The 115,343-nt window shown below is 65.5% G+C and carries 102 protein-coding genes and 4 pseudogenes (1 of these 106 running past the window's edge); 59 read left to right on the top strand and 47 right to left on the bottom strand.

From position 1 onward, the window contains the following. The 3 genes from CQY20_RS04700 to CQY20_RS34745 all read left to right on the top strand — a co-directional run. Positions 1-387, top strand: the 3' end of a protein-coding gene (locus tag CQY20_RS04700) for a carbon starvation CstA family protein (RefSeq protein WP_097938518.1). 1,905 nt of this gene lie to the left of the window's left edge; the window shows 387 of its 2,292 coding nt (coding positions 1,906-2,292); its start codon lies beyond the left edge, outside the window; it ends in the stop codon at positions 385-387. Next, the gene (locus tag CQY20_RS04695; RefSeq protein ID WP_234816095.1) at positions 387-524 is read left to right on the top strand and encodes a YbdD/YjiX family protein; all 138 of its coding nucleotides are present in this window, start codon (positions 387-389) and stop codon (positions 522-524) included. Before CQY20_RS04700 ends, CQY20_RS04695 begins: the two co-directional genes overlap by 1 nt. A gap of 129 nt (positions 525-653) precedes the next feature. Next, positions 654-1,250, top strand: coding sequence for a chitin-binding protein (locus CQY20_RS34745; RefSeq protein WP_163700422.1), 597 nt, complete (start codon positions 654-656; stop codon positions 1,248-1,250). A gap of 13 nt (positions 1,251-1,263) precedes the next feature. Here CQY20_RS34745 and CQY20_RS04685 read toward each other — a convergent pair. Together CQY20_RS04685 and CQY20_RS04680 are read right to left on the bottom strand one after the other, a co-directional pair. Next, positions 1,264-2,483, bottom strand: a pseudogene (locus tag CQY20_RS04685) (cytochrome P450). 11 nt (positions 2,484-2,494) lie between these two features. Next, the gene (locus CQY20_RS04680) at positions 2,495-3,526 is read right to left on the bottom strand and encodes an LLM class F420-dependent oxidoreductase (protein ID WP_097938514.1); all 1,032 of its coding nucleotides are present in this window, start codon (positions 3,524-3,526) and stop codon (positions 2,495-2,497) included. Between the two features lie 86 nt (positions 3,527-3,612). Here CQY20_RS04680 and CQY20_RS04675 point away from each other — a divergent pair, with 86 nt between their 5' ends. Continuing rightward, on the top strand, positions 3,613-5,109 hold the full coding sequence (locus CQY20_RS04675; RefSeq protein WP_097938513.1) for an acyl-CoA carboxylase subunit beta: 1,497 nt from the start codon (positions 3,613-3,615) through the stop codon (positions 5,107-5,109). Here CQY20_RS04675 and CQY20_RS04670 read toward each other — a convergent pair. Then, positions 5,106-6,152, bottom strand: a complete 1,047-nt coding sequence (locus CQY20_RS04670; RefSeq protein WP_097938511.1) for a TIGR03857 family LLM class F420-dependent oxidoreductase — start codon at positions 6,150-6,152, stop codon at positions 5,106-5,108. The genes CQY20_RS04675 and CQY20_RS04670 overlap by 4 nt on opposite strands. 456 nt (positions 6,153-6,608) lie before the next feature. On the opposite strand from CQY20_RS04670, the gene CQY20_RS04665 reads away from it, so the two are divergent. The 11 genes from CQY20_RS04665 to CQY20_RS04615 all read left to right on the top strand — a co-directional run bounded on the left by CQY20_RS04665 (position 6,609) and on the right by CQY20_RS04615 (position 22,436). Next, positions 6,609-8,024, top strand: coding sequence for a GntP family permease (locus CQY20_RS04665; protein ID WP_097938510.1), 1,416 nt, complete (start codon positions 6,609-6,611; stop codon positions 8,022-8,024). 14 nt (positions 8,025-8,038) lie between these two features. Beyond that, complete coding sequence (locus CQY20_RS04660) at positions 8,039-9,250, top strand: CaiB/BaiF CoA transferase family protein (protein ID WP_097938508.1); 1,212 nt, start codon at positions 8,039-8,041, stop codon at positions 9,248-9,250. Further along, complete coding sequence (locus tag CQY20_RS04655) at positions 9,247-10,206, top strand: hydroxymethylglutaryl-CoA lyase-like TIM-barrel protein (RefSeq protein ID WP_097938506.1); 960 nt, start codon at positions 9,247-9,249, stop codon at positions 10,204-10,206. Before CQY20_RS04660 ends, CQY20_RS04655 begins: the two co-directional genes overlap by 4 nt. After that, positions 10,196-11,197, top strand: coding sequence for a 2-hydroxyacid dehydrogenase (locus CQY20_RS04650; protein WP_174814650.1), 1,002 nt, complete (start codon positions 10,196-10,198; stop codon positions 11,195-11,197). The genes CQY20_RS04655 and CQY20_RS04650 overlap by 11 nt, the downstream gene beginning before the upstream one ends. Beyond that, positions 11,190-12,005, top strand: a complete 816-nt coding sequence (locus CQY20_RS04645; protein WP_097938504.1) for an IclR family transcriptional regulator — start codon at positions 11,190-11,192, stop codon at positions 12,003-12,005. Before CQY20_RS04650 ends, CQY20_RS04645 begins: the two co-directional genes overlap by 8 nt. A gap of 413 nt (positions 12,006-12,418) precedes the next feature. Continuing rightward, a complete protein-coding gene (locus tag CQY20_RS04640; RefSeq protein WP_097938502.1) occupies positions 12,419-14,077 on the top strand; it encodes a medium-chain acyl-CoA ligase Mig in 1,659 nt (552 codons plus the stop codon). Positions 14,078-14,183: 106 nt separating this feature from the next. Then, complete coding sequence (locus tag CQY20_RS04635) at positions 14,184-15,404, top strand: cytochrome P450 (protein ID WP_097938500.1); 1,221 nt, start codon at positions 14,184-14,186, stop codon at positions 15,402-15,404. Next, positions 15,401-16,627 carry a CaiB/BaiF CoA transferase family protein gene (locus CQY20_RS04630; protein ID WP_097938498.1) on the top strand — a complete coding sequence of 409 codons (1,227 nt, stop codon included), beginning with the start codon at positions 15,401-15,403 and terminating at the stop codon, positions 16,625-16,627. The genes CQY20_RS04635 and CQY20_RS04630 overlap by 4 nt, the downstream gene beginning before the upstream one ends. A gap of 117 nt (positions 16,628-16,744) precedes the next feature. Beyond that, complete coding sequence (locus CQY20_RS04625) at positions 16,745-19,921, top strand: ATP-binding protein (protein WP_097938496.1); 3,177 nt, start codon at positions 16,745-16,747, stop codon at positions 19,919-19,921. Between the two features lie 18 nt (positions 19,922-19,939). Continuing rightward, entirely contained in the window at positions 19,940-21,169 is a 1,230-nt protein-coding gene (locus tag CQY20_RS04620; RefSeq protein ID WP_097938494.1) for a glycosyltransferase, read from the top strand. A 121-nt stretch (positions 21,170-21,290) separates the two neighbouring features. Then, positions 21,291-22,436 (top strand): thiolase family protein, encoded by a 1,146-nt coding sequence (locus tag CQY20_RS04615; protein ID WP_097938492.1) that lies wholly within the window; start codon positions 21,291-21,293, stop codon positions 22,434-22,436. A gap of 101 nt (positions 22,437-22,537) precedes the next feature. On the opposite strand, the gene CQY20_RS04610 is transcribed toward CQY20_RS04615, so the two are convergent. From CQY20_RS04610 to CQY20_RS04570, 9 genes and pseudogenes are all read right to left on the bottom strand, one after another. Beyond that, positions 22,538-23,566: an NAD-dependent epimerase/dehydratase family protein gene (locus CQY20_RS04610; RefSeq protein ID WP_443093916.1), complete on the bottom strand. Its 1,029-nt coding sequence runs from the start codon at positions 23,564-23,566 to the stop codon at positions 22,538-22,540. Then, positions 23,563-24,759: an acyl-CoA dehydrogenase family protein gene (locus tag CQY20_RS04605; RefSeq protein ID WP_097938488.1), complete on the bottom strand. Its 1,197-nt coding sequence runs from the start codon at positions 24,757-24,759 to the stop codon at positions 23,563-23,565. Before CQY20_RS04605 ends, CQY20_RS04610 begins: the two co-directional genes overlap by 4 nt. Then, positions 24,759-25,805 (bottom strand): acyl-CoA dehydrogenase family protein, encoded by a 1,047-nt coding sequence (locus CQY20_RS04600; RefSeq protein ID WP_097938486.1) that lies wholly within the window; start codon positions 25,803-25,805, stop codon positions 24,759-24,761. Before CQY20_RS04600 ends, CQY20_RS04605 begins: the two co-directional genes overlap by 1 nt. 2 nt (positions 25,806-25,807) lie before the next feature. Beyond that, positions 25,808-26,635 carry an amidohydrolase family protein gene (locus tag CQY20_RS04595; RefSeq protein WP_097938484.1) on the bottom strand — a complete coding sequence of 276 codons (828 nt, stop codon included), beginning with the start codon at positions 26,633-26,635 and terminating at the stop codon, positions 25,808-25,810. After that, complete coding sequence (locus CQY20_RS04590; protein WP_097938483.1) at positions 26,632-28,251, bottom strand: acyl-CoA synthetase; 1,620 nt, start codon at positions 28,249-28,251, stop codon at positions 26,632-26,634. The genes CQY20_RS04595 and CQY20_RS04590 overlap by 4 nt, the downstream gene beginning before the upstream one ends. Before the next feature lie 2 nt (positions 28,252-28,253). After that, on the bottom strand, positions 28,254-29,495 hold the full coding sequence (locus tag CQY20_RS04585; RefSeq protein ID WP_097938481.1) for an amidohydrolase family protein: 1,242 nt from the start codon (positions 29,493-29,495) through the stop codon (positions 28,254-28,256). Further along, positions 29,492-29,641: pseudogene (locus tag CQY20_RS04580) on the bottom strand (enoyl-CoA hydratase); the annotation flags it as partial. The pseudogene CQY20_RS04580 and the gene CQY20_RS04585, both read right to left, overlap by 4 nt. Positions 29,642-29,777: 136 nt before the next feature. After that, the gene (locus tag CQY20_RS04575) at positions 29,778-30,785 is read right to left on the bottom strand and encodes a dihydrodipicolinate synthase family protein (protein ID WP_097938479.1); all 1,008 of its coding nucleotides are present in this window, start codon (positions 30,783-30,785) and stop codon (positions 29,778-29,780) included. Between the two features lie 63 nt (positions 30,786-30,848). After that, entirely contained in the window at positions 30,849-31,646 is a 798-nt protein-coding gene (locus CQY20_RS04570) for an SDR family NAD(P)-dependent oxidoreductase (RefSeq protein WP_097938477.1), read from the bottom strand. 116 nt (positions 31,647-31,762) lie between these two features. Here CQY20_RS04570 and CQY20_RS04565 point away from each other — a divergent pair, with 116 nt between their 5' ends. Next, complete coding sequence (locus tag CQY20_RS04565) at positions 31,763-32,479, top strand: TetR/AcrR family transcriptional regulator (RefSeq protein WP_174814651.1); 717 nt, start codon at positions 31,763-31,765, stop codon at positions 32,477-32,479. 34 nt (positions 32,480-32,513) lie between these two features. Here the strand turns inward: CQY20_RS04565 and CQY20_RS04560 are convergent, their stop codons facing one another. The 4 genes from CQY20_RS04560 to CQY20_RS04545 form a co-directional block, all read right to left on the bottom strand. Beyond that, entirely contained in the window at positions 32,514-33,689 is a 1,176-nt protein-coding gene (locus CQY20_RS04560; protein ID WP_097938473.1) for a thiolase family protein, read from the bottom strand. Between the two features lie 105 nt (positions 33,690-33,794). Continuing rightward, positions 33,795-34,682, bottom strand: a complete 888-nt coding sequence (locus tag CQY20_RS04555) for an enoyl-CoA hydratase/isomerase family protein (protein ID WP_097938472.1) — start codon at positions 34,680-34,682, stop codon at positions 33,795-33,797. Then, the gene (locus tag CQY20_RS04550) at positions 34,679-35,443 is read right to left on the bottom strand and encodes a FadR/GntR family transcriptional regulator (protein WP_097938470.1); all 765 of its coding nucleotides are present in this window, start codon (positions 35,441-35,443) and stop codon (positions 34,679-34,681) included. The genes CQY20_RS04555 and CQY20_RS04550 overlap by 4 nt, the downstream gene beginning before the upstream one ends. Next, entirely contained in the window at positions 35,440-36,093 is a 654-nt protein-coding gene (locus CQY20_RS04545; RefSeq protein WP_097938469.1) for a PaaI family thioesterase, read from the bottom strand. Before CQY20_RS04545 ends, CQY20_RS04550 begins: the two co-directional genes overlap by 4 nt. Before the next feature lie 126 nt (positions 36,094-36,219). Here CQY20_RS04545 and CQY20_RS04540 point away from each other — a divergent pair. The 6 genes and pseudogenes from CQY20_RS04540 to CQY20_RS04515 form a co-directional block, all read left to right on the top strand. Beyond that, positions 36,220-36,396: pseudogene (locus CQY20_RS04540) on the top strand (enoyl-CoA hydratase/isomerase family protein); the annotation flags it as partial. A 29-nt stretch (positions 36,397-36,425) separates the two neighbouring features. Further along, complete coding sequence (locus CQY20_RS04535) at positions 36,426-37,238, top strand: enoyl-CoA hydratase/isomerase family protein (protein WP_097938573.1); 813 nt, start codon at positions 36,426-36,428, stop codon at positions 37,236-37,238. Further along, the gene (locus CQY20_RS04530) at positions 37,229-38,029 is read left to right on the top strand and encodes an enoyl-CoA hydratase/isomerase family protein (RefSeq protein ID WP_097938468.1); all 801 of its coding nucleotides are present in this window, start codon (positions 37,229-37,231) and stop codon (positions 38,027-38,029) included. The genes CQY20_RS04535 and CQY20_RS04530 overlap by 10 nt, the downstream gene beginning before the upstream one ends. Then, on the top strand, positions 38,029-39,471 hold the full coding sequence (locus tag CQY20_RS04525; protein ID WP_174814732.1) for a class I adenylate-forming enzyme family protein: 1,443 nt from the start codon (positions 38,029-38,031) through the stop codon (positions 39,469-39,471). The genes CQY20_RS04530 and CQY20_RS04525 overlap by 1 nt, the downstream gene beginning before the upstream one ends. Further along, positions 39,464-40,939, top strand: a complete 1,476-nt coding sequence (locus CQY20_RS04520; protein WP_097938466.1) for a class I adenylate-forming enzyme family protein — start codon at positions 39,464-39,466, stop codon at positions 40,937-40,939. Before CQY20_RS04525 ends, CQY20_RS04520 begins: the two co-directional genes overlap by 8 nt. Then, positions 40,932-42,452 (top strand): class I adenylate-forming enzyme family protein, encoded by a 1,521-nt coding sequence (locus tag CQY20_RS04515; RefSeq protein ID WP_097938465.1) that lies wholly within the window; start codon positions 40,932-40,934, stop codon positions 42,450-42,452. The genes CQY20_RS04520 and CQY20_RS04515 overlap by 8 nt, the downstream gene beginning before the upstream one ends. A 50-nt stretch (positions 42,453-42,502) precedes the next feature. Here the strand turns inward: CQY20_RS04515 and CQY20_RS04510 are convergent, their stop codons facing one another. Then, complete coding sequence (locus tag CQY20_RS04510; RefSeq protein ID WP_097938464.1) at positions 42,503-42,985, bottom strand: YkgB family protein; 483 nt, start codon at positions 42,983-42,985, stop codon at positions 42,503-42,505. A 148-nt stretch (positions 42,986-43,133) separates the two neighbouring features. On the opposite strand from CQY20_RS04510, the gene CQY20_RS04505 reads away from it, so the two are divergent. After that, a complete protein-coding gene (locus CQY20_RS04505; RefSeq protein ID WP_097938463.1) occupies positions 43,134-44,033 on the top strand; it encodes a LysR family transcriptional regulator in 900 nt (299 codons plus the stop codon). A gap of 8 nt (positions 44,034-44,041) precedes the next feature. Here the strand turns inward: CQY20_RS04505 and CQY20_RS04500 are convergent, their stop codons facing one another. Next, positions 44,042-44,782, bottom strand: coding sequence for an SDR family NAD(P)-dependent oxidoreductase (locus CQY20_RS04500; RefSeq protein WP_097938462.1), 741 nt, complete (start codon positions 44,780-44,782; stop codon positions 44,042-44,044). A 197-nt stretch (positions 44,783-44,979) separates the two neighbouring features. On the opposite strand from CQY20_RS04500, the gene CQY20_RS04495 reads away from it, so the two are divergent. After that, the gene (locus CQY20_RS04495) at positions 44,980-45,789 is read left to right on the top strand and encodes an LLM class F420-dependent oxidoreductase (protein ID WP_097938461.1); all 810 of its coding nucleotides are present in this window, start codon (positions 44,980-44,982) and stop codon (positions 45,787-45,789) included. A 115-nt stretch (positions 45,790-45,904) separates the two neighbouring features. Here the strand turns inward: CQY20_RS04495 and CQY20_RS04490 are convergent, their stop codons facing one another. The 4 genes and pseudogenes from CQY20_RS04490 to fabG form a co-directional block, all read right to left on the bottom strand. Further along, a complete protein-coding gene (locus CQY20_RS04490) occupies positions 45,905-46,573 on the bottom strand; it encodes a GntR family transcriptional regulator (RefSeq protein ID WP_097938460.1) in 669 nt (222 codons plus the stop codon). A 2-nt stretch (positions 46,574-46,575) separates the two neighbouring features. After that, positions 46,576-47,769 (bottom strand): acyl-CoA dehydrogenase family protein, encoded by a 1,194-nt coding sequence (locus CQY20_RS04485; RefSeq protein ID WP_097938459.1) that lies wholly within the window; start codon positions 47,767-47,769, stop codon positions 46,576-46,578. A gap of 2 nt (positions 47,770-47,771) precedes the next feature. Continuing rightward, a pseudogene (locus CQY20_RS04480) lies at positions 47,772-48,979 on the bottom strand (acetyl-CoA C-acetyltransferase). Positions 48,980-49,075: 96 nt separating this feature from the next. Then, entirely contained in the window at positions 49,076-49,810 is a 735-nt protein-coding gene (fabG, locus tag CQY20_RS04475) for a 3-oxoacyl-ACP reductase FabG (RefSeq protein ID WP_163700429.1), read from the bottom strand. 126 nt (positions 49,811-49,936) lie between these two features. Between fabG and CQY20_RS04470 the strand changes: the two genes are divergently transcribed. Together CQY20_RS04470 and CQY20_RS04465 are read left to right on the top strand one after the other, a co-directional pair. Beyond that, the gene (locus tag CQY20_RS04470) at positions 49,937-51,130 is read left to right on the top strand and encodes an acyl-CoA dehydrogenase family protein (RefSeq protein WP_097938458.1); all 1,194 of its coding nucleotides are present in this window, start codon (positions 49,937-49,939) and stop codon (positions 51,128-51,130) included. Then, on the top strand, positions 51,127-51,954 hold the full coding sequence (locus CQY20_RS04465; protein ID WP_097938457.1) for a mycofactocin-coupled SDR family oxidoreductase: 828 nt from the start codon (positions 51,127-51,129) through the stop codon (positions 51,952-51,954). The genes CQY20_RS04470 and CQY20_RS04465 overlap by 4 nt, the downstream gene beginning before the upstream one ends. A gap of 18 nt (positions 51,955-51,972) precedes the next feature. Here CQY20_RS04465 and purU read toward each other — a convergent pair whose 3' ends face one another. Then, positions 51,973-52,896, bottom strand: coding sequence for a formyltetrahydrofolate deformylase (gene purU, locus CQY20_RS04460; protein ID WP_097938456.1), 924 nt, complete (start codon positions 52,894-52,896; stop codon positions 51,973-51,975). Positions 52,897-53,371: 475 nt separating this feature from the next. On the opposite strand from purU, the gene CQY20_RS04455 reads away from it, so the two are divergent. From CQY20_RS04455 to CQY20_RS04445, 3 genes are all read left to right on the top strand, one after another. Beyond that, on the top strand, positions 53,372-54,121 hold the full coding sequence (locus tag CQY20_RS04455) for a hypothetical protein (protein WP_097938455.1): 750 nt from the start codon (positions 53,372-53,374) through the stop codon (positions 54,119-54,121). Further along, positions 54,118-56,262, top strand: a complete 2,145-nt coding sequence (locus tag CQY20_RS04450; RefSeq protein WP_097938454.1) for an Rv1355c family protein — start codon at positions 54,118-54,120, stop codon at positions 56,260-56,262. The genes CQY20_RS04455 and CQY20_RS04450 overlap by 4 nt, the downstream gene beginning before the upstream one ends. A gap of 68 nt (positions 56,263-56,330) precedes the next feature. Continuing rightward, complete coding sequence (locus tag CQY20_RS04445; RefSeq protein WP_272938794.1) at positions 56,331-58,130, top strand: putative bifunctional diguanylate cyclase/phosphodiesterase; 1,800 nt, start codon at positions 56,331-56,333, stop codon at positions 58,128-58,130. 227 nt (positions 58,131-58,357) lie between these two features. Here the strand turns inward: CQY20_RS04445 and CQY20_RS04440 are convergent, their stop codons facing one another. After that, positions 58,358-59,299 (bottom strand): hypothetical protein, encoded by a 942-nt coding sequence (locus CQY20_RS04440; RefSeq protein WP_097938452.1) that lies wholly within the window; start codon positions 59,297-59,299, stop codon positions 58,358-58,360. A 246-nt stretch (positions 59,300-59,545) separates the two neighbouring features. Here CQY20_RS04440 and CQY20_RS04435 point away from each other — a divergent pair, with 246 nt between their 5' ends. Both CQY20_RS04435 and CQY20_RS04430 read left to right on the top strand, forming a co-directional pair. Then, positions 59,546-60,778 (top strand): acyl-CoA dehydrogenase family protein, encoded by a 1,233-nt coding sequence (locus CQY20_RS04435; protein WP_097938451.1) that lies wholly within the window; start codon positions 59,546-59,548, stop codon positions 60,776-60,778. Then, the gene (locus CQY20_RS04430; RefSeq protein WP_097938450.1) at positions 60,779-61,900 is read left to right on the top strand and encodes an acyl-CoA dehydrogenase family protein; all 1,122 of its coding nucleotides are present in this window, start codon (positions 60,779-60,781) and stop codon (positions 61,898-61,900) included. A 2-nt stretch (positions 61,901-61,902) separates the two neighbouring features. Here CQY20_RS04430 and CQY20_RS04425 read toward each other — a convergent pair whose 3' ends face one another. Beyond that, complete coding sequence (locus tag CQY20_RS04425; protein ID WP_097938449.1) at positions 61,903-62,367, bottom strand: YbaK/EbsC family protein; 465 nt, start codon at positions 62,365-62,367, stop codon at positions 61,903-61,905. 69 nt (positions 62,368-62,436) lie between these two features. Between CQY20_RS04425 and CQY20_RS04420 the strand changes: the two genes are divergently transcribed. The 7 genes from CQY20_RS04420 to CQY20_RS04390 all read left to right on the top strand — a co-directional run bounded on the left by CQY20_RS04420 (position 62,437) and on the right by CQY20_RS04390 (position 67,515). Further along, a complete protein-coding gene (locus CQY20_RS04420) occupies positions 62,437-63,333 on the top strand; it encodes a DMT family transporter (protein ID WP_163700432.1) in 897 nt (298 codons plus the stop codon). 78 nt (positions 63,334-63,411) lie between these two features. Then, on the top strand, positions 63,412-64,347 hold the full coding sequence (locus CQY20_RS04415) for a thiamine pyrophosphate-dependent dehydrogenase E1 component subunit alpha (RefSeq protein WP_207767245.1): 936 nt from the start codon (positions 63,412-63,414) through the stop codon (positions 64,345-64,347). Positions 64,348-64,349: 2 nt separating this feature from the next. After that, a complete protein-coding gene (locus CQY20_RS04410; protein WP_097938565.1) occupies positions 64,350-65,324 on the top strand; it encodes an alpha-ketoacid dehydrogenase subunit beta in 975 nt (324 codons plus the stop codon). Continuing rightward, positions 65,321-65,569: a lipoyl domain-containing protein gene (locus CQY20_RS04405; RefSeq protein ID WP_163700435.1), complete on the top strand. Its 249-nt coding sequence runs from the start codon at positions 65,321-65,323 to the stop codon at positions 65,567-65,569. Before CQY20_RS04410 ends, CQY20_RS04405 begins: the two co-directional genes overlap by 4 nt. A 52-nt stretch (positions 65,570-65,621) precedes the next feature. Beyond that, complete coding sequence (locus CQY20_RS04400; protein ID WP_207767244.1) at positions 65,622-65,849, top strand: acyl carrier protein; 228 nt, start codon at positions 65,622-65,624, stop codon at positions 65,847-65,849. Continuing rightward, entirely contained in the window at positions 65,846-66,787 is a 942-nt protein-coding gene (locus CQY20_RS04395) for a 3-oxoacyl-[acyl-carrier-protein] synthase III C-terminal domain-containing protein (protein WP_097938446.1), read from the top strand. The genes CQY20_RS04400 and CQY20_RS04395 overlap by 4 nt, the downstream gene beginning before the upstream one ends. Then, positions 66,784-67,515, top strand: coding sequence for an SDR family oxidoreductase (locus CQY20_RS04390; RefSeq protein WP_234816094.1), 732 nt, complete (start codon positions 66,784-66,786; stop codon positions 67,513-67,515). Before CQY20_RS04395 ends, CQY20_RS04390 begins: the two co-directional genes overlap by 4 nt. Here CQY20_RS04390 and CQY20_RS04385 read toward each other — a convergent pair. Further along, the gene (locus CQY20_RS04385; protein ID WP_097938444.1) at positions 67,510-68,583 is read right to left on the bottom strand and encodes a CapA family protein; all 1,074 of its coding nucleotides are present in this window, start codon (positions 68,581-68,583) and stop codon (positions 67,510-67,512) included. The genes CQY20_RS04390 and CQY20_RS04385 overlap by 6 nt on opposite strands. Before the next feature lie 195 nt (positions 68,584-68,778). Then, entirely contained in the window at positions 68,779-69,135 is a 357-nt protein-coding gene (locus CQY20_RS04380; RefSeq protein ID WP_097938443.1) for a response regulator transcription factor, read from the bottom strand. Positions 69,136-69,239: 104 nt separating this feature from the next. On the opposite strand from CQY20_RS04380, the gene CQY20_RS04375 reads away from it, so the two are divergent. The 6 genes from CQY20_RS04375 to CQY20_RS04350 all read left to right on the top strand — a co-directional run bounded on the left by CQY20_RS04375 (position 69,240) and on the right by CQY20_RS04350 (position 75,371). Further along, positions 69,240-70,751 (top strand): GAF domain-containing sensor histidine kinase, encoded by a 1,512-nt coding sequence (locus CQY20_RS04375; protein WP_097938442.1) that lies wholly within the window; start codon positions 69,240-69,242, stop codon positions 70,749-70,751. Positions 70,752-70,912: 161 nt separating this feature from the next. Then, positions 70,913-72,529, top strand: coding sequence for a benzoylformate decarboxylase (gene mdlC, locus CQY20_RS04370; RefSeq protein ID WP_097938563.1), 1,617 nt, complete (start codon positions 70,913-70,915; stop codon positions 72,527-72,529). A 101-nt stretch (positions 72,530-72,630) separates the two neighbouring features. Then, complete coding sequence (locus tag CQY20_RS04365; protein WP_097938441.1) at positions 72,631-73,032, top strand: tautomerase family protein; 402 nt, start codon at positions 72,631-72,633, stop codon at positions 73,030-73,032. 127 nt (positions 73,033-73,159) lie between these two features. Then, on the top strand, positions 73,160-73,675 hold the full coding sequence (locus CQY20_RS04360) for a nitroreductase family protein (protein ID WP_097938561.1): 516 nt from the start codon (positions 73,160-73,162) through the stop codon (positions 73,673-73,675). A 5-nt stretch (positions 73,676-73,680) separates the two neighbouring features. Beyond that, on the top strand, positions 73,681-74,892 hold the full coding sequence (locus tag CQY20_RS04355; protein WP_097938559.1) for an NAD(P)/FAD-dependent oxidoreductase: 1,212 nt from the start codon (positions 73,681-73,683) through the stop codon (positions 74,890-74,892). Positions 74,893-75,119: 227 nt separating this feature from the next. After that, positions 75,120-75,371, top strand: coding sequence for a hypothetical protein (locus CQY20_RS04350; protein WP_097938440.1), 252 nt, complete (start codon positions 75,120-75,122; stop codon positions 75,369-75,371). Positions 75,372-75,438: 67 nt separating this feature from the next. Here the strand turns inward: CQY20_RS04350 and CQY20_RS04345 are convergent, their stop codons facing one another. From CQY20_RS04345 to CQY20_RS04315, 7 genes are all read right to left on the bottom strand, one after another. After that, positions 75,439-76,764, bottom strand: coding sequence for an MmgE/PrpD family protein (locus CQY20_RS04345; RefSeq protein WP_163700437.1), 1,326 nt, complete (start codon positions 76,762-76,764; stop codon positions 75,439-75,441). 71 nt (positions 76,765-76,835) lie between these two features. Then, positions 76,836-77,786, bottom strand: coding sequence for a hypothetical protein (locus CQY20_RS04340; RefSeq protein ID WP_097938438.1), 951 nt, complete (start codon positions 77,784-77,786; stop codon positions 76,836-76,838). Positions 77,787-77,792: 6 nt separating this feature from the next. Beyond that, positions 77,793-78,923, bottom strand: coding sequence for a M24 family metallopeptidase (locus tag CQY20_RS04335; RefSeq protein WP_133119019.1), 1,131 nt, complete (start codon positions 78,921-78,923; stop codon positions 77,793-77,795). Between the two features lie 50 nt (positions 78,924-78,973). Further along, positions 78,974-80,767 (bottom strand): ABC transporter permease, encoded by a 1,794-nt coding sequence (locus CQY20_RS04330; RefSeq protein ID WP_097938436.1) that lies wholly within the window; start codon positions 80,765-80,767, stop codon positions 78,974-78,976. Next, positions 80,764-81,861: an ABC transporter ATP-binding protein gene (locus CQY20_RS04325; RefSeq protein ID WP_234816093.1), complete on the bottom strand. Its 1,098-nt coding sequence runs from the start codon at positions 81,859-81,861 to the stop codon at positions 80,764-80,766. Before CQY20_RS04325 ends, CQY20_RS04330 begins: the two co-directional genes overlap by 4 nt. 92 nt (positions 81,862-81,953) lie before the next feature. Next, positions 81,954-82,922, bottom strand: a complete 969-nt coding sequence (locus CQY20_RS04320) for an ABC transporter substrate-binding protein (RefSeq protein ID WP_163700443.1) — start codon at positions 82,920-82,922, stop codon at positions 81,954-81,956. A gap of 229 nt (positions 82,923-83,151) precedes the next feature. Continuing rightward, positions 83,152-83,931, bottom strand: coding sequence for an IclR family transcriptional regulator (locus tag CQY20_RS04315; protein WP_163700447.1), 780 nt, complete (start codon positions 83,929-83,931; stop codon positions 83,152-83,154). A gap of 171 nt (positions 83,932-84,102) precedes the next feature. Here CQY20_RS04315 and CQY20_RS04310 point away from each other — a divergent pair, with 171 nt between their 5' ends. From CQY20_RS04310 to CQY20_RS04285, 6 genes are all read left to right on the top strand, one after another. Further along, a complete protein-coding gene (locus tag CQY20_RS04310) occupies positions 84,103-84,720 on the top strand; it encodes an RraA family protein (protein WP_163700450.1) in 618 nt (205 codons plus the stop codon). A 37-nt stretch (positions 84,721-84,757) separates the two neighbouring features. After that, on the top strand, positions 84,758-86,335 hold the full coding sequence (locus tag CQY20_RS04305) for a gamma-glutamyltransferase family protein (protein ID WP_163700452.1): 1,578 nt from the start codon (positions 84,758-84,760) through the stop codon (positions 86,333-86,335). Between the two features lie 34 nt (positions 86,336-86,369). Then, positions 86,370-87,155, top strand: a complete 786-nt coding sequence (locus tag CQY20_RS04300; protein WP_097938430.1) for an SDR family oxidoreductase — start codon at positions 86,370-86,372, stop codon at positions 87,153-87,155. 75 nt (positions 87,156-87,230) lie between these two features. Next, the gene (locus CQY20_RS04295; RefSeq protein ID WP_097938429.1) at positions 87,231-87,686 is read left to right on the top strand and encodes a RidA family protein; all 456 of its coding nucleotides are present in this window, start codon (positions 87,231-87,233) and stop codon (positions 87,684-87,686) included. 108 nt (positions 87,687-87,794) lie between these two features. Then, positions 87,795-88,277, top strand: a complete 483-nt coding sequence (gene rnhA / locus CQY20_RS04290) for a ribonuclease HI (RefSeq protein WP_097938428.1) — start codon at positions 87,795-87,797, stop codon at positions 88,275-88,277. 41 nt (positions 88,278-88,318) lie between these two features. After that, positions 88,319-89,311 carry a glycoside hydrolase family 6 protein gene (locus CQY20_RS04285; RefSeq protein ID WP_097938427.1) on the top strand — a complete coding sequence of 331 codons (993 nt, stop codon included), beginning with the start codon at positions 88,319-88,321 and terminating at the stop codon, positions 89,309-89,311. 16 nt (positions 89,312-89,327) lie between these two features. Here CQY20_RS04285 and CQY20_RS04280 read toward each other — a convergent pair whose 3' ends face one another. Both CQY20_RS04280 and CQY20_RS04275 read right to left on the bottom strand, forming a co-directional pair. Then, positions 89,328-90,401, bottom strand: a complete 1,074-nt coding sequence (locus CQY20_RS04280; RefSeq protein WP_097938426.1) for a tartrate dehydrogenase — start codon at positions 90,399-90,401, stop codon at positions 89,328-89,330. 142 nt (positions 90,402-90,543) lie between these two features. Continuing rightward, on the bottom strand, positions 90,544-91,422 hold the full coding sequence (locus CQY20_RS04275; RefSeq protein ID WP_097938425.1) for a LysR family transcriptional regulator: 879 nt from the start codon (positions 91,420-91,422) through the stop codon (positions 90,544-90,546). A gap of 139 nt (positions 91,423-91,561) precedes the next feature. Here CQY20_RS04275 and CQY20_RS04270 point away from each other — a divergent pair, with 139 nt between their 5' ends. Then, positions 91,562-92,986 (top strand): GntP family permease, encoded by a 1,425-nt coding sequence (locus CQY20_RS04270; protein WP_097938424.1) that lies wholly within the window; start codon positions 91,562-91,564, stop codon positions 92,984-92,986. A gap of 92 nt (positions 92,987-93,078) precedes the next feature. On the opposite strand, the gene CQY20_RS04265 is transcribed toward CQY20_RS04270, so the two are convergent. From CQY20_RS04265 to CQY20_RS04245, 5 genes are all read right to left on the bottom strand, one after another. Then, positions 93,079-95,409, bottom strand: a complete 2,331-nt coding sequence (locus CQY20_RS04265; protein WP_097938423.1) for an arylsulfatase — start codon at positions 95,407-95,409, stop codon at positions 93,079-93,081. A 100-nt stretch (positions 95,410-95,509) separates the two neighbouring features. Beyond that, complete coding sequence (locus CQY20_RS04260) at positions 95,510-95,944, bottom strand: organic hydroperoxide resistance protein (RefSeq protein WP_174814652.1); 435 nt, start codon at positions 95,942-95,944, stop codon at positions 95,510-95,512. Beyond that, the gene (locus CQY20_RS04255) at positions 95,941-96,654 is read right to left on the bottom strand and encodes a class I SAM-dependent methyltransferase (protein WP_097938421.1); all 714 of its coding nucleotides are present in this window, start codon (positions 96,652-96,654) and stop codon (positions 95,941-95,943) included. The genes CQY20_RS04260 and CQY20_RS04255 overlap by 4 nt, the downstream gene beginning before the upstream one ends. Positions 96,655-96,736: 82 nt before the next feature. Continuing rightward, positions 96,737-98,143, bottom strand: coding sequence for a hypothetical protein (locus tag CQY20_RS04250; protein ID WP_097938420.1), 1,407 nt, complete (start codon positions 98,141-98,143; stop codon positions 96,737-96,739). A gap of 110 nt (positions 98,144-98,253) precedes the next feature. Next, on the bottom strand, positions 98,254-99,195 hold the full coding sequence (locus CQY20_RS04245; protein ID WP_097938419.1) for an amidohydrolase family protein: 942 nt from the start codon (positions 99,193-99,195) through the stop codon (positions 98,254-98,256). Between the two features lie 78 nt (positions 99,196-99,273). Here CQY20_RS04245 and CQY20_RS04240 point away from each other — a divergent pair, with 78 nt between their 5' ends. Next, complete coding sequence (locus CQY20_RS04240; RefSeq protein WP_097938418.1) at positions 99,274-99,762, top strand: MarR family winged helix-turn-helix transcriptional regulator; 489 nt, start codon at positions 99,274-99,276, stop codon at positions 99,760-99,762. Positions 99,763-99,774: 12 nt separating this feature from the next. Here CQY20_RS04240 and CQY20_RS04235 read toward each other — a convergent pair whose 3' ends face one another. Both CQY20_RS04235 and CQY20_RS04230 read right to left on the bottom strand, forming a co-directional pair. Continuing rightward, positions 99,775-100,587, bottom strand: a complete 813-nt coding sequence (locus CQY20_RS04235; RefSeq protein ID WP_097938417.1) for a crotonase/enoyl-CoA hydratase family protein — start codon at positions 100,585-100,587, stop codon at positions 99,775-99,777. Continuing rightward, positions 100,584-102,755, bottom strand: coding sequence for a SpoIIE family protein phosphatase (locus CQY20_RS04230; RefSeq protein ID WP_234816092.1), 2,172 nt, complete (start codon positions 102,753-102,755; stop codon positions 100,584-100,586). Before CQY20_RS04230 ends, CQY20_RS04235 begins: the two co-directional genes overlap by 4 nt. 24 nt (positions 102,756-102,779) lie before the next feature. Here CQY20_RS04230 and CQY20_RS04225 point away from each other — a divergent pair, with 24 nt between their 5' ends. Both CQY20_RS04225 and CQY20_RS36160 read left to right on the top strand, forming a co-directional pair. Further along, on the top strand, positions 102,780-103,091 hold the full coding sequence (locus tag CQY20_RS04225; protein ID WP_234816091.1) for a hypothetical protein: 312 nt from the start codon (positions 102,780-102,782) through the stop codon (positions 103,089-103,091). A 23-nt stretch (positions 103,092-103,114) separates the two neighbouring features. Next, positions 103,115-104,041: a redoxin domain-containing protein gene (locus CQY20_RS36160; RefSeq protein ID WP_097938416.1), complete on the top strand. Its 927-nt coding sequence runs from the start codon at positions 103,115-103,117 to the stop codon at positions 104,039-104,041. 17 nt (positions 104,042-104,058) lie between these two features. On the opposite strand, the gene CQY20_RS04215 is transcribed toward CQY20_RS36160, so the two are convergent. Then, positions 104,059-104,751, bottom strand: coding sequence for a FadR/GntR family transcriptional regulator (locus CQY20_RS04215; protein WP_097938415.1), 693 nt, complete (start codon positions 104,749-104,751; stop codon positions 104,059-104,061). A gap of 156 nt (positions 104,752-104,907) precedes the next feature. Here CQY20_RS04215 and CQY20_RS04210 point away from each other — a divergent pair, with 156 nt between their 5' ends. The 4 genes from CQY20_RS04210 (at position 104,908) to arr (ending at position 109,799) form a co-directional block, all read left to right on the top strand. Then, positions 104,908-106,293 (top strand): SLC13 family permease, encoded by a 1,386-nt coding sequence (locus tag CQY20_RS04210; RefSeq protein ID WP_097938553.1) that lies wholly within the window; start codon positions 104,908-104,910, stop codon positions 106,291-106,293. A 199-nt stretch (positions 106,294-106,492) separates the two neighbouring features. Further along, complete coding sequence (locus tag CQY20_RS04205) at positions 106,493-107,707, top strand: CaiB/BaiF CoA transferase family protein (RefSeq protein WP_097938414.1); 1,215 nt, start codon at positions 106,493-106,495, stop codon at positions 107,705-107,707. Then, complete coding sequence (locus CQY20_RS04200; protein ID WP_097938413.1) at positions 107,704-109,218, top strand: carboxyl transferase domain-containing protein; 1,515 nt, start codon at positions 107,704-107,706, stop codon at positions 109,216-109,218. Before CQY20_RS04205 ends, CQY20_RS04200 begins: the two co-directional genes overlap by 4 nt. A gap of 152 nt (positions 109,219-109,370) precedes the next feature. After that, a complete protein-coding gene (arr, locus tag CQY20_RS04195) occupies positions 109,371-109,799 on the top strand; it encodes an NAD(+)--rifampin ADP-ribosyltransferase (RefSeq protein WP_097938412.1) in 429 nt (142 codons plus the stop codon). 29 nt (positions 109,800-109,828) lie between these two features. On the opposite strand, the gene CQY20_RS04190 is transcribed toward arr, so the two are convergent. Then, positions 109,829-110,872: a serine hydrolase domain-containing protein gene (locus CQY20_RS04190; RefSeq protein ID WP_097938411.1), complete on the bottom strand. Its 1,044-nt coding sequence runs from the start codon at positions 110,870-110,872 to the stop codon at positions 109,829-109,831. 180 nt (positions 110,873-111,052) lie between these two features. Between CQY20_RS04190 and CQY20_RS04185 the strand changes: the two genes are divergently transcribed. Further along, a complete protein-coding gene (locus tag CQY20_RS04185) occupies positions 111,053-112,714 on the top strand; it encodes an HNH endonuclease signature motif containing protein (protein ID WP_097938410.1) in 1,662 nt (553 codons plus the stop codon). 337 nt (positions 112,715-113,051) lie between these two features. Here the strand turns inward: CQY20_RS04185 and CQY20_RS04180 are convergent, their stop codons facing one another. Both CQY20_RS04180 and CQY20_RS04175 read right to left on the bottom strand, forming a co-directional pair. Next, on the bottom strand, positions 113,052-114,074 hold the full coding sequence (locus CQY20_RS04180) for a hypothetical protein (RefSeq protein WP_097938409.1): 1,023 nt from the start codon (positions 114,072-114,074) through the stop codon (positions 113,052-113,054). Between the two features lie 128 nt (positions 114,075-114,202). Then, positions 114,203-114,976 carry a hypothetical protein gene (locus CQY20_RS04175; protein WP_133119018.1) on the bottom strand — a complete coding sequence of 258 codons (774 nt, stop codon included), beginning with the start codon at positions 114,974-114,976 and terminating at the stop codon, positions 114,203-114,205. Positions 114,977-115,343 lie beyond the last annotated feature (367 nt).

Genomic DNA, 115,343 nt, shown 5'->3' with positions numbered 1-115,343 from the left:
TCGTGGCAGAAGATCTTCTCGGGTGACCCGAAGGTCGGTTACTGGACGCAGCACGGGCTCTGCCAGGCCGCGCAGGATGCCGGAAACCTCTGCCTCACGGCGAAGACGGCCGCCGATGTCGATAAGATCGTGCGCAACACCTTTATCCAGGGATCGCTGTCGATTCTCTTCGCCCTCTTGGTGGTCATCGTCTTCGTCATGGGCGTGTTGATGGCGCTGCGCGCGATGCGCGGTGGCGGACTACCCTTGACCGAAGACGAGCCGGTTCCCTCGCGAATCTTCGGGCCGTCCGGGCTGATCGCGACACACGCGGAACGGGAGGTGCAGAAGCAATGGGACGCGTTGCCGCAATCGCACGGCAGATCGGTTGGTACTGGGGCTCATTGATGGGCGATAACCACTACCGCCGCTACGTCGAACATCACCGACAGACCCACCCGGGCGAGCCGATCATGTCCGAGCGGGAGTACTGGCGGATGCGCCACGACGCCACGGAGGCCAACCCCAACACCCGCTGCTGCTGACGCCACACCGTCGGACGGTCGACTGAAACCGGCTGACAGCCAATTATTAGGCCTCGCATAGCCGGCTCCCATCGTGCGCTCCTAGCGTCGCCGGTGGGTTGGGGTCTCCTGACGCGGAAAGGCGTGGTGATGGAACTCACTCAAATGGTGGCGGGAGCGGCGCTCAGTTGCACCCTGGTCGCGGCGATCATCGGCATCGGAGCAGGGGTCGCCGAAGCCGCGCCACCGTGCCCACCGGGCGCGCACTGCGGCGGCGGACCCGACGGCCCCGGTGGTCCCGGCGGTCCCGGCCCCGGTGGTCCCGGCCCAGGCGGACCAGGCGGTCACGACGGTCCCCGGCCCGGCGGTCCAGGCGGCCCCGGCGGTGGCGGTCCCGGTGGTTTCGGCCCAGGCGGCCCCGGTGCCCACGACGGGCCCGGCCCCGGTGGCCCCGGCGGTCCGCCCGGTGATTTCCGGGGCGGCCCCCACGATTGGCGACCGCCGTGGAACCCGCATGAAAACGACTGGCGCGGGCGCTTCCACGGCGCTCCGTGGGGCGCTGGACTACCGCCGTGGGGCTGGGGCGCGCCGCCGCCACCCGTCTTCCGCGGACCACTTCCGCCGCCTTGGGGCCCGCCTCCGCCGCCTATCGACTACTTCGGCTTCACCGAGCAGCCGGTGTGGGACCCGGGCTACAACCAGTGGGGGTTCTGGTTCTTCGGCATCTGGATCCCGCTACCCGTCTGACCGACACTCCAATTCATTTGAGCGAGTAGCGGATCGGCAGATGCTTGAGCCCGCCGACGAACGTCGTCGCCACGTATTGCGGATCACCCGCGAGTTCGACGGACTGCAGCCGCGGCAGCAGTTCGGTGAAGAAGCTGTTGACCTCCATGCGGGCCAGCGCCGCCCCAGGCAGAAGTGCACGCCATAGCCGAAAGCGATGTGCTTGTTGGGATCTCGTGAAACGTCGAAGCGGAACGGGTCGTCGAAGACCTCTTCGTCGCGGTTGCCCGAGACGTAGGACAGCAGCACCGACTCCCCCGCGCGGATGCGCACACCGCGGACGGTGGCGTCTTCGGCGGCGGTGCGCATGAACGCCTTCACCGGTGTCACCCAGCGGATCATCTCCTCGGTGGCCAACGGCATCAGATCGAGGTCGGTGGTGAGCCGGGCGTGCTGGTCGGGATTCTCGATGAGCGCGAGCATCCCGCCGGAGATCGTGGCGCTGGTGGTGTCGTGTCCGGCCGCCGCGATGATCGCGTAGTAGGAGATGGTGTCGATGTCCGACAGCGGCTCACCGTCAATGGTGGCGTTGGCGATCGCCGATGCCAGGTCATCGGTGGGGGTTTCGCGCCGCGAAGCGGTCAATGCGGTGAAGTACTCGAACATCTCCAGCAGGGCCGACATCTGCTCCTCGCCGTCGACGCCGCGCTTGAACTCGTCGTCGTCGCTGCCGAACAGTTCCTGGGTCAGCTTGAGCATCAGCGGAAAGTCGGATTCGGGCACGCCGAGCAGCGACATGATCATGTACAGCGGGTAGTTGACGGCGACCTGCTGAACGAAATCGCATTCGGGAGCGATCGCCGCCATCTTGTCGACGTACACCTTGGCGAGTTCGTCGGCGCGTTCTTTCAACGCCCGCATGGCCTTTGGCCGGAACCAGTCCGCGCCGATCGCCCGCACCGAACGATGCTGCGGGTCGTCCATGTGGATCAGCGTGCGCACTCCGACAGCGGCCTGCCGTTCGTCGTCCTCCGCGGTGACCAAAACCGGCCGCGGAGAGTTGGTGAAGACAGTGTTGGCCCGCTCGACGTCCATGATGTCGGCGTGTTTGGTGATCGCCCAGAACGGTTTGTAGTTCGGCACCTCGACCCAGGAGACGGGTGCGTTGGCCCGCAGATGAGTCAGTGCGGCATGCAGTTTCGCCTCATCGGTATACGCCTTCGGCGTGGCGAACACCTTGGCCGCGTCGTCCATGATGGGCGTACTCACGCTGCGCTCCTTATCTTCTGCAGGACGGACGAAACGGTGTCGTCGCCGACGGACGACGGGAATCCGATCAACACGCGATCGATGACGCCGTCACAACGTTGATGAATCGCAGTCGGAAGTTCGCCAAGGGACGCGACGACGGCGAACGTCCGCAGCATCTCGTCGTCGATCAGTGACCCCATCTGATCCCATTCGCCGGCCAGCGACAGCCGATGCAGTTCGGTCTGCAGGTCGCCCCAGCCGTGCAGTTCGAGCACCTTGCGGTAGGCCGGCGTCGAAGCGTAGAAGGCGATCTGCTTGCGCGTGCCGACCGCGTTGGCGGCCAACTCGTTATCGTCGGCGCCTGTCACGACGAACAGCGGGCAGGACACCTGAAAGTCCGTGCGGCTACGGCCGGACCGCTCCATCCCGCGCAGCAGCGCAGGCAGCGTCACTTCCTCGAAGTAGCGCTTGGTCGTAAAGGCGTGGGCGAGAAGGCCGTCGGCGACCTCGCCGCACATCTCGGTCATCGCCTCGCCGACCGCGGCGACGAACACCTTCGGGAAGGGATGGGCCAGCGGGTCGGGCGTGAACATCGGCGTCATCAGCTTGTGGGTGTAGAAGTCGCCTTCGAAGGCCAGCTTGGTGCCGTGTTGCCAACACGACCAGATTTCCTGCAGCGCAACCACATACTCGCGCATGCGCTGCACGGGTTTGCTCCACGGCATGCTGAACCGGTTCTCGATGTGCCGCCTGATCTGGGAACCCAGCCCGAGGATGAAGCGGCCGCCGGAGTACGCCTGCACATCCCAGGCGATGTTGGCCACCGTCATCGGGCTGCGCGCGAACGCGACCGCGATGCTGGTGCCCAACTCGATCGACGTGGTGTGTTCGGCCGCCAGCACCAGTGGCAGGAACGGGTCGTGATTGATCTCGGCGGTCCAACAGCAGTCGTATCCGCGGCGCTCCAGCCCGGCCGCGGCACCGACGACGTCTGAGAGTTGGCTGGAGACGGCGCCGTCCACCCTGAGACCGCCGTGGTCACCCATACGGGAGGACGCTACAGTAAGCAATTCAGTATGGTCAACGTGAGCACGCCGGTGCGACGATCGCCTTTCGACGACGGGAATTGCACATGACGAACGAGCAGGGCTGGCAGGAAACGCTCGAAGACCTCGATCTTCGGCGTCAGCGCTCGCGGTCGATGGGCGGCCCGGACCGGCTGGCCAAGCACCACTCCCAAGGCAAGCTCGATGCCCGCGCGCGCATCGAGCACCTCCTCGACAAGGGCACGTTCCGCGAGTTCGGCACGCTCGTCGGCGGTGACATCGCGGCCGACGGGATCGTGGCCGGCTCGGGCATGATCAACGGCACCCCGGTCATGGTCGGCGCCGAGGACTTCACTACGCTGGCCGGCAGCATCGGCCCGGGCGGCAACGCCAAGCGCTACCGGCTGGCCGAATTGGCGCTTCGGGACAGAGTGCCGCTCGTGATGCTGCTCGAAGGGGCCGGATTCCGCCCCAGCGGAGAGCATTACGGCCGCACGCCCACCGACCTGCTGGCGCAGACGCAATGCTCGGGCAAGGTTCCGACGGTCGCCGGACTTCTCGGCCCGTCGGCCGGCCACGGGGCGCTGGTGGCGCCGGTCTGCGACTTCACCATCATGAGCCGCCAGGGCGCGATCTTCACCGCGGGGCCGCCGGTCGTCAAAGAGTCGACGGGCGAAGACATTTCGAAGGAGGACCTCGGCGGGCCGGGTGTGGCGCTCGCCAGCGGCGTGATTCACAACCTCGCCGAGGACGACGAGTCGGTGCTCGACGACATCCGCCGCTACCTGTTCTACTTCCCGCCAAGCGCATGGTCGTATCCCGCGTCGCTGCCCGCCGACGAGACCACCGAACCGCGGCCCACGCCCGAACTGCTCGACATCGTGCCGCGCACCAATCGGCGCGTATACGACATGCGGGCGGTGCTCGACGTGGTGTTCGACCGGTCCGACTGGTTCGAGGTGCAGCCCAAGTTCGGCCCGGCGATCATCTGCGCATTGGCTCATCTCGGCGGCCATCCCGTCGCGGTCGTCGCCAACCAGCCGAAGGTTCTCGCCGGTTCGATCGACGCCGACGCCGCCGACAAGGCGGCCCACTTCATCACGGTGGCCGACTCGTTTCACCTGCCGATCGTGTTCCTCGCCGACAACCCGGGCATGCTGCCGGGCAGCCGCTCGGAGAAGAGCGGTGTGCTGCGCAGCGGTGCGCGGATGTTCGCCGCACAGACGGCCGCGACGACGATCAAGCTGCACGTGACGCTGCGCAAAGCCTATGGATTCGGCTCAATGGTGATGTCGCTGTTGGGTTTCGACAACCAGAGCGCGACGTTCGCCTACCCCGGCGCCACCATGGGCGCGATGAGCGCCGCGGCCTTGAGCCGCGCGTCGCACGCCACCGAAGACATCGAGGCCAAGCTTCGCAAGATGGAGGTCGAGGCGTCCTTCCGTTCCGCGGGGCACCTCGGATTCGACGACCTCATCCACCCCGAGGAGACCCGCGACGCGCTGCTGTCGGCGCTGCACCGCGCCATCTACACCCGTCAAGCCGCCGCAGAACCGGTGGCCCGCACCGTCATCACGCCCTAGCCCCTTTGACTTCGATACGCATCCACGATCGGTGCGAGTTCGGGCGGCGTCGCGCCGTGCATGATCAACGCGTCGGCGCCGTAGTCGAATTCCTTGCGGATGCGCTCGACGCACTGCTGCGGCGAACCGGTCGCCGACGGCTCCAACCACTCGTCAGGGATCAGCGTCGCGATGTGTTCGATCTGATCCGCCGACGCCTTGTGGTCGATGCCGCCGGGGATCGACTGCACAACGGGGTCATCCCGAAAGCGTTGTAGCACTCCGGGATCCCAGTGGTTGGTGCGGACCAGCAGGTCGCCATAACCCTGCAGGTAAGTCGCAAGGCGGGCGACGGTCTTCTTCAGCCGCAGTTCCTTGGGCAGATGATCGCCGACGGTGGCGAAGCACGACCACACCCGCACGCTGTCGGGATCGCGACCGGCCTTCTCGGCGGCCTCTTTGACGGTCTTGACGCTGCGCTGCAGGGTCTCCGGCGTGAAGTAGGTGTGCAGGATGACGTCGTCGAATGCGCGCCCGCCAAGGGCCAGTGTGTTGGGGCCGAACGCCACCAGCGCAAGCCGGATGTCCTCATTGAAGTCCGGATCGAGGAAAAGCACCTGGTACTTGCCGATCGGGCCGTCGTGGTTGAAGATCACCTCGCCCTTCCACAGCCGGCGCATGACATTGGCGAAGTCCTCCATCTGCGCGGTGGTCACCGCGGGAATGCCGAAGGCCGCATACATCGCCGCGACGCCGCGACCGATGCCGAGCGTGAACCGGCCACCGGACAGGCGATGCATGGTCGTCGCCCACGAACCGGTGATCAACGGATGGCGTGTGTTGTGATTCGTTGCGGCGGTGGCGATCTGCATCCTGCTTGTCACCGCGCACGCCGCACCGACGAGCGAGGACGCCTCCTTGACGTTCCACCGCTCGGAGATGAACGCGGTGCCGAAGCCCATCTCCTCTCCGCAGCGGGCCTCGTCCATCAGCGTGGCAGGCCCGTCCCCGCCCGCACCGGCGAGCAGGTAGAAGCCGAGCTCGTCGAGCACTCGTTCGGTCACGCCCAAACTCCTTGCCGCTAGCCGCGATTCCACACTTCGGAGATCCGCCGTCGGTACAGCTCCACCACTTCGAGCGCCGAGCGCGTCACGCGAGCACCTCCAGCGCGTCGATCGCCGTCGAGCCTATATCGGGATCTGGCTGGAGCCGGCGGCCGACACCGTCGAGACAGGTCTGCGAAACGGCATCGTCCACGGATCGACATGGGCCATGTAGGCCTACCCGATGAACCTGGCCGCCGAACCGGCCGACGTCCGCGCCCCGGCGCCTCCGCTCCTACGGGCTAGAACGATAAGCCGCAAACCACACGAAATACCTGGTCACAGCCGAACTAGTTGAGGGTCTTGCTTATATTGTGGGTTCATGCTCATAATATGAACGCAGTGCGCGTCACACCTCGGTGTTTCCTGTGTCGCCGATAACCGCAATCAGCCAGCGGCCGAAAGAGGGGCTCACCCATGTCAGATACCGCAGTCGTGATCAACACGGCGGTAGCGATCATCGCGGTGGTCGTCATGATCGTGCGGTTCAAGTTCAATCCGGTGGTCTCACTGGTGGTCGGGTCGGCCTATCTCGGCCTCGCGGTCGGTCTCGGCGTCCAGGAGACGATCGACGCGATCATGACGGGGTTCGGCGACATCATGGCCGAAGTCGGTTTGTTGATCGGGTTCGGCGTTCTGATGGGCGCCATCCTGCAGCGAACCGGCGCCATTCAACGACTGGTGCAAACACTGCTAAATGTGTTCGGCGCCAAGCGAATGCCGTATGCGATGTCGCTGACGATCGCCACCCTGCTGCAGTCCATCTTCCTCGACGTTCTGCTCGTCATCTCGGCTCCGCTGGCCCGCAGCCTGGCCAAGAAGATCGGTAAGAACGGGACCGCGCGGATGGCAGCGGCGATGGCGATCAGCCTCGAATGCGGAATCGTGCTGACAGTCCCGGGTGTCGGCGCGCTCGCCCTCGCCGGCCTGCTCGGCGTCCCACTCGGCAAGATGCTGCTTTTCGGTGTTCTACTGGTGATCCCGACCGTCGCGATCGCCGTCGCGATCATGTCGTTCCTGTTCAACCGTGGCTGGTGGAACCCCGAACGCGACGAGCAGACCTTCCTGGGCGAGGACGATGAACCTCTGGGCAACGACGTCGATACCGCCGCTGCCACAGTCGATTCCGACGGACCTGGCGGCGCCGGAGGCGCTCTGGCCACCAAGACAGTGACCGCCACCAAGGCCCAGACACCGCTCATCGTGTTGTTCGCGCCGATGATCGCCTCCCTGCTGTTGATCGCCACCGGCGCGATCCTCGACGCCGCCGACATCCACAGTCCGATCATCAAATTCGTGTCGTCACCCGTGATCGCACTGCTGATCGGCCTCATCGGGACCAGCTTCGTCGGGCGGTACTCCCTTGGCACCGAACCGATTCAGAAGGCGATCGCGACCGGCTTCAAGGAGAGCGGACAGATCCTGATCCTGACCGGGGTCGGTGGCTCGCTCGCCGCCACGATCAAGGCCGCCGGCCTCGGCGACATCCTCGGCGAATACTTCACGGCGAGCACCGCCGCGCCGCTGCTGGTCGTATGGGTCATCGCGGCCGCTCTGCACGTAGCCGTCGGGTCGGTCACCATCTCTGCAATCACGTCGGCGGGCATTCTGGCCCCCATCGCCCCCATCATCGGGCTTGACCCCGTCCTGATCGCACTGGCCGCAGGCGCGGGATCGCTCTTCGCAGTCCATGTCACGAGCAACACCTTCTGGCTGCTGCAGTCGCTGTTGGGCCAGTCGACGCGGGGAACGCTGAAGACGGTCACCGTCGGCGTATCGGTGGCGTCGGTCGTTGCGATTCTGCTCATCCTGCCGATGAGCCTCTTCTTCTGAGCAAATTAGGGAATATATTGATCACGAATGCTATTCAGCCGCTCGCTGGTGTGCGAGTGCTGGAACTCGGTAACTACATCGCTGCGCCGACGGCAGGCCGCATGCTGGCCGACTTCGGCGCCGAGGTCATCAAGGTCGAGCGCCCGGTCACAGGCGACGAGCTGCGCAACTGGCGGCTCTACTCTGGCGATACCTCGATGTTGTACCGGACGATCAACCGCAACAAGAAGTCCATCGTCGTCGACTTGAAGACCGAACGCGGTCGGCAGATCATCCTCGACCTCGTCAAGCACTGCGATGTGCTCCTGGAGAACTTCCGGCCGGGAACCCTGGAGAAGTGGGGCCTCGGACCCGAAGCACTCGACCGGGTCAACCCGGATCTGGTCATCACCCGGATATCGGCGTTCGGCCAGACCGGCCCGATGGCCGATCGGCCCGGCTTCGCGGCCGTCGCCGAAGCGGTCGGCGGGCTGCGCGAACTCGTCGGCGATCCCGACCGCCCGCCCGTACGGACCGGTGTCTCGATAGGCGACTCCATCGCCGGAATCTATGCCGCGTTCGGCACAGTGATGACGCTGTTCCAGCGTGAGCGCGTGAAAGTCCCGCTGTCACAACGCATCATCGATGTCGCGCTGAACGAATCCGTGCTTTCAGTGATGGAGTCGCTGGTGCCCGACTACCTGGCCTACCGTGTCACGCGCAAACGTGTGGGTGGACGGATGGAGGGCATCGCACCGAGCAACGCCTACCCGTGCGCCGACGGCACCAGCATCATCGTGGCAGGCAACGGCGACGCCATCTTCCAGCGCTACATGCACACCATCGGCCGACCCGACCTCGCGACCGATCCCGAACTGCAAACCAACGCGGGCCGCTGGCATCGGCGTGAGGAAGTCGACGCCGCGATCGGCGAATGGACCATCCGCCACAACCGCGACCACGCGCTCAAGCTGCTCGAGGAGGCCGGTGTACCCTGCGGCCCCATCTACACCGCCGCCGACATCTGCGCCGACGAACAGTACGCAGCACGGAACATGATCCAGGAGTTCGACGTTGACGTCGGCGCCGAAGAGAAGCGGACTGTGGGATTCCCGGGCATCGTGCCGGTCATCGGCCCTGCGTCACTGCCGATCCGCAATGTGGGACCCGACCTCGGCGAGCACACCAGAGACGTGCTGGCCACACTGTTGGGGCTTCACGACGACGAGATCGAGGACCTGACATGACCGTTCGCCCCTTCGTCCCGCGGGCAGATCTTCGCGACGTGACTCTGCGCGACGGGCTGCAACTGACGTCCAAAGAGCTGGCAACCGAACGCAAAGTGCAGATCATCCGCGAACTGCTCGCACTCGGCGTGCCGGCACTGGAGATCGGTTCGATGGCCCGACCCGACCTCGTGCCCCCGCTCGCCGACACGCTCGACGTCGTGGCCGCGCTGAATCCCGACGAGCTGTCGCGCTGCTGGATCTGGGTGGCCACGCCCCGACACGTGGAAAAGGCGGCCGCCGCGGGCGCCCGCAACTTCCAATACTGCTTCTCCGCCTCGGATTCCCACAACGAGGCCAACATCGGACGCACTACCGAAGCCAGCGTTGCAGCGATGCCCGACGCCGCTCGGATCAGCGAGGAAGTCGGCGGTGCGATTCAGCTGTGCATTGCCACCGCGTTCACCTGCCCGTTCGAGGGCGTGACCGATCCGGAGAGGGTGATCGGCATCGCCGCGGACCCCCGCACGGCCGGAGCGGCCGACATCGTGTTGTGTGACACCATCGGGCAGGCGATACCGACGCAGGTGAACGATCTCATCGTCGGCGTCCGGGAGCGGACGCCCCAGCGCCGCATCGTCTTTCACGGCCACGACACGTGGGGTCTGGGTGTGGCGAACACGCTGGCCGCGATCGCGGCAGGCGCCACGATGGTCGACGGATCGCTCGGCGGTCTCGGCGGCTGCCCCTTCGCGCCCGGCGCCAGCGGCAACACCCCGACCGAGGATCTCCTGTTCGCGACCCGCCCGGACTGGTTCACGCCGTCTACGCTGGCGTCCATGCTGGAGATCACCGACAAGCTTCTCACCGAGCTGGGCGAGCCGAACCGCGCCCGATCCGCCCAAGGGGCGCGGTCGAAGTCCTCGGCGTTCGAGTGGGTCGTCGGCGGAGGTGAGCCGAGCCGCCGTGACGGATGAACCCGCCTTCCTGGTCACCTACCCGATCCCCGACCCCGGGCTGAGCTCACTGCGGGAGGCCGGCTCGGTCCACATACCCGCCGAACCGCCGACCGCCGAAGAGCTCCGCGAAGCCTGCACCTCGGGGCAGTTCGACGTGGTGGTCGCGCAACTGAGCGACCGGTTCGACGCCGATCTGCTCGACGTCGCGAAGCTGGCCGGAATCTCCAACTACGCCGTCGGCTTCGACAACATCGATATCCCCGCCGCGACGCGCAACGGCATCCTCGTCGGCAACACCCCCGGCGTGCTCACCGACGCCACCGCCGACGTGGCGATGCTACTCATGCTGGCCACCGCGCGGCGGGCCGTCGAAGCCGACCAATTCACCCGGTCCGGCCGATTCACCGGCTGGAAGCCCGATCTGCTTCTGGGGCAAGATGTCTCCGGCGCGACGCTGGGTCTGGTCGGCTTCGGGCGCATCGCGCGTGCCACGGCCCACAGGGCGGCCGCCTTCGACATGAACATCATCTTCTGCAACCATCCCCCTGCTGGGCGAACCCTCGACGAAAACGAAGTCGCCGCGCTGCCCTACCCGGCACGCCAGGTCGACTGGCCGGAACTCGTCGAAAACAGCGACTTCCTGTCCATCCACGTCCCGCTATCGCCGTCCACCACGCATCTGATCGACACTGACACCTTGGCGGCAATGAAGCCGACCGCGATTCTGGTCAACACCGCACGCGGCCCGATCGTCGACGAAGCAGCCCTCGTCGACGCGCTGAGAAACGGGCAGCTGGCGGGCGCCGGGCTCGACGTGTACGAACACGAACCCCGCCTCACACCAGGGCTTGCGGACGTGCCCAACGTCGTGCTCCTGCCACATTTGGGCAGCGCGACGACGAAGGTGCGGGCGCGCATGGCCCAGTTGTGCGCCGAGAACGCGATCGCCATCGCACGCGGCGAGGTGCCTCCCCATTGCGTGAACCCGGAAGCGGTGAAAGATGGCTGAAGGCACTGACGTTCACGACATCACCACAGCAGAGCGCGCGGCGTCGTCCTCCAAACAACAGCCACTGCTGGTGCTGGGCAAGATCACCGAAATCCTCGACGCATTCACGCTCACCAGGCCTGAACTGACCCTCGGAGAGATCCAGCAGGCGACCGGCCTGCCGACCTCGACCGTGCAGCGACTGGTCAGCAACATGGTCGCGCAGGGGTTGCTGGACCGCCAGGGTGACCGCATCCGGATCGGCATCCGGATGTCGTACTGGGCGGCGACGGCGCTGACAGATCTCGACGTTCTCGCCGTCGTGAACGAGGTTCTCAAGGAGATCCGCGACAAGACCGGCGAAACCGCGTGCTTCTTCAAGGTGGAGCAGAACTACCGGGTCTGCGTGGCGGTCGCCGAAACCCATCACGCGCTGCGCCGACACATGTACGTGGGCAAGGTCATTCCCCTGCACGTCGGGTCGGCTTCGCGGATATTGCTGGCGTGGAATCCCGAACTCGCGGAGACGATCCTGTCCCAGCCCCTTGAGCCGATGACGGACTACACCATCACCAGCCCCGACGAGCTGCGCGGGCTCATCGCGCAGGCGAAGGCCGACGGCTATGCGATCACCACCGGCGAGCGCGAGGATTCGGCATCGGGGCTCTCGGCACCCGTGTTCGACTCGGCGGGCGATATCCTTGGCGCGATCACGATCAGCGGACCGACGATCCGGATGCCGGTTTCGCAGTGCGAGGCATGGGTCGACCTCGCCGTCGAGTACGCCGAGAAGATCACCCGGACCATCGGCGGCCAGCTTCCGCGCTGAATCGGCCCAGAAACCGACACCGTTCTATTCGATCTGGTGGCCCCGCCTCACAGATTAAAATCAGTCCCGGCAGCGAGGATGTCACCCTGGTGCCCGAATTCAGTTCTGCGCCAGGCGATGTCGCGCTGCACAGGGGGCACGGCGTCGGCCCGATGGGTGGCGCCGCCGCGACGCCGTCCTGCGCAACCGCGAGACGCTGTGAACGTCGCCTGCGTGTCGTCTCCCGCAACCCGGTGGCGGGAATCCCGCCGACTACGCCTCCGCGATCCTCGACAACACGATCGCGCTGCCGGCCACCGTCACCACCGAAGACCTGCTCACGGTCCGGGCGTGACCGACGCCGACGGCACCGTACTATCCGAAGCAAACCGCCCTGCTGAGAACAGCGGGCCAAGAGAGGTATGGGAAATACGATGACCGCCCCCGCAACGCAGTTCACCGTCCCCGCCGCTGCGGACGCCGTCGCCGCAGTGATCGGCGACCGGCCGTTCATCATCCAGGGCGAACGACGCTACACCTACGCGCAGGTCGTCGAGCGCTCCAACCGGCTCGCGGCCTACCTGCACTCGCGCGGCCTTGGCTGCCACACCGAGCGCTCGCAGCTCGCCGGCCATGAGGTGGGCCAGGACCTACTGGGCATCTACGCCTACAACGGCCCGGAGTACGTCGAGGGCATGCTCGGTTCGTGGCGTGCACGCGTCGCGCCCTTCAACGTCAACTACCGCTACGTCAAGAGCGAGTTGCAGTATCTGCTGGCCGACTCCGGCGCCAGCGGGCTGATCTATCACGCCACATTCGCGCCGCGAATCGCCGAGGTGCTCCCCGAGCTGCCAAAGCTACGGGTGCTCATCCAGATAGCCGACGACTCCGGCAATGATCTGATCCACGGCGCCGTCGACTACGAGAAGATCGTCGGCTCGGGCCCGACGCAGCCGCCGCCGGTCGAGCCGTCTCCCGACGACCTCTACGTGCTCTACACCGGCGGCACGACCGGGATGCCGAAAGGCGTGCTGTGGCGCCAGCACGACATCTTCATGACCTCCTTCGGCGGCCGCAGCCTCTACACCGGCGATGTCGTCGGCTCGCTCGACGACCTCGTCAAGGCGGCGGCAGAAAGCCCTGGCACGAAGCTGATGATTTTGCCGCCGCTGATGCACGGCGCCGCGCAATGGGCCACGTTCACCGCGATGAATACCGGCCAGTCCGTGGTGTTTTCGTCGGTGACCAACCGGCTCGACTGCGACGACGTCGTCGCCACCATCGCACGCGAGAAGCTGCTGGCGGTGACGGTCGTCGGCGACGCTATGGCGCGACCACTCGCCGATGCCATCGAACGTAGCGACGCCGACCTGTCGTCGCTGGCCGTCGTCGCCAACGGCGGCGCGCTTTTGACCCCGACCGCCAAGCAGCGGCTGATCGACGTCAAGCCGGGCCTGATCGTCGTCGACGGCGTCGGGTCGTCGGAGACCGGCGCGCAGATGAGCCACATGTCGGCCCCCGGCGCGGTATCGACCGGGAAGTTCAACGCAGGTCCGGACACCTACGTCGCCGCAGAGGACCTCAGCGCGATCCTCGACCCGGGTCACGACGGCATCGGCTGGCTCGCGCAGCGCGGCTATGTTCCGTTGGGGTACAAGGGCGATGCGACAAAGACCGCCGCGACGTTCCCGGTGATCGACGGTGTGCGCTACTCGATTCCCGGCGACAGGGCACGCCACCTCGAGGACGGCTCCATCGAGTTGCTCGGTCGCGACTCGGTGACCATCAACTCCGGCGGCGAGAAGATCTTCGCCGAAGAGGTCGAGTCGGCGATCGCGTCTCACCCCGCGGTGGCCGACGTCGTCGTCGCAGGCAGGCCGAGCGAGCGCTGGGGTCAGGAGGTCGTCGCGATCGTGGCCCTCGCAGAGGGCGCCAGCGCCGATGCGCAGGAACTCATCGAGCACGCGGCCAACGTGCTCGCCCGTTACAAGCTGCCCAAGGCGATCGTGTTCCGGCCGGTCATCGAGCGCAGCCCCGCAGGTAAGGCCGACTATCGGTGGGCGCGCGAACAGGCCGTCAACGAAGGCGCCTAACCAGCGCAAACCGTCGAATCGGCCCGCGTCGACTCCTTCGCGATCCCAATACTGTAATCTTTACAGTACCTGCCGCAGTCCGCCGAAAGATGCTGGAGATCGCAACGTGGATACCCCAGTGCTGGACGTCACGGCCGATGAAGCGGCCGACCTTCTTCGTAACCCCTACCCCATCTTCGAGCGCAGGCGGCGGGAAACCACTGGCGTCTTTTGCGGCAGCGTGATGGATTGGACCCGCGCCCCTGCCGCGATGCGGCCCGAGCATCTCTACGCCGCGGTGTCCTTTGATGCGGTGAACCGCGTCTTCCGCGACAGCAAGGCGTTCAACTCACACATCTATGACAGCACCGTCGGCTTGTTCATCGGCCCAACCATCTTGGCGATGGAGGGCAAACAGCATTGGGACCACCGCAATCTCGTGTCGTCGGCATTCAAGTCGAAGTCACTGTCGCGGTGGGAACCCGAGGTGGTGCGGCCGGTGGTCAACGCGCTGATCGACGAGTTCGTCGACGCCGGCGAAGCCGACCTGGTGCGCGACTTCACGCTCGAGTTCCCGACGAGGGTCATCTCCAGGCTGCTGGGTCTTCCGGAAGAAGACCTGCCCTGGTTCCGCAAGCGCGCTGTCGAACTGATCAGTTATCACATCAACTACAAGCGTTCCTTCGAGGCGTCGGGCGCGCTGAAGGAGTACTTCCTCGATCAGATCGACAAGCGCAGGTCCAGGCCGACCGAAGACATCATCGGCGACTTGGTGGACGCCGAGGTCGACGGCGAGAAGCTCAGCGACGAAGCGATTTACTCGTTCCTGCGGTTGCTGCTGCCCGCGGGTTTGGAAACCACATACCGGTCGTCGGGGAACCTGCTCTACTTGTTGCTCACCCACCCCGATCAATTCGCCGCGGTGGCGGTCAATCGCGAACTGATCGCGCCCGCGATCGAGGAAGGCCTGCGGGTCGAGACGCCGCTCACCACCGTCCAGCGCTACGCGACGGCGGAGACGCAGTTGGAAGGCGTCACGATTCCGGAGGGCGCGGTGATCGATGTCTGCATCGGTTCCGCGAACCACGACGAGCGCCGGTGGGAGCGGTCGGAGGAATTCGACATCTTCCGTAAACGGGTGCCGCACATTTCTTTCGCCGCAGGTGAACACACCTGCATGGGACTACACCTGGCCAGAATGGAGACACGGGTCGCGCTCGAATGCCTGCTCGAGCGGTTGACCGACATCACGCTCGTCACCGACGGCGATCCGCACATCTACGGCCAACCGTTCCGGTCTCCGACGGCACTGCCCGTGACTTTCGCACCGGCAAGGGCTGATTCATGATCAAGGTGATGCAGGGCGTCCGTGTCCTCGAGGTAGCGCAGTTCACGTTCGTGCCCGCGGCTGGGGCCATCCTCGCGGACTGGGGCGCCGACGTCATCAAGGTCGAGCACCCGCTGCGCGGCGACACTCAGCGCGGGTTCGTCAATATGGGTGGCTTCCAATTGGATCCGAACCGGCATCCACTGATCGAGCACCCCAATCGCGGCAAGCGCAGCGTCGGCATCGACATCTCCACCCCGGGCGGCCAGCAGGTGCTCTACGAGATCGCCAAAGCCTCCGACGTATTCCTGACCAACTATCTGCCCGCCCAGCGCCAAAAGAACAAGTTCGACATCGAGCACATCCGCGCGGTCAACCCGAATATCATCTATGCCCGCGGCAGCGCCTACGGCGACAAGGGCACGGAGCGCGATATCGGGGGATTCGACGGCACCGCGTTCTGGACGCGCAGCGGTGTGGGACACGCGCTGACGCCCGAAGGACTCGGTGGCGCTCTCTCACAAGGGATTCCGGCGTTCGGCGACTCGATTGGCGGGATGAACATCGCGGGCGGCATCTCGGCGGCGCTGTTTCATCGGGAACGCACCGGCGAGGCCGTCGAACTCGATGTGTCGTTGTTGAGCACTGCGTGGTGGGCGGCGGGCGCGAGCGTGACGCAGGGCTTGGAGACCGGCGAGACCATGCGGTCGTTGATGCCGGATTCCATTGGCCCGACGGTGAACCCGTTCCTCGGCAATTACCTGACATCCGACGGCGGCACGATCAACCTGTGCATCGTCAGCCCCACCGGTTACATCCGCGACGCGTTCGAGCACCTCGGTCTGCCCGCGTTGGCCGACGACCCGCGGTTCTGCGACGTCATGCCGCTCATCGAGAACGCCGAGGAGGCGGCACGGCTGATCGCCGAGGCGATCCGCGGCAAGCCCTTCGAGTACTGGCGCCAGCACCTGAAGACGATGAAGGGTCAGTGGGCGCCGTTCCAGAGCCTGGTCGATCTCGCCACCGACGAGCAGGCCGTCGCCAACGACATGATCGTGGAGGTGGAGGCCACCGACGGTGGCAAGCCGTTCAAGGTGGTGCGCGGGCCGGTCCAGTTCAATCATGAGCCGCTTGAGACCACGCGCGCCCCGCAGGCCTCCGAGCACACCGAGATCGTGCTGACCGAACTCGGCATGGACTGGGACCGCATCACCGAACTCAAGGAGTCCGGCGCCATCGCCTGACCCGCGACTGACACCGCGCGCCTTTGACCTGCGGAAATCAATAACAGCAGAAACCCGACCGCCAACGCCGCCGTGAGTGATGATGGTGTTTATTGACGGCGGAGGAGAAAACCGGTGATGGCGCATCCGGCCACCGCGGCGATTGACCGGTGCAGATCATGCGGGCACGAGTTGAGGGTCAAGGCTCGCTTCTGTGACGAATGCGGTGCACCGGTCTCCACACCAGACCCGGCCGGGGAACGCAAACAGGTCACCGTCTTGTTCTGCGACGTCGTCGGGTCGATGAAGCTCGCATCGGCTCTCGACCCAGAGCGTCTTCGCGAGCTCATGAACGAGTTGTTCAATCGCGCTGCCGCTGTGATTCACCGTTACCAGGGGACCGTCGACAAGTTCACCGGCGACGGTTTGATGGCCCTCTTCGGCGCTCCGTGCGCGCTGGAGGATCACGCGCTGCGCGCCTGTATCGCAGCACTGGAGATACAGGTCGCCACCAGCGGTCTGGCCGTTGAAGTGCGCCGCACCGACGGACTCGACCTGCAGATCCGTATCGGCTTGAACTCGGGCGAGGTGATAACCGGCGACATCGGGGCAGGGCTTGGCAGATACACCGCAGTGGGCCATCCCGTCGGCATGGCCCAACGGATGGAGGCCGCCGCGCCCGGCGGTGGCGTGTTGTGCTCGATGACCACGGCCAAGCTCGTCGAAGGCGTCGCCCGTCTGGGCTCCGTCCAGGAGGTGGTGATCAAAAACAGCGACAGGCCAGTGCCCGCGCGGCGGCTCTTGGCGGTCGAGTCGGGCAAGAAGGTGGTGGGTCGAAATGAAGGTGTGATGTTCGGCCGTGAGGCCGAACTGACCTGGCTACGAAACGTTCTCGATGCCAGGACGGGCAGTGTCGTGGCGATCGTCGGCGACCCTGGTCTCGGCAAGAGTCGGTTGGTCGCCGAGTTCGCTGCGATTGCCGCCAGTGAGGGCCTCGACGTTGTGATCGCTCGGTGCGAAGCGCACACCACAACACTGGCTTTCCGCGCACTCTCCCAAATGCTGCGCGTCATGTTCCGAGTCGAGGAAGTCAGCGATGCCGACGCCAGGGAACTGACTGCAGCGCAGTGCCAGGGATTCCTGTCAGTGGACTCGACAGACGCTCAGCTGCTGTTCGAGGTGATGGGAATCGCCGAATCCGACGTGGGTCCGCTGCAGGTCAGTGTCGACAGGCGCAGGCGACTGGTCGAGATAATGGCGCAGGCTGCGCTTGCGCGGCCCACGCGAACCGTCTATGTCCTCGAAGATGCGCATTGGATAGACGCGCCCAGTGACGAGGTGCTCTCCCAACTCGCCGCCACCCTTGCCGTGACGACATCGACGTTCGTCGTCACCTACCGGCCGGAGTTCCGCGGTGCGCTGCAACAAAGTTCACGCAATGCGATCACCCTTGCGCCGCTGTCCGGTTCGACGGCGGTGGCGCTGGTCAAGTACTTGCTCGGCGATGACCCGGCACTCGAGGCGCTGGCTGACCGTATCGCGTCGGCCGCTTTAGGGAATCCGTTCTTCGCCGAGGAGATCGTGCGGGATCTGGCTGGCAGCGATGTGCTAGCCGGCAGCCGTGGCGCCTATCGGCTGACCCGCAGCGTCGGCGAGATCACCGTTCCCGCCACCGTTCAGGCCGTACTCGCAGCCCGCATCGACAGACTCCCCGCCGAGGCGAAGTCGATACTGAACGCCGCAGCCGTGGCCGGTTTCGCATTCGACCAGGAGCCACTGAGCGCCCTGCTCCCCGACGCCGACCTGTCCCCGCTCGCCGAGTTGGTATCGGCCGAACTCATCGATCAAACGGAATTCGTTCCCAGGCAACGCTACTGCTTTCGCCATCCGCTGGTACGCACCGTCGCCTACGAGTCACAATTGACGACGACCCGCGCGCAGGCGCATCGGCGTCTGGCCGCCGCCATCCAGGCTCGTGACCCATCCGCCGTCGATGAGAATGCCGAACTCATTGCCGCGCACTACGAGGCCGCCGGGGATCTAGCAGACGCGTACCACTGGCACATGCGGGCGGCCGATTGGCTTGCGCTGCGTGATCTGCGAGCAGCCCGTACTCGGTGGGAGAGCGCGCGGCGAATTGCCGACCAACTCGCCGATGACCACGACGACATCGCCGCCATGCGCATCGCGCCGCGGACGATGCTTTTCTCGAAGTCGATCTTCGTCGGGCACGACGCCGACGTCGACGACCAGTTCCGAGAGTTCCGCGAGATGGCGACACAAGCCGGTGACGCGACGTCGCTCGCGATCGCAATGGCAGGCCGCATCGTATCTTTCACCACCAACGATATCCGCATTCCCGAAGCGGCTGAACTCGCCGAGGAGCTGGTCGATCTGGTCGACCAAATCGATTGCGACGCACCCACCATGGGCGTCATTATGTTCGCGGTTATTTACGCCCGCTTTCTCAATTGCGATTTCGATGCCGCTTCGATCATGCTCGAGCGGCTGAAGTCCGTTCTGGTGCATGCACAGACCATGGAACTGGCGTTCGCCGACGCCATTCGAGGTGGGATCGAGTGCTTGACCGGCGACCACAAGAGCGGCCGCAAGCACATGCAGGAGAGCTATGCGATCACCAATGGTCTCCCACAGGACAACCAGGCAATCGTATGGGCTTACTGGGGTCTTCTCGCGTCGATCGGAATCTTCAAGCCGGCCGAGATCGTGGACGATATGCGCGAAAATCTGCAGTGCGCAGAGTCGTTCGGCGATCTGTTCTGCATCATCGCTGCGCAATGGTCTGCGGGAGTCGTCCTGCTCCGCACCGTCGAGTCAGCCCGCACCGAAGCCGTCGGGCTGCTGAAAAGCGCCCGCGCAAGCATCTCCAAACACAACTTGTTCACCGTCGCGCTACCGGCCATTGCAGCGGACCTCGCGATCGACGACGCACGCAAAGGTAGTCGCGACGAAGCGATCATCGAATTGAGAGACTGTTTCGAACTGCACACGACACGTGGCCTCCGCTTCGTCGCCGGTCGCGCGGGCGAGGCCCTCGTCGAGCTTCTTGTCGAGAGATCCGGGTCGGGCGACCTCGCCGAGGCACGGCGCGTGATCGACTGTCCCCTCGCCCGCCATCCGGAGATACCCGCAATGGATCTGTGGTGGTTGCGATCGCGCGCGTTGTTGGCCGCCGCTAAGGGTGACTGGGCAGGCCACGCCGAGATTGCCAGGCAGTATCTCTCGCTCTGCGAGAGGCTCGACGCCCGCGGCCGGATCGACGAGGCGCGGCAGATGGTCAGTCGGCGCGGCTGAGATTCTCGGGAGCCAACGGTGGCAACGATCCTTGCTTACACTTCACCGGCACTCGGTCATCTGCTGCCGATGAGCGCGCTCCTGTCCGAACTTGCCGACCGCGGCCATGTCATTCACCTGCGCACGTTATCGAGCGGTTTGAAGACAGCGCGGTCGTTTGGATTCACCGCTGAGGCAATCGATCCCGACATCGAAGCGATCACCCAGGATGACTGGCAGGGATCCAATCCGATTGCGGCGCTGAGAATCTCGGCGTCCGTGTTCGGAAGGCGCGCCGGACGGGAAGTGGATGACCTCGCCGACGCGATAGCCACGGTGAAGCCGGACGCCCTGCTTCTCGACGTGAACTGCTGGGGGGCGGTATGCGTCGCAGAGGCCGGCGGCATCCCGTGGGCATCCTTTTGTCCATACACACCGTTGCTGCGTTCGCCCGGGGTGCCGCCGTTCGGCATCGGCCTGCGACCGCTACCGGGCGTGCTCGGTAGGGCTCGAGACGCCGCGGCGACCACGCTGTTGCTGGCTCCGCTCGAACGGGTTGGGCGACGACCGTTGAATGCGGTGCGAACGAGGGTGGGACTGGAGCCGGTCAAGTCGATGGACGAGTTCCTGCGGCGCGCACCGCTGATGCTGGTCGCCAGCGGCAAGCCGTTCCAATATCTGCAGACCGATTGGGGCGACACAGTTCACATGATCGGTCCGTGTGCTGTCCGCCCCGGCGCCGACGTCGTTCCCGACTGGTTGTCGGCGATCGATCAGCCGATCGTATTGGTCACGACATCATCGGAGAAGCAGGGCGACACCGAGCTCATCTCGACCGCGATGGCCGCGCTCGCCGATGAACCGGTGCATGTGGTGGCAACTATGCCCGCCGGGGAACCGACCGGTGTGCGCACGCCTGCGAACGCGACCGTCTGCAAGTACGTCGCACACGACGTGGTGCTCGACAGGGCGGTGTGTGCGATCACTCATGGCGGGATGGGCGCGACGCAGAAGGCGCTCGACCATGGCGTGCCGGTATGCGTCGTGCCGTTCGGGCGTGATCAATTCGAGGTTGCGCGGCGGGTGGAAGTCGCACGCTGCGGCACGCGATTGCCCGCGCGAAGGTTGTCGGTGCAGGGGCTACACGCAAAGGTCCGCGAGGCGATGACCATGACCGAGGGGGCCAGGCGGGTCGCGGAGGGATTCGCCGCAACCGGCGGAGTCGCTCGGGGCGCCGATTTGTTCGAGCAGCGCGTGTTGGCCGTTTAGCCGCGAAACGGAATCCTCGCAAGAGAAGTGCGAGTGAAGGCCTGCGCGGACTCCGTCTCGGCGGTGGCGGAGCGCATAGGCAGCGATACTGTAAGAGTTACAGTTGCTATACACTCGCCCCGTGAACAACGTCGCGATCATCGGTGTCGGCCTGCATCCGTTCGGCCGCTTCGAAGGCAAGACCGCCATGGAGATGGGCGTCGACGCGATCTTCGCAGCCGTCGCTGATGCCGGGGTCGAGTGGGCGGACATCCAGTTCGCCACCGGCGGCAGCTGGACAGTGGCCAACCCCGACGCGATCGTCGGCATGGTCGGGTTGTCCGGCATCCCCTTCACCAACGTCTTCAACGCGTGCGCCACCGCCGCCAGCGCCGTCAAGGCGTGCGCGGACGGAATTCGGCTCGGCGACTACGACATCGGCATCGCCGTCGGCCTCGACAAGCATCCGCGCGGCGCGTTCACCGAGGACCCCGCACTGGTCGGCATGCCGAGCTGGTACGCCGAGAACGGCCAGTACCTCACCACGAAGTTCTTCGGCATGAAGGCCAACCGATACCTGCACGATCACAACATCTCGCAGGCGACGCTGGCCAAGGTCGCCGCCAAGAACTTCCGCAACGGCGCGCTGAACCCGAACGCGTTCCGGCGCAGGCCGATACCGGAAGACGACATCGGTAGCTCGACCATGCTGAACTATCCCCTCACGCAGTACATGTTCTGCGCGCCCGACGAAGGTGCCGCCGCGGTGGTCATGTGCCGGGCCGACATCGCGCACCGCTACACGAGCAAGCCCGTGTATCTGCGTGCCGTCGAAGTGCGCACGCGCAGGTACGGCGCCTACGAGGTGAACACCACGTTCGCACCGGTCGAGGAGGACGTTGCGCCGACGGTGTACGCCGCCCGCGCCGCGTTCGAAAAGGCCGGCGTGGCACCGCAAGAAGTCGACGTCATCCAGCTTCAGGACACCGATGCCGGCGCGGAGATCATCCACATGGCCGAATGCGGGTTCTGCGAGCACGGCGACCAAGAAAAGCTGTTGGCCGACGGCGCCACAGAGATACACGGCCCGATGCCCGTCAACACCGACGGCGGCCTGATTGCCAACGGCGAACCGATCGGCGCGTCGGGCCTGCGCCAGATCCACGAGCTGGTGCGCCAATTGCGCGGCGAGGCAGGCGAACGCCAGGTCGGCGGCGAACCGCGCGTCGGCTTCGCTCAGCTCTACGGCGCGCCGGGCACAGCCGCTGCGACGATCGTCACGCTCTGACCTTTCAACCGCGAGCAGACGCAAATGTCCGCCCCGCCCAGGGCTTTTGCGGGCACAAGTGTCTGCTCGCCGAGGAAAGGGGAGCCCACCCTCGGCGCTGATTAGCGCATGAGCCGGCTACTGAGGCGCCGTCCCGACTTCGCCTGCTCGACGTAGAACCGCGCCGCGGCCCGTATCGACTCCGCGGTCGGGCGGGGTCGCCAGCCGAGTTCACGCGTCGCCTTGCCGTGATCGGCGGCGGTCATGATGTGGCTGAGGCGCACGCCGTGGATGTTCATCGGCAGGTCGCGCCGCAACAGCCGGCTAGCAAGACCGAGCAGACCACCGAACGCATACATCGCGGCCAGCGGCACGCCGAACCGCGGCGGCCTAGCCCCGACCGCTGACGCCGCGATCGCGAGTATTTCCCGTTGCGACATATAGCTTTCGGAGATGATGTAACGCTCCCCTACCCGGCCGCGCTCGGCCGCGAGCAGAAACGCGTCGGCGACGTCCTCGATGCCGACGACCTCGGCCGACACCCCTCTGACGTAGACGGGCGAGCGGCCCAACGCCGCCATCTGCACCATCAGACCCTGGTTCGGCTGCCAGTCCAGCGGCCCGTACGGATTGGAGACGCACAGGACCACCGCGGGCAGGCCGCGCTCGCGGGCGTGCCGCAACACCAAATCCTCAGCTCGACACCGTGATTCGATATATGCGCCGCCCTTGTCCGCCCAGTTGAACGGCATGTCTTCGGTGGCCGACTGATCAGGTTCGGCGATCGCGATCGTTCCGATGGTGCTGCAGAACACGAACCGGTGCAGATTGGCCTGCGTCGCGACATCGAGTACATGGCGCAGGCTTTCCACGTTGGTCGCAAACAGCGGCGCCGGATCGCGAAGGTAGAACCGGGTGTCGACGACGCAGTAGTACACGACGTCACGGTCGGCCATGGCGGCCCGCAGCGCCTCCACGTCGCGAAGGTCGCCGTAGCAGCGTTCGACGCCGAGGTCGTCGATCGCGACCGTGTTGCTTGTCTCGCGGACGTAGACCCGCACGTCATCGCCGCGCGAGACCAATTTGCGGGTGACATGGGAGCCGACGAAACCGGTGGCGCCCATCACCAACGCCCGGCTTGTAGTCGTCACGACGCCTTCTTCTCAACCGGCGGCGAGTAATTCGGCTTACCCAGGCCCAGCACGTACTGCGCAATCATGTTTCGGAAGACTTCCAGCGTGCCGCCGTAGATGCCGACCAGCGGCGCGAACCGATAGACGTATTCGGCGGCGCCGTCGTCGGCGGACCCGTCGGTGCCGATCGGCAGGGAAGCAGCCGCGCCGAGGATGTCCATCAGATCCGGTGAGATGTCTCGCATCGTCTGCGCCAGCGCGACCCGTCCGAAGATGCTCGTCGCCGACAGCGCCGCCTCCATCCGAGCCACGCTGCGGCCCAGGCGATATGCCACCGACCCGTCGTCGATCGGGCGACGATTGTCGGGACCCGTTTCGGCGACCTTGGCGGCCGCCGTGTCGACCGCGGCGGCCATGAACCCGGCCTGGTGCATCATGATCGACACGTCCTGCAGGCCGTCGGCGGCGGCTTCCACCGCACCGTGCTCGACGTTGAGCGGCTCACGAACGACGGTCCAGCCGTCGTTCACCTCACCCAGCCGGTATTTGTCGTCGACGCGCACATCGCTGTAGTACACGATGTTCGTGCGGTCGCCGTCGACGGTACGGATGCCCTGGATCTCGATGCCCGGCGTGTCGAGCGGAACGAGAAACATCGTCAGGCGCTTGTGTTTCGGCGCATCGGGGTCGGTGTTGGTGATCAGGAAGACGTACTGGCAGTTGTGCGCCCCGGTGGTGAACATCTTGGAGCCGTTGATGACCCAGGAGTCGCCGTCGCGCACCGCGCGCGTCTTACAGGTGGCGACGTCGGAGCCGCCTTCGGGTTCGGTGTAGCCCAGGCACAGCCGCACGTGCCCGCTGAAGACCCGCGGCATCACCTCGGCCTTGAGTTCCTCGGAGCCATACTTCTCCACCGAACGCGCGATCATCGCCGTCGTGCCGAACGTCACCCACGGCACATGGGCGCGTCGCTTCTCCAGCTCCCAGATGCGCCGCCGTACCCGGTTGAAGCCGCCCTCGGATTCGGGCTTCCATTCGCGGGCAAGGTAACCTGCGGCCCCGAGCGCCAGGTGCACACCCTCGTCGAAGTTGTCGCCGGTCTCGCGGTCGCGCCGAATCACGTCCTCGGTCACGAGCTCTCGCAGAAACGCCCGCGACTCGTGCAGAAACGCCTCGTCCTCCGCCGACAGTTCAACGCGGGAAAAGTCCATTACTTGCCCACCCCGCTCTCGCGCGCCGCGACGATCTCGGCGATGTACTTCGCGCTGGCGCCGGGGTCGCCGCCCGCCAACGCCCACCCGCGGGCGCGAAGCAGGTAGGCGCTGGCCGCCGCCTCCGCCGAAACTCCGAGGCCACCTTGCACGTGTACGCACATGGTGGCGGCCTTCGATGCCTCCTCGGCCATGAAAACGAACGCCGATGGTGCCAGCTCAGGCCGTTCGTCGGGTTCGTTGTCGAGGAACCACGCCGCGCGTCGTGAGAGGTTGCGCCCGCCCTCGACTGTGATCGCGATATTGGCCAGCGGGTGTGAAATCGCTTGCAGCGTCGAGATCGGCACACCGAGCGTGTATCGATTCTTGGCGAACTCGCAGGCGATCGTCATGGTCTGCTCGACCAGCCCGACCAGCGCCGCAGCGGTCAGCACGCGCCACTCGTCAAGCGCGCGTTGATATTCCGCCAATGCCTCCGCGCCGCTCGCGATCACCGTGTGGGTGTCGGCCGCAGCGGGATCGACCCACGCCATCGGCAGCTTGCCGATGTTGTCGACCTTGACCGGGCGGGTGCCGAACGTCAACCGCACGATGTCCTGGCCGTCGCGCACGACGATCTGATCGGCGATGGACCCGGTCGGGATCAGCCGCCTGCCGGTCACCGCATCATGTTGCGGGTCGAAGCCCGCCAGATGCTTACCGGCGACGACATCGGAGTCCAAGCCGCCGAGCCGGGCGAGCAGGCGGGCCGCACACACGTGGTCGATCCACGGCACAGGCGCCAGAGCGCGGCCGATCTCCTCGGCGACCAACGTCAGGTCCACCACGGTAGCGCCGTCCCCGCCAACCGATTCGGGCAGCGCCATCGTCGTCGCTCCCATCGAGCACAGCCGCTCCCACACGCTCTTGTCGAGTCCGGATTCCTCTGCGGCGCGTACGGTTTCGATCGGACAGTAAGCCTTGAAGAACTGCCTGTACGCCTCCTGGATCGCCTTGTGATCCTCGGAGAGGCTGTAGTCCAGCCTGCGCAGCTCGTATCTGTCCATCGCTATTCCTGTCCTGAGAAGAAGAATTGCTCAGCGTTGTTGTAGAGGTAGTTGCCTCGCACCTCGGGCGGCAGGTCCAGCGCAAGCGCCTCGGGGACGACGCGGCGCATCCGCAGCACCGGCCAGTCGGACGCGTAGATCACCTTGTCCTTGCCTCGCGTGCGCATGTAGTGCAGCAGGCTTTCGGGTAACCGCTTGGGAGACCACGCCGACGTCATCAAGCGCAGGTTCTCATACTTGATCATCAAGCGGATCGCGATGTCCCACCACGGGTCGGCGCCGTGGATCATGCACAGCTTCAACTCCGGGAAGCGCACGCAGACCCGGTCGAGATGGATCGGGTTCTGCACCTCCCCCGGTATCGGCGGGCCGGGCAGGCCGGTGTTGACGCACAGCGGCAGCCCGATTTCGGCGCATTTCGTGTAGAGCGGGTAATAGACGGCGTCGCTCGGCGGGTACTGGCCATCGCCCCAGAAGCTCGGGCCGACAACGGCATACGCCACCGGCAGGTCGGCGACGGCGGCGCTCAGTTCACGCAGCGACGGCATCGGCTTCAGCAGGTTCACCCCGCCCATCGCCAGCTTGAACCGGTCCGGCCGGGATTCGGCGAACTTGCGCGCGGTGACGGACGGCTTGGCGAGGTTGTCCATCAGGATCGCCTTCTGCACGCCCTGCTCGTCCATCTCGTCGAGCAGCTCGGACAGATCGACGGGCGCGAACAGCGACTCGGGACCCTTGAAATAGTCGTCGCGCACCTTGAGCATCCATGTCGGCTGCTGTTCGGTCTCGCCGAAGTGCACGTTGACAAGGCAATCGATAACCCGAGTCATGACAACGACACCTCCCTGGCCGCAGCGGCTTTCGCCCAGCGGTAGTCCGCCTTGCCGTTGCCCAGCCGACGAACCTTCTCGACGAGAATGTATTCCTTCGGCGCCTTGAACCGCGCGAGGTGCTCGATGCAGACCGCGTGCAACACCTCGGTGTCGACGCGCGCGCCCGGATAGCTTTCGACGAGCGCGACGACTTCCTGCCCCCACCGGTCGCTGTCCCGGCCCACGACCAGAGCGTCGGCGACACCCGGACAGGTCCGCAGCACCGCCTCGACCTCCTCGACGAACACCTTCTCACCGCCGGTGTTCACCACGAGGGAGTCACGGCCGTAAAGGCGCAGGGTGCCGTCGGCCTCGAGCGATGCACGGTCACCCGACACGACGACTCGCTGACCGTCGACGATGGGGAAGGTCTTGGCGGTGGCTTCGGCGTCGTCGAAGTAGCCCAACGGAATTCGTCCGATGCGCACCACCCAGCCGACAACGTTCTCACCCGCAGTGACGAACCGGCTCAGGTCTTCGGAGACCACTGTGCCGCCGGTGCGCAGGTCGAAGGTGTCGCGGCGGGATCCCCGCTGGTTGTGGCCGAACGCCATGTTTCCGGTTTCCGACGAGCCGTAGCCGTTGATGATGGTCAGCTGCGGCAACAATTCCAGCAGTGCGGCTTGATGTTTGACATTGGTCACCGCACCACCCGTTCCGATCGCATACAGCGACGACAGGTCGTAGCTGTTGCACTTGAGTTCCTCGATCAGCGGTCCGGCGTATGCGTCCCCGACCATCGTCATCAGCCCGACCCTTTCCCGCTCGGCGGTCGACAGCACTGCGGGCGGGTCGAAGCGGGTCTTATCGTCGTAGAGCACCACGGGCAGGCCTGCCAGCGCACCGGAGAACACCGTCCACAGGCCCGCGGCGTGCATCAGCGGAGATACCGCGAACCACGGCGGCCCCTCGTTGCACCGCACCTTGTCGTGGATTTCGGCGGCCGACTCGTGGTCGGCGCCGCCCATCGACGACACGTACGAATCGGCTTGCCGCCACATCACTCCCTTGGGCCGTCCGGTGGTGCCGCCCGTGCAGTACATGATCAGGTCGTCGGGCGATGCCGCGATCACGCGGTTCGGATCACCCTGTGCCATCGCGTCATCCAGGTCTACCGCGCCCGCCAGGCCTGGCGCATCGCTGCCGTCGTCGACGCAGATCAGCAGATCAGCAGCGTCGACGAGAACGTCGGCGAAGCGCGCCCCCAACGAGCGGTGGTGGGCCACCACACGCGGCTTGACGTAGTCCAGTAGTTCGGCGACTTCGCGGGGAGTGTAGTGGTGGTTGATGTTCACCGGGACGGTGCGTGCCTTCAACGCGCCGATGACGAGTTCCGGGTAGCGGTCGTTGTACATGACCAGCGCGACGCGGTCTTGGCCGCACTCCCAGTTCTTCAACTCCGCTCGCTCCCGGTGTGCGCCGAAACCCGTGTCGGCCAGGAAGTTCGCCAGCCTGCGCGTGCGCGCAGCCATCTCCCCGTAAGTGGTTCTGCGCTGACCGCACACCGTCATCGTGCGATCTCCTATGACGTCGGCAATGGCGTCGACGACATCGCCGATGGTCCACTCCGGCATGGTCAGGCGTTGGTCAGGACGCCGACGCCGAGCAGGTCAAGGGCGTTGTCACGCATCACCTTTCGGGTGTCCTCCGCGCTGAACTCCGGGAACTGGGGGATGTCGGCGGTGAACGACATCGGATCGGCAAGGCCTTCGCCGTGTGGCCAGTCCGAACCGAACAGGACCCTGTCCACCCCGATCGTTTCGGCCAGCAGCTTGACGTCGTCCTCGTAGTACGGCGCGATCCAGACGTTGTTGCGCAACTGCTCGACCGGATCCTCCTTGAAGTGATAGGGCGCGGTGTTGGCGGCCTTCTTCAACCGCTTGATCAGCCGGTAGACGAAGTACGACCCGTTCTCGATGCTGGCCACCTTCAGCTTGGGGTGGCGGGTGAATACCTGGTGCACGATCATCGACGCCATCGTGTCGTGAATCGCGCGGTCGTCGAGCAGCACCTGATCGAGCGGGTCTTTCTTGCCGAAGCCTTCGAATGTCGCCTTTCCGCCCCACAGCGCGGCGATCGCGAGATAGCCGCTGTCGGAGAGGTGGAAGATGACCGGAACGCCGGCTTCGGCCAGTCGCGCCCACACCGGGTCGTGCACCGGATCGCCCAACGAGCGCGGCTTGACCAGCCCCGGCACCGGCGCGGGTCGCACGCAGACGATCTTGGCGCCCCGGCTCAAGACGAACTCGACCTCCTCGACGGCCTTCACGGGATCGGCCAGCGAGATGATGGGCGCCGACAGGAACCGGTGGTCGGGGCGGTCGAATCCCCAATCCTCGTCCAGCCAAAGGTTGAAGGCGTGCAGCGAGGCCATCGTGGCCTCGATGTCGTGCTTGAGCGCCTCCTCCACTCCGCAGGCGAAAGTCGGCAGCATGAATACGGTTTCGAGGTTCTGGCGGTCGAGCACCTCGAGCCGGGCATCGCGGTTCTGGTACTCCGGATGGTCGCCCAACCGGTCGACCTTCATCAGCGACGCCGGGTCGACGCCTTCGGGAATCTCACCGCGGAACAACAGATCCAAACAGCCCGGCTCGATGATCGGGTCGAACGTCGGATTCGGGATGAAGTGGTTGACGACGCCGCCGATCACCGCGTACGTGCGCTTGCCATCGGTGAGCATCTGCACGCCGCGGCGTCTGAATTCCATAGGGAGATGGCGGGTGAACGCGTCCAGCGGCTCGTAGTAGTGGTTGTCGACGTCGATCGCCCTGTAGTCGAGCGTATGCGGAGTCCATCCGCCTTCTCGCGTGTCGGTCACAGCGTCGCCTCCTTCAACGGCGGGAAGTTCGGTGTGCGCTTTTCGAAGAATGCGGTGATGCCCTCGATGAAGTCGGGGCGTTGCATCGATTCGCCTTTGAGCTTTTCGGCATGGTCGCTGGCTTCGAACACGTCGCGCATGGAGTCCACCCCGCTGTCGCGCAGCTTGTAGAGGACCGGGTCGTCGGCACTCACCCCTCGGACCTCCTCAGCTGCGGTTCCCGGCTCAGTGATTGTACTTACTGTACACCTATCGGTAGTGGCTTCTACACCTGTTCAGCGCTCATCCGCGAACCAGGCCGAGACGTCGATACGCTGCGTCGATCTGCGCTTTGCCTTCGTCGGGGAACCGCGCTTGCGGCGGGCGCGAGTGCGGATAGTCGCCGATCGGCAGGCCAAGCACCGACGCCGCGTATTTGAACGCCCCGCCCCAGTGCGTGAAGTAGTCGGGCCGACCCGGGTAGCACGTGAACCACGACCGCACATCGACGGCGAACTGGTCTAGGCCGGACTTTTCGGCGAAATCCATCGCCTCGACCAGCTTGTCCGCCCAAACCAGCTGCCAGTACTCGGAAAGTATTGGCTGCTGCGGGGTTTCGTACAGATACCCTGCCGTGCCGAGTTGTGCGGGCCCGACGATGCCCGCACGCAGCCAGCCGGCGCGGTACACGGTCGGGTCGCATTCCCAGATCACCAGATCGGGTGCCAGTTCGTGCAGCAGCCGACTGCTGGCCGGGCGAAACGCGCCCTCCTTCGTCGCGCAGACCGCTGGAATCTCCTCGTAGATGCGAGCTTCCTCGGCCGGGGTCATTACGTAGCCCGACGACGGAGAGTTGAATATGCCCAGCGCGATCTCGGTGCGATCGGCGACGTAGCGGAAGAAGTTCATCACGCCTTCGCCGCCGTGCACCTCCATCATCGGTGTCTGGATGTAGACGATGTCGGCGCCGACTTCCTGAGCGTGCAGCGTCAGCTCGAGGCAGTCCTTGGCGGACATGGCCGCCGTGCACGCCTGTACGACGACATCGGGGTCGGCTTTGCGGCCTTCCTCGATTGCCACTTCCAGCAAGCGCTTTCGCTCGTCGAGTGTCAGGGACCAGAACTCGGCGATACCGCTGGTGCACCACAGCATCGGATGTTTCAACTCGCCGACGCAGTAGCGCACGAGCGTGCGGTATGCGTCCCAGTCGATGTCGTCGCCGTCGTGGCCGGTGAACGGGGTGTAGAGGCTGTTTCCGATGCCGCGGAGCGAACTTCGTGCCCATTCGCGTGCGTCACGTGCTGTTGCCATGCCGCCTCCTTCTGTCTCCGACTGCCGCGCTGCTTGACGCAACTCTGCTTGCTCGTCGGGCGGCTAGGTGAAGTCGCTTCCACCGTCGATGTTGATGTTGGCGCCGGTCATGTACGAGTTGCGCGGCGAGACGAGAAATGCGACGACGGGGCCGATTTCGTCGGGCAGACCGGCGCGGGGAAGATGCGCGGGATGCCCGAAGTGCTTGTCGATACCGGCCATCACGGCGTAGGGATCGCTGCCGTCGATGCCGACCGACTCCGCCCAACCCGCCAGGGACTCCGACAGAATGCTGCCCGGCGAAACCACATTCACCATGATCTCGTCGGGTGCCAGCGCCAGGGACAGGTTCTTGGAGATGCTCGTGACCATGGCCTTGGCGGCGGTGTAGGCGGGCAGGATGACGCTTTGGCGCTGCGTCGAATGTGCCGAGAAATTGACGATCCGCGCCCATTCGGCGTTGCGCAGCAGGGGTAGTGCCGACCGCACGCAATGCACCATGCCCATTACGCCTTGGTCGACGGCCTGTCGCCATTGCTCGTCGGTGAGGTCTTCGAACCTGCCTACCGCTGCCGGCCCTGCGACGTTGATCAGGATGTTGAGTTCGCCGTCCCAGCGGGTGCCCACCTGGTCAAAAACCCGTTGCACGGCTTGGGCATCCGTGACGTCGGCGACGATGCCGAGCGCCTCCGGACTGCCTCGGGTGCCGAGTTCGCCGACCGCTTCGTCGAGTGTCGACTGCGTCCGCCCGACGACCGCGATGCGCGCGCCGTCGTCGGCGAGACAGCGCGCGGCCGCCAGACCCATCCCTCGGCCACCGCCCACCACCACCGCCGTCGCGTCCGTGAGTCCGAGATCCATGACCGTCCCGCCAGTTGTTAGCTGCGCCATAAATGGCTGGAAAAGCTTACTATAGGACTTACAGTAGAACGGCGAAACCGGGTACCCAGGTACATTCGGCTTCGACACGGACTTCGATGGAGGTGCCCTTAGTGGCAAAGCAGGCAACCGCGGAGAAGCGTCAGCGACGCGAGCGCGGGTCGATCAACCCCGACGACATCATCAAGGGAGCGTTCGAGCTGGCCGAGGACGTCGGCATCGACAACTTGAGCATGCCGTTGTTGGGCAAGCACCTCGGTGTCGGAGTGACGAGCATCTACTGGTACTTCCGCAAGAAGGACGATCTGCTCAACGCGATGACCGACCGCGCGCTGAAGCAGTATGTGTTCGCGACGCCTTATGTGAAGGCCGACGACTGGCGCGAAACACTGGCCAACCACGCGCGCACCATGCGAAAGACGTTCCTGAGCAATCCGATTCTGTGCGACCTCATTCTCATCCGCTCGGCGCTGAGCCCGCGCGCGGCGAAACTGGGTGTCGTCGCCGTCGAGAAGGCGATCGAAAACCTGGTCGAGGCCGGGCTTTCACCCGAGGACGCATTCGACACCTACTCGGCGGTGTCGGTGCATGTGCGCGGATCAGTGGTGCTGCAACGGCTTTACGACAAGAACCGCGCCAACCACGGCGGGCCGGGCGATTTCGAGGAAACCATGGTCATCGACCCCGACACCACACCGCTGCTGGCCAAGCTCAAGCGGGAGGGCCACCGGATGGGCGCCTCCGATGACCAGAATTTCGAATACGGCCTCGAGTGCATCCTCGACCACGCCGAAAGATTGATTTCGGCGCGCTAACGGGCGCTCAGCGCACGTATGCGCGCCGAAATCGCTAGACTTCGACGACGACGGCGCCGCCCTGGCCGCCGCCCGCGCACATCGCCGCGACGCCGATGCCACCGCCGCGCCGCTGCAGTTCGTAGACCAGCGTGGTGACCATCCGCGCGCCCGAGGCCGCGATGGGATGCCCGAGGCTGCAACCACTTCCGGAGAAGTTGACCTTCTCCTCGTCGAGCCCGTACTCGCGGCACGCGGCGATCGGCACCGACGCGAACGCCTCGTTGATCTCCCACAGCGCGACGTCCGACGGCTTCAGCCCGGCCCGGTCGAGCACCTTGCCGATCACCTTCACCGCGCCCAGCCCGCAGTCGCGGGGCGCCACACCCGCTGCCGCCCAAGCTTTTACGGTCGCCATCTTGGTCAGTTTCTCGGCGTCGGCGTAGTCACTGTCGACGAGCGCGACGGCCGCGGCCGCGTCGTTGGTGCCGCTGCTGTTGCCCGCGGTGATCGAGAAGCCCTCGATCTCGGGATGCAGCGGCTTGAGCGCGGCCAGCTTCTCGACGGTGGTGTCGCGGCGCGGATGCTCGTCGACGCTGAATTCGATCACCGATCCGTCGAACTGGTTGACCTTCAGCGGAATGATCTCGTCGAGGAACTTGCCCGCATCGATCGCGGCGATGGCCCGCTGATGTGAGCGCGCCGCCCAGGCGTCCATCTCCTCTCGGGTGATGCCGACCGTCTGCGCGGTGTTCCAGCCGACGGTGATCGACATGTCCTTGCACGGCGCATCGGGCGTCTCGGGGTGGGTCGGCGGCATCCACCGCTCCTCGAACTTCAGCTCAGGGCCGGGGATGCGCCAGTTCACCAGCGGGGTCATCGACAGCGACTGCACGCCGCCTGCGATCAATGCCCGCTCCATCCCGGAACCGATCTGCGCGGCCGCATTGCCGATCGCGGTCAGGCTGCCCGCGCAATGCCGGTTCACCGACTGACCGGGGATGTCCTCCATGCCGGTCGCCGCGGCCGCGTAGCGGGCGAGATCGCCGCCGCCGTAGTGCGACTCGGCGAAGATGATGTCGTCGAACGCGGCAGGGTCGACACCCGAGCGGCGCACGACCTCGGGAAGCACGGTCGTGATCAAGGTTTCCGGCGGCGTGTTGACCAGCGTGCCTTTGAAGGAGCGGCCGATCGCAGTCCTGGCGGCGCCGACGATGACGGGTGTTCCCATGTTCCTGACCTCAGCTTTTGGCGTTAACGACTTTACAAAAGTAGCAGATAATGTATCGCCTGCAGAAGGGTGGCGGCCGTCACTGGCCGCTGCCGCTGCGCGGCGTCACGGCTCGGGCACATGGAAATGCTCGTCACGCAGGCGGAACGCCTCCTTCGTGCCGTGCTCGGCCCTGGTCTTGACGAAGTTGAACTCGCCGGGCGCGAACTGCAGATTCGTGCCGAAGGCGTGGAACAGGTAGCTCGCGACTTCCTCGCCCTGATACGCCTGGCTCTGCTCGACGAGCCGGAACGCCTCCTTGGCGATGACGACGCCGTCGGCGGGCATCCTGGCGGCCTTCTCCGCCCAATACCTGGCCCGCGCCGCCACCTTCGACGGTTCGCACGTATCGGTGAAGACCCCGAAATGTTCGACCGCACCGGCCTCGATGACGTCGCCGGTCAACAGCAGCCGGCGCGCCAGCACCGGGCCGAGGCGGTGAAAGAACATGTGCAGGCTGCCCAGCGCAGGCCCGAGGAATCGCGTGGCAGGCATGCCGATCTTCGTGTCGCGGGCGATCACCGAGATGTCGGCCATCAACGCCATCTCGAAACCGCCGCCGAGCGCGTAGCCGCTGACCTCGGCGACGGTGACCTTCGGGAAACCCATCAGGTCGTGGTAGAAGCCAAATGACTTGCGGTCCACGGTCAATCGTCGACGCTGACTCGGCCTGCTCTTCTTGCCGCCGCCGTTGGTGCCATTGCCATCCTTGGTGCCGTACCAGCCATAGGCGTTGTTCATGTCTGCCCCGGTGCTGAACACGCCATCGGACCCGCGCAGCAGCACCACCGTGATGTCGTCGTCCTCCGCGACGCGGTCCAGGTGCCGGGCCATGGTCTCGCGCATGGCGGCGTCGTAGGAGTTGCGCTGCTTGGGGTTGTTCAACGTGATCGTCGCGATCCTCTTGTCGGTATCGACGTCGAACAGCACGCGGTCGTCGGCTGCGGCGGTCATTGTCCTGGACTCCTCGAAATCAATTTCGCCTCAATGGTTTTTTCCCCACCGGCAGCAAGGGTGTTGCGGCGGGCGGCCGCAAGGTGATCGGATGCCAGCCGCACGGCACGCGCCGCGTTGCCTTCTCGAATGGCATCGAGCAGTCGCTGGTGGTCGCGCAGCGCGGCGCGCATGGTCGTGTGACTGACGTCGTCATCGCTCCAGACCGACGACTCGTGCGCCGACCAGATCAGCTCCAGCGACCCGATCAACAGAATCATCGGCTCGTTGCCGCACCGTGACACCAACGCTTCGTGGAAACGTCGAGCGTTGGGCACGTAGCGAGACAAGTCCTCCAATTGCTCGGTCTGTAAGTCGATCTCGGCCTGCAGATACGGGACCACTTCGGTCATCCGGTCCTGGCGCGACGCGCACATCCCCGCGCAGATCGGCTCGAGATGCAACAGCGCCTCGCTGACGTCGGCGGGTGTCGACCCGCGGGTCTGCAGGACCATGCTGATCATGTGGGCGGTGCGATCCGCCGAGGGCTGACGGACCACCGCTCCCCCGACGTTGCCGCGCCGCACCGAGATGAGCCCATCGGTCTCCAGGATGTGAATTGCTTCGCGCAGCGCGGGCGGGCTGACACCGTACTCCTGGAACAGGCTCTCCTGGGACGGCAGCACATCGCCCTCTTTCAAACGGCCGGAGAGGATTTCGTCGCGCAGCCGTGACGCCACGATTTCCGCGACGCGCGGTTGCCGGATGCCGTGCAGCTTCATCGTTCCCGCCGCCTTCCGAAATTGGCGGTGATGAGCTTGTCGGGCTCCAACGCCAGGGTGTTCGCCTCGCCGATGCAGAGCACGTCGTCGTCCAGCAGCAACCGCGCCGTTGACGTGACCGCCCGGTCGGTTCGCGTACGGGTGATGTCGAAGCGCAGATCGGTGAGGATGGGCGTCGGCCTGCGGAATGTCACGTTCAACGAACGGGTTTTGCCCGACAGTTCGGTGGCGCAGTTCTGGTGCTGGGTGATGCAGTCGAAGAACACCGCGAGAAATCCGCCGTGCACCAGGCCCGGCGGGCCCTCGTACACGACCGGGAAGATCACCTGCCCCTCGGCGGAGTCGGCATCGAGTCGGTCGAAGCGATACTCGGGGAAGCACGGGTTGTATGCCCCGATGTCAAACGCATGGGACAGGTAAACCCGTTGCGTGTCGGCTCCGTCGGCGCCCATCCGCGGAGAAAGGGCCGGTGGGGCCGCGGCCGCCAACTCCTTCTCCCAGTCCGCGAATTGGGTCAGCATGGCGTCGACCGTCGGGTGCGGATGCTCCAGCGACAACAGCAGACCCGCGAGGCGTCGCAACGCGCCCGCAGCGGCGACGGTTTGTTCCAGCGGTTGTTCACCGAACCGGGCTGTCGCGCCGTCCGCCATATCGGGCTTTCCTTTCTATTTTGTATAGGATAGTAATGGTTTAGCCTACTGTATGGGTATCCGTAAACGGCTCAAGAAGGGACCCCGGCAGTGAGTCAAGGCGACGCCGACGGCACGGTGGCCGCCCACACGGTGGCGGTCGGGCTGGCCAAGCAGGCCGTCCATTACGGTCAGCACGCGACACTTCCGCAGCCCGTGAACCAGCAGCTCCACAACCTCGAACTCGCCTGCCGAACGGCCGATTTCAACGAGGGCCTTGCGGCGTTCCAGCAGCGCCGTGCGCCGGGGTTCCAAGGCAGATGACCGACACGTGCTCGACGAAGGGAACGCCGATGGCCGGCAAGTCGTATGACACCATCACCTATGAGGTCGACGGGCACACGGCCACCATCACGTTGAACCGTCCAGAGGCCCTCAATGCGCTCAGCCCGTACATGATCACCGAGTTGCGGGCCGCTTACGACGAAGCCGAGAACGACGACAACGTGTGGCTACTCATCGTCACGGGCAACGGCCGGGCCTTCTGCTCCGGCGCCGACGCCAAGCAGATCCCCGAGGACGGCAAGGTCATCAACGAGCGGCCCTACCTGTCGACCTACGACCAGTGGGAGGCACCACAGGAGGGCACCCCGCCGTTTCGCCGGATGGCCAAACCGGTGCTGGCCGCGATCAACGGAATCTGCTGCGGCGCAGGGCTGGACTGGGTCACGACGGGCGACATCGTCATCGCCTCCGACAAGGCCACCTTCTTCGACCCGCACGTCAGTATCGGGCTGGTGGCCGGCCGCGAGATGGTCCGGCTTGCTCGCGTGCTGCCACGCAACATCGCGCTGCGCATGGCCTTGGCCGGCAAGCACGAGCGGATGGACGCACAGCGGGCATACGAACTCGGCATGATCAGCGAGGTCGTGCAACACGAACGACTGCTGGAACGTGCCCACGAAATCGCCGACATGGTGAATTCCAATGCTCCGCTGGCCGTTCGCGGCACCCGGCTGGCCATCCACAAGACACTGGACCTGCCGCTGCACGAGGGCGAGATCCTCGCCGAGGCGTTCCGCGAACGCAACCTGCACACCGAGGACGCACTCGAAGGGCCGAGGGCCTTCGTCGAAAAGCGCGCACCGAAATGGCAATGCCGATGAGCATCCCCATGAACTTCGGAACCATCCTTCTCGACGTCGACGCCCACGACCACGTCGCCACCATCACGTTGAACCGCCCCGACGTGCTCAACGCGTTCAACCGCACCATGTGCGAGGAGATGGCGCGCGCCTGGCGGGCCGTCAAGCTTGACGAAACGGTGCATGCGGTGGTGCTCCGCGCGGCGGGCGATCGGGCGTTCAGCGCGGGCCTGGATGTCAAGTCCTCCTACGTGCAACCCGAAAACGTGTGGAACCACGAGGATCCCGGTGAGCTGCTCAGCCCGAAGTGGCAGAAGATGTGGAAGCCGGTGGTGTGCGCCGTTCAGGGCATCTGCACCGCGGGCGCGTTCTACTTCGTCAATGAATCCGATGTCGTGATCTGCTCGGACGACGCCACGTTCTTCGATTCCCACGTGTCGGCCGGCCTGGTCTGTGCGCTCGAGCCGATCGGGCTGATGCGCCGCATCGGGTTGGCCGAGACCCTGCGAATCGCGCTGATGGGCAACGACGAACGCGTCGGCGCCGACACCGCGCTCCGCATGGGTTTGGTATCGGAAGTGGTGTCCCGCGACGAACTGTGGACACGCGCGCACGCGATAGCCACGACCATCGCAGCGAAGCCGCCGTCGGCGACCCAAGGCACCGTCAAGGCGATCTGGGAATCGCTGGACAAGCCCTACCGCGCCGCGCTCGAGCAGAACCTGATCTACACCAGGCTGGGAAACCCGATCGGGACGGCCGAACTCGCAAGGCAAGGCGGAGCCGCAAAGCCTCGACCACGGATTCGGTGATAATGAAACACCCACTGCGCCAGCGCCTCTCTGGTGTGCTCGAGCTGGCCCCGGACGCCTCGGCGATCGAGTACGACAGGCAGTGGTTCACCTACCGCCAGATTGCGGCGCTCGCCGGTGACATCGCGACGACGGTCGACGGCCGCTGCCAGGTCGGCATCCTGCTGCGCAACCGGCCGACATTCGTCGCCGCGTTCCTCGGCGTGCTGTTGGCGGGTGGAACGGTGGTCGTCATCAACCCGTCGCGCGGCGACGACCGCACCAAGGCCGACATCGCTGCGCTCGATCTGCCGGCCATCGTCGGCGAAACCGATGATCTGACGAACCTTGTGCCACCTCAATCGGGTTCGAGGCTGCTGTCGGTCTCAGCATTGGACGCGCCTCCGCACGTGGTGTCTGCCGGAGACGGTGCCGCCGCCGAACGCCCCGGTGTGGCGGTCCGAATGCTGACCAGCGGCACCACCGGCCCGCCCAAGCGGATCGACCTCACCTACGACATGCTCGCCCACAGCGTGATGGGCATCGAGTGGGATCGCTCCCCTGGCCCCACCGCGGTGCGCAAGGGCGTGGCGATCGTCAACGCACCGTTGGTGCACATCGGCGGGGTGTTTCGGGTACTGCAATGCCTCGTCGATGCGCGGCCGTTCGTGCTCCTGGAGCGATTCGAACTCGACAAGTGGGCCGACGCCGTGCGCAGGCATCGACCGCGAGCGGTGTCACTGGTGCCCGCCGCACTGCGGATGGTGTTGCACTCGTCGCTGACCCGTGAAGACCTCGGCAGCATCCGCGCCGTCACGTCCGGCACCGCCCCGCTGTCGGCCGACGACGCCGACGCCTTCCAGCGGACGTTCGGAATTCCGGTGCTCACCTCCTACGCGGCAACGGAATTCGGTGGCGGCGTTGCGGGCTGGACGCTGGCCGACCACCAGAAGTACTGGCAGACCAAGCGAGGCAGCGTCGGACGCGCCAACCCCGGCGCGCAACTGCGGGTGGTCGACGACGACGGTAACCCGCTGGGCCCCAATCAACCCGGTCTGCTCGAGGTCAAACCGCCTCAGCTGGGACCGGCTGCCGACTGGATGCGGACCACCGACATGGCCCGCATCGACGAAGACGGTTTCGTCTGGATCCTCGGCCGTGCCGACCAGGCGATCATCCGCGGCGGCTTCAAGGTGATGCCCGACGATGTGCGCGCCGCCTTGGAGAGCCATCCCGCCGTGCAGGGCGCCGCCGTCGTCGGTCGACCCGACGACCGGCTCGGCGAGACGCCCGTCGCGGTGGTGGAGCTGCGCAAGGACGCGTCGACCGACGCCGACGACCTGCTGGCATTCCTACGAAACCGGTTGGCCCGCTACGAAATCCCGACCGAGATCACCATCGTCGGGTCCATCCCGCGGACACCGTCCGGCAAACCCGATCTGAGCGCAATCCGCAATGGGTGAACGGTTCACCGTCGTCGAGGTGTTGCGACGGCAGACGGATTCTCGAGGTGACCACCCGCTGCTGGTGTGTGACGACGACCGCCTCAGCTACGCCGACGCCGAGCGCCGGTCGGCGAAACTGGCCCGCGGAATTGTCGCACTCGGCGCCGGGAAGGGCACCCATGTCGGGCTGCTCTATCCGAACGGAGCGGACCTTGTCATCGGCACGTTGGCCGCGGCCCGAATCGGTGCCGTGGTGGTTCCGTTTTCGACGTTCGCCACCGCGCCCGAACTTCGCGAGCAACTCATCCACAGCGACGTCGCCATTCTCTTGGCAGCGAACTCATACCGCAGCAACGACTTTCGCCAGCGGATCACGGACGTACGCGACGACGCCCCGCTGCTGCGGCACGTGTTGCTCAACCGCGAACCCGACGACGCCTGCGACGAGCGGCAACTGCACGCGCTGGAGGCCGATGTCGAAGGCTGCGACCCGCTCTCGATCATCTACACCTCGGGCTCGACCGGAACACCCAAAGGCGTGGTGCACACGCACGCCGCGCTGCTCGAGCATCAACGCAATCTCAACGCCATCCGAGGACTGACCGCCGACGACAAGCTGTTCTGCAACTCCCCGTTCTTCTGGATCGGCGGCTTCGCCTTCGGCCTGCTGGCCACGCTTGTCGCGGGAGCGACGCTGGTGTGCTCCAACGCCACCGATGCCGCCGACACCCTGGATCTGCTCGAGGCCGAACGGCCCACTGTCACCAACGGATTCGTCACCGGGATCGCACATCTCGCCCGCCATCGAAGCATTCACACGCGGAATCTGTCGTCGATGCGGCGCGGCAACCTGTACCCGATCATGGCGCCGGAGGTGCGCCCGGCCGACCCCGAGTTGCGCCACAACATGCTGGGCATGACGGAGGCCGGCAGCGTCGTGCTGCTCAGCGGCGATGAGTCCGACCAGCCCGAGCACCGGCGCGGGTCGTTCGGCAAGCCGGCGCCGGGTTTCGAGGCCAGGGTCGACGAGGACGGCGAACTGTGCATCCGCGGGCCCTACGTCATGGCGGGCTATTACAAGCACAGCCGGGAGGAATGTTTTGATGCCGACGGCTGGTTCCCCACCGGCGATCTCGTGCGCGTCGACGCCGACGGCTTTTACTACTTCCTCGGCAGACGCAGCTCGCTGATCAAGACCGCGGGGGCCAATGTCGCGCCTGCCGAGGTGGAGAAGGCGATCGCCCGCGTCACCGGTGCGACGGCGCACGTGTTCGGCATCCCGGATCGCGATCGCGGGCAGGCGGTCGTCGCGGTGCTCGCCACCGACGCCGATATCGACGAAGCGGCACTGCGCCACGAACTCAAACGGGAACTGTCGGCGTACAAGATCCCCAGGCGGATCGTCGCGATCCCGCCTGCCGACATACCCCTGCGATCGAGCGGCAAGGTGGACATGCAACGTCTTGCGGCGGTGTTGGATGGCTGACTTTCCGGCAACCATCGACCAATTGGTGCGCGCCCGCGCCGACGAGTACGGGCCCAAGCCGATGGTGATCGATCGGCACATGCGGCTCAGCTACACCGAACTGGACGCCACGACGCGCGCCATCGCCGCCGCATTCGTCGACGCCGGAGTGTCCAAGGGGACCCGGGTGGGCCTGATCATGCCCAACGGTGTCCGCTGGGTTCAGACCGCGGTGGCGCTGATGCGGATCGGCGCTGTCTTGGTGCCGCTGAGCACCCTGCTGGCGCCGCGCGAACTGGTGGCGCAGCTGCGGGTCGCGTCTGTCCAGCATCTGGTCGCCGTCGAGGAGTTCCGCGGCCACCGATACCACGACGACCTGTCGGAATACGACCTTGCGGCGGATCTTCCTGCGTTGCAGCGTGTGTGGACACCGGATCAGTTGCCCGAACCAAGTGACGCGGCGGTCGCGGCCGTCGACGCCATCACTGCGACCGTCACCCCGGCCGACACCATGGCCGTCGTGTTCACGTCGGGAAGCAGCGGGCCGCCCAAGGGCGTCATCCACTCGCACCGCAATGCCCTGGGCGCGGTCTGGGCCGGTCTTGGCGCCCGGTGCATCGACGCCGACACCCGCCTGTATCTGCCGATGCCGTTCTTCTGGGTGGGCGGCTTCGGCAGCGGCATACTGTCGGCCCTGCTGGCCGGCGCGACGCTGATCACCGAGGAGATACCCCGGCCCGAAACCACGCTGAAATTGCTCGAGCGCGAACGGGTGACGCTGTTTCGCGGATGGCCCGACCAAGCAGAAGCCGTTGCCCGGCAAGCGGAATCGATCGGCGCGGATCTGTCGGCGCTGCGGCCCGGCAGCCTTGAAGCGCTGTTGCCGCCGTCGCAACGGGCCCAGCCGGGCGCGCGAGCCAAGTTGTTCGGGATGACGGAGTCGTTCGGCCCCTACTGTGGCTACCCCGCCGACACCGACATGCCACGGCCGGCGTGGGGCAGCTGCGGAAAGCCGTTCGCCGGCACCGAGGTTCGCATCGTCGACACCGAGACCGGTGACCCGGCTCCGCCGGGGATCGTCGGGATGATCCAGATCCGTGGGCCGAATACGCTGCGCGGCATCTGCAGGCGCAGCCGCGAAGAGGTCTTCACCCCCGACGGCTACTACCCCACCGGCGACCTCGGACACCTCGACGGCGACGGCTTCCTGTTCTACCACGGCAGATCCGATGACATGTTCAAGGTCAGCGGTGCCACCGTCTACCCCAGCGAGGTCGAGCAGGCGTTGCGCGGCATCGATGGTGTGCAAAACACGTTCGTCACCGAGGTGTCGGGCGCGGTGGGCGCAGTGGTGGTCGGCGGCGAGTCCGTCGAGGCGCTACGGGCTGCTGCGCGAAAACGGCTGAGCGCCTTCAAAGTCCCCACCGTGTGGCTGCTCGTCGACTCCGACGACGCCATACCCCGCGGCGGAACCGGCAAGCCCGACATCAGGGCTTTGCGGGCGATGCTGGAACACCAGGTCCGCCGGGCCTGACCCACTTTCCCTTTCCCTCGCGAGCGGGGAAAGTCAGCGCGGCGGGAAGGTCAACTAGCGCGCATGGCGTCTGCCAGCGTCCAGAACGACAGGCCCAGCAGCGGGATGTCCTTCAGCAGGAACTCACCCGTGAGCGACAGCGCTGGAAACCCGCCACCGGCAGGCTCACTGACGCCCGGTGTGGTGAAGAGGAAGCTGACGGTCGCGACGAACAACACGATGGCCATCAGGCTGCCCACGATCGACACTTTGGGCGCGAGCGGCTTGACGGCAAGCAGTACCGCCGCAGTCACTTCGAAGACGCCCAACAGCGCCGAGAACACGTTGACCGAGAAGATGGAATACAGCCATCCCATGAACGGGCTGTTGGCGACCAACGGTTGTATCTGGTGCGCCTCGAAATTCATGAACTTCAAAACGCCGATCCAACCGATGACGATGACCAGCCCGTAGCGGGCCAGCACGGAGGCGACAGCGTCGACAGTGGAGATATCGGCAAGCCGGCGCACCGCCGCGTTTCGAGGAGTTGTCATAGTCGTTTCCTTTCTTGCCTGTGCGGCTGATGCCGCTGCGAAAGTGAACACTCGACACCCCAGAGGTCATCGCGGCCGACTACAGCCATCGGCGATGGGGGCGATAAGGTGAGGTGATAGGGCCGGACGAGCCGGCCCAGCCACGGTCATGGAGCTGCGAGAACTCAGGGGTTTTGTCGCGGTCGTCGAAGAGGGCGGGATGTCCGCGGCGGCCCGTCGCCTTCACGTGAGCCAGTCCGCCCTCTCTCAAACCATCAGTAATCTCGAGCGCGAACTCGGTGTCAAGCTATTGGTACGTAGTAGTGCCGGTGTGCGTCCCACCGCGGCCGGCAAGACGTTCTTGGCGGAGGCGCGAAGCGTGCTCGCCCGCTACGCGCAAGCCGTGCGGACGATGGCGGACTACACCACCGAGGGCACCGGCGTCGTCCGTCTCGGCGTCCCGCTGGAACTTCCTGCTGCGCTGTTGCCGACGACGCTTGCCAGATTCGCGCGCGACTATCCCGAGGGCCGTGTCGTCGCCCGCCATCTGTCCACGGCCGCGCAGTTCAACGCGCTGCGCGACGACGAACTCGACGTCGGACTGGTCCGGGAGTTGCCCGCTTCTGCCGCCGAGTTCGACGCGATGCTCGTGGTCCGGGAAAGCCTCGGAGTCCTCGTCGCCACCGATGTGGCCAACACGCTCGCCAAGAACGGCGCGATCGCTCTGGAAGCGTTGGCTGGACTGGAGTGGATCGGTTTCCCACGCGCGGGCTCACCCGCATGGCACGACGAATTGACGGCCACGTTCCGCGCGCACGGCGTGGATGCCGAACCGTCGCATTACGCCCACCAGGATCTGATCGCGACGGTCAAGCTCGTCGGCGTCAGCGGGGCCAACGCCTTCGCTCTGGCGCCGCCAAATTGGGAGCAGCCCCTTCCCGACGGCGTCAGTTGGTCACCGCTGCGGGGCAATCCCCTGGTGCGTCGGACCTGGGTGGTGTGGCCTGCGGATTCTCGCCGCCGCGACGTCGCCCACCTGATCAATGCCTTCGACGTCGCCGACGTCTGATCGACCGGTCAAGGCGCAATCGCGAGTTGTCCGCCGGTGACCGCGACGACGGCGCCGTTGACATAACTTGCGGCCGGCGTGACGAGGAACGCCACGACGTTGGCGATCTCTTCGGCACTGGCCACCCTGCCGAGCGCCGTCGTCGTCGCAAGTCCTTCGGCTAGGCCGGGCGTGACGGCCGTTCCAGGCGTTTCCGTTGGACCGGCCGCAACCGCGTTGACCCGCACCCCCGAGCGACCGAATTCATCTGCCCAGACCCGGGTCAGCAGTTCGAGGCCGGCCTTGGTTGCGCCGTAAATGCCTGCCTGTCGCGCGGGCACCGATGCCGCCAGTGTGCTCAGGTTCACCACCACCCCAGTGCCGCGCGCAGCCATCGGCGGAATCAGTTGCTGCGCCAGGATGTATGGCGCGCGAAGGTTGATGTTGACGTGCCGGTCGAAGGTCTTGTCGTCGGTGTCGGGCGTGGCGCCGAACTCGTAGATGCCGGCGTTGTTGACCAGGATGTCGACCGGGCCTGCTTCAGCGGCGAGGCGACGGACGCTGTCCGGCTCGGTGAGGTCGGCCGCTATGAATCTCGCCTTTCCGCCGCGTTTTTCGATCGCCTCGACGGTCTGGGCTCCACGGTCGGCATCGCGCCCATGTGCGATCACCTGTGCTCCGAGGCCGGCTAGCGCCACGGCGATGGCCTTGCCGATACCGGATGTCGCCCCCGTGATCAGTGCCCTCGACCCGGCCAGTGGTGTGCTCATCTGAATGCCTCCTGCTTGCCCAACCTTGCTCGTATTGAGCATCCTCCCCAGCTGCACTCGCCAGCGCCGCTTGAGCGCAGACGGTTCTTCTTATCGCCGCCATCAGCGGATGCGATCGGTCAAGGCATTAACCGGCGCCGGATCGCGTTGAGTCCGTCGACGGGCGCACATCGGCGTCGTTGACGAAGGAGGAATTAATGACTCAGATTCGGGTTGGCGTCCAGCTCTGGCCGGGCGGAACACCGGACTACCGCAGCTGGCGCGAGGCGGTCATCAATTCTGAAGAACTCGGCGCCGACGCCATGTTCGGCTACGACCACTTCCACAGACCGTTCGTCGAGCCGACGGAAAACGGCCCGATCCTGTTGCCCGAGCAACCCGACGTCAACAACTTCGAGGGCTGGACTGCGCTCGCCTCGTGGGCAGAGATCACCGAGCGGGCCGAGATCGGGTTACTCGTCACGGGTGTCGGCTATCGCAATCCCGACCTGCTGGCCGACATGGCGCGCACCGTCGACCACATCAGCGGCGGCCGACTGATCCTCGGCCTCGGCGCGGGTTGGTACGAGAAGGATTACCTGACATACGGATACGAATACGGCACCATGAAGTCGCGGATGGACCATTTTGAGGCCAGCCTGCCTCGCATCGAACAACGGCTCGCGCAGCTGGTGCCGCCGCCCGTGCATGACATTCCGGTTCTCATCGGCGGTATCGGCGTCAAGCGCACGCTGCCGCTGGTTGTCAGGCATGCCGACATCTGGCACACCTTCGCAAGTGTGGACGAATACCGGCGCAAGAACGCGATTCTCAAGGAACTCGCGGCGCAAGCCGGCCGCGACGAGAAGGAGATCGAGCGCTCGGTGCACTGGACAGGACGCAAAACCGCCGACGCCTTCCTCGACGAAGGGGTCACGTTGTTCACCACCGAGATACACCCCACCGACGACGGATATGACTTCTCGGAATTGAAGGATCTGATCGCCTGGCGCGACGAGACCCGCTGACCTTCCCCGGCGAGCAGACGCTAATGTCCGTCCTTTCCTTGGGCTTTTGCGGGCACAAGCGTCTGCTCGCGGGAAGGGGTGACCTCGCGGGACGGGGTGCGCGCCCGACCGACCGCTAGGTGACGACGCCGCGCTGCTTGAGGTGGTTGATCAACGGGCCCGCACCGGCGGACAGATGCTCCGACATCGCCGCGCGGGCTTGCTCGGCGTCGCGTTTGGCCAACGCCGCTACCACCCGCCGATGGTCCTTCATCGAGCGCTTCGGCCAGCCCTCGACGACGGGGAACACCGATTCGGGCGCGTAGCGGGTGATCTGCGACATCAGCTGGGCCAGCTTCGGCGAGTCGGCCGCGACATTGATCGCCCGGTGGAAATCGTGGTTGAGCCGGACCGCGCGTTCGTGGTCGCCGCTGGCGTATGCGGCCTCGAGTTGCGACTGTATCGACTCCAGTTCGCGCACCTGCTCGTCGGTGATGTTGGCCGCGGCCCGCGCCGCCAGCTCGCCGCCGATGTGGGCCTGCACGTTGGACACGTCGGTGATGTCACGCCGGGTCACCGGCAGCACCACGAAGCCGCGATGCGGCTGCTGGTCCATCAGCCCTTCGGCCCGCAACTGAAACAACGCCTCGCGCACCGGCGTGACGCTGATGCCCAACTCGGCCGCCAGCTGATCGAGCCGCACGTACTCGCCCGCGGCGTACGTGCCGTCAAAGATACGGTTGCGCACAAACCGCGCCACCGCTTCGGAAAGCTGTGGCCGCGTAGCGAATTCCGGCGCTACCACGGTCAGATCCGGTAGTCGGCAAGCAGCCGCTTGCTGATGATGTTCTTCTGGATCTCGCTGGTGCCCTCGCCGATCAACAGGAACGGCGCGTCGCGCATCAGGCGCTCGATCTCGTACTCCTTGGAGTACCCGTAGCCGCCGTGGATGCGGAAGCTCTGTTGGGTCACCTCCGAGCAGAACTCACTCGCGAGGTACTTGGCCATGCCCGCGGCGACGTCGTTGCGTTCGCCGGAGTCCTTCAGCCGGGCGGCGTTAACCATCATCAGATGCGCCGCTTCGACTTTCGTCGCCATCTCGGCGAGCTGGAACGCAATCGCCTGGTGTTCGGCGATCGGCTTGCCGAACGTGTGCCGCTGCTGGGCATACCGTATCGCCAGTTCGAAGGCGCGGATCCCGACGCCGCAGGCCCGCGCCGACACGTTGACCCGGCCGACCTCGATGCCGTCCATCATCTGGAAAAAGCCCTGCCCGGGCGCCTCCCCCAAAATCTCCTCGGCCTTGGCGACGTACCCGTCGAAAATCAGCTCGGTGGTGTCGATTCCCTTGTAGCCGAGCTTGTCGATCTTGCCGGGAATCGTCAGTCCCGGCGCGACTTCACCGAAGCCCGTTGACTTTTCGACGAGGAAGGCGGTGAGATTGCGGTGCGGCTTCTCGGCGCCTTCGTCGGTTCGCACCAGCACGGCCACCAGCGTCGAGCTGCCGCCGTTGGTCAGCCACATCTTCTGGCCGTCGATCGTGTAGGTGCCGTCGTCATTGCGCTTGGCCCTGGTGCGGATCGCGGCGACGTCAGAGCCCAACTCCGGCTCTGACATCGAGAACGCGCCCCGCGTCTCGCCGGTGGCCATGCGCGGCAGGAAGCGCTGCTTCTGCTCGTCGGTCCCGTGCTGACGCAGCATGTAGGCGACGATGAAGTGCGTGTTGATCACCCCGGATATGCTCATCCATCCGCGGGCCAGCTCCTCCACGCACAACGCGTAGGTCAGCAGCGACTCGCCGAGCCCGCCGTACTCCTCCGGGATCATCAGGCCGAACAGGCCCATTTCGCGCATCTGGTCGACGATGCCCTGCGGGTAGGCGTCCGCGTGCTCGAGTTCCTGGGCGTGCGGGATGATCTCCTTGTCGACGAATTGCCGTACATTGGCGATGATTTCGGACTGAAACTCGGTCAGCCCCAGCGTCTGCGCGATTCTGGTCACGCTCATACCCTCTCGAACACCGCGGCCAGTCCCTGCCCGCCGCCGATACACATGGTTTCCAGTCCGTAGCGCGCGTCACGCCGATGCAATTCGCGCGCCAGCGTCGCCAGCATCCGCCCGCCGGTGGCGCCGACGGGATGGCCGAGCGAGATGCCGGAGCCGTGCACGTTCGTGCGCTCGCGGTCGGCTGCGGTGAAATTCCATTCCCGCATCACGGCCAGCGCCTGCGCGGCGAAGGCCTCGTTGAGTTCGATCAGGTCGATATCGCTCAGCAGCAGCCCCGCCCGGGCCAGCGCAACCTCCGTCGCGGGCACCGGCCCGATGCCCATGATGTCCGGTGCGACACCGGCGACGCCCCACGAGACCATCCGCACCAGTGGACGCAGCCCGAGCGATTCGGCTTTCTCGGGCGTCGTCACGATGCACATCGACGCGGCGTCGTTCTGCCCGCTGGAGTTGCCTGCCGTCACGGTGGCGTCCGGATCCGATTGCAAAAGAACCGGTTCAGCTTGGCCAGTGACTCCGTCGAGGTATCGGCGCGCGGATGCTCGTCCGTGTCGATGACCTCGTCGCCTGCGCGGGCGCGTACCGTCACCGGGATGATCTCCTCGGCCAGTACGCCGTTCTTCTGCGCGGCCACCGCCCGCTGATGCGACGCGACCGCCAACTCGTCCTGCTCCTGTCGCGAGATGCCGTATCTGCGGCGGAGGTTCTCAGCAGTCTCGAGCATTCCGCCGGGCACCGGATAATGCTTGCCGCCTGCGGTGGTGCGGCCGCGCGCCAGCCCGTCGTGGATCCTCACACCGGTACGCGCACCGCCCCAACGCATATCGGTCGAATAGAAGGCGACGTTGCTCATGCTCTCGGCGCCGCCCGCAACGACGACGTCGCTGTTGGCCGTGGCGACCTGCAGGCACGCCTGGATGACCGACTGCAGGCCGGACCCGCAGCGCCGGTCGATCTGCATGCCGGGCACGGCGATCGGCAGGCCCGCGTCCAGCGCGACGACTCTGCCGATGGCGGGCGCCTCGCTGTTGGGATAGCAGTGGCCGAGGATGACGTCGTCGATCGCCTCGGGCGCGATCCCGGTGCGGTCCAGCAGGCCCTTGAGGGCGGTCACGCCGAGTTCGACGGCGGTCAGCGACTTGAACATGCCGCCGTAGCGGCCGATCGGAGTGCGCACGGGCTCACAGATCACGGCCTCACGCATGGTTCCCCTTTCGCCGAAACGGACACATGGGCGCAAAAGTTCGAGTAACACGCGCCATTTCGTTGGTCTCGGCGCGGCGCTTTCCCGGAAACCGGCTCATATGTACCTCCCACCGGTCACCTCGAGGACGGTTCCCGTCATGTACGACGACAGATCGCTGGCGAGGAACAGCGCGACCTTGGCGACCTCTTCGGGCTCACCCGCGCGGCCCATCGGCACCTCGGCCAGCTTCTGGTCCCAAATACGTTGCGGCATGGCCTCTGTCATCGCTGACCTGATCAGGCCCGGCTGAATCGCGTTGACCCGCACCCCGAGATGCGCGAGCTCCTTGGCGGCGGCCTTGGTCAGCCCGACGATGCCCGCCTTGGCGGCCGAGTAATTGGTCTGGCCGACGAGGCCGACCTTGCCCGAGATCGACGACATGTTCACGATCGCGCCGCGTTTGTTCTCGCGCATGATCGCCGCGGCCGCCTTGGTGCCGTTCCAGGTGCCCTTCAGGTGCACGGCGATGACCTCGTCGAACTGTTGCTCGGTCATCTTGCGAAGGGTCGCGTCACGGGTGATGCCCGCGTTGTTGACCATGATGTCGAGGCCGCCGAAATGCTCGACGGCCGCGGCGATCAGCGCGTCGATCTCATCGGCCTTGGTCACATCGCAGCGCACCGCCAATGCGTCCGACCCGAGCTGTTTGGCGGCCGCCTGGGTCGCGCCGAGGTCCAGATCGCCAATCACCACTCGTGCGCCTTCGGCGATGAAGCGTTCGGCGATTGCGTAACCCAAACCCTGCGCGCCGCCGGTGACGACCGCTGTCTGATCTGTCAGCAATGACAACTGATCACTCCGTCCGTCCGGTGTTGCGGTCGCGCCCGGGAGCACGACCCCAAATCAGGACCACATCATATTTCATATATGATTTCGCACGGCCACCGGGGCACCACATCGACAGGAGCACCTCAGATGACCACCGCCGAAGTCGGCGACGACGATTTCGCCGAGATCCTGGCCCAGACTCGTCAGTTCGTCCGCACCGCCGTCGTCCCGCGCGAACAAGAGATCCTCGCCGAGGACCGCGTTCCCGACGACCTTCGCGAACAAGCCGAGAAGATGGGCCTGTTCGGATACGCCATCCCCCAGCAGTGGGGCGGGCTCGGCCTGAACCTCGCGCAAGACGTCGAGCTGGCCATGGAACTCGGGTACACCTCGCTGGCGCTGCGGTCGCTGTTCGGCACCAACAACGGCATCGCCGGCCAGGTGCTCGTCGGCTTCGGCACCGACGAACAGAAAGCCCAGTGGCTCGAGCGGATGGCCAGCGGCGAGGTGGTGGCCTCCTTCGCGCTCACCGAGCCCGGCGCCGGATCGAATCCATCGGGCCTGCGCACCAGAGCCGTTCGCGACGGCTCCGGCGACGATGCGGACTGGATCATCAACGGCGACAAGCGCTTCATCACCAACGCCCCGATCGCCGACCTGTTCATCGTCTTCGCACGCAGCCGCCCGGCCGACGACGCGGGGCCCGGCATCGCGGTCTTCCTGGTGCCGGCGGACACCGAGGGCGTTCGGGTCGGCGCCAAGGACGCGAAGATGGGTCAGGAAGGCGCATGGACGGCCGACGTCAGTTTCACCGACGTGCGCGTTCCGGCCGGCGCGTTGATCGGCGGCAGCGAGGACATCGGCTACCGGGCGGCGATGACGTCATTGGCCCGCGGCCGAGTGCACATCGCCGCACTCGCGGTGGGCATCGCCCAACGCGCGCTCGACGAATCTGTCGCCTACGCCGCCAGTGCCACGCAGGGCGGCACGCCGATCGGCAAATTCCAACTCGTTCAGGCGATGCTTGCCGATCAACAGACCGGTGTGCTCGCGGGCCGCGCCCTGGTCCGCGACACCGCAGCACGCTGGCTGTCCGGGGAAGACCGCAGAATCGCGCCGTCGGCGGCCAAGCTGTTCTGCACCGAAATGGCGGCCAAAGTCGCCGATCTCGCGGTCCAGATCCACGGCGGCACCGGCTACATGCGCGAGGTGCCGGTGGAGCGCATCTACCGCGACGTGCGCCTCCTGCGACTGTACGAAGGCACCAGTGAAATCCAGCGGCTGATCATCGGCGGCAACCTCGTCAAAGGGGCACAGCCAGGCAAAGGGGCACAGGCATGAGCGAAAGGCTCTCCGACAGAGTCGCTTTCATCACCGGAGCGGCCAGGGGCCAGGGCCGGGCGCACGCCGTCCGGATGGCCAACGAGGGCGCAGACATCATGGCGATCGACCTCGCCGACACGTTGCCGCCGTGCGCCCCGTATCCAAGCGCGACGCCGGAAGACCTCGCTGAAACCGTTCGGATGGTGGAAGCAACCGGTCGGCGGATCATCGCCTCCGCTGTCGACACCAGAGACCTCGACGGGCTGCGCAAGGCGGTCGACGACGGGGTTGCGGAGCTGGGACGCCTCGACATCATCGTCGCCAACGCGGGGATCACGGCCCCCGCGGCGTGGAACGAGATAACGCCGCAAGACTTCCGCGACGTGATCGACATCAACGTCATCGGCACGTGGAACACCGTGATGGCAGGCGCGCAGAAGATCATCGACGGCGGCCGCGGAGGGTCGATCATCCTGATCGGCTCGGCGGCGGGAATCAAGTTGCAGCCGTTCATGATTCACTACACCGCGAGCAAGCATGCGGTGACTGGAATGGCGCGGGCCTTCGCCGCCGAACTGGGTAAGCACGCCATCCGCGTCAACAGTGTGCACCCTGGGCCTGTCGTCACCGAAATGGGGTCGGAGCAAATGGTGGCCGCGATCGCCAAGGCCGCCGAGTCCTACGGCAACCAGAACCTGATGAACATGCTCACCCCGTTTCTCCCGAGCTGGGTGGCGAACCCCGAAGACATTGCCGACGCGGTGTGCTGGCTGGCCAGCGACGAATCGCGGTTGGTCACCGCGCAGGCGATATCGGTGGACCAGGGCTCCAGCCAGTACTGAAGCCCCATAAAGCACCAACTAAAACACCACGGTCTGATTGCCGTACCGAATGATTCGGTCCTGGCAGTGCCACAGCACCGCGCGCGACAACACCACTCGCTCGACGTCGGCGCCGAGCCGAGTGAGGTCCTCGACGGTGTGCCGATGATCGACGCGAACGACGTCTTGCTCGATGATCGGCCCGTCGTCGAGTTCTTCGGTGACGTAGTGTGCCGTCGCGCCGACGAGTTTGACCCCGCGTTCCTTGGCACGCCGGTACGGCGCCGCGCCGATGAAGGCGGGCAGGAACGAATGATGGATGTTGATCAACGGTGCGCCGACGTTCACCAGGAAGTCCGGGGTGAGGACTTGCATGTAGCGGGCCAGCACGACCAGATCGACGTTGCCGCGCAGCAGTTCGAGTTGGCGACGTTCGGCTTCTGCCCTGGTTTCTTTCGTCGCGGGGACATGTATGAATGGCACACCGAACGGGCGTACTTGGTCGGCGAGGTCGGCGTGATTGGAAATCACCATGGACACCGTCATGTCCAGCTCGCCGCGACGGTTGCGCCACAGCAGGTCCAGCAGGCAGTGGTCCTCCTTGGAGGCCATGATCGCAACGCGTTTGGGCTTGGCCGCTTCGCTGAGCCGAAAGTCCATGTCAAAGCGGCTAGCGACCTGCTCGGCGAAATCGCGTTCGAGTGCGTCGCGGGCGGCGGGAAGGCCGGGCAGGTGAAAGATCGTGCGCTGCATGAAGGTGCCGCCTGACGGTTCGGTGGCGTGTTGATCCAGCGAAACGATGTTCGCTCCGGCCGCGGCCAGGAAACCGCTGACCGCTGCAACCAGCCCCGGGCGGTCCGCACATCGCAGCAGCAGCCGCCCGACATCCTTGGTCGGCAAAGGCCCGCGGCTCGGTGCTGGATATCCGTCGGCGTCGGCGCCGACATCCGTTCGGGTGGCCATCGCTCAACCTTCCCTGATCGGCCCGCTAACTTCCCGTAATCAGGGTCTCATTCCAGCGAACAGGGGGCGACGGACTAAGCTGGAAAGGTCGAAACCTTGCTAGACCGGCTGCGTCGCGCCCTCCGCCTCGCTGTCGAGCACGCTGGCTACAAGATCGAGCGCACTTTACGGCAACGTTAATTTCTGGTGTCAGTTTTATAACTTTGTTCGCCAAATTGGCGGATAACATGCGCTCATCTGCGGTTATTGACGCATGCGACGATTGCTGAGCAATTCAGATGTGGGAATTCCGCAAACAAGCGGGTTCGACAATCAAATATTGCCCGGACAAGATCGCCCCGCTAGCTGGAATAACGGAGTCTTGACGAGCAATACTCAAAGTCTGGGTATTCATATAGACCGCATGTGAATACGCCGCTGGCAACCGCGACTTTGCCGCGATTCCGGTCGCCGTTGCCCTAACGATGGGACAAAAATGAAAGTTCCTGCGCTGAGCACCCACCGTCCGGATTACAGCGTCCCACTCGACGAGGGCATCAGTTGGTTCGATTCCGACACTGGTTGCACCATCGTGGTTTCCACGCCGGCCGCTGATCCGGGGCTGTGGGAAGACTTTGTCGATGGCGCGGTCCGGACCTACCACAAGCATGGGATCGAACGCGCCCTCGACATGGACTCACTGCTGGACGAGGCCAACACGCAGCTGTTCCATGTCGCGGTGAACGACCGCGGAAAGGTGCTGGGCGGCATCCGCGCCAAGGGCCCGTTGGAGTCGGCCGAGGAGTCGCATGCGATTGAAGAATGGGCCGATCAGCCCGGCCTGAGCGCGGTGCGCAAGATGCTGACCGACCGCCTGCCCTTCGGCGTCGTGGAGATGAAGACCGCGTGGATGTCCGACGACGCGGGACGGAGCCGATCGCTCAGCGACACCCTGGCCCGTACGCCGTTCCCGACGATGGCGCTGCTGGATGCCCAGTTCGTGGTGGCCACGGCGGGAGCGCACGTGCTCAACCGCTGGCGCAACTCCGGCGGGGTGGTCGCGACGAAGATTCCCGCCACGCCGTACCCCGACGAGCGCTATCGTACGAAGATGATTTGGTGGGACCGCGGCACCTTCACCAATCATGCTGACGCCAAGCAGGTTTCAAAGATCTTCAACGAGATGGCAATCCTGTCGCGCCAGCTCGACCACGTCGATGCCAGAGCACTCGGAAGCGGCCTGTGACGCCAGCTGGAGCAGATCAGCACAGCCCGACGATCCTGCTTGAGACGCAACCGCACGACCAACGAGTGCTCGAGGAGCTGCGCGCCGACCCCACAATCGAATTCCTGGACAACTGGCCCGCGCAGCGCGCCGAACTGGCCGCCCTGCGCCCGGCTCCCCATCCCGACGTCATATCCGAACCCAGGCACTGGGCCTATTACCCGTGGCGCCGCGCCGCGGTGAGCATCCTCGGCCCCCGCGGATTCCGCGCGGTCCGGCTCGATCGCAACCGCAATCTGATCACCGCGGCCGAGCAGCAGCGACTTTCGCGCCTGCGCGTCGGCGTCATCGGGCTCAGCGTCGGCCACGCCATTGCGCACATCCTCGCGCAGGAGGGGTTGTGCGGCCGGCTGCGGCTGACCGATTTCGACGAACTCGAGTTGTCCAACCTGAACCGGGTCCCGGCCACCGTCTTCGACCTCGGCTTGAACAAGGCCACACTCGCCGCCCGCCGGATCGCCGAACTCGACCCGTACCTGCCCGTGGAAGTCCTCGACCGCGGAATCACCACCAACTCGGTCGACGGCTTCCTCGAAGGGCTCGACATCGTCGTCGAGGTGTGCGACTCGCTGGACGCCAAGGTGCTCATTCGGCAGGCTGCGCGGGCCCGCCGCATCCCGGTGCTGATGGCCACCGGCGACCGCGGCACGTTGGACGTCGAGCGCTTCGACCTCGAGCCGCACCGGCCGGTGCTGCACGGCCTGCTGGGCGACGTCGATTTCGCCGCGCTTTCGGGCCTGTCGAGCGAAGACAAGGTGCCCTACGCGCTCCGCATGATGGAAGGCGCGCACCTGTCGCCGCGGATGGCGGCTTCCCTGGTCGAGGTGGGTACCAGCCTGTCCACCTGGCCACAGCTCGTTCCCGATATCGCCCAGGGCGCAGCGCTGGTGGCCGAGGCCGTGCGAAGGATCGGCCTTGGCGAGGAACTCTCCTCGGGCAGGATCCGCGCCGACATCGCGCAGGACCTCGACGCGATCACCGAGCCCCCGGCGCACCGGCCGTCCTCCGAACGAGCACACCCTGAGCCGACCGAGCCGGGGCCACAAGACGCCGTCGGGCGAGTCATCACCGCGGCGGTTCGCGCTCCATCGGGCGGAAACATGCAACCCTGGCAGGTATCGCTGAGCGACCACGCGGTCACCATCGCGCTGGCGCCCGAATACACCTCGACGATGGATGTGAGCTACCGGGCCAGCGCCGTCGCGGTCGGCGCGGCCGCGTTCAACGCCCGGGTGGCCGCGGCCGCGGGCGGCATCCTCGGACCGCTGCGCTTCGAAGCCGGCGACGAGCGAACCCCGTTGCGCGCCGTGCTTCGGCTGGGCGACGTCACCGATGCCGAGCTGGCCCGGCTGTACGAGGCGATGCTCGCCAGGGAGACCAATCGCCATCGGGGCAAACGGGTTTCGCTTCCCGACGACCTTCCCGACGACGCGGTGGCGGCCCTGCATGCGGCCGCGCAACGGGAAGGTGCGTGCCTGCATCTGCTCACTGAACCAACGGTTGTCGCAGACGTGGCGAACATCCTCGCCGAAAGTGACCGCATCCGCTATCTCACACCGCATCTGCACGCCGAGATGATCTCTGAGGTCCGATGGCCCGGCGAACCGAACCAGGACGACGGCATCGACGTCAACAGCTTGGAGCTCAAACCCGCCGACCTGATGAAGCTCGACGTGCTCCGGCGCGGCGACGTGATGGCCCACCTCGCAGCGTGGGACGCGGGCACCGCGCTGGGTACCGACACCCGCGAGCGCGTCCAAGCGGGCGGCTGTGTCGCGGTCATCTCGGTACAGGGCCAGGCACTGACCGACTACGCGCGGGGCGGTTCGGCGGTCGAAGCCGTGTGGATCTTGGCACAGCAAGCGGGCCTGGCGGTCCAGCCGATCTCGCCGGTGTTCCTCTACGCCCACGATCGCGCCGACCTTGAAAAGCTCTCCGCCCCGTACGCGTCGGCTCTGCATGAGCTGCAGCAACGGTTCCGCAATCTCTTGGCCACGTCTGCCGGCGAGTCGCTGGCGCTGGTCCTGCGGTTCGCTTCGGCACCCGCCACGTCGGTGAGGAGTCGGCGTAGGCCAGCTCCTACCAGTACTCTCTTGGCATAACAGCACAACCCGGAGCAAACGTGGCTCGTACCTTGGACGAAGTCGTCACCGCCGTCGCGACGCAGCTGATGGCGGTGAACGCGGCGACCAATGCCGCGGTCAGTCAGCGTGTTTTGGCTGAGCTCGTCGGCCACTTCGGCGTCGACGTCAGCTTTCTGCGCCACAACGACCACAACATCCACGCAACCAAACTGATCGCCGAGTGGCCGGTCCGCACCGACATCCCCGACCCGGACCCGCTTGCGCTGGTCTACTTCGCCGACGCCGATCCGGTCTTCGCCGCCGCCGAGAACGCCAAAGAGATCCTGGTGTTCCGGCCCGAACCCGCCACCGACGACTACCAACGCAGGATCGAAGAAGCCCGCAACATCCCCGGGGTGACAATGGCGGTGGTCCCGATGCTGTCCGGCGACGTGACCACGGGATGCCTCGGTTTCGTGAAGTTCGGCGACAGGGAGTGGACGCCCGAAGAGCTCAACGCCCTCAAGGCCATCGCATCGCTGTTCGCGCAGTTGCAGGCGCGCATCGCGGCCGAGGACCAGTTGCGTTTCCTGGCCGAACACGACGACCTGACCGGGCTGAACAACCGTCGAGCGCTGATCGCGCACCTGGATCAGCGGCTGGCGCCCGGGCAGGCGGGCCCGGTGTCGGCCCTGTTCCTGGACCTCGACCGGCTCAAGGCGATCAACGACTACCTGGGCCATACCGCCGGCGACTGGTTCATCCGGGTCTTCGCCAAACGTCTCCGCGAGGGCGCCGAAGGGCCGAACCTGATCGCGCGCCTCGGCGGCGACGAGTTCGTCGTCGTGCCGGACTCGCCGATGACCGCCGACGAAGCCGAGGCGTTGGCCCATCGGCTGCAGATGATGCTGCGGGAGCGGGTGTCCATCGACGGCGAGATGCTGACCCGCACGGTCAGCATCGGCGTCGCATTGGGTGTTCCGGGCCGCGACACCACCTCGGACCTCCTGCGCCGCGCCGACCAGGCCCTCCTTGCCGCCAAGAGCGCAGGCGGGAACAAGATCGCGGTGTTCTCCGACGACATGTCGCTGAAGGGCGGGTTTCGCAACGACATCGAACTGCACCTGCAGAGCGCGATCGAGAACGGCGCCCTGGTCCTGCACTACCTGCCGGAAGTCGACATGCGTACCGGCGAGATCCTGGCGTTCGAGGCGCTGGTGCGGTGGCAGCACCCGACGCGGGGCCTGCTCTCCCCCAACGCCTTCATCGGCGTGGCCGAGTCGATCAACTTCGCCGGCGAGCTGGGCCGCTGGGTGATGCGCGCCGCCTGCGCCGAGTTCCGCACGTGGCGGTCCAAAGGCATCGGCGATGACGCGGTGCTGCGGCTCAACGTCTCACCGGTGCAGCTGGTGACCGAGGGCTTCGTCAAGACGGTCGCCGACACCATCGAGGAATTCGGGCTCGACCGCGGCTCGGTGTGCTTGGAGATCACCGAAAGTGTCGTCGTACAGGACATCGAAACCACCAGGATCACGCTGGCGGGGCTGAAGGAGGCCGGCGTCCAGATCGCCATCGACGACTTCGGCACCGGCTACAGCGTGCTGTCTCACCTCAAATCCCTGCCGGTGGACACCCTCAAGATCGACAAGAGCTTCGTCCGCGAGCTCGGCACAAATCAAGGCGATCTCGCCATCGTCCGCGCCGTCATCGCGCTGGCCGAGTCGTTCGGGCTGGAGCTGGTCGCCGAGGGCGTCGAGACGGAAGAGGCCGCGCTGACACTGCTGCGGCACGGGTGCTACCGGGCGCAGGGTTTCCTGCTGTCCCGGCCGGTGGCAGGCGACGCCATGGAGGCGTTGTTGGCCCAGCGGCGAATCCCGGTGCAGTTCTCTGCCGCGCCCGTGCGCTGACAATTGCCATTCCTGTCGGCCGCGCGGCCGGTTCAGGTAGGGACGAGGCAATTTCAGCAATTAGATATTTCGTTGCCGCCATCAACTCTCGAGGGTCAAATTGCACGACCAGCGCCGTAATTGAGCATGCAACAAATAGCCGATGCAATTCTGGCAACGAAATTGAACCGCTAGTAGTGCGAATTCCCGCGGTTTGCTCACCAATGCTGACCGAAGCTCACCGGTGCTCACCAATTTGGCGGCGCGGCTCCCCTGCCGAAACCCCACGTGGCCTGACCGAGGCGCGGCCGGTTGCGTTCGCCGGCGGAATGCCGACGGAACCCGGAAGCCAGCAGGGCTTCGGGGTCCGCGCCCTCGAACATGGCCTGGCACGGCTTGGTGAATTCGCACTCGACGCAGTGCTCACCCGGGCTCGGGTAGACGGCCGGTGATCGGGTCATCTCGATGGCCTCGACGGCGATCGCCCGGCCCGCTGCGGCGATCTCGGCGCGACTGCGGCGGATTCGGGTGCGACGAATCGGGCCCGCGGTGCGCTGCTCGATACGATCGCGGTCGTCTGGCCGCGCCGCAAGGGCCGAGATCCGGACATGCTGCGGGATGGACCGTCCGCCGCCGCTGGCGCTGTGCTGGGCGACCGACTCGGCCGCATCCGTCGCCGTGTCGTCCGCGGGCAGCGACCTGGTGTCGTCGACACGGATCTCGTTGTGGATCGTTCCTGCCATCTCCATGCCGATGTAGTCCTGCTGCCAGGCCCAGCAGGCCGCGAGCGCCTCCTCGTCGAGCAGTAACTCCGTCATCGGTCGCCAGTGCTCGGAGCGCAGTTCGTGGCGTACCACCCAATACTCGTCGCGTGCGTCCACGGCAAGCAGGTCGACGCGGCAGGCGTATACGACGCCAGACCCGTCCGGCGTCGTCAGTCCGCGTTCGGGCTCATCCGGATCACGCACCAGCGCCGACACGTCCTGCCCAATCTTCACCGGAGCGAAGTCGTCGACCGTGACCGCCCACGCGTCGTAGCACGTCAGGAACGAGGAGCAGCGCCCCAGTTCCCGCAGCGCGCCTGCGTCCGCCAGCGACCGGTACGCCGCCTTCTGCACCAGCGATTGTCTGAGGTCGCGCTGCCAGTCCCACGTTCCCGGGTAGTAGTAGACGGCGAGAGCGTCCGTCAAAGCCGTTGCGGTTGGGGAGAATACGGGCGGATCGACGAATTCGAGGTTTCGCCGGAGCGGGGACGCGAAATCCCACTGCCGGCGGCAGCGTTTGAACCGCCTCCGGTCCTGCGGGCCGATCCGATACTCCACGGCACTCCTTCGTCTGCTCAGGCTAGACCTCCGGCGGCCCCCACCGACAGCCCCGGCCCTACCTCAGTTGAGTAACTAGGTTTACTATGTGCCGTACCGAGCAAAGGGGAGTCCATGGACCTGCAGTGGTCGGAAGCCGACATCGCGTTCCGCGACGAGGTGCGCGCCTTTCTCGACGAGAAGCTGACACCGGAGCTGCGGGCGGCCGGTCGCCTGATGACGAGCGTGTACGCCGATCACGACGCCAGCATGCAGTGGCAACGGATCCTGCACGAACGCGGTTGGGCCGCGCCCGCATGGCCGGTCGAGTACGGCGGCTGCGACTGGAGCCTCACCCAGCATTACATCTTCAGCCGCGAGTCGACGCTGGCGGGCGCACCGTCCTTGTCTCCCATGGGGATTCGCATGGTCGCTCACGCGATCATTGCGTACGGCACGCAGGCGCAGAAGGACTACTTCCTGCCGCGGATCCTCACCGGCGAGGTGTTCTTCTGCCAGGGCTATTCCGAACCCGAAGCGGGCTCAGATCTGGCGTCGCTGTCCATGGCCGCAGTCGACGACGGCGATCACCTGGTCTGCACCGGCAGCAAGATCTGGACAACGCACGCGCGGGAAGCCAACTGGATGTTCGCGTTGGTGCGCACCTCACGGCAGGAGAAGAAGCAACAGGGCATCACGTTCCTGCTCATCGACATGGCCTCGCCGGGCATCCAGATCCGACCGCTGGTGATGACCTCCGGCGAGGAGGTCCAGAACCAGGTCTTCTTCGACGAGGTGCGGGTGCCGAAGACAAACGTCGTCGGCGAGATCGACGACGGCTGGACGGTCGCGAAATACCTGCTGGAGTTCGAGCGCGGCGGCGGCGCCTCGTCCCCGGCGCTGCAGGTGATGGCCGAAGAGATCGCCACGGTGGCCGCAGACATGCCGGGGCCCGAGGGCGGTCGGCTCGTCGACGATCCGGCGTTCGCCCGCAAGCTGGCCGACGCGCGGATCCGCACCGAAGTGCTCGAGATCCTGGAGTACAAGGTGTTGGCGGCGGTCTCGGCGGGAAAGAATCCCGGCGCGGCGTCGTCGATGCTCAAAGTCATCAGCACCGAACTGAGTCAAACGCTGACCGAGATGGCCCTCGAAGCGGCCGGCCCCCGCGGGCGCGCGTATCAGCCCCACGCCACCAGGCCGGGGGGTCCGGTCACCCAGTTCGAGCCGCCACCCGACGGTTACGTCAGCGGCGAGCCATGGCAGGCGGTTGCACCGGTGCGCTACTTCAATGACCGCGCCGGCTCAATCTATGCCGGCAGCAACGAAATTCAACGCAATATCCTCGCCAAAGCAGCATTGGGGCTGTAGATGGACTTCAACCTGACCAAGGAACAAGAGCTGCTGCGCGACGGGCTGACGAAGTTTCTTTCCACGCGCTATGACCTCGAAGAGAGCCGATCGGCCGCCAAGACCGGCGCGGGATGGCAGCCAGAGATCTGGCGTGCCTTCGCCGCCGAGCTCGGCATTATCGGCGCCACTCTTCCCGAGGATGTCGGCGGAATCGGCGGCGGCCCAGTCGAACTCATGATCATCACCGAGGCGCTCGGTCACGCCCTGGTGATCGAACCCTACATCGACACGGTGGTCGTCGCGGGTGGGTTGCTGCGCCGCGCGGGCGGTGCGAAGGCGACATCGCTGCTTGGCCAGATCGTCTCAGGTTCCGCGGTCGTCGCGCTCGCCGCTTCCGAGGCCGAGTTCGGCGACCGCTGGCGCGATGTCGCGACCACCGCCGAACGCGACAGCGACGGTTGGATTCTCCACGGCCGCAAGACCGTTGCGATGAGCGCTCCTTTGGCCACGCATCTGTTGCTGACCGCCAGCACCCCAGAAGGCCTGTCACTGTTCTTGATCAGTCTCGACACTGCAGTCAGCGGTCTCACGCTGAGGGGATACCGGACCATCGATGACCGCAGGGCCGCCGATCTGGAACTCGACGGTGTTCGATTGCCTGCCGACGCCCTGCTCGGCGAGGCGGGCAAGGCGTGGCCGTCGCTTGAGCAGGCCCGCGACGAGGGGGCGGCCGCGGTGTGCTCAGAGGCGGTCGGATGCATGCGAAAAGTTCTGGCGGACACGGTCGAATACTCCAAGCAGCGCCAGCAGTTCGGAGTGCCGATCAGCAGTTTCCAAGTCCTTGCCCACCGCATGGTCGACATGTACATCGAACTCGAGCAGGCAGCCGCGGCCGTATTGCTGGCCGTGCTCCATCTCGAGGATGAGCCCGCGGTGCGCGCCAAATCGGTGTCGGCCGCCAAGGCGACCGTCGGCAGAGCGGCCCGTTTCATCGGTCAGCAGGCCGTCCAACTGCACGGCGGCATGGGCATGACCGAGGAACTGGCGATCGGCCACTACTTCAAGAGGCTGACCGCGATGCAGTACGAGTTCGGCACCACCGACCACCACGTCATGCGGTATGCCGAGCTGACGCGATAGCGTCAGCGGACCTGCACGGCAACACCTTCGGTGACTTTCAGCAGCTGTTCGTAGGACAGCGGCATCACCGAGTCCGGGGTGCCCGCCGCGGTCCACACCACCGGATAGCGGGCGAGCGTCTCGTCGACGACGGTGCGCAGCTTGCGGGGGTGGCCCGTCGGCGCCACTCCCCCGATGCTTTGACCGGTCGCGCTGCGCACCATCTGCGGGCTCGCCTTTGTCACCGAGCCAGCGCCGAGAACGCGCGCCAACAGGTCGGTATCGACTCGGCCCGCACCGCTCGCCATCACGAGCAGCGGGCTGCCATCGCACTCGAACACCAAGCTGTTGGCGATCGCGCCGACCTCACAGCCCAACTGTTCGGCGGCCGCGGCAGCCGTCTTCGCGTCCGCGCCGAGGATTTTGATGTCCGGCTCGATACCGATCGCGGCCAACGCGGCCGCCACCGTGGCGTTGCGGGGCTTCACGCCGACGATTGTGCCGCCTGGCTCGCACCGGCTGCGGTGGCGCCCCACAGGACCCCGTATCTTTGTCTGGTGAGTTCGCGCGGATGGTTGTTGTTCGCTGCGATGAGCATCATCTGGGGCATTCCATACCTGCTGATCAAGGTGGCCGTCGACGGTGTCTCCGTGCCGGTGCTGGTGTTCGCCAGGACGGCGGTGGGTGCGGCGGTTCTGCTTCCGCTCGCGGTGTCGCGCACGTTGCCGACGATGATCCGCCAGCACTGGAAAGCGCTGCTCGGCTTCGCGTTCTTCGAGATCATCGCGGCGTGGTTTCTGCTGTCGGATGCCGAGCGGCACCTGACGAGTTCCATGACGGGTCTGCTGATCGCCGCGTCGCCGATCATCGCCGCGATCCTCGACCGGTTCACCGGCGGCGAGAAACGGCTGGGGTTTCGACGCATCGCGGGCCTGGCCGTCGGGTTCGCCGGGGTTGCCGTGCTCGCCGGTCCGCACCTGGCCGTCGGCAGCGCCTGGCCGGTCATCGAGGTGCTGATGGTGGCCACCTGCTACGCGATCGCCCCGCTGATCGCCGCCCGCCACCTGTCTAATGTGCCCTCGCTGCCGATGGCAGCAACGTGTCTGGGCTTCGCGGCCCTGGTGTACGCGACGCCCGCTGCAGCGAGTTGGCCGACCGAGATGCCCTCTGCCCGAGTGCTCGTCGCGCTCGCCGCGCTCGCGGTGATCTGCACCTCCCTGGCCTTCATTCTGTTCTTCGCCCTGATCCGCGAGGTCGGTGCGGCGCGGGCTCTGGTGTTCACCTACGTCAACCCCGCCGTTGCGCTGCTGGCGGGGGTGATCGTGCTCGGCGAGCCGCTCACCGTGTGGAACACCGCTGCGCTGGCGCTGATCCTCACCGGATCTGTCCTCGCGACCTCTCGTCCTGCCCCACGGGAGGCTCCCGAACAATCTGAGGAACCCATCTGCCGATAGAAACGCCGCAAAGCAGTTAGCTTAGTTAGGTGGATATCACCGGTACCGGGCCGCTCGAACGACACGAGGCTTGGCACAATGGCTGAGCCGACGCGGCCGTCGGCCGGTATGCACCAGCTTGATGTGATGGCCTCCATCGACGCCGAAACACGCCGAACAATGTTGCGATACATGCTGGTCGCCAGGGCAATCGACGACGAGGCGAGCCTGCTGCAGAACCAGGGTGCGCTCGACTTGTGGCTGCCATGCCGAGGCCAGGAAGCCGCACAGGTCGGCTCGGCGACGGCGATCGGCGATGAGGCTGTCATCTTCCCCAGCTACCGGGAGCACGCCGTTGCTGTGCAACGCGGCATCGACGGCGTCTCGTTGGTGGCGCAGTGGGCAGGCCGCACGTTCTGCGGGTGGGATCCGCACCGGCACCGGTTCTTTCCCTACACGCTGGTGCTGGCGACCCAGGCCCTGCACGGGGTGGGGTATGCGATCGGCCGGCGGCTGCAGAACATGCCCGAGACCGTGGTCATCTACATCGGCGACGGCGCCACCAGTGAAGGCGACATGTCCGAGGCGATGAACCTGGCCGCCGTCGAATCCGCTGCGGTGCTGTTCATCTGCCAGAACAACGGGTGGGCGATCTCCAAGCCCAGCCGCGAACAGATGGCGACCTCGATCGCCGACCGTGCCAACGGTTTCGGGCTTCGATCGTGGTCCATTGCCGCCGACGATCCCGACGACACCTACCTCGCCTGCCTGACCGCACGACGATACGTCGAAGCCGAGCAGGCGCCCGCGCTGATCGAGTTGCGCGCCACCCGCGTCCGCGGCCACACCACGTCCGACCCACACCGCACCTATCGCGATCCGAACGAGTTGGCCGTTGCCGAGACTAACGATCCCGTCGCGGCCTACCGCGAAAAGCTCTACGCCGCCGGAGTTGTCGACGATCAGTGGCTCGCCACCGTCGAAGCGCAGGCCGGGGCGGCGCGCCGCGCGCTCTTGGAGGCGTTCGCGACGTGACCATGACAAGACCGCTGTCCCTGGCGGAGTCGCTGAACGGGGCTCTCGCGGACCTGATGGAAGACGATCCGTCCGTGGTGTTGATCGGCCAGGACATCGGCCGCCTCGGCGGCGTGTTCCGGGTGACCAAGGGTTTGCAGAACCGCTTCGGCGCGGGCCGGGTTCGCGATGCGATCCTGGCCGAGTCGGCCATCGTCGGTCAGGCGATCGGAATGGCGTTGAGCGGGCTGAAACCCGTGTGCGAGATCCAGTTCGACGGCTTCGTCTATCTCGCCATGAACCAAATCGTCACCCAGGCCGCCCGGATGACGACTCGCTGGAACGACCAGATCGCGCTGAACCTCGTCGTCCGGGTTCCGGTCGGCGGCGGCATCCGCGCCGTCGAGCACCACAGTGAATCCAACGAGGCGTTGTTTGCGCACATACCGGGACTGCACGTCGCTTATCCGTCGTGCCCCGCCGACGCCGCGGCGATGCTGAAGTACTCGTGCGGCCTCGGATCGCCGGTGATCTTCTTCGAACCGAAGCGGTTGTACTTCAACCGCAAACAGCAACCTCGCCTCGGGACGGAGTCGGATTCACCGGCCGGCGCACGGATCGTGCGGCGCGGATCCGACATCACGGTGGTCGGGTTCGGCGCGCTTCTCGAAGAAGTGCTCATGGCCGCCGACCGGCTCGCCGACAGGGTCGACGCCGAGGTCATCGATCTGCGCTGGATCGCTCCGATGGACACCGACACGGTGCTGGAATCGGTGACAAGGACCGGTCGCCTTCTCGTGGTGCACGAAGCGGTCAAGTTCGGCGGAATCGGCGCCGAAGTCGTTGCCACCGTGGCCGAGCGCGGCGGTCATCGTCTGAAGGCGGCGCCGCGGCGCCTGGCGCCGCCGCGGCAGGTTTATCCCCCTGCCGACTACGAAAACGATTACCTGATCGATGTTTCCGACATCGTCAGCGCGATCGAGGAGATGTGCGGTTGAGCGATTGCATCGACATCCGCGTACCGGAGTTCGGCCACGGACTGACCGACGCGCTCGTCGTCGAGTGGCTGGTATCCGAAGGCGACGTCGTCGAACGCGGCGACGTCGTCGCGGTACTGGAGACCGACAAGAGCAGTGTCGACCTACTCGCCGAAAAGCCCGGCACCATAGCGGAGATCGTCGTACCCGCGCGGTCGATCACCACGTCAGGTTCGGTTCTGTACAAGCTCGACGAGCGACCATGAGAAACACGAAGAAGGTGAAAGGCGCGATGCGATGCCGCCCGTAGAAGATCGAATGAACTCAGTGATGCTGTCGATTATCCGGCGGCGGGTGCCGTCGGCCGAGGTCTCCGATTTCGACAAGCCGGTCTACGACCTCGACATGGATTCCCTCGATGTCGTCGACCTCAGCCAGGCGCTCGAGAAGGAGTTCGGCGTGCAGGCTGACTTGGAACGCGTCGCGGACTGCTTGACGCCGTTGGAGATCGGGAGCTACTTCAAAGAACTGATCGGCTCGGCATGACCGCAGGCATCGTCGACATCGTCATCGACACACCGGGAGAGCGCGTCGCCAACGACTACTTCGACTCGATCGGCCTGACCGACGAGTGGATCCGGCGGCGCACCGGGGTGGCTGCGCGATGGTGGATGGATCCCGAAGTGCCGCTGGAAGATGTGGCCGCACGGGTGTGTGCACCGCTGGTGGCCCGGCACGGCGAGCGCGTCGACATCGCGGCGCTGGTCGTGGTCAGCAGTTCGACAGGCGGGAAGGTTCCCGGCATCGCACAGCGCGTCGCCAAATCCGCGGGACTGCCCACCGAGGTGTTGGCGTTCGACATGAACGCCGCTTGCAGCGGATTCGTCTACGGCCTGATCACCGGGCTGTCGCTGTGCAGGCCGGCGGGCGCCGTCATCGTCTGCGCTGTCGAGGCGATGTCGCGGCTGATCCACAAGAACGACCGCAACACAGGATGTCTGTTCGGCGACGGCACCGGCGCGGTGTTGCTCGAGGATCGGCCGGAGTTCCGCGAATCCAGTTGGCACGCAGGCTGTGACGGCGACCGCGCAGACATCATGCGCGGCGAGATCGGCGGCGGCATTCAACTGGACGGAATGCAGGTCTACGACCGCGCGGTGCGAACCATGTCCGACACCGTCAAACGCCTGCACGCCGACGGCATCAAGTCAGACGTCATCATCGGCCACCAGGCCAACACGCGGATCCTGCAGAAGATCCGGGAAGAAGCAGACATCGGTGACGCGGTGTTCGTCGACTGCGTCGAGCAGTTCGGCAACACGTCGGCCGCCTCGATCCCCCTCGCCCTCGGCACCTGCGTCGCCGAGCAGTCCATCCCCAAGGCGGGCAGGATGACGCTGGTGGCCTACGGAGCCGGAGAGGCATGGGGCGGCGTGACACTGGACTACGACCTCACCGACGCCACCTCACCGCGCCCGGCGTGACCCGGCAGGTCATCCTGGTGACAGGGGCCTCGCGCGGCGCCGGGGCCGCGATCGCCGCGGGCCTGGCCGGCCCTGACCGCCACGTCGTCGTCAACTACCGGGAAAAGGCAAAGCGTGCAGACGATGTGGTGGCGACCATACGTGCGGCGGGCGGCGCAGCCAGCGCGATGCAGGCCGATCTGACCGACGAGGCGGCGGTCGCGGCGATGCTCGACGACGTCCGCGATTGGTTCGGTCAACTGGATGTGTTGATACTCAACGCATCCGGTGGACTGGAGCGCGGAGCGGACGAAGGCTATCCGATGCGGCTCAACCGCGACGCGCAGATTCACCTGGCGCGCGCGGCCATTCCGTTGATGGGCGCGGGTGGCCGCATCGTGTTCGTCACCAGCCATCTGGCGCATTTCTATGGGCGTCGGCCGGTGCCCCCCGACTACGTGCCCGTCGCCGAGAGCAAGCAGGCCGGCGAGTTGGCGCTTCGCGGCATGTCAGACGAGTTCGAGGCGGCAGGCATCACCTTCATCGTGGTGTCCGGCGACATGATCGAAGACAGCATCATGGTGCGGTTGTTCGACCGGCGTGATCCGCAGGCGGTGTCGGCGCGTCGAGATGCGAGCGGGGGCCTGCCGACCGCGGAGCAGTTCGCGCGCGCGATCGTCGAAAGCGTTGACGAACCTCACCGCACCGGTGACACGGTCTACGTCGGCGGGCCGGACTATTTCTCATAGCACCAGCGCCTCGTCCTCATAGCGGACTCGCGTGCCGAACGGCGCGCTGGCCTCTTCGAGGGTGGCGCGCAGCCACTCGGTGTCCTCGCGGTCGGCGCGCTCGAGGCACATACGGCGCGCCCGCATCGGCACCATCCGCAGCTGCTGCAGTTGGCCGCCGTCGAACGTCGCGAAGTAGAGCAGCCGCAGTTCGTCGCGGAAGTTGCGGTAGGGTTCGATGCCCTCGTAGTCGTTGATCAGATCGCCGCAGCCGTAGAGGATCAGCCGGTTGCGGTAGACCTCGATCGGGCGGGGATGGTGCGACGAGTGGCCGTAGACAACGTCGACACCGGCGTCGATCAGCCGGTGGGCGAACCGAACCGCGGCGTTGTCGATCTCGTAGCCCCAGTTCGACCCCCAGTGCAGGGAGACCACCATGACCTCATCGGCGCCTCTGGCCGCCAGTGCGTCTGCGGCGAGTTCCTCGCATCGCGCATCGGACAGCGAGTCGAGGTATGCCACGCCGGGTCGATCGTCGGTCGCCGCCCAAGACGGCGGCACACCACTGGATCTCGACCCGGCAGCGACCACAACCACACCGCCTGGCAGTATCGCGGCACGGTGCGCCACGGCCTTCGAGTGCCCGGCGCCGACGTGGGTCAGCCCCGAATCATCCAGCGCCTGTAGGGTTTCGGCCAAACCGCTCACGCCGAAGTCCAGCACGTGGTTGTTGGCGAGCACGCACACATCGGGCCCGGCGACCGTCAGGCATCCGATGTTGGCCGGGTTCATCCGGTAGTGCACCGCCTTGCCCGGGGCGAAGTCGCTCGAAGTGGTGATCGCCGTTTCCAGATTGATCAGGCGCGCGTCGGGGGCGGTCTCGTCCAGCACGGACAACGCGTCGCCCCACGGCCATTCGAACGGCACCGGATGGGGGATCGTCCCGTTGACACGCTCGGCAAGCCTGACATAGGTGCGCGCGTCGGTGACCACGCTTTCGCGCAGAGCGGGATCACCGGGATACGACAGGATCTGGTCGATCCCGCGGCCGGTCATCACATCACCGCACAGGAAGAGCGTCGTCGTCATGCCCGCCTCCCATCACGCCGCGAATCGCTTGTGCCTTCCCGCTAACCGGAAGCCTGCACTTTCCAGCTAACCGGAAGAAACAAGTGGCGCCAACCTTGACGACGTCGGACCTGTGGTCGGCGGGGCACATTTGGACGCAACACGGACCACCGCACCGACCGCCGCCAGGTAACCCAGATAGTGCCCTGGCGGCGGCTATCGGCGTGCGGCGATCCGGCGGATCGACTCACCCGACAGCGCGAACTTCGGCAGGAACCCCAGCGCGGGACTTTCGGCGATCAGGTCGGCGAAGTCCTGCTCGGAATGGGTCGAGATGAGGATGACCGACGGCTCCGGCGGACCCGCTTTGTGCAGCGCCTCGGCCACGTCGAAGCCGTTCTCGGGGCCGAGGTCGATGTCGACAAGCACGACGTCCGGGTGCAGCTGCTCATAGCAGCTCAGCGCTTCGGCCGCGGTGGCCGCAACGCCGACGACGCTGACGCCGGCTCGCTGGAGCATCTGGCTGGCCGCGTTGCGGAAGGCGGCGCTGTCGTCCACGATCAAACAGCGCACGTAACCACCCCCTCACGGCACATACTTCGAGGGTGTCAGATGCAGCGAGGGATGGCATTACCGCTAACGGGAAGAGTGCACCGGGTCCGTCGCTGCGCGCCCGGATGCTGGCGTTGCTGCTGCGGCCCACCGCGCCGCCGGCGAAATGGGGGGTGGCCACGGCCGCGGCGCTGATCGGCGCGGAGGTGCTGATCGTGCACCTGCTCAAGCGGGTGGCCCCCGACAACGCCTTCGGCGCGGTGTTCCTGCTCGGGGTGCTGGTGGTGTCGGCGGGCTGGGGCTTCGCCCTGGCGTTGGCGATGTCGGTCGCGAGCACGCTGGCCTACGTCTGGTTTCACGTCTCCGAGGGCAGCGGCAGCCTGGCCCCGGCGGTGGCCGTGTTCTCGACGCTGGCGCTGTTGACAAACGTCCTCGTCGGGCAGGCGCGGCTGCGCGCCGCCGAAGCCAACGAACGACGGCGGCAGGCCGATTCGCTCGCCCGGCAGCAGGCCGCGTTGCGGCGGGTGGCCACCCTGGTCGCGCGACAGGCCGCACCCGCAGACATCTATCCCGTTGCGGTCACCGAGCTGGCGCGCGGCCTCGGGGTCGAACACGTCACGATGCTGCGGTACGAAACCGGCGACGAATTCGTCATCGTCGCATCCACCGATGTCAATCCGGACCGAAAACTTGCTGTCGGAGAACGTCTTTCGCTTTCCGGTGACAGCGTCGCCGCGAAGGTGTTCCGAACCGGTGAACCCGCCCGCATCACCGACTATCGCGACGCAGCAGGCACCACGGCGGCAAAGTTGCGGTCCCTCGGGCTGCGCTCGGCGGCGGGCGCGCCGATCTCGGTCGCCGACCGGACATGGGGCGCACTGGTGGTCGGCTCCGCGTCGCCGGAACCGCTGCCACCCGAAACCGAATCGCACATCTGCGATTTCGCCGACCTGGTCGCCACCGCGATCTTCAACGCCGAAACCGGCGCCGAGTTGAAGGCGTCGCGCGCCCGCATCGTCGCCGCCGCGGACCAGGCCCGCCGTCGATTCGAGCGCGATCTGCACGACGGCGCGCAACAGCGGATCGTCACGCTCGGTCTCGAACTGCGCGCCATCGAGGCGTCGGCACCCGAGGACGACGCGCTGCACTCGCAACTCAACGAGGTGATCGACGGTTTGTCCGGCCTCTACGCCGACCTGCAGGAGTTGAGCCGGGGTATCCATCCGGCCATCCTGTCGCGGGGAGGACTGGGCCCGGCCATCAAGACGCTCGCCCGCCGCTCCCCCGTACCCGTGCAGCTCGACGTGAGCGTGGACGACGAGCTACCCGACTCGGTGGAAGTGGCCGCCTACTACGTGGTCGCCGAGGCGTTGACGAACACCGCGAAGTACGCCGACGCGACCGATGTGTCGGTGAGAGCCTCCACCCGCGACGGCACACTGCACCTGTCGATCACCGACGACGGGATCGGCGGCGCACACCCCGGCGGAGGCTCCGGTCTCGTCGGGCTCAAGGACAGAATCGAGGCGCTCTCGGGCGAACTGCACATATCCAGCCAGCCCGGCGCCGGCACCACGATAACCGCGACGGTGCCGGTCGAGGCCGATGGATCCGACCGACGTTCGAGTAGCCAGTAGTACCTGCTAGCGGTAACTGCGGGTTCACGGGCACCGTGACCGCTTGATTGTGGTCAGCGTCGATGACCCGGCACTCAGCGACCGCGAAGGTGATTACCAGCGCTGTGGCGGCAACCGCCTCTCAGCCGGATTTCTTCCCACGACGAAAGCTGGTGATTCCCATGGCAGATCAGAAGACGGTCCACGAGGTGACCTACGAGTTGCTCCGAAACCTCGGCCTGACAACGGTGTTCGGCAACCCGGGGTCGACGGAGGAGACGTTCCTGCAGGATTTCCCCGACGACTTCACCTACGTGCTGGCGCTGCAGGAAGCCTCGGCCGTGGCGATGGCCGACGGCTTCGCACAAGCCACCGGCAAGCCCGCCCTGGTGAACCTGCACACCGCGGCGGGCACCGGCAACGGCATCGGCAGCCTGGTCGCCGCCTACCGCGCCAACACACCGCTGATCATCACGGCCGGCCAGCAGACCCGCGAGATGTCGGTCATCGACCCGTACCTGAACAACCCGGACGCGACGACCATGCCGCAGCCCTGGGTCAAGTGGGCCTACGAGCCCGCGCGCGCAGAAGATGTGCCCGCGGCGATCATGCGCGCCTATGCGATCGCCACGCAGCCGCCGATGGGGCCGGTGTTCCTGTCGATCCCGCTCGACGACTGGCAGAAGCCCGCGCTCGGGCCCGCGGTGGTTCGCACCGTCAGCAGGCGCGTCGCGCCCGACGCCGAACGGCTGGCCGAGTTCGCCGACCGGATGAACCGGGCCAAGAATCCGGTGCTCGTGCTTGGCCCGGAAGTCGACCGCGCAGGCGGCTGGGACGCCGGCGTCGCCTTCGCCGAGAAGTTCGGCGCGCCGGTCTACGGCAGCGCGCTACCCGACCGAGTCTCGTTCCCCGAGACCCACCGCCTGTATCAGGGGCCGCTGCCGATGACCATCGCCGGGGTAAGCCAGATGGTGCACGGCCACGATCTGGTGGTCGTGGTCGGGGCCGAGGTGTTCCGCTACTACCCGTACGTGGCAGGTGAGTACCTGCCTGAGGGCACCGACCTGCTACAGATCACCTCCGATCCGCGGGTGGCCGCCAAGGCTCCCGTCGGGGACAGCCTCGTCGGCGACGTGAAGGTGGCCCTGGAGGCTCTGGTCGACCTGATCGACGCGGACACGGGCCGACCGGTTCCGACGCCGTTGCACCGCGACCGTGCCGTGCGCAAGTCGGCGCCGTCGGAACGGCTGACGGCCGACGAGGTGTATGCGACCTTGAGCACGGTCAAGCCCGACGACTCGGCGGTGGTGATGGAGTCCACGTCGACGATGGCCGAACTTCTGCAGTGGCTGCCCACCACACACTCCGGCGCGTTCTACGCCACCGGCAGCGGCGGCATCGGATGGGGCGTCCCCGGCGCGGTCGGCGTCGCGCTCGGAGACCGCGAACGCGGCGTCAATCGGCACATCGTCGCCACCATCGGCGACGGCTCATTCCAGTACTCCGTGCAGGCCATCTGGACGGCCGCCCAGCACAAACTGCCGGTCGTGTTCGTGGTTCTGCGCAACGAGGCATACGAGATCCTCAAGGGGTTCGCACTGCTGGAGAACACGCCGAATGTGCCTGCGCTGGATCTGCCAGGCCTCGACATCGCGTCGGTGGCAAAGGGTTTCGGATGCCATACGGCCGACGTCACCACCACCGATGCGCTCGCCGACGAGTTCAAGACGGCGCTGAACGCCGACGGCCCCACCGTCATCGTCGTCCACACCCAGCCGGAGCTGCCGCGGCTTGGCTGACGAGTAGCGAGGCCCGGCGCGGCGCACAAGTCCCGCCGGGCTTCGCGGTTCCACACGGGTTTCAACGGATTCTTCAAGGGGATTCTTCAAGGAGCGAAGCAATGCCCATCTACACCTGCACCACCGCCGAATCGACCCTCGACGCCGCGACGAAAGCAGCCCTGGCCGCCGAGATCACCCGCATTCACTCCGACATCAACCACGTTCCGAGCACCTACGTCAACGTGGTGTTCAATGAGGTGGCTGCCGACAACATCTACACCGACGCCGTACCGGCCCGCCCACTCCTCATCACCGGATGGGTCCGCGACGGCCACCCCGAAGCCGAAACGACGCGCCTGGCAATGGAAGTCGCCGAGGCCGCGACGCAGATCACCGGCATCGGCAAAGAGCGCGTACTGGTGGTCTTTGAAAGCAGCCCTGCGCACTACGCCGTCGAAGGCGGTCGTGTGCTACCGGCGCCCGGCGAAGAAGCGGCATGGCTCGCCGCAGCCACAGAATAAACAGAATAAAAAGTCACGGAACGTCGACAACGTCGAGGGGAATTGCCGCGACGCGCCCCGCGCTTGCATGGACGGGACCAGTCACGCCATAGATTGCACATTGGCTACTGCCAGAATGGAGGTCACCATGGAGGTGTGGGACGCGATTCGCGCTCGGCGCAACGTCAGAAGCTATCGGCCCGAACCGGTCGCCGATGCAGATCTCGAACGCATCGTCGAAGCGGGCCGGCGGTCACCGTCGGCCAAGAACCGTCAGCCCTGGGATTTCGTGATCGTCACGGACGAGGCGCAGCTGCGCGAACTCTCGACGGTCTGGCAGGGCGCCCGCCACATCGCGTCGGCGCCTGCGGCCATTGTCCTCGTCGCTCCCGAGCCGCCCGATGAGCGGCGCAAGGTCATCGACCAGTACGACCTGGGTCAGGCGACCATGGCGATGATGCTGGCCGCCACGGATCTCGGCATCGGCACCGGCCATTCCTCGGTGGGTGACCAGCCGAAGGCCCGCGCGATCCTGGGTGTGCCCGACGACCACTTCGTCGCCTACATGATCGGTGTGGGTTATCCCGCCGATCGCCCGCTCACTCCGATCAACAAACCCGATCGCCGGCCGTTCGACGAGGTCGTGCACCGCGGGAAGTGGTGAGAGCGATCGACGGTCGGGTAGTCGTCCTCGGGTCCGGTTTCGCGGGGCTGTGGGCCGCGCTCGGCGCCGCCAGGCGCCTCGACGAGTTGGGGCGCCCACAGGGCAGCGTCGAGATCACCGTCATCAGTCGCCAGCCCTACCACGACATCCGGGTGCGCAATTACGAACCCGATCTCACCCCGTGCCGAATCCCGTTGCAGCAGTTGCTCGATCCCGTCGGTGTCGGCCACATCGCCGCCGACGTCACCGGCATCGACGCCGCCGCGGCCACCGTGAGCACCGCCGACGGCGGCGTCTACGGCTACGACCGCCTCGTCCTGGCGGTCGGCAGCAGCGTGGTCAAGCCCGACATTCCCGGGCTGGCCGAATTCGGTTACGACGTCGACACGTACGCGGGCGCGAGCAGGCTGCAGACCCACCTCCGCGCACTGTCCACGCGAGAGCCCGACCCGGCCACCGCGACCGCGGTCGTCGTCGGCGCCGGGCTGACCGGCATCGAGATCGCCAGTGAACTGCCGACGATGCTGTCGGACGCGCTCGGCCCAGGGGTGACGCCGCGGGTGATCCTCGTCGACCGCAACGCCCACGTCGGCTCGGACATGGGCGAATCGGCCCGTCCCGTCATCGAAGAAGCGTTGGCCGCCAACAAGGTCGAGGCGATAACCGGTGTCGGCGTGGGCGCCGTCGACGACCGCAGCGTCACGCTGTCGTCGGGCGAGGTGATCGACGCGGCGACCGTGGTGTGGTGTGCGGGCATGCGGGCCAACCCGCTGACGGAACAGTTGGATGTGCCGCGAGATCGACTCGGGCGGTTGCCCGTCGACGACTACCTGCGGGTCGAGGGGGTCGAGCGCGTATTCGCGGCGGGTGACGTGGCGGCGGCGAAGATGGATGACGAGCACCTGTCGGTGATGTCGTGTCAGCACGGCAGACCGATGGGCCGCTACGCCGGCCACAACGTCATCAGCGATCTGCTGGGCGCGCCGATGTTGTCCCTGCGCATCCCCTGGTACTGCACCGTGCTCGATCTCGGCCCTGCCGGCGCGGTGTACACCGAAGGCTGGGACCGCAAGGTCGTCAGCCGCGGTGCGCAGGCCAAGGCGACCAAGCGCGTCATCAATGGCCAGCGCATCTATCCCCCGCTGACCGGCGACCCCGCCGACCTGCTGGCCGCGGCCGCGCCCGTGGTGCAGGACCCACCCGCCTACGGGCAATAGACCACTTCAACACACCGTCCGGCGGCCCTCCGGCGGCGAGCGCCGGGCCCGCGCCCGCCGCATCCTCCGGCGCTGTGGCCTGCGGAATTGTGACCAAACCGTCAATTACCGCACTTCCGGGCGGAGCAAATGAGGAATTGGCCGATTTTGCGGGTATTCGTACGCGCTGGACAACCGGAATTAAGGTAATAGTTGACCCTGGGTCAGGGCGGAAAGGGGAGGACTATATGCAAGCCACAGATGCGGCGGCTGCTGGGGGTCCGCAAGGAAAGATCGCGGTGGACTCCGCGGTTCGGGTCTATCCCGGCACTCCACGTGAGGTGCAGGGGGTAGTTGTCGAGGATTTCGGGGGCTACTCCGGCCAGTCGGTGGACATCGGCGAGCACCACATCGTTGACGCCGCCCGCCGGTGGGCGGTCCAACTCGCCGACGGCAGCCTGATCTTCGTCGACGACGACGACATCGCCGCGATCGGCTGAACTACCGCCCGCGGATCCGTGGGCATACGCAGGGCCGGCCCGTCAATGCGGCCGGACCGCAGTTTTCCTAGCCCGCATACGGCAGCGCGGCTATGGCTTGCGCTGTTGGCCGCACGTCTGCGAGTCGCGGCAGATCGGTCGCAATCGACAGCACGGCCTGCGGCGTTATCCCGGCTTGTGAGATGGCGGGCAAGGCCAGTGCGTCAAATCGGTTACGGGCGTCGTCAAGGGTCCAGCGCAAAGCGGGGTCGCGGCCATCGCCCGGGTATCCCGTGCTCGTGCCGGAGCACACCTCGCCGCTCCTCAGCACCACTTCGACACGCGCGACGACCTGCCGATCGACGGCGTGGTGGTCGTCGGACCCCGCCGGTTCCGGCAGATCGGCAACAACTTGGACCTGTTCGGCGAGCGCGAGCACACTGCGATCCCCGATACGCGTGTCGTCAATCGTCGGACTCGGCACCGGTTCCCCAGATCCATCGCCAAGCAGACATGCGGCGAGGACGTACTCCGCGCACCGCTTGGCCTCCTTCGAAGTGCGTGGCGGCAAAGCTCGGTGTAATCGGGCTACCGCAGTTGGGGTGATGTGAACATGCATCGTCGCGACCTCCTCGGCCATCACTCGGCGGCCCTGAACGGCTCGGAGTAACGCGGACGTAGCCGGATGAAGGTCGCTGAAGTGCGCGTAGGGTTTGAAGCTGACCAACTCGACGGCGAACGGTTGTTCACCGAATTCCTCAATTGGGGGAACCGACGCAGTCGACCCCTTCAACAGCCCCCCGGCCGCCTCGAGAGCGTACGGCGATGGCCGAAAACCCGCCTTTGCCAACTGTGCAGCCTTGACCCCACTACTCGCCGCCCACGCTGTCTGGACGGCGCGCATGTCTTCCTTCGCGTCGAACTCGGTCAGCCCACACGCCAGCGCCGCGCCTACCCCAACCGCGCCCTGGATCTCCTCCTTTGCAGAACCCAGTAAGCGCGCGACGGCGACGGCGACTGCCGGCATCCCCACCATGGTGGAGGGATGACGTCCCCGTTGGTGCATGTGCCGCGCATCCATCGCCGCGCCGAGCCATTTGAATGTTTCGTATCCCACCAGAAGTGAGACCGCGAAATCCTTCCCGGTGACCGGCGCCGAACGCCCCGCCGCGGCGGCGATCAACGCCGGCACCAGCGCCGCTCCGGGATGTGTTCTGGTGGCCTCATCGAAATCGTCGAGCCCGAGCGCGCCACAAGCCAGACTCAACGCGAACGCCGGATCGTGCATCTCGGTTGCCTGCACCGCGCGGCGAACTCGTGGGCTGGTGCGACCGGCGATGATGAGCGTGATGCAGTCCAGCAGGTGACTTTTCAGCGCAGTCCATGTCTCCTCACCGATAACGTCGGCGGACATGCCAGCGATGGTCTGCCCGAGAAGTCCCGACAAGCCCTGCGTCTGCCTCGTCGTGGTGGACCGTCCCGACGTCATTGCGTGTATTCCCGCCAGGCGTGATGCGCGAAGGCGATGTCCTGCGATGCCATACCTTCGGTACGGATGATCACCGAGTCGTTGTCGGACCAATTGGGCGCTGAGTTGTGCACCAGCTCAGGCAAAGTCGCCGTCAGTCGGCCTGCCAAGTCGTGTCCGGCTTCGAGCATCGCCGCGATGTCGGAGGCGGCTTTCGTCTGCGCCCAGTCGTCGACGATGAAGTGGTCGGCGCTCAAGTACCCCGCAGCATCGATCTCATTGGAGCCCAGCGCGCAGATCACAAGTCCCTCGGGTAGCGGGCCGACTTGAATCGGCGACGACGCCGTTGTGGCCATGACAACGAGATCGCTCTCGGCCAGCACCTGCGCCGAGGACTCGGCGATTGTCACGTCGACGGTAGGCGCCATCGTCGCGGCGAGCTCAACAAGAGCTTGGCACCGTGCCAGCGTGCGGGAATGCACAAGGAGGCGTTCAACTTTCAGTTGTGTAAGCATGATCTTTATGCCGGCCCGGGCAACGACTCCCGCTCCGATCATGCCCAACGTGGGGACTTCTGGTCTGACGATACGTGCGGCCACGCCAACACTGGCCGCGGTGCGCAGCGCATAGTTGTAATGCTCGTCGACGATTGCCAACGGCACACCAGTGTGGATGTCCATCAGGACGATCAGCCGGGTGGTCTCGGATGCCCTCGGCCGACTGCCGTCGGGCGCAGTTGTGTATCCGACAACCCGTGCACCTGCGACGCCGAGTTCCGGAAGCGCGACGACCTTGGAGTGAAAACGAAAGCCTGTGTCAGGCACCTTCATCTTCAGCGCCCGAACCTGGCCGTACGTGACCTTTCCAGCGGCCTCCCACGCCAGCGCGCGTTCGGCAAGTTCCGCAGCGGACTGCGGATCCAGCAGCTCCTCGCACGTGTCAGCCGATATGTAGATAGGGCGTTTCATTTAAGATCACACCGCCACGACTGCAAGTTCACCCGCACCAGTCGAGATCGGTTCGTAGCCGTCGCTCGTGACCACGACCACGTCCTCGATGTGAATCTTCTCTTTACTGGGCAGGAAGAACCTCGGCTCGACGCACAGCACCATTCCCGGTTCCAGAACCGTGTGATCCTGCAATCCGAGTGATGGGCCCTCACCGGCATTGAGTCCAAGACCGTGGCCGATTCGTTTGCGCTCGGTCAGCTCGGGCAGGCCCGCTTGTTTCATCGCTTCGCTGCAGGCCTTCGCCACGTCACTGGCGCGAGCTCCAGGACGTACGGCTTCCAGCGTGCGGTCGAACAGCGAGGTCACCAGGCGATGCACGTCCAGTTGGTCCGAACTCGGTTGACCCATCACCGCACGTCTGCCGATGTCGGCTTGATAGCCCTCGAGCGTCGCGCCGAAGTCGCACCAAATAGTGTCTCCAGCCTGCAGCGGCTCGTCGTATGCGGCTCGACTTGTTGCCGTGGTGACGTGCCCGGCGACATCGAACTCGCTGCCTTCACGGAGCAACTCCACCCCGACAGCGGTTGCGAATTCGCGCTCGCTCTGACCAACGCTGAATTCGGCGATCACCCGCTCCCAGGCACGAGCGCTCATGGCGGCGGCTTCTCGCAGCATCTCGATCTCGTAGGGCGACTTGTGCAGCCTTACCGTTTCGATCGCGGGGCCGGCGTCGGCCATCACAAGGTCAGGTAATGCAGACCGAAGCGCCGACAGATGCTCATAGGCGATTCCGAGGCGCTGGTTCGGGCCGAGTTCGAAACCGATCCTGGCCGTACTGAGGCCGGCTTCCTTGACCGCTTCAACGAGTAGTTCAGTGTCGAAGGGCAGATCTTCGTACCCATAGACGCGCACGGTGGGTATGTTCGCTTTCACCTTCGCGCCCTGCTGTCTATAGACGATCGCGACCGGATCGCCCTGGCGAGGGAGTACGAAGAGCATCGGCCGCATGACCTTCTCGATCTCGCGGGTACGGTGACCGGTCAGAAACCAGTAGTTGTACCGTTCGCCGACGAGCACCGCATCCAGACTGTGCTGATCCATCTGCTGACGGAGCCGCTCGTGGCGGTCCGCAATTTCTGCTTGAGGTATCGGCATGAAGTCCTCCAAATCGGTTGATGAGCGGGTTATTTAGTGTTGTTCCATCGTCAGATTCGAACGGCCGAGCCGTGCAGTCGGCGCAGGGCAATCGCGGCCCCGACCGTCACCGTGGTGAGCACCGTGCTGAGCACCGCGGCCCCGCTGACGTCGCCGTAGTCCCAGCGGTGCCAGATCAGCGTCGACATGACGACGTTGTCGGGCGACTGCAGAATCAACGGCAACGTGAGGTTCTTGATACTCGCCAAGAAGATCAACAGGAATCCGTTCAGCAGTACGGGCCGCAGAAGCGGCAGAAGAACATGCCACCACATCTTGGCGGTCCCAGCTCCGCTCGCATGCGCGGCTTCTTCCAGACCCTTCTGGATCTGAGCTATGCCGCCACTGCTCAACCGGGTGCCAAGGCTGAGGTATTGCGTGGCCATGGCAACCACGATGATCCAGATCGTGCCGTACAGGGGAATCGGCAGCAACAGATACAACAGAAGCACCGCCAGGCCGATGACGACACCTGGAATCGCGTGTGGCACAAACGCCAAGGTGTCGACAACCGGGGCGTACCGCGATCGAGAACGCACGATGATCCATGACAAGGCAACCGACAGAACCATCGCCAATCCTGCTGAGGCGACACCCATGACAAGGGTGTCGATCAAGCTGTTGTGAAACAGCTCCGAAGACAGCGTGTCGCGGTATGCATCGAGCGTGACATGCTGCAATTGCGACCAACTGAGTGCGCCGATGTACGGTTCGACGCTGGCGACAACCAGCACAAGCATGGGCAATACGAAGGATATGAGTGCGTACACCATTGCGCCGCCGAAGGCCACCCAGCGCCACCGCCCCAAGCCCAGAATGCGCGGGCGGAACGCCTTGCCGCTCACGGTGGCGAATTCGTCTGAGCGCCTGACGATACGGTTGTACAACAGCAGCGGAGCGAGAGCCAGAAGCATCAGCAGGATGCCATAAGCGCTCGACAAGCCGTAGTTCGGAAGCCCGAACGCCGGATGGGTGATCCGGTATACGTGAGTGCTGAAAACTGTGATGTTCCCCGGCATCCCAAGAGTCAGCGGGATGTCCACCGCTTCGATTACGGTGACGAACTGGTAGACGACGGCGCCAAGGAGCACAGGGCGAAGTAACGGCAACGTCACCTTGCGAATCACCATCGCCGGCGGAGCACCGGAAGCGCGCGCCGCCTCCTCGAAACTGGCGCTCATTCCTCGTAACGACCCGGTGATCAAGAGAAACGTCAGCGGCACCATCGCCAGGCCCTGGACGAAAATCATGGCAGGCAACGTATATGCATTAAACGGCCCCTCGCCCTGCAAGCCGAAGAGCCCACGTACGGCCTCGTTGACGTAACCGTTGGTGGGATTGATCAACAGACTCCACGCGATCGCCGATATCAAACCGGGCATGCCGCTCGGTGCCACCACCAGCACGAAAACCAGGCCCGGTCCTGGCATATCGGTACGCTCGACCAGCCATGCGAAAAGCAGGCCCAAGACGAACGACACGAACAGAGCGCCGGCCGCGAACACGGCGGTTGTCAGCAATACCGTGTACGTCTCGGACTCTGTGAACATCTCCCGAAAGTTCTCGGTTGACCACGGTATCGGCGACCGGATGGTGATTCCGTTTGTCGTGTCTTCGACGCTCGCGAGGAGCAGCATGGCAATCGGGCCCAGCACCAGGTAGAGCAGCGCCAGAACGGCAAGGGTCTTGCCGATGTTCTCGCCGGTGAGCAGGTCTCGAACGCGACGGCGACGCCGTGGGGCGATAGGACGCTCGGCTACCCGCGGGGTTTCCGTGGCATCGGAAAGGATCGCCAGGCCATTCATGTGTTGCCGCCGCTGCTCAGCGCGCTCGTCCGCAGCACCACGCAGTCCTGCGGGAGCGCGTTCACATATACGGACGCGCCGGTCGCGTACTGCGTCCGAGCGTTTCCCCTGGCGCGGATCAGCTGGTCCCCCGCGATGATTCGGTAGTCAACCGCTTCGCCGATGAACAACGCGACCGCTACCTCACCGGAGAAGCTGTTGTGGCCGTCGACTGGCAGATCAGTCACGGTCAGCGCCTCCGGTCGCACCGCTACCAGAACCTCGTCATCGGCCGATACGTCGGTGTTCGGGGCGCATCGCAGCTCGGCGACAGCAGTGTCGACCATTGTGCAGGTAACTGCCTGGCCGGTGACGCGCCCGGGAAGGAATGTCGTCGACCCGACGAACTCGGCCACGAACTCGCAGTTCGGCTTCATATAGACATCGCGCGGGGTGCCGAGCTGAACGACGCGGCCCTCCTTCATCACCGCGATGCGCGAGGACAACGAAAGAGCCTCCACCTGGTCATGTGTGACGAAAACTGTTGTCACGCCGATCTTCTGCTGGATCAGGCGTAGCTCGCTGCGCATCTGCTCACGCAGTTTCGCATCGAGATTGGAAAGCGGTTCGTCGAGAAGCAAGACCCTGGGGCGACGCACCAGCGCCCTGGCGAGCGACAGTCGCTGTTGCTGGCCGCCCGACAGCTGAGTCGACCTGCGATCGATGTACTCGCGCATGTTGACCAGTTGCAGAGCCTCTTCCACCCGCTCCTGAATCTCTGTCTTGCGAAGCCGCCGCCCCATCCGAAGCGGGAACGCGACGTTGTCGAACACCGACATGTGTGGCCAGATCGCGTAGTCCTGGAAGACCATGCCGATGTCGCGTTTGTGCGTCGGCACAACGGCGCGTTCGGAAACGACCACCGTCCCACCGAGCTCCACGGAACCGGACGTCGGTGTTTCAAGACCCGCGATACAACGCAGCGTGGTCGTCTTGCCGCAACCGCTGGGCCCTAGCAGCGTGAAGAACTCATTCGTGCGGATATCGAAGTCGACGTTGTCAACGGCGACTACGCATTTTCCCTTTGTGAAGTAAGCATGGGTCAACCGGCTCACCTTGATCTCGCTCTTGGACGACTCCCCGGCGGTGGCCCCATGGCAGGTTGTGGCGTCCGGAGTCGTGTCGCGGCAAGGGTTTTGCCTGACCGTCACTTCGAAAGGACCTCGCTGATTTCCGCACCGACCGAAGTGAAGATCTCCTGCTGATCAGGTCGGTCGGCGACCGACAACTGCACGTTCGGGGGGAGGTTGGCAGGCTTGTCAGAGTTGCCCTTGTATTCGACGGCCAGCTGCTGGGCCTGGCCCTCCGGTCCGCCGAACCAGCTGAGGAAGCACGCCGCGGCGTTGGGGTGCTGGGCACCGCTGAGGATCACTCCGTACTTGTCCTGCGATGGCACCACATCCAGGTAGGTGATCTCGATCGGAGCGCCGGTCTGCTTGACTGCGTTGATCGCCGATGTCGTTGCACTTGTGGTGATCTTCGCCTCGCCGCTGACCACCTTCTGGATGCTGTCGGTGGCACCTTGGAGCACGATGGGCTTACTGGTCTCCTTCAAGTCCTTCACCCAATTGAGGGTCTTGTCCTCCCCCCACGCGACCGCAAGCCCGGTCAGATAGACCCCGCGGGGATCGACGATGATCTGACCGGAGAACTTCGGATCGACGAGTTCGTCCCACGCGGAGGGCACCTCGGCGGCGGGCGTTTGATCGGGGTTGTAGCCAATGCCGATGAAATCGCGCAAGGTTCGATAGATCTTGACGCCGTTGTAGTCCAGCTGAAGATTCTCCGGGATGTCGAGCTTGCTCCAGTCGACGCTGACGACGGCCCCACGGTCGAACAACGGCTGGGCAGAGGGCAAGTCAGTCGACGTGGCGTCGACGTCGAGCTGATGGCCGGCCTGGATCTCGGTGATGATCTTCTGTGTGGCGTCCGTCGGTCTGATCGACGTGAAGTTGACCTTGATCTCCGGATAAGCCTTCTGAAAAGGCGCGATCTCCTTGGCGAAGTCCCCCGGGTCCGTCGCGGACCAATAATTCAGCTCACCCTCTGCCGCACCGGCATCGCAGGCCTCCTTGGTGGTCTTGTCGTACGACTGCGCTGCACCGGCAGCGTCCACCTGTTGGGAGGAAGAGCAGGCGCTCAGGACGAGCAGTGATGGCAGCAGGATGGCTGCGATAGCCGGGATACGCGACAAGCGAGACACGATGCCTCCCGATTGAGACGAACGATGCCGACGACCTGTGCGTTGATTCGTCGACCAACCGCGCTGGCGGGACTGAGGCTACCTCGCTGTTGCGTTATGCGAAAGCATTATTTCATCTAGTGCAACGACAGGAACCCGGTGGTCATGTCGAGAAGCTCATTGCCGTCTCACTCACCACCCGGCCCAGCTGCTCGACACCCTTCTGGCGGATGCGCTGTGCGGGTCCGGAAATGGACAACGCGCCAAGCGGGTCGCCCTTGTGGTCGCGGATTGCCGCGCCGATGCACACCACGCCCGGCGTTCGCTCCTCGTTGTCGATCGAATATCCCCGCCGCCTGGTCGTGGCGAGGTCGCGCTGCAATTCGGCGATGTTCGTCAGGGTTTGGGGTGTGAGGCGTTCCGGCGGATCGTTCCGCAATACCTCCAGGACCTTCTCGCCGCTGAGGTCGGCCAGAATCGCCTTGCCGAGCGACGTGCAGTAAGCGGGGTGCCGGGTGCCCGGCGCCGACGCGATCCCCATGTCCTGCTGACCACGCGCGATGGCGATGTACAGAATCTGGCCGCTGTCGAGGACGCCGACGCTGGCCGTCTCCCCCGTCGTGATGGCTAGCTGTTCAGCCAGTTGATTAGCCTGCGACCACACCGAAACGTTCTGCAGGTAGGCGTTTCCCAATTCGAAGTTCTTCGCGCCCAACACGTATGTGCCGTTGGCCGTCTGGTGGACGAATCGGCGCGACCGCAAGGAGTCCAACAACCGCAATGCCGTGGACGGATGTAGTTCGACTCGTCGCGCGAGTTCGGTCAGGCCCGCCGGCCGGTCCCAACAAGCAAGCGCGATAAGGAGATCGAGCGCGCGATTCACGGCCCGAACCCCTCCGCTGTCGCTCTTCGCGTCCACGACCGGTGCAAGCTGGTCAGCCATCACAACCTCATCTATTGGGGTTTCACACATTGACACGGCGGTTAGGCCGGGTGACAAACAAAGCACACACACATACGATGCGATTGCGTTACACAAAAATAACTTTTCATCAGACGAAATGTACCAGGAGAGCTCGGACTCATGAAAGATCTCCTCGCCGCGGGTACCGCCGTGGTCGCCGACGTGCTCGACAGCATGGGTGTCGAGCCAACCGTGCTCGCGCCGACGATCCGGCCGGTCACCTCCGAGACGCGCTTCGTGGGGCCCGCGTACACGATCGTCGGGGAGTCACACCAGTCCACCGCCACCGGTGATCGACCCAAGTTGGCGGCGATCGACGCGATGCCACCGGGAGTAGTGCCGGTGTGGTCGGGTGGCGATATCACGGGAGTGTGCTGCTTTGGGGACCTGCTCGCCGAGGCGATGAAGCAACGCGGATGTGTTGGGGTCGTCGTCGACGGTGGCGTGCGCGACGTCAGCTACCTAGAGCAACTGGGTATGCCGGTCCGCGCCCGTTATCGGAGCCCTGCTCAGGCGATCGGACGCTGGCGAGTGACGGCGACCGAGGAGACGGTACGGGTGCGAGGCGCCCTCAGTGAGTGGGTGACGATCGATCCCGGCGATCTGATAGTCAGCGATGAAGATGGTGTGATCGCACTCAAGTCGTCACATGTTCCCCGCGTGTGCGAGGAAGTCCGCGCTTGGTCTGGCACCGAAACCCAATCGCGCGAGGCGATTCGGAATGGCGCGTCATTGCTGTCAGCACTCGACCAATTTGGCCACCTGTGAAGCGCGGTTGTTCGGTCGTACGTCGGAATCATTGCTCATGACGCTCGCACCGATTCAGGTCACGTACGCGCCGCACGCGATGGTGGTCACAGTCGATGGACTCGCGACCTCGGCGGCGCTTGCTGTCCTGCATGACGGGGGTAGCGCGGTGGACGCTGCAATCGCCGCCAATGCGGTACTGGCGGTGACACTGCCGAATCAGTGCGGCGTCGGGGGTGATCTGTTCGCGCTGGTGCACCGTCCCGGTGTGCCGCCTCAGGTGGTCGAGGCCGTGGGCCGCGCCGGAAGCGGAGCGGATGTTGAAGCGCTTCGTCGGAGAGGATTGACGGCGATCCCGCCGCATGAGATAGCCAGCGTGACCATACCGGGGTGCGTCGACGGATGGGTCGCGCTCCATGAGCGTTACGGACGACTCGCTCTGGCAGATCTCATGAGGCCGGCGATCGACTATGCCCAGAACGGCTTCCCGGCCACGCCGTTCGTTGCGAACACGATCTCCGGCCGCTCAGCTGTCGGCGAATTCATCGAGGGCGCAGGCGGGCCAGTCGCTGCCGGTCAGACGCTCTACCGCCGGCAATTCGCCGGCATCCTGCGCGACATCGCCGAGGGAGGGCGAGACGCCTTCTACTGCGGTGCATTCGGTGCCGCTATGCGCCGGCTTGGCCCGGAGCTCTTTGCGGCAGAAGACTTTCGGAAGTCTCAGGCGTCGTGGACCAGGCCGCTGGGGATGGAGGTTTTTGGTCAGCGAATCTGGACGCCACAGCCGCCATCTTCCGGCTATCTGACGCTCAGCGCCGCATGGATCGCCGAGCGCGCCGGCCTCCCGGCTTCGCCAACAGACCCTGCGTGGCCGCATGTCTTGATCGAAGCAATGCGACAAGCAGCGTTCGACCGACCGGAGGTGCTTTCCGATGCAGCGGACGGCCAGGCGCTGATCTCGAGAGACCGCCTAAGCGACAGGGTCGGCGGCGTCCGGCGTGACGGCGTCGCAAACCTGACAGGTTCTTACCGGCCAGGCGGGACCACCTACGTCAGCGTCGTCGATGCCGAACGAACCGCTGTATCGCTCATCCAGTCGAACTGCATGAGTTTCGGCTCGCGGCTGGTCGCGCCGGGCACCGGCGTGTGGCTGCACAATCGAGGCATCGGCTTCAATCTGCGGCAAGGACATCCCAATTGCCTTGCGCCGAACCGACGGCCGGCACACACGCTCGCACCGGTCATCGTCACCGACCAAAACGACGATCTGATCGCATCACTGGGCACGCGTGGCGGAGATTCCCAGCCCCAGGTGGTGGTGCAGTTGTTGGCGCGCCTCTTGCGCGCGGGAGAGAGTCCGGCGACGGCACTGTCTGCGGGCCGCTGGATTCTGCGGGGAAAGGAAGACGACACGTCTTTCAATACGTGGGGATTCGGTGGCGACGTCCGCGTGTGCCTGGAGGCGAATACGCCCGGCGAATGGTCTTCGCATCTCGGCGGCTTGGGCCACCGCGTCGAGATCGAGCCCGCGTTCTCCCATGCGTTCGGCCACGCCCACATCATCGAGGCCAACGGAAATGTCTTGCAGGCCTGCGCCGATCCCCGCTCAGGCTCCGCCGCCGCGGCTGGGTATTGATCCAGCACACGAGAAACGACCAGGAGGAACGGAATTGGATCTTGGACTGGCAAATCGGACTGCGCTGGTGCTCGGCGCGGGCGGCGGCCTCGGAGGAGCAATCGCTGTTGGGCTGGCGCGGGAGGGGGCTTCGGTCGCCCTGGCTGATGTGAACGAGGAAGCTCTCAATTCGGTAAGTGGCGAAGTAGCCAAATATCGTGGACGGGTACACAGCCAGAAGTGGAACCTCGCCGACATCGAAGACATCGACCGTCATGTGTCGGAAATCGAGGATCGACTCGGCACGATCGAGATTCTGGTGAATATCACGGGCGGTCCTCCCCCAACACCTGTTGCAGATCAGCCAGTCGATCTGTGGCAGGACAGTTTTCGCTCGATGGTCTTGTCAGTCATCAAGATCACTGACCGGGTGCTGCCTGGGATGCGGGTGCGGCGATGGGGGCGAATCATCACATCGGTGTCCTCAGGGGTGATTTCACCAATACCCAACCTCGGCCTGTCCAACAGCCTGAGGCTCGCGCTGGTGGGGTGGTCGAAGACGCTGGCGAATGAGGTCGCGGCCGACGGGGTGACGGCCAATGTCATCGCTCCAGGCCGAATCGGGACCGATCGCATTCGGTTCCTTGACGAAGCAAAGGCCAGACGGGAGAGCCGAGAGGTCGCTGATGTTGTCGAGGAAAGTGTGGCCGCCATCCCCATGGGACGCTACGGACGGCCGCAAGAGTACGCCGATGCGGTCGCCTTTCTCGCGTCCAACCAAGCGTCCTACATCACCGGCTCGATCACCCGAGTCGACGGCGGATACATCCCGGCTGTCTAACATGCCCGATGGTGTTCACGCGTCGTATGAGTTGGCGATGCTGAGCTTGAGATGGTCGAGGCTTGAGGTGGTTGCGTGAGCACGGAGACTCATGCCGACGAGATGGGCCTGCCCGCTCCACGGGTGTCCTCGTCGCCCTACCTGCGTACTGTTATCGACGGTGGGGTGATCTACCTCAGCGGGCAACTGCCGTATGTCGGAGCCGCGCTGGACGCCCGTGGCATCGTCGGTGCAACCGTTTCCGTTGAAGCTGCTGCGAACGCGGCGCGGCAATGTGCGTTGAACGCGTTGAGCGTGCTGCGCAGCGAGTTGGGCTCACTCAACCGTGTAACTCAACTTCTCCGACTGACCGGATACATCGCGTGCACACCGGACTTCGCGATGCAACCGAAGGTGATGGACGCGGCAAGCGCAACATTCCTGGAGTACCTGGGCAGTCGCGGCCAGCACTCCCGCACTGCGGTGGGTGTGTGCAGCTTGCCGCACGGCGCCCCGGTCGAGATCGAGGTGACCGCCGCCATCAACGGCTAACAAGGATTGCGGCGCGCTGCGGGTCCGCCCGCGAGTCGCGCAGCCGATCAGGCGGCGGCACGCCTACCCTCGCCGCATGGTCAATTTCGACTGTCGCGGGCGGAACCGGTGAGCGCCGACGTCGTCGTCATCCACACCGACGGTGGCTGTCGGCCCAACCCCGGACCGGGCGGCTGGGGGGCGGTGCTGCGCCAGCGCCGGCACGTCCGCGAGATGTACGGCGGCGACGCAGGCCCGACAAGCAACAACCGCATGGAGTTGATGGCGCCGATCATGGCACTCGAGGCGCTCACCCGCCCCGTGGCCGTGCACCTCTACACCGACAGCACCTATGTCCGCAATGGCATCACGAAATGGGTCCTCGGCTGGCAGCGCAACGGCTGGATGACCGCGGCGAAACAACCGGTGAAGAACGTCGACCTCTGGCAGCGTCTGCAGGCCGCCTGCGCGCAGCACCGCGTCGAATGGTTCTGGGTGAAGGGGCACGCAGGCATCGCCGACAATGAGCTCGCCGACTCGCTGGCGACCCGCGGTCTGCTCGAAGCGGTCGAACGGTCCACACGAGGAGCCACCGACCTCATCGCGCCGTAGGCGATTGGCGCCAATCACGTCGCCCCATTAACTTCTTCCGGGTGATCTCCTCAGCCGCACGCGCAGTCGCTCGGTGTATCGCCCCCTTCCTGACGGTCGCAGCCGTCGCCGGTGCCCTGCTTTCGCCCTCCCCCGCGCAGGCCCCGACGGTGCTGCTGGCCGACGACGGCAACCCGCTGGCCGGGCTGCCCTTCTACGTCAACCCCAAGTCGAAGGCCAGGGCGGCCGCGGACAGCGCCGATCCGCCCAGTCCCGAGTTGAGCGCCATCGCCGACACACCGACGGCGTACTGGATGGACCAGGCTTCCACCCCCTCGGTGGACGCGAAATACATCGCCGACGCGCAGGCCGCGGGCGCCATGCCGGTGCTGGCGCTCTACGGCATCCCGCATCGCGACTGCGGCAGCTTCGCCGCGGGCGGGTTCGGCTCGGCCGACGCCTACCGTGGCTGGATCGACGGCGTCGCGGCCGCGATCGGGTCCGGCCCGGCGGCGGTCATTCTGGAACCCGACGCGCTGGCCATGGCCGACTGCCTGTCACCAGACCAGCGCCAGGAACGCTTCGACCTGATCCGCTACGCCGTCGACACGCTGACCCGCAATCCCGCCACGGCCGTGTACATCGATGCCGGGCACTCGCGGTGGGTGAGCGTCGAAGACATGGCGGGCAGGCTCAACGAGGCCGGCGTGGCGAAGGCGCGCGGCTTCAGCCTCAACACCGCCAACTTCTTCACGACCGAAGAAGAGATGGGCTACGGCGACGCGATCTCGGGCCTGACCAACGGCGCGCACTACGTGATCGACACGTCGCGCAACGGCGCGGGCCCGACCGATGATGAGCTCTACTGGTGCAATCCGAAGGGACGCGCGCTGGGCACACCGCCGACGACCGCCACCGGCAACGGCAACGTCGATGCGTTCCTCTGGATCAAGCGCCCCGGTGAATCCGACGGGTCATGCAACCGCGGCGAGCCGTCCGCAGGGCGGTTCGTCAACGAGTTCGCGATCGAGCTGGTCCGCAACGCCGGCCGCTAGCCCGACGGGCCGCCGCTTAGGACTTGACGGCCTGCGCGACTGCCTTGCCGAGCTCCTCGGTGGTGCCGGTCCCGCCCATGTCGGGGGTGAGGGCGTCGCCGCGGGCCAAGACGTCTTCGATCGCGGTGAGAACCGCTGCCGCGGCTTCACGCTCACCGAGATGATCGAGCATCATTGAGGCGCACCAGATCTGGCCGATCGGGTTGGCGATACCGCGCCCGGCGATGTCGGGCGCCGAGCCGTGCACCGGTTCGAACAGGCTCGGGAAGGTGCGCTCCGGGTTGATGTTGGCGCTCGGCGCGATGCCGATGGTTCCTGTGCATGCCGGACCGAGGTCGGACAGGATGTCGCCGAACAGGTTCGAGGCCACGACCACGTCGAACCAGTCCGGATGCATGACGAAATTTGCTGTGAGGATGTCGATGTGGAACTTGTCCACCTTCAGGTCGGGATAGCCGGCCGCCATCGCCTGCACCCGCTCGTCCCAGTACGGCATCGTGATCGAGATCCCGTTGCTCTTGGTCGCCGAGGTGAGGTGCTTCTTGGGACGGCTCTGCGCGAGGTCGAAAGCGAACCGCAGGATCCGGTCGACCCCGGTGCGCGTCATGACCGTTTCCTGCACGACGGTTTCTCGGTCGGTGCCCTCGAAGATCTTTCCGCCGATGCTGGAGTATTCGCCCTCGGTGTTCTCCCGCACGACGTAAAAGTCGACGTCACCGGGTTTGCGCCCGGCCAGCGGGCTGGGCACCCCTGGCATCAGCCGGACCGGCCGCAAGTTGACGTACTGGTCGAACGCGCGGCGGAACTGCAGCAGGCTGCCCCACAGTGAGATGTGGTCGGGTACCACCTCGGGCCAGCCGACGGCACCGAAGAAGATCGCGTCGAAGCCGCGCAGCTCCTCGAACCAGTTGTCGGGCAACATCTTTCCGTGCTTGACGTAGTAGTCGGCGCTGGAGTGGTCGAAGTGCTCGAAGTCGAACTTCAGGTCGAACGCCGCGGCTGCGGCTTCGAGGACGCGTAATCCTTCGGGGACGACCTCGGTGCCGATACCGTCGCCCGGGATGACAGCGATGCGGTGGGTTCCGGTCATTGGCTTTCCTTTCGAAGTCTATTGGCCTGAAGTCTGTTGGTTCTGAGTTCTGTGGTCTGGCGCGAACCGTCCTCGGGTCGATTTAACGGCTTCGACACCGGCACGTCCAAGACGGATATTCGACCATTTCGATAGATGAGGGCTATCGGTCGCTCTGCGACATCTCGATGAATGCCGCCGCGGCCGGGCTGAGGCGTCGGTGCGCCCAGACCAGCCCGACATGCAGAACCTCGGTCGTTGCCAGCGCCCGCACCGACAGGCCGACCGCGCCGGCCAATTGTCGCCAGGAATCGGCGACGACGGCCACCCCCACACCTCCGAGGACCAGGGGTAGGAGCGCTTCGCGGTGCTCGATCTCGACGGCAAGGCGGCAATTGGTCGCCGCGAGGATCGCGTCGGCGATGCGGCGCATGCCGGTGCCCGGCTGCCCGACGATCAGGCGCAGATCGCGCAGGCACGTGACGTCGATCGGCTCGTCGGCGGGCAGGTCGGCGTCGTCGCGTGCCACCAGCACGAACGTCTGCGTCTCGACCGGCAGGAAGTGCAGGTCGTCGTAGGCCTCCAGCGGTTGCGGAGAAGCCAAGATGCCCAGCTCCGCCGCCCCCGTGCGCAAGGCTTCGCGGATGTCTTCGGGTCGGTCGCTGGCCGCAACGGCGATCTCGACATCGGGATAGCGGGCAACGAAGTCCGTCACCATGCGCGTCAGCGGGCTGACCGCCTGAGATGGCATCGAGGCGATGGTGAGGCGGCCGCCACGAAGCCCGTCGACCGATTCCACGGTGGCCCGCGCGACGTCGAGCAGTCGGACGAGTTCGCGGGCGGGATCGACCAGCGCCTGGCCGGCCGAGCTCAGCACAAGCCCGCGGCCGCGGCGCATGAACAGTTCGGTGCCGAGTTCCTCCTCGAGGCGGCGCAGCGAGTGCGACACCGACGGCTGCGCGACGTAGAGGTGCTCGGCCGCGCGGTGGACGGTGCCCTGGTCCACCACGGCCAGGAAGTAGCGCAACTGTCTGATGTCCACCGGTCCTCCACGCCCAGGCAGGACGAATTGATAGACGCAGGCTATCCAATTCACTCAGAACACGTCTTGGACAGGGCACCTCTGGGTGCGGTCACCTTTGGTGGGGTCCCCTCAGCGGAGAGAGCCATAGGAGAACGGCATGTCTGATCAAGTCCTCTTATTCTTCAACGCCGGCATTGCGATCATCGGCATCGTCGTCAGCATCACGTGGCTGAAATTTCCGCCGGTGTTCGCGCTGCTGCTGGGGACGCTCTATCTCGGCGTGACCACCAAGCTGGGGTTCGAGGGCACACCGAAGGCCATTTCGGACGGGTTCGCCGACGTCATGGGCGACATCGGCGTCCTGGTCACGTTCGGTGTCATCCTCGGCGCGCTGTTGACGGTGACGAACACGATGCAGCGCCTGGTGGAGGCGATGTTGAGGCTGTTCGGCGAGCGCAGCGTGCCGTATGTGTTCGCCGCGGCGCTCAGCTCGCTGTTCTCCTCCATCTATTCGGATGTGCTGCTGGTCCTTTCGGCTCCGCTGGCGCGACGGCTCGGGCCGCGGATGGGCGACCGCGGGCTGGCGTTGATGGGCGGCGCGCTCACCGCAGGCATCGAGGTCGGTCTGGTGTTCGTCGCGCCCGGCGTTGCCGCGGTGGCGATCGCGGGCATCCTCGGGGTTCCGCTGGGTCAGATGTTCCTGCTCGGCCTTGCCGTCGGCCTGCCGACGGCGCTGCTGACGATGTTCGTGTTCAAGCTGTTGCTGCCCGTGATGGGCTGGAAGCCCGAACTCGACGAGATCGAGGTCGGCGACGGCTTCGACCCCAAGGACGGTGATCGGCCGGTCGACGAGGATCCGCGCGGCGATGTGTCGTCCACAGTCGAGTCGCAAGGCGGCCGCATTGCGACGGTGACCAAGACCGAGCAGTCGGTCCGCGAACTGAACCTGTTCGTTTCCATCACCCCCGTGTTGCTCACGCTGGCGCTGATCGCCGCGGGCGCGCTCGCCCAGGTGCTGGGGTGGGAGTCAGGGGCGATCTCGTTCATCACCGACCCGATCGTGGCGATCTTCGCCGGTGCCAGCCTGGCGTTCGTCCTCGCTAGCCGGGTCCGGGAGCGTTCCGAGGTCTCAAGTGCGATCGGATCGGCACTGACGTCCTGTGGACCCATCCTGGTGTTGAGCGGGATCAGCGGATCGCTGGGATTCGTCATCGAGGGGTCGGGGCTGGCCGATGTGCTCGGCAACGCTTTCCGATCCGACTTCCTGCCTCCCCTGCTGCTGGTGTGGCTGGTGGCCGCGATCCTTCACATCGCGCTGGGCTCGATCTCCGTCGCGGGCATCACAGCGGCAGGCATACTCGCCCCGATCGCCGGAACACTCGGCGTTCCCGTCGTGCTGGTCGCGCTGGCTGCGGGTTCAGGGGCGCTGTTCCTGCCGCACGTGAGCAGCAACTTCTTCTGGATGTTCCAGTCGCTGCTGGGATTCTCGACGCGCGGCACGTTCAAAACCCACAGCGGCGCAATGACTCTCGCGTCGGTGATCTCGCTGCCGATCATTCTCGCGCTCAGCGCGGTGATGTGACCGGACTTTGCGGACGACACGTCTCGCGACCCCGGACGCAGGGCAGAGTTGCTGCAGCACATCGGAACCCGCATCGGGCGCAGTTTGCCGACCTACGCATAGGCGACATGGACCGCGTGAATCCGCCCCTCGAAAGGGAACGGCGCGCGCTCGCGATAGTCCCTTGAAACGGGTGAACCCAGACACCTGCCGATATCGAGACAGTCGTTCGCAGTGAACAACAGCGGTGCGCTGACAGGAACGCGGCCGCTGGCGACGGTCTCGTCACCGACACGCACAGCGATGTCGAGTGGGCCTGCGGGCCGCTGTTCGGCGTAGCGGGTCTCGACGGTGATGGTGGACCTGCCTGCAGGAATCTTGGCCGCAGAGCGGATCTTGGTACGCATCAGGATGAACAGGTTGTACTCGTAGCAGAGGAAACCGTCGTCGAGATAACAGGTGAGACCACCGGCTGCGGCCCCCAGCGCGTACAGCACACCATTGGCATTCGCGGGGAACTCGGCGTCGATGGTGACGACGTTGTTCTTGTTGCCCAGCGCCGGTGCGCAGAACTCCGGCATTCGCACGGTGTCGCCCGAAAAGTCCCACTCTCGATACGGCGGCGCGATGCGCAACTCGGGATGGTAGACGGGCACCCACAGCCCACCGCCAACGGGCAACACCGAATTGCGTGCAGCCTCGATGGCGAACATCTCCCGCATCTGTATCAGCTTGTCGGGATGCTCGGCGGCGAGATCGCGTGCCTGCGACCAGTCTTCGTCCAGGTGATAGAGCTCCCACGTATCGTTATCCGGGCTCCATGTAGCGATTCCTTCGGGTTGACCGGGCACCCATGGCAGCCGAGGACCGCGCGCCGAAGCCATCCACCCGTCGTGGTAGATCGCCCGGCTACCCATGATCTCGAAGTACTGGGTCTTCTTGCCGCCATCGGCAGTGCGGTCGATCAACGTGCGCGCGAAACTCGCCCCGGCCAGCGGGATCTGGGGTTCACCGTTAACCGTCCGGGGCGGCTGGATACCCAGGATTTCGTAAACGGTGGGAACGATGTCGTTGCAGTGCAGGAAGTTCTCACGCGGCGCGGCATCGGGCGAAATCTTCTTCGGCCACTTCACCGCCATCGGATTGCGCGTGCCACCGAGGTGGGAAGCCAGTAGTTTCATGCCCTTGTACGGTGTGCTACCCGCCCACGCCCATGCCGCGTGATACTGGTTGTCGACCAGCGGCGAGCCGAGCACGTCCAAGCCGCCCAGCTCGTCCAGCGCATCGATGTGTTGGCGCACCGTTGTCGGAATACCGTTCTGCGCCAACAACTCTGCGATGGTACCGTTTTGACCCTCGCCTGAGGATCCGTTGTCACCCCAGATATAGAAGAACAGCGTGTTGTCGCCGTAACCCAGCGCATCGAGCTCGTCGATCAGCCGGCCGACCTGAACGTCGACGTGCTCGGCGTAGCCAGCGGCGACTTCCATCAACCGCCGCTGAAACGGCTTCTCGTCCTCGGGGATGCTGTCCCACGATGCCAGTGTCTCGTCGCGTTCGGTGAGCTCGCAGTCCTGCGGAAGCCACCCTTTGGCTTTGGCCCGGGCGAACACTCGCTCGCGGTAGGTGTCCCAACCGTCGTCGAACTTGCCGCTGTACTTGTCGGCCCACTCCTTCATGATGTGGTGCGGCCCATGAAGACAGCCGCTGGCCCAGTACATGAAGAAGGGTTTGTCGGCGTTGAACGCCTTGTGCCTGCGCAGCCAGCCGATCGCGTCGTCCGCCAGGTCCTCGGACAGGTGGTAGCCCTCCTCGGGGGTGCGCGGCGGGGCCACGACGGTGGTGTTGCGAACCAGGTGGGGTTCGTACTGTGATGCCTCGCCCGCGAGGAACCCGTAGAAGTACTCGAACCCCAAGCCGGTGGGCCAGTTGTCGAACGGGCCCGCGGCCGTCGTTTCCTCTGCGGGAGTGTTGTGCCACTTGCCGAAAGCGGAGGTCGCGTAGCCATACTGCCTGAGGACTTCGGCCATGGTGGCGCTGCTACGCGGAATCTTTCCCGCGTAACCGTCCCAGTCGTTGGCCAGCTCGGCGATCTGGCCGTTGCCGATCTCATGGTGGTTGCGCCCGGTCAGCAGCGAGGCTCGCGTCGGCGAGCACATCGCGGTGGTGTGAAACCTGTTGTAGGTCACTCCTTCCGCGCAGACGCGGTCCATCGTAACGGTGGTGACCTCGCCGCCGAAGGTCGACGGCAGGCCCGGCCCGGCATCATCGATGAGGACGATGACGATGTTGGGCGCATCGTCGTGCAAGCGCGGCGGGATCACTCGCTGGGCGTAGGTGGACTCCTGCAGCGTGCGTCCCGCGATACTTGCCGAGGGAACAGCCGGGAACGGCAGCGCATCGCCGCCGGGCAGTTTCGGGGCAACAATGTCGGCTACAGCCATGGCGACGCGATCCTTCCCACTGGTCTGCTCAGTGTTGGTCACTGTAAGCGCCGGGGTGATCGGCCGTGGCTTACCCAACAAAAAGCAACGTGCGGCAGGTCTAAACGTGCAGCCCGGATGTGACGCTCTGGAGTTCGAGGTCGATGTTGCCTCTGGTGGCTTTCGAGTAAGGGCAGTTCTGGTGGGCCTTGGCCATAAGATCCTCGGCGACAACGGGATCGAGCCCCGGCATGTGGCCCACCAGCGTTGCCGTCAGCCCGAAACCGCCTTCGGAGTGCTTGCCGAACCCGATCTTTGCGGTCACCACCGTATCGTCTGACAGGTCGACTCCGCTCACGCGCGCCGCTTTGCGCAGCGCGCCGAGGAAGCATGCGGCGTAGCCCGCGGAGAAGAGAAGTTCGGGATTCACCCCGCCGGTTCCCGCGCTCGGCGGTGCCGTTTCGAAGTCGAGCGTTCCATCGACCGATCGGACATGGCCGGTTCGTCCGCCTCCGCTCGCGGTGGATTCGGCGGTATAGGTGACTTCGACGGTCAACGGGGGTCCTTTCCAGGGTGAAGGTGATTGATCTCGCGGCGCCCCATCACCAAACATGTGTAGAAGGCGCGCCATGCGACGTCGTTGTCGACCAGGCCCGCGGCGCTCATCGCAGCGAGATGGTCGTTCATCGTCGGAAACGGAAAGTAGTGCGGATGGGTCGGCTTGCCGGCGTTCGGGCCCGCGAACAGCGGCAGCACCCGTCGATATCGTTGGTCCCAGTCGCCGGGCGGAAGGATGTGGTCGAGCGTGACCAGCCAGCCGTCCGGTTTCAGCAATGAAGCTGCGGCACAGTAGAAGGCGACAAGGCCATCGTGGTCGAAATGGTGCGCCACCCGTGAGTTCAGCACGACATCGGCGTCTCTGGCGACGTCGATCGTGGGGAGGTTCATGGCGTCTTCGACAATGAAAGTGACCCGGTCGGAGAACGGCCCCAGTCGATTCTCCGCCTCTTCGCGCATCCCCGGCGAGGCGTCGACCCACACCCCACGCGCATCCGGATAAGCCGTCAACACCGTCGCGAGGAAAGTTCCGGGGCCGCTGCCGACATCGACGACCAGGTTCGGCGCACGATCGCGGCCTACCAGAAATGTCGCCATCGCCCACGGCAACTCCAACAGGCCGGCAAGTCCGTCCGCCTTGCTCCACCGTGCGACGTATTCGGCCGATGACCACGACTGGATGACACTCGCATTCGCGTCCTCGCTCACGAACTGCCACTCTACGGTCAGTGAATATTGGATACAAGATCCTGCCCAAGATTGATGCAGGTGAGCAGGCGGATGGGCCACACTATTTGACGTTTGTTTTCGTCCGCGCACCTCGGTGTGGCCGTCCGGACGTGCGTCCGGCCAAAGACGTCTCACCGTTGACCCTGCGCTCACCGTTGACCCTGCGCCCCGCAGACTCCGCCACAGTCACCGCCGCTAGTTCGCGCCCAGGCGCAAGAGGTGCGGGCGTACGGATACTGCTTTCGTCGAGACGGCGAAGCTGTACATCCGCGTATTGGGCAAGACGCTCCATTGCCGCTCGCTGCGCGGCGACGCGCGCCGGACCATGCGGCAACTTCTCAACGGATTTGAACGCCACCAAATGGTCAACGACGTCAACCAGCTCGTCCCCCGGTCGCACCGGGATCCGTTGGCCGGCCGATCCGCCAAGAAATCCGCCGCCGTCAACCCAGGGCAGACCGAGGTCGCCCCCGACCGGAACGGTGAACTTTCGTCCCGGCACGTTTGTGACGGTGAGCGTCGCGCTGCGGTTGGCGGTGTCGATGTCGTCGACACGAACTGTCGTGGAGGGCAGTTCGGGTCCCAGCACAAGTTCCCAGGAGTCGCCGGCAAGCAACTGTTCGGCGCCGTCTTTGTTCCGCTCGATATACGAATGATTGTCGGAGAAGCTGTGCACAAACACAGCCGCCTCGGGTATTGCCGAATCCCACTGGCGCTTATCGCGGAATTCGACGATGTAGTCTCCGATTTCGATGGCGAGGACGCCTGGGAGCTCGCGGGCGTGCAGCGGCCTGAGTTGGACCGTTCGCGTGGTACTTCCTCCTTCGCCTACGTCCATACTGAGAACGCGAGAGCGATCCAGCCATCCGCGTCCGCGCATGTTGGCCGCGTTCAGGCCGGGTCCGAAAAGCCCGTATGGGCCATCAGGTTCCATGTAGCATCCCGAAAGCGTGCTCATGATGTCCCAGTTGTCCTCATAATCGGCGAGCGACCCAGCCCGGCGGGAGTGATCGAGACCGTAGGCGTGACCCATCTCCTGCCCCAGTAGGCTTGGCCAACAGTTCCCTCCGTCGCAGACGGCGACCTTACTTCCCGCGTGGCCGAACAGGATGCCCTGGAAGGTGTTCATCAGCACCACGCGATAGGGAAAGTCCTTGAGCGCCACACCGTTTGCCTCCGCTGTGCTGAACGCGAGAGCGATCAGCTGGTCTTGAGTCAACGCTTTGCGGTTGATGTCCTGGTACGCCGGCGAATCGATCTGAGGCCTCGGAAGCGTGAACCAGCCGAAGACTTGCGACTCACTCAAGTCGAGGTTGCCGTGAGACATCGTGTGGAAGAAGTCCACCATGTTGTCTGTGCCGGCACCGGTCGCGGTGAACAGGTTCTCGATGTGATCGTCCGACACGGGTTCGTCGTCGAGATCGTTCCACTTGCACCGAAGGATGGCCCAAGGCGTCTTGACCGTCATCGCGTCATCTCCTCTACGAGCGTTCTGGCGGATCTCACCGTTGCACCGATGAGCCGCGCCCGTCATGCGTAGCGGACTACTGCACTTTCGCGGGCCCGAGGTGGACGACGTCAGCGAGCGGCTCCGACTGACAGACGCGGCAGGAGTTTCAGCGCGTTGTCGCGGTTGACCGCCGCGTGCTCGACGCCCTCGTAGTTGTCGAGGTTCCTGGTGAAGCGGGCCGCGATCTCGGCGGGTGCGTAGGGGTAATCGCTGCCGAACACGATGTGGTCGGGTTGCGCAAAGGCCAGCAAGGCAGGCAGCGCGGACCGAGAAGCCGACAGCGCGGTGTCGAAGTAGAACTTCCGCAGGCCCTCGAGGACTGACTCCGGGCTGATGTCGGGACGCTCCATCGCGACGCAGGTGGCGATGCGCTCAGCGGCGAAGGGAATGAATCCGCCTGCGTGCGAGAGGATCACCCGCAGGTTGGGGTACCGATCCAGCGTGCCGTTGAGGACCATGCTGATCGCCGTGCGCGAGGTGTCGAGTAGGAAGTCCGCGAGGTATGCGCCGATGCCAGGCACCTCGTCGCCGGGCAGGGTTGACGGGTGCACGAAGATGACGGCGTTGCGGCGATCAAGCTCGGCCATCAACGGGTCGAATCGGCGATCCCCTAGATAGGTCCCCTCCGAATTCGCCAGGACGACGACGCCGTCGGCGTGCAGTTCGTCGAGGGAGTAGGTCGCCTCGGCGATCGCACTGTCGACGTCGGGCAGGGTCAAGGTGGCCCAGAATCCGAACCGCTCGGGATCGGATCGGACGACGTCCGCGCAGAACTCGTTCAGTTGCCTTGCCAGGATGGGACGCCGCGCCGGCTCGACGGGTTCGGTTCCCGGTGTCGAGACGGACATGATCGCGGTTTCGACGCCGATGGTGTCCATGAACCGTGCCGCATCCTCTGCACTCCAGTCGGGTATCGATCGTCCGCCCGCTTTCATTCCGTGCGCGGCGAACAACTCTCGGTACTGCGGCGGAACCACATGGTGGTGTACGTCGATTCGTGCCCGGTTCATGTCACTCCCTTCCGATAGTATTCATTAACTAGTTAAATATTGTGTAGTTAACAGTACTACGCCCTATGCTTCTCGTCCATGACCAAGAAGAAGCCGACCCACGACGCCAGTGGCCGGGTCGGCGTCAACGAGCTCGCTGAAGCCGCCGACCGGCTGTTTCTCTCCATGCGGCGTGCGCGCGGCAATCCGGCAGCCACCGGAGGCCTATCCCTCGCGCAGCTCTCGCTTCTCGACCCGCTCTTGGAAGCCGAAGCACTGCCCGTCAGCGAGCTCGCGGCCGCGGCCGGTGTCAGCGCACCCAACGCGACGCGCATGATTCAGCAACTCGAGGCCAAGGGCTTCGTGGTCCGCGAGCGGTCTGCGGCCGATGAACGCAAGGTCCTTGTGTACCTCACAGATACGGGCGCACAACTACTCGAACGACTCCGCGCCAACCGCCGCGCCACGCAGGCCCAAGCTCTCGCCACTTTCACCGCCGAGGAGCGCGTCCAGCTGGCACGCCAGCTTCAGCGGCTGGCCGACATCATCGATGGTTCCGTGCCGGGCGGAGGAACGAGCGGTACGTGATCCTCCGTCGTGCTATGCCGGTGTCGCCGGATCGACGAAAACCGGCGGCTCCCCGGACATCCCGGCGGTGACCGCGGCGAGCTGGTTCGGTTTTCCGATCAGGCCGCGTTGCAGGTCGGACTCCAGGGCGAGTGCGGCCGCGGCGTCATCGCTGACCCAGGTCTCGTTGTAAAGCCGCTTGGCGGCGCGAACGGCATCCGGAGACTTCTGCGCGATCTCCTCCGCGAGCGCCGTCGCCGCGGCAAGCGGATCGTCCGCGACGCGGGTGACCAGTCCGAGCGTCGAAGCCTCGCTGCCGGACAGGACTCGGCCGGTGAACGTCAACTCTTTGGCGACATCAATGGGTACCAGGCGTGGAAGTGTCTGGGTGATGCCCATATCGGGAACGAGGCCCCACTTGATCTCCATGATCGACAGCTTGGCGTCGGGCGCGGCGATACGGATGTCGGCGCCCAGCGCGATCTGCAACCCTCCGCCGAAGCAGTTTCCGTGGATGGCGGCGATCACGGGTGCCGGCACCAACGACCAGTCGTATGTCACCCGCTGAGCGAAGTTGGCCACTCGCCCGTCGGCGCGGGTCAGCAGAACGTTCGTGCCGCCACTGCCGCCCATCAAACTGGCGACGTCCAGCCCGGAGCAAAAGCTCTTCCCCTCACCGTGCAACACGACGGCACGAACCGACGCGTCGCCTGCCAGTTGTTCGGCGGCGCGCATCAGCGCTTCGAACATGGCTTGGTCGAGCGCATTGTGTTTGTCGGCACGCACCATCGACACCGTCGCGACGCCGTTCGCGCCCACCTGGACATGAACCCTGTCTTCGCTCACCCGTGGCAATCTACGGGCCGGAAGCGGACGATGACCACACAGACGTCGTCTCGCCGGGGCCGCGACACGAGTGCTCCCGTGAGTTGCCTGCACCCTGCGTTCAGAGGGCCGTCCGGCTTCCACCCTGCGATCAGCTTCTCTGCCATGGTGATGCCGGTTTCGAGATGGCGGCCGGTGGCCTCGACGAGGCCGTCGGTGTACATGACCAGTGTGTCGCCCGGCTCGAGTCGCGCCTGACCCTCTGTATAGGTGGCGTCGTGGATGGGTCCGAGGACCGGGCCGCAACCGTCGACCAGTCGCACGACATCTCCTTCACGCGCGCGGCGCAGCAGCATCGGCGGATGACCGGCCAAGGCATACGAGATGGCACCGGCCGCGGGGTCGAACACGGCGACGGCCATGGTGGCGAACCGCCCGTGACTGGCATGGGCGGTAAAGGTGTTGAGTTCGGCCAGCAGTTGCGAAGGCGGCAGGCCCTGCAGGGCCATCGCACGTCCGGCGCTCCGTAACTGCGCCATGTCCTCGACGGCGGGCAGGCCGTGCCCCACCACATCACCCACCGCCAAATAGGTACGCCCCTTCGGCAGAGCCATGACGTCATACCAGTCGCCACCGAGTCCGTGCTCGTCGTCGGCCGGCTCGTAGGTGACGGTGACCTCGAGGTCAGCGACGTCGGCAGGTTCACTGGGCAGCACCGCGGCTTGCAGGACCGCGGCCCTGGCGTGCTCGTCGGCATACATCTGAGCGCGCACTAGGCCCTGCGTGACCATGGTGGCCACCGCGGAGATATACGCCAGCTGCGCGGCGTCCAACGCCTGGGGCTGCGTCCACATCATGGCGAGCACACCGATCGGCTTGGTGCCTGAGATCAACGGCCAGTTGACCAACGATTCGGCGCCGGTGCGCGCCATGAGATCGGCGTTCTGGGAGTAGCGTCGCCGGTATTCGGCCGCGCTGCCGATCACCACCGGTCGCCCGGTCCGCACCGCCTCGGTCGACGCCGAAAGGTCGTCAAGCGAGACGCTTGGTCCGAACTTGTCCTGCACAAGCTGCGGATAGCCGGCCGTTTTCACCCACTCCAAACGGCGCCCGTCCGCCGTCACCAAGCCGAGCGCGACGGCTTGTGCGCCCGCATCGGTGTAGAGCTGCTTGACGACGGCGTCGCCGATCTGGCTCGGCGTCAGCGCCGCCGAAAGCACCTGCGCCAGCTGCGCCAGAGTCTGCAGCCGGTCGCGCTCTCGGCGTTCGGCTTCACTTGCTCTCAGCGCCGCGACGCGTCCGGCGGCCTCTTGGGCGATCAGCATGGCCACCAACACCATCACCGCCACGAAGATCTGTGTCGTCACCAGCCGGCCGGCCTCCGCCAGGCCGAACAGCCGGAAAGCGGCGCGTCCGGTGCCCGTCATGTAATTCACGGTGAACGCCACCACCGCGCCCGCCAGTGCCGCGCCGATCACGTCGAGGCGAAGCGCCGCCCACACCATGACCGGCAGCAGCGGCAACGTCAGCGGCGCTTGCCACATGATGGCCACCAGCGACAGCACGGCGGTGACAGCGAGTACGGCAGCGGATTCCACAGGCCGATTGCGCAACACGTAAGATTGCTTGGTCCACAACAGGATCGGCGCGCCAACCACCAGCACACCGATAGCATCGCCGGCCCACCAGTGCAGCGCGGTCGTCAACCACGGGGCGCTGTTCTGGAGTGAACTGACCGTGCCGCCGATCAGCCCGCCCACGATCGGGCCTGCGAGACAGGCCCCGACCAAGAACTTCCCCAGCCCGCGCCGCGTCCGAAGGTCCGGCACGCCCCCGCACCAGGCCGACACCACTGACGCCCCGACGATGGCCTCCACCGAGTTGGCCGTGGCGAAGCCCAACGCAGTGGCTACCCCGACGCCGAAGTAGAGATCGACGGCGAGTTCGGCGGTGACGATCGCGGCGACGATGACTGCCCACCGTGGCCGCGGAGTGAGCAGCATCAACGCCAGCGTCACGCCGGCAGGCGGAAAGAACGCCGGCGTTACGTGGGCCCCGAACGACTGCCACGACAGCGTCGCGCCGGCGGCATAGGCCAGCGCCACCGAAGCAAAGAGCGCCGCCAGAGATCGCCAGTTCAGGCGTGTATCGCTGGTCGACCCGCTCGGTGTCGCGCGTGGCAGAGACACCTCTACGAGGTTATCCACACCGTTGTGATTACGGCGGGATACCGCCGTTTGGCCGTTTTCACCTGGTCGATCGTGGGCATTCCCGTGCGCATGGACAAGGTCAGTCGGCTGCGGCACACCCAGCAGCGAATCGTCAAAGTTCAGCGCCGGGTATGGCTGGCGCAGGTCCTCGCGTGGCCGACGGCCGTCGCCGCCGGGCTGCTGTCGATCGCCGGTCTGGTGTGGTTGGCGAGGCGAAGACATTCCAGTGGTCGGCACGAGATGCCGTACACGCCTGGGGCCCACGAGGCGGGCACCGTCTACGTCGAGTCAGACGGGCAGATCTCCCGCGTGTGAGCGTGCCGCGCTAGTCTTTGCCGATGATCGCGGGCGACAAGGCGCCTGACTTCACTCTCCTCGATCACACCGGTCGCCCTCGGCGGCTGTCGGAGTTCTTGTCCGAAGGTCCGGTGGTGCTGTTCTTCTTTCCGCTCGCGTCCTCACCGATCTGCACCGCGCAGGCGTGTCATTTTCGGGATTTGAGCACCGACTTCGCCTCGGTTGGCGCGCAGCGGCTGGGCATCAGCACCGACGCCGTGGACCGGCAGGCCCACTTCGCCCAGCAACGCAAGTTCGACTATCCGCTGCTTTCCGACGCTGACGGCGTGGTGTCCGAGTTGTTCGGGGTGCATCGGGGCAGGCTCGCCAAGCTGCGCGAATCCGTCGTCACGCGTGAGGCGACCCGACGCCGACGCCATATTCGACGCCGCGGCCTGCTGGCCCGACTGCTTCCGGTTCGACGAACCACATTCGTCATCGACACGGACCGCACCGTCCTCAAGGTCGTCTCCAGCGAGCTGAGGGCATCGGTGCATGCCGACCAGGCATTGTGGTTTCTGCAGAACTACACGTTGTCGCGACGTTCGCCACACGCCTTGTCAGGACATCAGCAGCTCAAGAGCGATTGGTTCACCGAACCGGAGACCACTGATGTTGCGGTACCGCTCGAGGCGCCGATCGAAACACTGCGCACGACAATGAATTCGCCGCGGTGGCCGAAACATGATGTGCGGGGCCAAATCCTGGCGTGCTGCATGCAGAGCCGATCGGTCGCCGAGATCGCCGCGCAGCTGTCCTTGCCGCTCGGTGCGACGCGGTTTCTGGTCGGCGAACTGGTGGCACAGGGTTTCCTGCAGGCGAGCACGATGCCCGGTGAATCGATGCCGATCGACGATCGCCGTGAGCTGATCGAACGGACGCTACGCGGACTGCGCGCATTATCAGCGAGCGCTGAGACGCGAGAGTGACTTCAGTGCACCCTTTTTCACGCCTCGCGCAATAGCGCTACGTCGGAGACCATCCGGATGTGATCGGCCATCGCCTTGGCGGCCTCTTGCGAATCCTGCCTGCGAATCGCGTCGGCGATGCGCCGGTGCCCTTCCAGTGACGCGCGGGGGCGGTTCTCCTGCGAGAGCGACTCGATGCGCGTTTCCCTTATCAGGCCGGCGATCTCATGCATCAGTTTGGCGAGCAACGACGAGTGCGCCGCGGATGTGATGGCCTCGTGGAACATCTCGTCGCCGACCACGCCGCGCTCACCGGCTTCTACTTCCTTCTCCATCGTGGCGATGGCCGCATCGATGGCCACCATCTCGGCGTCGGTCCGCCGTTGCGCCGCCAATCCGGCGAGCTTCACTTCGAGGGCCTCGCGCGCCTCGATGATGTCGGGAATGCGATCGGCATGTTCACGCAGGGCGCGGATCGACCCCTCTTCGGTCGGCCGCCGGATGAGGATGGCACCGTCGCCGTGCCGGACCGACAGGACACCCTGCACCTCGAGTGCGACCAACGCCTGGCTCAGCGACGCGCGACTCACCCCCAACTTGGCGGCCAGATCGCGTTCTGCCGGGAGCCGGTCACCTGGCTTCATCTCGTTGTTGTAGATATACGCGCACAGCTGCTCGACGATGACCTCGTAGAGCCGGGGGCGCGTCACAGGTCTGAGTTGCTCAGCCACTAGCTCACCCACTCTCTGAACCAGAGGATACCCGTCTCGCCCTGCCAACCGCCGTAGCATGCCTCACACTCGTTATTGACAGTGACCTATCCCACTGGTGTAATGGCTAGGCCAGTGCTCCACTGGCTCACTGCTCGCTCGACGTTCGGAGTCCCGATGCCGCTCGAACTGATCCCGATTCTCGCCCTCGTCGCGATGTTCGCAGCGGCGACGCTGCTCCCCATCAACATGGGCACGCTCGGTTTCGTCGCCGCCTTCTTGGTCGGCACTCTCGCCGTCGGTATGGATACCGACGACATCATTGCAGGCTTCCCCAGCGACCTCTTCCTGACGCTGGTCGGCGTCACCTACCTATTTGCGATCGCGCAGAACAACGGCACCGTGGACCTGATGGTCCGCGGGGCGCTACGCCTCGTCCGAGGCCGAGTCGCGTTCATTCCGTGGGTGATGTTCGGCATCACCGCGGTATTGACGGCCCTGGGCGCACTCGGGCCCGCCGCGGTCGCCATCATCGCGCCGATCGCGCTGACCTTCGCCCGCAAGTACCAGATCAGCGCCCTGCTGATGGGCATGATGGTCATCCACGGCGCTCAGGCCGGCGGCTTCTCCCCCATCAGCATCTACGGCGTCACTGTCAACAACATCGTCGCCAAGGCCGAACTGCTCAACAGCCCGCTGGCGCTGTTCCTCGGCAGCTTCTTCTTCAACCTCGGCATCGGGGTGCTGCTCTTCATCTTCCTTGGCGGCCGCAAGCTGATCGGGCGGACCACCCAGAGCTTCGACGCCGACGACGAAACCGCCGCGCCCGGTGCCGACGGCAGCGGAGGTTCGGCACCGACGGGCTCGGGCGGTAGCCCCGTCTTCTCTGGACACGGGACCGCGGCGTCGACGGCCACGTTGACCGCACCCCCGAATACGCCGACCAGCCCGCTGCCACGGCGTGCGGCGTCCTTCGACCAGGTGCTCACCATCATCGGCCTGGGCGCGCTCGGGTTGTTCTCCCTGATCCTCGACCTCGACGTGGGTTTCGTCGCGATGACCGTCGCCGCCGTGCTGGCGCTGGCATCGCCCAAGGCCCAGAAGGGCGCCGTAGCGCAGATCAGCTGGTCCACCGTTTTGCTCATCGGCGGAGTATTGACCTTCGTGGGCGTCCTGCAAGAGGCCGGCACCGTCGAATGGGTCGGCAATGGCGTTGCGCGCCTTGGTATGCCGCTGCTGGTTGCCCTGCTGCTGTGCTACCTCGGCGGAATCGTCTCGGCGTTCGCGTCATCGACCGCGATCCTGGGAGCCACCATCCCGCTTGCGGTTCCGCTGCTGCTGGCCGGTGACATCGGGCCGATCGGTGTCGTCGTCGCGCTGGCCATCGCGTCCACGATCGTCGATGTCAGCCCGTTCTCGACCAACGGCGCGCTCGTACTCGCCAATGCCCAGGGCGTGGATCGCGACGTGTTCTACCGGCAGATCCTGAAATACAGCGGGCTGGTCATCGCAATCGGGCCTCTGATCGCCTGGGCGGTTCTGGTCCTCCCCGGCTGGTTGTAACCACAAAGACGAAATGACCCGAGGCGGAAGATAATCCGTCTCGGGCATTCGTCGTATGTTGTTGTTTTGCTGAATTCTATTGTGGCTCAAGTCACTTCGAATTCTTAATGCCAGGTGGTTGACATGCCCAGCCGGCGGTGCTGTGCTGAATTGGCTAGGCCACTCATCCATTAGTTCTCCAAGCCAACCGGAGGCCCTCATGACCGAATCCATTCACTCGGGCCCGCAGGTGACCCCGTCCGCCGGCCCGCTGGCCGACATCCTCGTGGTTGATCTGACCCGCGCCCTGGCCGGCCCGCACGCCGCGATGATGCTCGGCGACCTCGGCGCCGAAGTGATCAAGATCGAAAATCCCGGGGGCGGCGACGACACCCGTGGCTGGGGGCCGCCGTTCATGGAACCCGAAGGGGCAGCGCGCGAATCAACCTACTTTCTGTGCGCGAACCGCAACAAGAAGTCGGTCACGCTCGATCTGAAAGCCCGAGCCGGCCGCACCGTCCTGATGAAACTGCTGCGCCGCGCCGACGTGCTCATGGAGAACTTCCGCCCCGGCGTTCTGGACCGGCTCGGCTTCTCCGAGCAGGTCTTGAGGGAACTCAATCCGCGTCTGGTTGTCTTGTCGATCAGCGGGTTCGGTCATGACGGGCCCGAAGCCGACCGTGCCGGGTACGACCAGATTCTTCAGGGTGAGGCCGGTCTGATGTCGGTGACCGGGGCCAATCCCCATGACCTGCAACGGGTTGGGGTACCGATCGCCGACCTACTTGCAGGCATGTACGGCGCGTTCGGTGTGCTGGCCGCCCTCAATGAGCGGACCCGCACCGGGCGGGGTCAGGTGGTCCGCGCGTCGCTGCTGGCCGCGATCGTCGGTGTGCATGCCTTCCAGGGCACCAAATGGACTGTCGCAGGGCAGATTGGCGAGGCGACCGGTAATCACCATCCCTCCATCTGCCCGTACGGCCTGTTCGACACCGCAGACGGCGCCGTGCAGATCGCCGTCGGCAGCGAGGGATTGTGGAAGCGCTTCTGCGACGGCTTACAGCTCGACCCACATGCCGAGGGAATGGCGACCAATCCTGAGCGCGTGGCCAACCAGAAGCGCGTCAAGGAATTGGTCCAGAGTGTGTTCTCGCTGTACACCACCGACGAGCTGCTCGCCATCCTCGCCGAAATCGGCGTTCCCGCAGGGCGGATCCGCAATCTGCGGGAGGTCTACGAGTGGGAGCAAACCCGCTCACAGGGACTACTCATCGACGTCGACCATGCGACCCTTGGCACCATCACGCTGCCTGGGCCGCCGCTGCGCTTCTTTGATGTGGGCGGGCCCGAACGCACCCGGCGAAACCACACTGCGCCGCCGGTGCTCGGCGCGGACAACGACCTGATCGACGAGTTGACAGCAGGCCGGCGATGAAACGCCCTAGCGCGCGTGATGCTGTCGCGGCGGTGATCGATCCCGGGTCATGGACGACGTGGGACACGCCCATCGCCGACGCGGAATGTGACAACGGCTATGCACAGGAGCTCGCGCACGCGCGCTCGGTCACCGGGCTCGACGAGGCGGTGATCACCGGCGCCGCGACAGTGGAGGGCCGCCGAATTGCCTTGTTGGCAAGTGATTTCCGATTCCTCGGTGGATCCATCGGGATCGCGGCGGGCGAACGGCTCACCGCCGCAATCCGGCGCGCGACGGCGGAAAGGCTGCCGCTGCTCGCTTTGCCGACCTCGGGCGGCACGCGCATGCAGGAGGGGGCCGCGGCGTTTCTGCAGATGGTCAAGATCACCGCGGCCGTCGTCGACCACAGGGCCGCGCACCTCCCTTATCTGGTGTATCTGCGCCACCCGACGACCGGAGGGGTGTTCGCGTCGTGGGGATCGTTGGGACACATGACGTTTGCCGAGCCGGGCGCGCTGATCGGCTTCCTCGGTCCGCGCGTGTACCAGGCGCTCTACGACGCGCCGTTCCCGGAGGGCGTGCAAACCTCTGAGAACCTCGAGGCCTGCGGGCTGATCGACGGCGTGCTGCCGCTCGAGAAGTTGTCCGACGTCGTCGCGCGTGCGTTGAGCGTCATGGTGCGCCCACACCGGACCGCATCCGTGCCGACTGCCCCACCCACGGTTCCGGTCGCCGACGTGCCTGCCTGGGAATCTGTGCGCGCTTCGCGTCGCGAGGACCGCCCCGGCGTGCGCGAACTCCTGCGCTACGCGGCCGGTGATGTCCTGCAGCTCAGCGGGACCGGGCAGGGCGAAACCGATCCGGGACTGTTGTTGGCCCTGGCGCGACTCGGGCACATGCCCTGTGTGCTGCTCGGCCAGGATCGGCGCGGGCAGACGCCGCAGGCGCCGCTGGGGCCGGGCGCGTTGCGACAGGCGCGGCGCGGGATGCGGCTGGCCGCCGAACTTGACCTTCCTCTGGTCACCGTCATCGACACCGCCGGCGCGGCGCTGTCGCGTGATGCTGAAGAGGGCGGGCTGGCCGGCGAGATCGCCCGCTGCATAGCCGAGATGGTGTCGCTGCCGGTGCCGACGGTGTCGGTGCTGCTCGGCCAGGGCACGGGAGGTGGCGCGTTGGCGCTGGTTCCGGCAGATCGGGTGCTCGCGGCTCAGCATGGCTGGCTGTCGCCGCTCCCACCCGAGGGCGCCAGCGCCATCCTGCACCGCGACACTGCCCACGCGGCGGAGATGGCCGAGCAGCAGGGCGTGCGCTCGGCGGATCTGTTCGAGCACGGTCTGGTCGACCGCATCATCGCCGAGCACCCCGACGCTGCGGCCGAGCCGGAAGCGTTCTGCCGTCGCATGGGCGCGGCGATCCACGCCGAATTGCGAACTCTCGCAGGCGAAGACCCTGCCCAGCGCCTCGCCGAGCGGGCCTGCCGCTTCGACCGAATCGGGCGGCCGCGCGACGTGCTGGCGCAGGCGGGATGAAGTGGTCCGGGCCACCGGGTTCCGAACGCGGCTGAAGTGGCCGAATCCTGTTGTCCCACTCTCACTATACGGCGGGGACTGGGCCTTGCGGCAAGGCCCCGCGCGTGCGGCACAATCGTCCGGCCAGCAACCGCGAGCGATGGAGAACCGCTGTGCCGAACCCGCCGAAACCCTTTGAAGTCCACGAGTCGGGTGCCTACCTGCACGGCACCAAGGCCGATTTGAAGGTCGGTGACCGGCTGGTGCCCGGGCGCCCGTCGAATTTCGAGGAGGGCCGCATCATGAACCACGTCTACGTGACACAGACCCTCGACGCCGCGGTGTGGGGCGCCGAGCTGGCCTCCGGCGACGGCCCGGGACGGATCTACATCGTCGAACCGGAAGGCCCGCTCGAAGACGATCCGAACGTCACCGACAAGAAGTTGCCCGGGAACCCAACCCGCTCCTACCGCACCCGAGAGCCGGTCCGGATCGTCGGTGAACTCACCGACTGGGTCGGACACACACCCGAACAGCTGCAAGCCATGCGCGACAACCTCGCCGAACTACAGCGTCGCGGCGAAGCCGTCATCTACGACTGACTGCGAGACGCAGACGACTGGCCGGTTGTCTACTCAGACGGGGGCAGCGGCCATGTGTGGGCCGGGCTGACGATGTTCGCGATCCTGGTGAAGAAGTTCCACACGCCGAGAACTTCGACGTTCGAGTTGACGAGCATGATCAGCGTGGTGTCCTCGGGCGGTAGGTAGTAGGCGTAGCTCTGATATCCGTCGAGATTGCCGTTGTGACCGATCCAGCCGTTCTGGTATTCCAGGCCGAGCCCATAGAGCGCACCTTCGCCCTCCGACGGAGCCAGCAGAAACTTGCAGCGTTCGGCGTGCGTGCCCGGTGAAAGGAGGGCACCCATCGCCACGCTTGGCGCCCAGATCCGCAGGTCGTCCAGCGTCGAAACCATCGCTCCCGCAGCCCACCCCCACGATGTGTTCCAGCCGGCGGCATCGACGATCTGGCCGTCGGGGCGTCGGGTGTAGCCCTGTGCGCGCGGTGAGGGAAATTCGGTACCGTCCGGCAACAGGGTGTTCTGCATGTCGAGCGGTTGGGTGATGTGGTCGCGGATGTAGTCGCGCAGAGGCTGGTCCGAAACGTTTTCGACCACGAGGCCGAGCAGCACCGTATTGGTGTTGTTGTAGTCGAACCGGTCGTTCGGAGGGAAACGGGGCGGATGGCTCGCGGCCATCTGCACCAATTCCTCGGGCCTGTATTGACGGTATTCGTCACCGGGGGCCGGTGGGTAGGTATGCACGGAGTAGTCGTAGAGCCCGGAGCGCATTGCGGCCAACTCACGGATGGTGACCTGATCACCGTTCGGGGCGTCGGGCACATACCTGCCGATCGGATCGTCAAGGCCGATTCGTCCTTGGTCCACCAACTGCAGAACGGCAGTGGTGGTGAAGCTTTTGGTGACGCTGCCGATACGCATCGACAGATCGGGCGTCATGGCCTCGCCGGTACCGGTGTCGCGAACTCCGAACGCCCGGACGTACGGAGCCTGGTCTGGTTTGGACACGCCGACAATGACGCCGGGAATCGAGGCCTCCCCGATGCCCGCCGAAATGGTCTGGTTCAGCTCCGCCTCCCAGCCCGCCAGCGACATCGATCCTCCTTCGGAGGCGATTGCTCCGTACTTCGCACGATTTACTCATCCACGCCGACGACAGGACTAGATTTTCACCATTTCGAAGCGGCGACCATGGGCGACTGCGTCATAGGTGACGTTGCGAAGGCGCGCACTGGTTGGTCGCCGATGGTGACCCGAAATTTTGTCGGTGTTCGAATGTATGTTCGAGATATGTCGGATCGCGACTTGCAGGCAGCAGTCACCGCGCTGCGTGCCGCCTTTGACGAGGTGGCCTGCTGTGATGTCGACCTGCTGACCGGTAGCGAGTTGGTGGCGGCTCTCGATGAACTCGAGACCCTGTCGTGCCGATTGCCCTCGATGAGTCACCGCATGCTGGCGCGGCTGCAGTGCGAGACGACGCCGAAGAAGATGGGTGCCAAATCGTGGAAAGAGGTGCTGACGGTTCGCTGGCGGATCTCCACCAGCGAGGCGAACCGACGGTTGACCGAAGCCGCCGTGTTGGCGCCGCGTCAGGCGTTGACCGGGCCGTTACTGCCGCCAGTGTTGCCGGCCACTGCTGCCGCTCGGGAACGCGGGTTGATCAACGGGGAACATGTGGAAGTCATCCGTAAGGCCATCGACAGATTGCCGGGTTTCGTCGACGGCGCCACCCGCGAGCGGATCGAGGCCGACTGGGTTCGTAGTGCCACCGGTGTCGGCCCGAAGGAACTGAAGGACTTGGCCGACCTCACCGTGTTTCTTCTCGACCAGGACGGACCGGTGCCCGATGATGCCGAACGCGCCCGCAAACGCGGGTTTTCACAGGGCAAGCAACGTCGCGACGGGATGACTGACGTCGTAGGAAGTTTCACCCCCGAAGCGCGGGCGGTGTGGGAAGTGATCTTTGCCAAGTACGCCGCGCCGGGCATGTGCAATCCCGATGATCCCGCACCGTGCACATCGGGGACGCCGACACAGGCACAGATCGACAACGACCACCGCAGCCTTGCTCAGCGTCAACACGATGCCATGGTCGCCGTCGGGCGCATCGCCCTGATGAGTGGCGATCTCGGGAACCTCAACGGATTGCCTGTTTCGATCATCATCCGCACCACCCTGCAGGATCTGGAGTCTCGGGCCGGCGTCGGCACGACCGGCGCAGGCACTGTCATGCCGATCGCCGATGTGATCCGGCTGGCCGGCCACGCCAACCACTACCTGGCGGTGTTCGACGGCGCGACCGGCTCAGCACTAGATCTCTTCCGCGCCAAAAGGATCGCCTCCCCGGCGCAGCGCATCATGCTGATAGCTCGTGATGGCGGGTGCACCAAGCCGTGCTGCACGGTCGGCGCCTACGGCTGCCAGGTGCATCACGCATCGACCGATTGGTCAAAAGGCGGCAATACCAACATCAACGAACTCGGCCTGGCATGCGGGTCCGACAACCGCAGCGTCGACGAAGATGGCGGCTGGTCCACCCGCATCAACGACCGCGGCGAAGTCGAATGGATCCCACCACCGGCGCTAGACACCGGCCAAGCGCGGGTCAACTACTACCACCGACCCGAAGCGCTTCTGCGCCCACCCGATGATCCGGAATCTCGCAGCCACAACGACATTGATCCGTCGACCGAATCCACTGGCGACAATGAGGTCGGCGACAACGAGGTTGGCGACGCGGAACACGACGCCAACGACGTCAGCGACACAGAACACGACACCGATGAGGTCGGCGACATCAACGAGGCCGACGGCAACGGAGTCGGCGACACGGAATGCGGCACTAAGGGCAACGGCACCGAGTCGGACGCCCCACCGTCGGTCGACGCTGCCGGTGAACCCGGCGGGCCCTCACCTCCGGACGATCGGGCGGCCTGACGGCCGTAGATCTCCTACCGCACCAAATCGGGACGACACGTGGGCGGTGGGTCTGCCCGCCCGCAGGATCAGCGGGTCATTCGTGGTGCCGGGTAGGCGCCGAAAGGCAGTAGAAACGCGCCCTGGGATGGCGCACTCCGAGAGCGCTTACATGCATGACGGAAACCGCCCGATGGAGCATTGAAGCGGGCTTATCAAAGAAGTCGAGCTACGGGACTCGAACCCGTGACGCCCCCCACACACACACTGCCAGACCAGGCCGCGGCCGTGAACAGCCTTTAGCAGGCGTCGAGCTCTGTCGTGGGCGCAGTTTCGCACGCCATTGTCGTCACGGCTGTCACGACCCGAGCTCACGGCGCGCGAATGCGGCGAACGCGAGCGGACGATCGAAGATGGCAGACCGGCGTTGCCCTCGAAACGCTTGATCCACGGCTGCCACCAAGCCGAGTGTGCTGGCTGCCGTGGCCAGCGTCCCGCCTGTGAAGGCAAGATCGGCGACAGTAAGCGCGGCGGCGACGACACCGACCGCGCTCCACACCACCGTCCACTTTCGCTCCTTCATCCGCTCTTCAATCTCGGCGAGTTCTTGTTTCAAGCCGTCGCGCGCGGCGTTCATCAGATCGGCGCGATCGCGGTCATCAGATTGCCCAGCGCAGTGGATCGCTTCGGCTTCGATACGTCTGCGGAAGTTGGTGAGGAGTTCCTTGTGATCTTCTTTGAACTCCGCCAGTCTCGCCGGCTCGATTCCACCCGCCGGTGCGGGCAGGATGTCCCGCAGTAGCTCGAATCGAATTGAGTGCCGCTTTGTGTCAAGCAGCCGGTCGTGCTCAGGGAGCGGTTTGAAGGCGTCGATGGCGGCTGGTGAGTCCGTGATCGGATCCATCCCCACCGTCTTATCCTGGCCGACGATCACGGCGAGGTATGCCATAAGGAGGTTCGCGGTACGCCGCTCGACGTCGATCCACAGCGAGCCCGGGTCACCGCTGGGATCTTTTGCGAGACAACGCTCGACCAGCGCCGTAGCAAGTCCGTAGCCAATCTTGGTGAGGTGAACGCGCTCCCATGCACATTGGGTGGCCGGCGACATGGTTTTTTGCACGAGCGGGTCGTTATCGATAAGACTGAGAAACGCGTCGAAGTGGTCGCCCGCATCGCCGTACCAGAACTCGTTGGTAGGCGAAACCGGTACTAGTAGTTCTTCCCTTAGAAGGGCGCTCGTATAGGACCGCAGAAAGCGATCATCGTCGGCGAGTTCCTCAGGCAGGATTGTGCCCACCCTGTCCCAGTAGAGCAGTACGCTGGTGAACCACTCGTTTTCGGGCGGACGGATGGAGGGAAAGTAGAGCACGCTGTCGGCCATCTAGAATCTCCAAAGAGTGATTACGGCGGTGCTGCCGATAACGTATCGCTAAGGTGAAAAGTTGCGCCTTGCCGGAAGTTCGTAGTTCTGCGTTGGCACGTTGATCGTGTAACTTTTCTGTTCAGCTGCTAAGTGAAGCAGTACGGGCACAGTTCATTACGGAATCCGTCGCGCACCGGTGCCGGCAATTCATCCATGTAGATGATGCCCTCCTCGCCGCACGGACGATTGGAGCCCCGGTCGCTGAATTTGCACCGCTCCCAGATGTCGGTCTTGTGGATCGCGGATCGACGCAGCTTACTCTTGTAGATCGGGTAGCCATCTTCGTCGACCTTGGGCCCGTTCTCGTCACTATCCTGCCAACTGATCGCTCGGTGCCAGCGGACGTACTTGTGGTCTCGCTGCCAGCGGTCCTCGACGAGCATCGAGCCGACGGTGAAGTCATGAGGCCACTGCGGGTCGTCCGGCGGACGGTAATGGCAACAGCCGACATTCACCTTCGGAGCGGTGTAAAGTTCGTCGCTCCTCCGGTCGATGAGTAGCCTGCGCGCGCCGGGTTCGGAGCTCCACTTGTCTTGGACGAAGATTTGTGTGTCGCCCACGCTCACAACCCATCGAGTGCGCCATGACGGGTCTCTGCGGAATGTGGGATGGTTCTCGACCTCGTAACGAATTGTCCGCATCATGGGGTCGCGGACCGTTCGGCGATCGATCATCTTGACCGCGAAGCCACGGGCGGTGCCGTACGGCACATTCGTCAGCGTGCAAACGTCTTTGGCGAGCCGTAGAGTTGGCAACTGCGGGTCATCGCTCACCTGTGCCAGATACGAAGGATCGTCGTACCATCGGCCTGCGACGGCCGAGGAGACGCTGGCGCCGATGTTACACATGACGACGTCCATTTCGATCGCCGTTCCGATATGACCCACGTGCACCATTGGGTAACCGGGTGATCCACCCAGTCCCGGGAGTGGGCCACTGTATTGAGCTCCCGCGAGGAGCCAATTGACGTCCCGGACCGCGCCGCCGACCCGGTTGACCACGAGATTCTTGACGTAGCGCGTGACCTCACCGCCGAACGCGTCGAAAAGCGCGGCCAGACCAAGGGGGCATACTTTGTCGTGACGCTAAGCATTTCTATGTAGTCACGATGGGGACGAAGCCTGACTTCGACCTCCGCGTGGGCGTCGGCTGAATCGCCCTGGATTCGCCGGAGGCTCGAGCTATTGGATTCCGACCAGGGGTTGGTCGGTCCGTGATGCATCGTAG

This window comes from Mycolicibacterium agri (genome assembly GCF_002553505.1).
Lineage (GTDB): Bacteria > Actinomycetota > Actinomycetes > Mycobacteriales > Mycobacteriaceae > Mycobacterium > Mycobacterium agri.
This window is presented reverse-complemented; position numbering and strand designations above follow the sequence as displayed.

What these genes read in the sequence shown, in the direction of transcription:
- CQY20_RS04695 (WP_234816095.1), top strand. Translation starts at nt 387, where the DNA reads ATGGGCGATAACCACTACCGCCGCTACGTCGAACATCACCGACAGACC.
- CQY20_RS34745 (WP_163700422.1), top strand. Translation starts at nt 654, where the DNA reads ATGGAACTCACTCAAATGGTGGCGGGAGCGGCGCTCAGTTGCACCCTG.
- CQY20_RS04680 (WP_097938514.1), bottom strand. Translation starts at nt 3,526, where the DNA reads ATGGGTGACCACGGCGGTCTCAGGGTGGACGGCGCCGTCTCCAGCCAA.
- CQY20_RS04675 (WP_097938513.1), top strand. Translation starts at nt 3,613, where the DNA reads ATGACGAACGAGCAGGGCTGGCAGGAAACGCTCGAAGACCTCGATCTT.
- CQY20_RS04665 (WP_097938510.1), top strand. Translation starts at nt 6,609, where the DNA reads ATGTCAGATACCGCAGTCGTGATCAACACGGCGGTAGCGATCATCGCG.
- CQY20_RS04655 (WP_097938506.1), top strand. Translation starts at nt 9,247, where the DNA reads ATGACCGTTCGCCCCTTCGTCCCGCGGGCAGATCTTCGCGACGTGACT.
- CQY20_RS04645 (WP_097938504.1), top strand. Translation starts at nt 11,190, where the DNA reads ATGGCTGAAGGCACTGACGTTCACGACATCACCACAGCAGAGCGCGCG.
- CQY20_RS04640 (WP_097938502.1), top strand. Translation starts at nt 12,419, where the DNA reads ATGACCGCCCCCGCAACGCAGTTCACCGTCCCCGCCGCTGCGGACGCC.
- CQY20_RS04630 (WP_097938498.1), top strand. Translation starts at nt 15,401, where the DNA reads ATGATCAAGGTGATGCAGGGCGTCCGTGTCCTCGAGGTAGCGCAGTTC.
- CQY20_RS04625 (WP_097938496.1), top strand. Translation starts at nt 16,745, where the DNA reads ATGGCGCATCCGGCCACCGCGGCGATTGACCGGTGCAGATCATGCGGG.
- CQY20_RS04605 (WP_097938488.1), bottom strand. Translation starts at nt 24,759, where the DNA reads ATGGACTTTTCCCGCGTTGAACTGTCGGCGGAGGACGAGGCGTTTCTG.
- CQY20_RS04600 (WP_097938486.1), bottom strand. Translation starts at nt 25,805, where the DNA reads ATGGACAGATACGAGCTGCGCAGGCTGGACTACAGCCTCTCCGAGGAT.
- CQY20_RS04595 (WP_097938484.1), bottom strand. Translation starts at nt 26,635, where the DNA reads ATGACTCGGGTTATCGATTGCCTTGTCAACGTGCACTTCGGCGAGACC.
- CQY20_RS04590 (WP_097938483.1), bottom strand. Translation starts at nt 28,251, where the DNA reads ATGCCGGAGTGGACCATCGGCGATGTCGTCGACGCCATTGCCGACGTC.
- CQY20_RS04575 (WP_097938479.1), bottom strand. Translation starts at nt 30,785, where the DNA reads ATGGCAACAGCACGTGACGCACGCGAATGGGCACGAAGTTCGCTCCGC.
- CQY20_RS04570 (WP_097938477.1), bottom strand. Translation starts at nt 31,646, where the DNA reads ATGGATCTCGGACTCACGGACGCGACGGCGGTGGTGGTGGGCGGTGGC.
- CQY20_RS04565 (WP_174814651.1), top strand. Translation starts at nt 31,763, where the DNA reads ATGGAGGTGCCCTTAGTGGCAAAGCAGGCAACCGCGGAGAAGCGTCAG.
- CQY20_RS04560 (WP_097938473.1), bottom strand. Translation starts at nt 33,689, where the DNA reads ATGGGAACACCCGTCATCGTCGGCGCCGCCAGGACTGCGATCGGCCGC.
- CQY20_RS04555 (WP_097938472.1), bottom strand. Translation starts at nt 34,682, where the DNA reads ATGACCGCCGCAGCCGACGACCGCGTGCTGTTCGACGTCGATACCGAC.
- CQY20_RS04550 (WP_097938470.1), bottom strand. Translation starts at nt 35,443, where the DNA reads ATGAAGCTGCACGGCATCCGGCAACCGCGCGTCGCGGAAATCGTGGCG.
- CQY20_RS04545 (WP_097938469.1), bottom strand. Translation starts at nt 36,093, where the DNA reads ATGGCGGACGGCGCGACAGCCCGGTTCGGTGAACAACCGCTGGAACAA.
- CQY20_RS04535 (WP_097938573.1), top strand. Translation starts at nt 36,426, where the DNA reads ATGGCCGGCAAGTCGTATGACACCATCACCTATGAGGTCGACGGGCAC.
- CQY20_RS04530 (WP_097938468.1), top strand. Translation starts at nt 37,229, where the DNA reads ATGCCGATGAGCATCCCCATGAACTTCGGAACCATCCTTCTCGACGTC.
- CQY20_RS04520 (WP_097938466.1), top strand. Translation starts at nt 39,464, where the DNA reads ATGGGTGAACGGTTCACCGTCGTCGAGGTGTTGCGACGGCAGACGGAT.
- CQY20_RS04515 (WP_097938465.1), top strand. Translation starts at nt 40,932, where the DNA reads ATGGCTGACTTTCCGGCAACCATCGACCAATTGGTGCGCGCCCGCGCC.
- CQY20_RS04510 (WP_097938464.1), bottom strand. Translation starts at nt 42,985, where the DNA reads ATGACAACTCCTCGAAACGCGGCGGTGCGCCGGCTTGCCGATATCTCC.
- CQY20_RS04505 (WP_097938463.1), top strand. Translation starts at nt 43,134, where the DNA reads ATGGAGCTGCGAGAACTCAGGGGTTTTGTCGCGGTCGTCGAAGAGGGC.
- CQY20_RS04500 (WP_097938462.1), bottom strand. Translation starts at nt 44,782, where the DNA reads ATGAGCACACCACTGGCCGGGTCGAGGGCACTGATCACGGGGGCGACA.
- CQY20_RS04495 (WP_097938461.1), top strand. Translation starts at nt 44,980, where the DNA reads ATGACTCAGATTCGGGTTGGCGTCCAGCTCTGGCCGGGCGGAACACCG.
- CQY20_RS04470 (WP_097938458.1), top strand. Translation starts at nt 49,937, where the DNA reads ATGACCACCGCCGAAGTCGGCGACGACGATTTCGCCGAGATCCTGGCC.
- CQY20_RS04465 (WP_097938457.1), top strand. Translation starts at nt 51,127, where the DNA reads ATGAGCGAAAGGCTCTCCGACAGAGTCGCTTTCATCACCGGAGCGGCC.
- purU (WP_097938456.1), bottom strand. Translation starts at nt 52,896, where the DNA reads ATGGCCACCCGAACGGATGTCGGCGCCGACGCCGACGGATATCCAGCA.
- CQY20_RS04455 (WP_097938455.1), top strand. Translation starts at nt 53,372, where the DNA reads ATGAAAGTTCCTGCGCTGAGCACCCACCGTCCGGATTACAGCGTCCCA.
- CQY20_RS04445 (WP_272938794.1), top strand. Translation starts at nt 56,331, where the DNA reads ATGGCGGTGAACGCGGCGACCAATGCCGCGGTCAGTCAGCGTGTTTTG.
- CQY20_RS04435 (WP_097938451.1), top strand. Translation starts at nt 59,546, where the DNA reads ATGGACCTGCAGTGGTCGGAAGCCGACATCGCGTTCCGCGACGAGGTG.
- CQY20_RS04430 (WP_097938450.1), top strand. Translation starts at nt 60,779, where the DNA reads ATGGACTTCAACCTGACCAAGGAACAAGAGCTGCTGCGCGACGGGCTG.
- CQY20_RS04415 (WP_207767245.1), top strand. Translation starts at nt 63,412, where the DNA reads ATGGCTGAGCCGACGCGGCCGTCGGCCGGTATGCACCAGCTTGATGTG.
- CQY20_RS04410 (WP_097938565.1), top strand. Translation starts at nt 64,350, where the DNA reads ATGACAAGACCGCTGTCCCTGGCGGAGTCGCTGAACGGGGCTCTCGCG.
- CQY20_RS04400 (WP_207767244.1), top strand. Translation starts at nt 65,622, where the DNA reads ATGAACTCAGTGATGCTGTCGATTATCCGGCGGCGGGTGCCGTCGGCC.
- CQY20_RS04395 (WP_097938446.1), top strand. Translation starts at nt 65,846, where the DNA reads ATGACCGCAGGCATCGTCGACATCGTCATCGACACACCGGGAGAGCGC.
- CQY20_RS04385 (WP_097938444.1), bottom strand. Translation starts at nt 68,583, where the DNA reads ATGACGACGACGCTCTTCCTGTGCGGTGATGTGATGACCGGCCGCGGG.
- CQY20_RS04375 (WP_097938442.1), top strand. Translation starts at nt 69,240, where the DNA reads ATGCTGGCGTTGCTGCTGCGGCCCACCGCGCCGCCGGCGAAATGGGGG.
- mdlC (WP_097938563.1), top strand. Translation starts at nt 70,913, where the DNA reads ATGGCAGATCAGAAGACGGTCCACGAGGTGACCTACGAGTTGCTCCGA.
- CQY20_RS04365 (WP_097938441.1), top strand. Translation starts at nt 72,631, where the DNA reads ATGCCCATCTACACCTGCACCACCGCCGAATCGACCCTCGACGCCGCG.
- CQY20_RS04360 (WP_097938561.1), top strand. Translation starts at nt 73,160, where the DNA reads ATGGAGGTGTGGGACGCGATTCGCGCTCGGCGCAACGTCAGAAGCTAT.
- CQY20_RS04350 (WP_097938440.1), top strand. Translation starts at nt 75,120, where the DNA reads ATGCAAGCCACAGATGCGGCGGCTGCTGGGGGTCCGCAAGGAAAGATC.
- CQY20_RS04345 (WP_163700437.1), bottom strand. Translation starts at nt 76,764, where the DNA reads ATGTCCGCCGACGTTATCGGTGAGGAGACATGGACTGCGCTGAAAAGT.
- CQY20_RS04340 (WP_097938438.1), bottom strand. Translation starts at nt 77,786, where the DNA reads ATGAAACGCCCTATCTACATATCGGCTGACACGTGCGAGGAGCTGCTG.
- CQY20_RS04335 (WP_133119019.1), bottom strand. Translation starts at nt 78,923, where the DNA reads ATGCCGATACCTCAAGCAGAAATTGCGGACCGCCACGAGCGGCTCCGT.
- CQY20_RS04330 (WP_097938436.1), bottom strand. Translation starts at nt 80,767, where the DNA reads ATGAATGGCCTGGCGATCCTTTCCGATGCCACGGAAACCCCGCGGGTA.
- CQY20_RS04315 (WP_163700447.1), bottom strand. Translation starts at nt 83,931, where the DNA reads ATGGCTGACCAGCTTGCACCGGTCGTGGACGCGAAGAGCGACAGCGGA.
- CQY20_RS04305 (WP_163700452.1), top strand. Translation starts at nt 84,758, where the DNA reads ATGACGCTCGCACCGATTCAGGTCACGTACGCGCCGCACGCGATGGTG.
- CQY20_RS04280 (WP_097938426.1), bottom strand. Translation starts at nt 90,401, where the DNA reads ATGACCGGAACCCACCGCATCGCTGTCATCCCGGGCGACGGTATCGGC.
- CQY20_RS04270 (WP_097938424.1), top strand. Translation starts at nt 91,562, where the DNA reads ATGTCTGATCAAGTCCTCTTATTCTTCAACGCCGGCATTGCGATCATC.
- CQY20_RS04265 (WP_097938423.1), bottom strand. Translation starts at nt 95,409, where the DNA reads ATGGCTGTAGCCGACATTGTTGCCCCGAAACTGCCCGGCGGCGATGCG.
- CQY20_RS04250 (WP_097938420.1), bottom strand. Translation starts at nt 98,143, where the DNA reads ATGACGGTCAAGACGCCTTGGGCCATCCTTCGGTGCAAGTGGAACGAT.
- CQY20_RS04245 (WP_097938419.1), bottom strand. Translation starts at nt 99,195, where the DNA reads ATGAACCGGGCACGAATCGACGTACACCACCATGTGGTTCCGCCGCAG.
- CQY20_RS04240 (WP_097938418.1), top strand. Translation starts at nt 99,274, where the DNA reads ATGACCAAGAAGAAGCCGACCCACGACGCCAGTGGCCGGGTCGGCGTC.
- CQY20_RS36160 (WP_097938416.1), top strand. Translation starts at nt 103,115, where the DNA reads ATGATCGCGGGCGACAAGGCGCCTGACTTCACTCTCCTCGATCACACC.
- CQY20_RS04210 (WP_097938553.1), top strand. Translation starts at nt 104,908, where the DNA reads ATGCCGCTCGAACTGATCCCGATTCTCGCCCTCGTCGCGATGTTCGCA.
- CQY20_RS04205 (WP_097938414.1), top strand. Translation starts at nt 106,493, where the DNA reads ATGACCGAATCCATTCACTCGGGCCCGCAGGTGACCCCGTCCGCCGGC.
- CQY20_RS04200 (WP_097938413.1), top strand. Translation starts at nt 107,704, where the DNA reads ATGAAACGCCCTAGCGCGCGTGATGCTGTCGCGGCGGTGATCGATCCC.
- CQY20_RS04190 (WP_097938411.1), bottom strand. Translation starts at nt 110,872, where the DNA reads ATGTCGCTGGCGGGCTGGGAGGCGGAGCTGAACCAGACCATTTCGGCG.
- CQY20_RS04185 (WP_097938410.1), top strand. Translation starts at nt 111,053, where the DNA reads ATGTATGTTCGAGATATGTCGGATCGCGACTTGCAGGCAGCAGTCACC.
- CQY20_RS04180 (WP_097938409.1), bottom strand. Translation starts at nt 114,074, where the DNA reads ATGGCCGACAGCGTGCTCTACTTTCCCTCCATCCGTCCGCCCGAAAAC.
- CQY20_RS04175 (WP_133119018.1), bottom strand. Translation starts at nt 114,976, where the DNA reads ATGGACGTCGTCATGTGTAACATCGGCGCCAGCGTCTCCTCGGCCGTC.